Origin of the sequence: Phenylobacterium sp. LjRoot225, from assembly GCF_964252855.1 — a bacterium.
Taxonomy (GTDB): domain Bacteria; phylum Pseudomonadota; class Alphaproteobacteria; order Caulobacterales; family Caulobacteraceae; genus Phenylobacterium.
Genome location: NZ_CAXUPL020000006.1, coordinates 1 through 108,281, shown reverse-complemented (window position 1 = coordinate 108,281; position 108,281 = coordinate 1). Strand labels below are relative to the sequence as shown.

The window sequence follows — 108,281 nt, the reverse complement described above, 5'->3', positions numbered from 1 at the left end:
GCCCAGGCCCACGCGCTCGCCGCGCGCCTCGCAGGTCAGATCGCCGCCGCGGCCCGGATAGGCCTGGTGGAAGGCCAGGCGGGAGCGCCCGAGCTTCTCGGCGAACAGCGGCGTCAGGATGCAATGCAGCGACCCTGTGGCCGGGTCCTCGGGAATGCCTGAGCCGGGCGCGAAGAAGCGGTCGACGACGTCGTAGCCGCGACCCGGCTCGGCGAGCGCCGCCACCCCGACGTTGCCGCGGCCCAGGGCCTCGGCCCTGGAGACCCGCTCGAGGAGGGCGATATCCGGCTTCAGGCCGCGCACCGCCGCCTCGTCCGCCAGGATGGCGATCAGGAAGGCGCCCGCCCAGACCTCCACCGGCGTCGCGCCCAGCGCCTCGGCCAGGCCCGGCGGCGGCTCGATCCGCGTCGGCGGCTGGGACGGAAAGTCCATCTCATAGCCGCTCGCGGCGCGCGCGACGGTGAGCGGGCCGGACCTGGTCTCGAAGGTGATGCGGTCCGTCGCGACCGCCAGTTCGGAGAACAGCACGTGGCCCGAGGCCAGGGTTGCGTGGCCGCAGAGCGGCACCTCCAGGGCCGGGGTGAACCAGCGCAGGCCAAAGCGCGCGGGATCGTCCGTGCGCTTCAGGAAGGCGGTCTCGGCCTGGTTGTTCTCGGCCGCCAGGGCCTGCATCCAGCGGTCTTCCGGCCAGGCCTCCATGGGCTCCAGGACGCAGGCCGGATTGCCGCGAAACGGCTCGGCGGCGAAGGCGTCGACGGTCCATTGGCGCATGACGGGATCTCCTGTGAAGCTTGGCTAGATGGGGATGCAAACCCGCGAGCCAAGATGCTCTCCCTGAGGGGCGGAGAGATTGCATGCAGATCAACTTCAGCCCTCATCCCGGCCGGAGCGCAGCGTAGAGCCGGGACCCAGGGCGGTGCGCACGGCCTTGGGTCCCGGATCGGCCTCGCGGCCCCGTCCGGGATGACGGGGATTGTTCAAATGAAATCCCCTTCCGGGCGTCAGCCGTCCTAACCCTCCACCACCACCTCGGGCCAGCGCGCGCGCACCGCCGCGGCCGTGCGGGCGAAGCCGGCGGTGGCGCGCAGCGGATTGGGCCGGAGCCGCAACGCAAAGAGGTCCTCCAGCCCGAAGGGCGCGAGCACTGTCAGACGGTCATCGGCCTCCAGCCGCACGGCGACCGCGAAGGTGGCGCTGGTGAAGCGGGTCAGGGCCTCGGCGGAGCGGCTCAACGGACCATAGTCCGCATCGTCGAACTTCTGGTGGAACCACAGGTGCACCCGGGCCTGGTTGCGCACCTCGACCAGCGGGCTGAGCTCGGGCGCGAAGGCGGCGGCGGCGCGCCGGATCACCTGGTCCTCGGCCTCGTAGGAGAGGTCGGAGGCGTCGTGGTAGGCGAGGTCGTAGTCCTTGAGCCCATAGTCCGTCGGCCGTCCGGTCAGGTGGTTGAGCACCGGCTGGTAGACCGCGCCGGAAAAGACCATCCAGTCCGGCAGCTCCAGCGACCGGGCGGTCTCGAGCACCTGCATCAGCCGCGGCGTCGCGCGCAGGATGGCCTCCAGCCGCGGGCCGAGATCTTCGCTCACCTGCGGCCCCGCAGAGGCCAGCCGTGGTCGAGCGGACCGTGGCCAGCCCCGAAGCCGGGCGCGCTCAGCATCGCCTGATGCACATAGTCCCAGGCGCGGGCGGCGGCCTCGACCAGCGGCAGGCCCTGGGCCAGGCCGACAGCGCAGGCCGAGGCCAGGGTGCAGCCGGTGCCGTGGGTGTGGCGCGTCTCCAGCCGCTCGCCTTCGAACACCGTCTCGCCGGCCGAGGTCATCAGCACGTCGGCGACCCGCGCCCCCGGCACGTGGCCGCCCTTCATCAGCACCGCCGCCGCGCCGGCCCGCAACAGGGCCTCGCCCGCGCGGCGCAGGTCGTCGGTGGTGGCCACCGTCAGCCCGGTCAGCGCCTCGGCCTCCGGCGCATTGGGGGTGAGCAGGGCCGCGCGGGGGACCAGGATCGAGCGCAGCGCCGTGACCGCTTCGGAGGCCAGCAGGGACGCCCCGCCCTTGGCGGTGATGACCGGGTCGATCACCGCCGGGACGCCGGCCGCGCGGTCCAGCACGCGGGCGACCGCCTCGACCATGGCGACATCGCCCAGCATGCCGGTCTTGATGGCGTCGGCGCCGATGTCGTCGAGCACCGCGGCGGCCTGGGCCTCCACCACCTGCGGCGGGATCGGATAGACGCCGGTGACGCCCAGGGTGTTCTGCACGGTGATGGCGGTGATCGCGCTGGCCGCATAGCCGCCCAGGACCGTGACCGTCTTGATGTCGGCCTGCACGCCCGCGCCGCCGCCGGAATCCGAGCCGGCGAGGATCAGGACGCGACCGAGAGCGAGCGACATGGACGAGCCGATAGCGCCTTCGCGGGCTGAATGCACGCTCAAGCGGGGCGCGCCGCGGCGATCGCCTGCCAGACCCGCAGCGCCTGGACCGTTTCGCGCACGTCGTGGACCCGCACCGCCGCCGCGCCGGCTGCGACGCCCGCGAGCGCGGCGGCGATCGAGCCGCCGAGCCGCTGGTCGGGCGCGGCGTCCTGGTCGAGGGCGCCGATGAAGCGCTTGCGGCTGACCCCCAGAAGCACCGGAAAGCCCAGGGCGACGATCCGGTCGAGCCCGGCGATCAGCGGCAGATTGTGGCGGATCATGTGCTTGCCGAAGCCGATCCCCGGATCCAGCCAGATCCGCTCGCGCGCCACGCCTGCGGCCAGGGCGGCTTCGGCGCGATCGCGGAGGAAGCCGGTCACCTCGGCGACCACGTCGTCGTAGCGCGGCTCGGCCTGCATGGTCTGCGGCTCGCCCTGCATGTGCATCAGCACCACGTCGCAGCCCAGCTCGGCGGCGACCGCCAGGCTGTCGGGCGCATGGCGCAGCGCCGTCACGTCGTTCCACATGGCGGCGCCGGCGGCTACGGCGGCGCGCGCCACCTGCGGCTTCATGGTGTCGACGGAGATGGGGACGGCGCTCTCGGCGCGGATCGCGCGGATCAAGGGTACGACGCGGGCGATCTCGTCCTCGGCGGAGACCGGCGTCGCGCCCGGGCGGGTGGACTCGCCGCCGACGTCGAGCATTTCGGCGCCCTCGGCGATCAGGCTGCGGGCGTGGGCGAGCGCCGCGGCGGCGTCGAAGAACCGCCCCGCGTCCGAGAAGCTGTCGGGGGTCACATTGACGACGCCCATGACCCGCGCAGGCGTTTGCAGCAGTGCGACTTCAGCGCTCAACCTGTGTCGTTCCCCTTGTGGTTCGCCTGGCCTTGTTACCTTCCGCCCTCGCCGTCGGCCATATCGCTCTTCGCGACCGTCCTTTCCGCGGCCGTCTCCGGCCTTCTCCGTCCGGGCCGGGGATTGTAAAGCCTCCGGAGCAGGTCGAGGGGCGGAATCAGATGAGCGTCATCACCCAGGAGGACTGGTTTCGGACGGTCCCTTGGATCGACAAGGTCGAGGGCGACGTGGCCTCGGCGGCGAAGGCGCTTGGCAAGGTCCTGACGTCCGAGGAGGTGACCTGGCTCGAGCGCTGGCGGACCGACGGCTATCTCGTGATCGAGAGCGCCGCCGACGAGGGCGACATCGACGCCTTCCTGGAGGATGTGCGCTGGGCCGTGCAGCATCGCCAGGAGCTCGATTTCAACATCGAGGTCAGGGGCGAGCAGGTCCGGTTCGCCGGAACCTCCGAGGCGGACCTGTTTGGCGGCCAGATGAAGTTCCAGCAGTTCCACACCTATTCCAAGGCCGCCGTCGCCCTCAGTTTGAGCGCGAAGATCCAGCGGTTCCTGGCGCTGGTGTTCGAGCAGCCGGCCGTCGTGCTGCAGTCCCTCGGCTTCTGGCGGGGCACCGAGCAGCCCGCCCACATCGACTACCCCTATGTGCGGATTCAGCGGGGCATCGCACAGCTGGCCGCGGCCTGGATCGCGCTGGAGGACGTGCGGCCCGGGTCCGGCGCCCTGTTCTACTACCCGGGCTCCCACCGACCCGAGGCGAGCGGCTTCTTCGACTGGGGCCGCGGCAGCATCCTCATGGAGCGCGACAGCACCCGCAGCCCTCTGGAATTCGCCCCGCATCTCGAGCGCAGGATGGCCGAGGTCGGCATCGAGCCGGTCGAGTTCCACCCGAAGAGAGGCACGGCGATCATCTGGCACGCCAACCTCGTCCAGGGCGGATCGCCCATCACCGACGCCGCCCTGACGCGGAAGTCCTACGTCACCCACTACACCTCCACCGCGGCCTTCCCCCGGGGCCATGCGCCTGCGACCCTCGTCCGAGGAGTGAACGCTTTCGACGCCCGTCCGGGATACGCCTTCGACTCCCCCTGGGACGCCGGCAGGCGGAAGTTCCCGAGTTGGACCAGCACGACCTATCTGGAGCGCTTTTCGCGCTGAGGCCGCGCTGAGCGCGCACGAAAAAGGCGGCCGTGACGCCACGGCCGCCCTTCCCTTGTTCGTGTTCGCCTCGCCCGCGGCTCAGGCCGGCTCGGGATCGGGCCGGGGCGAGAGCGGCACCGAGACCGCCGGGCCCGCCGGACGCTTAGCGTCGGCCTCTTCGCGCACCGGCGGCACGCCCTTCAGCGCGTTGACGATCTCGTCGCCGCTCAGGGTCTCGTACTCCAGCAGGCTGCGGGCCAGGGTGTGCAGGTCTTCCATCTTCTCGGTCAGGATCCGCCGAGCCTCGTCCTCGCCGGACTTCACCAGGCGCTTGACCTCCTGGTCGATGAGCTTGGCGGTCTCTTCCGAGACGTTCTGGTTGCGGGCGACGGAGTGGCCGAGGAAGACCTCTTCCTGGTTCTCCCCGTACTCCACCGCGCCCAGCAGGTCGGAGAAGCCCCACTTGGTCACCATGGCGCGGGCGAGCTTGGTGGCCTGGCCGATGTCGGAGGAGGCGCCCGAGGTCACCTTCTCCTTGCCGAAGATCAGCTCCTCGGCCACCCGGCCGCCGAACAGGATCGCCAGGCGCGAGGTCATCTGCTCGTAGCTCATCGAGAACTTGTCGCGCTCGGGCAGCTGCATGACCATGCCGAGCGCGCGGCCGCGCGGGATGATGGTGGCCTTGTGCACCGGGTCGGTCGCCGGCACCGACAGGGCCACCAGGGCGTGGCCGCCCTCGTGGTAGGCGGTGAGCTTCCGCTCCTCGTCGGTCATGACCATGGACTTGCGCTCGGCGCCCATCATGACCCGGTCCTTGGCGTCCTCGAAGTCGGCCTGGGTGACCATGCGGCGGTTCTTCCGCGCAGCCATCAGGGCGGCCTCGTTGACCAGGTTGGCCAGGTCCGCGCCCGAGAAGCCGGGCGTCCCGCGGGCGATCACCTTGACGTCGACGTCGGCGGCCAGCGGCACGTTCTTCATGTGCACGCGAATGATCCGCTCGCGGCCGTTGATGTCGGGGTTGGGCACCACGACCTGGCGGTCGAACCGGCCCGGCCGCAGCAGGGCGGGGTCGAGCACGTCGGGACGGTTGGTCGAGGCGATGACGATGATCGCTTCGTTGGGGTCGAAGCCGTCCATCTCGACCAGCAGCTGGTTCAGCGTCTGCTCGCGTTCGTCGTTGCCGCCGCCGAGGCCCGCGCCGCGATGGCGGCCGACGGCGTCGATTTCGTCGATGAAGATGATGCAGGGGGCGTTCTTCTTGGCCTGTTCGAACATGTCGCGCACGCGGCTGGCGCCGACGCCCACGAACATCTCCACGAAGTCCGAGCCCGAGATATAGAAGAAGGGCACGCCCGCCTCGCCCGCGACCGCGCGGCCGAGCAGGGTCTTACCGGTGCCGGGCGGGCCCACCATCAGGGCGCCCTTGGGGATCTTGCCGCCCAGGCGCTGGAACTTCTGCGGGTCCTTCAGGAAGTCGACGATCTCGGTCAGCTCTTCCTTGGCCTCGTCGACGCCGGCGACGTCGTCGAAGGTCACGCGGTTCTTATTCTCGGTCAGCATGCGGGCCTTGGACTTGCCGAAGCCCATGGCCCCGCGCGCGCCGCCCTGCATCTGCCGCATGAAGAAGATCCAGACCCCGATCAGCAGCAGGATCGGCAGGCTGTTGAGGATGAAGCCGATCAGGGTGAAGCCGCCGGCCGGCTTGACCGAGATGTCGGCGCCCTGGCCTTCGAGCCGTTTGACCAGGTCGTCCTGGTTGTTGGGCGTGACCGCGGTGTAGGTGCGGTTCGACTGGTCCTTCACCTCGACGGCGGCGCCGCGGATGATGGCCTGTTTCACCTGGCCGCCGTTCACCTTCGACAGCAGCTGGGAATAGGTGATCTCGCTGGCGCCGGCGGCGCGACCGCCGCCGGTCATCATGCTGTAGAGGCCAATCAGGACGACGACGATGACGCCCCAGATGACGAGATTGCGCAGATTCATCGGTGTTCAGACCGTTCGAAAAGTTTCGAGCCGGGAGATGCGGCCCTGACGGGAAGATAGGACGCCGATCGGCGTTCCACCAGGAAGCGGGCGAGAACGCGACCGAAGACCGCGCCTTGACCATTCAAAAGAGACATATCCGAAACAGAAAAGGCCGCGCCTTGCGGCGCGGCCCTTCTAAATAGGCGCTGTTTCCGTCAGGCCAGCTCAGCCTTAGCGGCCGACCGGCTTCTTCGGCGCAGCGATCAGGCCTTCGCGCTGAGCGCGCTTGCGGGCCAGCTTGCGCGCCCGGCGCACGGCTTCCGCCTTTTGGCGGGCGCGCTTCTCGGACGGCTTCTCATAGTGCACGTGGCGCTTCATCTCGCGGAACGAGCCTTCGCGCTGCATCTTCTTTTTCAGCGCCTTGAGGGCCTGATCGACGTTGTTGTCGCGGACGAAAATCTGAACCAGGGCTATCTCTCCTGTTGCACGCTAGACCGCCCGGCCCCCTCATCCCTCTTTTCAGGGGCGGCGGCGAGCGAACAATGGAATTCGACAAATGTCTGACGCCCGTAGGCTTGAGGCCTCCGGGTTGAGCCGCGCGCAATACCAGATCAGACTTGGCGTGTCCACGCCGCGACGCCATCATCCGATAAGGCTAGAATGGGTTTCATGACCGACCCCGCGGACCCGACTAAAGGCGACTGGACCAAGGACGCCGAGCAGCGCCTGCTGGAGCAAGCGATCCGGTTCGCGCCGATCGAGGGTTGGACGAGCCGGATGACCCGGCTCGCCGGCCAGGCCGCGGGCTTTTCCGAAGGCGAGACCGAACTCCTGCTGCCGCGGGGGCCCGCCGACCTCGCCGCCCTGTTCTCCCGCCGCCACGACGCCCGCGCCCTGCTGATGCTGCAGGCGACGGCGCCCGAGACCCTGAAGGTCCGCGAGCGCGTCGCCCGCGCGGTCGAGGCCCGGCTCGACGCCGCCGGCGACGACGAGGCCGCCGCGCGGCGCTGGGCCGGCTTCCTGGCCCTGCCGCAGAACCTCGCGGTCGGCGCCCAGCTCGCCTGGGAGAGCGCCGACACCCTCTGGCGCTGGGCCGGCGACACGGCCACCGACGAGAACCATTATTCCAAGCGCGCCCTGCTGGCCGGGATCCTGACCGGCGCCGTCGCCATCCGCCTGAACGCCGGCCGCGGCGCAGCCCTGCGCTTCGCCGACCGCCGCATCGACGAGGTCATGCGGTTCGAGAGCTGGAAGGCGGCCAGCGGCTTCAAGCCGACGCAGCTGATGGAGACCGCCGCCGCGGTTCTCGGGCGGATGCGATACGGCCGGGCGGAGCGTCCGTCTTAAAAGACCGGTCTCAATTCGCAGCGTCTGCGGCCGCGTCGCCCCGGCGGCGATCATGGAGGCGAGCTGACCGAGGGTCTGGCGCGCGTGTTCGACGTCATGCCGCCGCGCCTGCGCCGGCGGCGACGCCGCGGGACCAGTGATGCATCCGGTCCCACATCTGCCGCCGCGTGCCGGCGAAGGTCTGGCAGTGACCGGACCGCGGCAGGATGTGCAGGGTGACGTCGCGGCTGGAGCGATAATAGGCCGGCTCCCCATGCGGATCGGGCGAGACGTCCCGCTCGGCGAGGCAGACGTAGACGGGGACGTCGATCCGCGCCGCCTCGTCCTTGACGATATGAGTCCGGATGGAATCGAGGCCGATGCAGGCGGGCGTCTCCACCGCCAGCAGGTCGTCCGCCGCGATCACCGCCGGGGGCACGTCTTCCCAGTGAAAGCCTTCATGCAGCGCAGCGCGGTCGTTGCGGCTGTAGTCCGGTCCCTCCGTCGGGATGAAATCGGCGGCGCGGAGCTTTTGCCCCTGCATGGTGAAATGGACGCCTTCGGCGGTGTAGCCGATGACCATCACCCCGTCGTAGCTGCGATGCTCGGCCTGCTGGATGATGGTCAGCATGCCGCCCATCGAATGGCCGCCGCCGATCCGGGCGAAATCCGGGATGGGAGGAAGGTCGGGATGCAGGCCGCCCGAGCGGAGCCTCGCGTAGAACTGGCCGACCGCGGCATGGTTGGCCATGGCGACCACCTGTCGGGTGGCGTTGCGCTGTTGCAGAAGCCGGGTGCTTTCACCGACGCCCAGGTGATCGCTCAGCAGGACGATATTTCCCAGCGACGCGAGGTGTTCGGCGGCGCTGTAGCCGGGAAAGCCTTCGATCTCCGCATGATGGTAGCGCTTGTCGTAGCTGCCGCCGGCGCCCAGCGTGATCGCCGCCGGACGACCCCCAAGCCGGCCCAGGTCGTCGGGGAAGAACAGCCAGCCTGAGATGGCGGCGCGGCGGCCCCCAGTGGCGGCGGCCGGCAGGGCCTCGGTCACGTCGAATGAAAGGGGTATCGGTCCCGGCACCGCGCGCTCTCCCGTCAACGCCCCGCTGGCGGGGGCTTAAGTCATCAATTGATGACATATCGGACCTGCCCGCCTGTCAATGCTTGTCCGCCTGCCAATCCTGGGCGAAGGGTCGACCATGCCGACGAACAGCCCTGCCAAGCAGCGTGACGCGCCCCGGACGAAGGCGAGAATCCTCGCCGCCGCCCAGCAGGCGTTCGCGGAGCTCGGCTACTCGCAGGCGGGCATCCGCGACATCGCGGCCATCGCCGGAGTCGATTCCGCCCTGCTGCAGCGCTATTTCGGATCCAAGGCCAAGCTCTTCGAAGCGGCCCTGATCGACGCCATACCTCGGTTCGAGGCGCTGGATCTGGCGCAGGAGGGATTTGGCGCGCGACTGACGGCGAAATTCCTCGAGGCCTTCCTCGACCTGCGCGCGCAAGCGATGATCGCCCTGTCGATCAGCGATCCCGAGGCGCGGATGATCAGCGCCCGCGTGATGGAGGAATACGGCATCGAACCTCTCGCGCGCTGGCTAGGCCCGCCGAACGCCCGCACCCGGGCCATCCGCATGACCATGCTGTCGACCAGCTTCATGCTCTACACGCGCCAGATCCCCCTGATGTCCCCCGATGCGGCGATCGACAGCGAGACGTCGGAATGGCTGGGCCGATCGCTCCAGGCGATCATCGACGAACGCTGACCTCGGCCCGCGGGCTCAGCCGAACAGCTTGCTCAGCGCAGCGGCTTGACCCGGTTGATGTGGCCCATCTTGCGGCCGGGCTTGGCTTCGCGCTTGCCGTAGAGGTGCAGCCGGGTTTCGGGCTCGGCGGCGAACTTCAGCCAGGCGTCGGCCTCGTCGCCGAGGAGGTTGAGCATCTCCACCTGGGCCACGGCGCGGGCGCGCGCCAGCGGCCAGCCGGCGACGGCGCGGATATGCTGTTCGAACTGGTCGACCTCGCAGCCGTCCTGGGTCCAGTGGCCGGTGTTGTGAACGCGCGGCGCGATCTCGTTGACCAGCAGCCGGCCGTCGGAAAGCTCGAACAGCTCGATGCCGATCACCCCCACGTAGTCGAGGCCCGAGAGCACCTTGGCGGCGATCCGCTCGGCCTGGTCGGCGAGCGGGACAGACACCCTGGCCGGCGCCAGGGTGCGGCGCAGGACGCCGCCCTCATGGTGGTTCTCAGCCAGGGGATAGGCGGCGATGGCGCCGTCGCGGCCGCGGGCGGCGATCACCGACAGCTCGCGCACGAAATCGGCGGGCGCCTCGACGATCACCGGTTGGCCGCCCAGGGCCTCGAAGACGGTTTCGGCGGCGGCGACGTGCTCGACCCAGCGCTGCCCCTTGCCGTCATAGCCCTCGCGGCGGGTCTTCATCAGGCAGGGGACGCCGATCCGGGCCGCGGCCGCGGCGGCTTCGGCGGGCGTCGAGGCCTCGGCGAAGGCGACGGTGGCGACGCCCTGGGCATTCAGGAAGGTCTTCTCGTCGACGCGATCCTGGGCGACGGACAGCGCCTTGGGGCCCGGCGCGACCTCGAGGCCCAGCGCCGTCAGCGCCTGAACCGAGGCGGCCGGCACGTTCTCGAACTCGTAGGTGACGACGTCGGCGGCCTCGGCCAGCGCCTTCAGCGCCGCGGGGTCGTCATAGGCTCCCACCAGGGTGCGCACCGCAACCCGGCCGGCAGGGCTGTCGGCGTCGCGCTCCAGCACGACGACGTCGAAGCCCAGGCGCGACGCAGCTTCGGCCAGCATGCGGCCGAGCTGGCCTCCGCCGAGTATGCCGATGGTCGATCCGGGCGGAAGCGGGAAGCGGGCCATGGGGATCTACGCGTCCTCGACGCTTTCCGGGATGCTGTCGGTCTGCTGTCGGGCGAAGGCGGCGACCCGCTCGGCGAGCTTGGGATCGGAGAGGGCGAGGATCTTGGCGGCCAGGATCGCGGCGTTCTTGGCCCCGGCCTCGCCGATGGCGAGCGTGCCCACCGGAATGCCGGCCGGCATCTGCACGATGGAGAGCAGGGAATCCATGCCCTTCAGCGTCCTGGACTCGACCGGCACGCCCAGCACCGGCAGGTCGGTGAGCGATGCAGTCATCCCAGGAAGATGCGCCGCGCCCCCGGCGGCGGCGATGATCACCTTGACGCCAGCGGCCTGGGCCCCCTTGGCGAAGGCGTACATGCGGTCGGGCGTGCGATGGGCGGAGACCACCTTGGCCTCGTAGGCCACCCCCAGCTCGTCCAGCATTTCGGCGGCGTGGCGAAGCACCGGCCAGTCAGATCGGCTGCCCATGATGATGGCGACGGGCGCGGCGGCGCTCATTTTCCTAACAGACCCCCGTAAGCCCCAGAAACAGCAAGAAAGAGATAGGCGCGTCGAACAGCGACGCCGCCGTCCACTTTCGCCTGACACGCGTCAGCCGGAAGGGCGCGGAGTATAGGCGCCGGCATTGCCGCCGCAACCAGGATGGCTAAATTCCACCAAGGTCGCCCTTCGGCGCGATTCCTTGCTGAGAGTTGAGGGCCGGGCTGCATGATGATCACGGCTGCCGACAACGACCGCCCGACCCCCGGGGGGCCCGCCGAACTGGCGCGCGAGAACGCCGAGCTGCGCGCCGAGCTCGCCCGGTTGAAGGCGCGCCTGGAAGAGGCGGAGGGGCTGGCCGACCGCGACGCCCTGACCCCGCTGTTCAATCGCCGCGCCCTGGTGCGCGAGCTGGTCCGGACGTGCGACTTCACCGAACGCTACGGCGCCTCGGCCAGCCTCGCCTATTTCGACCTCGACGGGCTGAAGGCGATCAACGACCGGTTCGGCCACGCCGCCGGCGACGCGGCGCTGAAGGCGGTCGCCGCCCAGCTCCTGGGACATATCCGCGGCTCGGACGTGGCCGGCCGAATGGGGGGCGACGAGTTCGCGGTGATCCTGGCGCAGACCAACGGCTTCCAGGCGGAGGCCAAGGCCGAATCCCTGGCTGCCGCCATCGCCGCCGCGCCCGTCGAGGGCCTGCCGCCGTCGATGCAGGTCAAGGTTTCCTGGGGCGTCGCCGAGATCCGCGCCGCCGCCGATCCCGAGGCCGTCATCGCCGAAGCCGACGCGGCCATGTACGCCAAGCGGGCTGGGCGGGAGTAGCGGCGACTCGCGAACGCTCGCACGCTCCTTCTCCCCTTGTGGGAGAAGGTGGCCCGCGCAAGCGGGTCGGATGAGGGGTCTCTCAGAACTCTCGGACGAGCGGCGGCGCTGTCGAGGCGGAGGTCATCTTCGACCCCTCATCCGTCGGGCTACCGCCCGACACCTTCTCCCACAAGGGGAGAAGGACGATGTCGCCGCCACGCCCTAGGCGATGAGGTCGGGGTTCAGCTGGGCTTCGATGCGGCTGATCTCGTCCTTCATGGCGAGCTTCTTCCGCTTCAGCCGGCCGATCAGCAGCATGTCCGGCAGTGGCGAGGCCGAGAGCGCATTGACGGCGGCGTCCAGGTCGGCGTGGTCCTGACGAAGTTCCGCCAGTCTTGCCCGCAGCGCATCTTCTTCGAGTTCGTCCATGAACATCGACATTACGCCAAGCCCGCCGCGAGCGCAGCCAGCGCATCGTCCGGCGCCGGCCGTCCCCAGGCCTTTACGGCCGCCGTCAGGGCCTGCAGCGCCGAGCCTTGATCGCCGGCTTCCGCCTTGTCAGCCGGAGCGCCGCTGAGCGCTTCCAAGGTCTCGACCAGCACGCGCTCGGCGCGCAGCTCGGCCGCCTTGACGTCCTCCCGCAGGCCCTCGCGCGCGGCGTCGGCCACCGGCGGAAACGGCGCCTTCAGCGCGCGACGCACCGCGCGCAGCGGATGAAGGGTCGTCTGGTCCCAGGTTTGCGCCACCCGGGTCGCGGTTTCGAAAACGCCCGCGTCCGCAGGCCTCGCCCACGCCGCCCACAGCAGGACGGAGGTGTTCTGGCCAAACTCGTCCTGCAGCGTCAGGCAGGTCTCCGGAACCCCTGGCCGCGCATAGGCGGCCAGCATCCAATCCCACAGCGCCATCGGCTCAGTCCTCTTCGTTCAGCGGGGCGATGTCCCCGCCCCAGCGCCGCACCGGCCGCCAGGCGAGCCCGAACAGGTCGAGCGCCCGGCCCACCGACTGGTCCACCATCTCCGCCAGGCTCTGCGGCCGGGCGTAGAAGGCTGGCAGGGGCGGGGCGATGATCGCGCCCATTTCGGCCAGTCGCACCAGGGTTCTCAAGTGACCGAGGTGCAAGGGCGTCTCGCGCACCATCAAGACAAGCGTGCGACGTTCCTTAAGGGTCACGTCCGCCGCGCGGCTGAGCAGGGTGGAGGTCACGCCGGTGGCGATCTCGCTCATGGTGCGCACCGAACAGGGCGCTACGATCATGCCCAGGGTGCGGAAGGAGCCGGAGGCGATCGAGGCGCCGATGTCGGTGACCTTATGGACCACGTCGGCCTTGGCCTGGACCTCGGCCAGGGTCAGATCGCTCTCCTGGGCCAATGTCAGCATCGCCGAGCGGCTGATCACCAGATGGCTGGCGACGCCCAGCTCGCGGCAGGCGTCGAGCGCGCGCAGGCCGTAGGCGACGCCGGAGGCGCCGGAGATCCCCACCACAAGCGGCGGTTGTTCATCTTTCGACATGCAGAAGGCCCCAAACGCCTGAATCAACGGCGCCGCGTCAGCTCCACCGGCTGCAAAGATATGTGATCTGACAGTCGGGGGAAGCGGGTGTTCACTCAAACTCCCCCCAGCGAGGAGACATACCATCATGGCCGTGGAAGCCAGGATCCGCGAACTCGGATCTCGCCACCAGTCTCTCGATCAAGCGATTCAGGACGAACTGCGCAGGCCCGCTGCCGATGACCTCAGACTGAGGGAGCTCAAGCGACAGAAGCTCAAGCTCAAGGAAGAGATGGAGAGTCTGCGCGGGCGAGCCCACTAAACCGCAGGGGCGATCCGGGGCCGCCGCTCATCCCGCGCTGGCGCGGGGTGGGCGGCGTTCCCGCGTGTCCGAACCTAGTCTTCGTCTTCGTAAGCCTCGGCGTCGTTCGGCGCGAAGACGTTGCGCAGGTCGGTCTTGCGCTCGCGCTCCTCCGGCTCCTCGACGTCTTCGTAGGCGCCCGCTTCGGACGCCGGACGCAGGGTCGGGCCCTCCACGTCGACGATGCCGCGACGGGCGTCGTCCTTGGCCTTCTTGTCGGCCGCTTTCCGCACCACCCCGTCCAGCTCCAGCTGGCTGGCGAGGCCGAGCGTCACCGGGTCGACCGGCTTGATGTTGGCCGAGTTCCAGTGGCTGCGGCTGCGCACCTGGTCGATGGTGGCCTTGGTGGTGCCCAGCAGGCGCGCGATCTGGCTGTCGGCGACTTCCGGGTGGTTGCGCAGGAACCAGGCGATAGCGTCCGGCCGATCCTGGCGGCGCGACACCGGCGTGTAGCGCGGCGCCTTCTTGACCGGCTTGAGGAGCTCGGCGTGCCGGCTCTTCTGCGCCTTCATGCGGTAGGCGGCGTTCTTCTGCGCCGCGTCCAGCTCTTCACGGGAGAGCTGGCCGTTGGCGATCGGGTCGGCGCCGCGAATGTCGCGCGCCACTTCGCCGTCGGCGATCCCCTTCACCTCGAGCGGATGCAGGCCGCAGAAATCGGCGATCTGCTCGAAGGTGAGCGAGGTGTTGTCCACCAGCCAAACGGCGGTCGCCTTCGGCATCAGGATGTCGGTCATGGTACTTTCCGGCTCTCGGAAACGAAGGCGCCCGGCCTTTCGGCCGGGCGGTGCAGATCGTTATATAGGCCGGATCGCGCAATCTGGGAACCGCATTATCGCCGCGCGGCAGCGAGCGAGCGTCCTGCGCCGCCCTCAAGCCAGCAGGATCGCGCCCGCCTCCAGACTGCTCGCCTGGACGCCCACCAGGATCACCTGATCCGCCGCCAGGCCGAGGGCGATGACCGTGTCGGCCCCGCTCTGGGTCAGGGTGTAGCTGGCGATCCCGTCGAGTTGGATGCGGTCGCCTTCGTTCAGATGGAAGTCCAGCACCCGATCGGCGCCGCCGTTCGGGGCGACGTGGAAGAGGTCGGCCCCCGTCCCGCCGGTGAGCGTGTCATCGCCCAGATCGCCGAACAGCTGGTCATTGCCCGCCCCGCCGTTCAGCACGTCGGCGCCCTGGCCGCCGCGGACGATGTCGTCGCCGGTCCCGCCGGTGACGGTGTCGAGGCCGAGGTTGCCGTTGAGGATGACATTGCCGCTGTGGGCGGTGACGCGGTCATTGCCCTGGCCGCCCAGCAGCCAGTCGGCGCCCCCGGCGCCGCCGTCGATCGTATCCTCGCCCTTGTTGCCGTTGACCGCGTCGAAGTCGGCGCCGCCGGTGATCGAGTCCGAGCCGTCGCCGCCGAACAGCTGGTTGCGGCCGGCCGTCCCGCCGTCGAGGGTGTCGGCGCCGGTCCCGCCGTCGATGGTGTTGCCCGCCGCGTTGCCGTGGATCACGTCCGCCCCGCCGCCGCCGACCGCGTTCTCGATGACCACGTTCTGGGCGATCGCGACATTGCCGACGAGACCGCCGACGTTCGAGAAGAAGCCGGCCCGCAGGTCGATCACCTGGCTGTTGCTGTAGCCTGAGAAGTCGAAGGTGTCGGTCCCGCCGGCGTCCCAGGCCGCGAACACCAGCTTCGAGGCGCTGGAGCTGGCGATGAACCAGGGCGCGTCCGCGTTGGCGTGAAAGCCGTAGACCGTGTCGCCGGTGCGGGTGGCCATGTTGGCGCCGTAGGCCTGCTGGGCCGCGGCGATGTCGTCCAGCATCGGGGCGGCGGGATAGGCCCCGCCGAAGTTGGCCCCGGTGTTGGCTTCGCTGAAATAGCTCATGACCGAGTACTGACGGTCGTCCTCGTAATAGCTGGCGTCGGCCGCGTAGGTCGGGTCGGCGTCGGTCAGCGAGTCGTAGTCGGACGGATGTGCCAGGCCGATGGCGTGGCCCAGCTCGTGCACCAGCACCGTGGCGCCGTATTGGCCGAGCGTCGGGTTGGCGTTGTAGCTGAGGCTCGAATTCACCCAGACGTCGCCGTCGGTCGAGCTCGCGGCCGTCGATCCCGGATAGTAGGCGAAGGCCGAGGCGTCCTCTTCGCCGGAGGTGTAGCCGCCCAGCAGGATGGAGGCGTTGTTCGAATAGGCCCCCTCGCCGAAGGTCCCGACGCCGACCCTTACGAAGCGGATGTTGGCGACGTCGGACCAGGCCTTGAGCGCCAGCTCCGTCGCATTGATCTGAGCCTGGGTGAAACGCTGGAAGCCCGCGGTGTCGGACGGCATGTCGAAGGGCGCGGTCGAGCGATAGGCGTAGGTCACCGTGTACGCTTGGCCCATCGCCCCCCAGCCCGGCTCGCCTCGCAGCAGCTGGTTGGCGGCCTGGTCGATCGTGTAGCTGATCTTGCCGTTGCTGCCGTACCCCGTGCGCGCGTCGGCGTTCAGAAAGCCCTGCGGCTGCAGCTCGAAAGCGTTTCCACTCGCCATGCCAATACTCAGGTTTGTCCTTACGACCCAACAACTTACATCAGGGCGTCGATGAATGCCGGCTGAAAATCCCTCCGCCTGCGACGACAGCCTGCCGTGAGCGTAGGTCCCGGCAGGATAGACGGACAGCCTTCACCCAAAATGAACGTGCGGCAAAAACGCCCGCCAAGGTTGTCATCGACTTCACGATCAACGCCCTATCGAAGCTGCTCGCTGAGTGAGCGCCTTCAGCCGCAGGGCGTCAAAGGGCGCGGCGCTCTTCACGTCGTTGTCAAAGTAGGCGTAGACGTCCCGCCCCTCGCGGCGCCAGCGCCCGATGGCCTCGGACCAGCGCCGCAACTCGGCCTCCGGATAGCGTCCGACGTAGCGCCCGCCGGGCCCATGGCCGCGGAGATAGACCCAGGAGGCGGTGACCTCCCACGGCGAGGGCGCCGAATGGTGGTCGGAGATGCAGAGCGCCGCATCGAAGTCGGCGAGGATCTGGAAGATCTCCGGCGCGTACCAGCTCTCGTGACGGAACTCGACGGCGTGGCGCCGGCCCTTGGGCAGCAGGCCGAGGAAATCCGCCAGCCGATCGTCGTTCCGCCGCAGCTGCGGCGGCAGCTGGATCAGCGCCGGGCCGTAGGCGCGACCGAGCGGCGCCATGCGGCCGAACACCAGGGCGACGGACTGCGCGCAGTCCTTGAGCTTCTTGTTGTGGGTGATGAAGCGGCTGACCTTCCAGGCGAAGACGAACGCCGCGGGCGCGCCCTTCGCCCAGCCCTCGACCGCCGCCTCGGACGGCAGGCGGTAGAAGCTGGCGTTGATCTCCGCGGTGTCGAACCGGCTGGCGTAATAGGCCAGCCGGTCGCGGTCCTTGACCCGCGGCGGATAGAAGGGGCCGCGCCAGTCCTTGTAGGCCCAGCCCGAGCAGCCGATGCGAAGCGCGCTCATGACGCCTCGAAATGCTCAGCCGCCCCGTGCGTTGCCGATGCGGGCGGGGGTCAGAGCTCCTGGCGCCCGACGATGCGGATGCCGTAGCCGCCCGAGCCCGGCAGGCGCAGGTTCGCCTTGGCGGCGGTCAGAAGGATGATGTCGCGGACCCCGAGGTCCAGCAGGATCTGGGCGCCGATGCCGTAGTCGCGCTGGATGTTGGCGTCCTGCTGCACGTCCGGCTGGCCGTACTTCTGCGACATGGCGTCGGGATCGGAGCTGCGGATGAAGACCGCCACGCCGGCGCCGTCGTAGGCGCCGATGGCGCTCAACGCGCGCGGCACGAAGTCCTGGCGGGTCTCCACATGCCCCAGCATGTCGGCGGCCATGTCCACCTTGTGCATGCGCACCAGGGTGGGGCTGTCGATGTCGATCTTGCCCTTGGTCAGCACCACATGCTCGGTGCGGTCGAGCACGTTGCGATAGATCAGCATGCGGAAGCGGCCGCCGTAGACGCTTTCGAACGGCGTATCCAGCACCCGCTCCACCTGGCGCTCGGTGCGGCGGCGATAGGCGATCAGGTCGGCGATGGTGCCGATCTTCATGCCGTGCAGCTGCGCAAACCCCACGAGGTCCGGAAGGCGGGCCATGGAGCCGTCGTCCTTCATGATCTCGCAGATCACGCCGGCGGGGTTCAGCCCGGCCAGGCGAGAGATGTCGACCGCCGCCTCGGTATGCCCGGCGCGGACCAGGACGCCGCCGTCCTTCGCCACCAACGGGAAAACGTGACCCGGCGAGACGATGTCGTCGGGACTCTTGGTCGGATCGATGGCGACGGCGATGGTGTGCGAGCGATCGTGGGCGGAGATGCCCGTCGTCACGCCTTCGCGGGCCTCGATCGAGACGGTGAAGGCGGTGCCGTGGCCGGCCTGGTTGTCCCAGGCCATCGGCGGCAGGCGCAGCTGGCGCGCGCGCTCGGCGCCGATCGACAGGCAGATCAGGCCGCGCGCGTGGCGGGCCATGAAGTTGATCTGGTCCGGCGTGGCGAACTGCGCCGGGATGATGACGTCACCCTCGTTCTCGCGGTCCTCGGCGTCGACCAGGATGTAGGGGCGCCCGTTGCGGGCGTCCTCGATGATGTCCTCGATCGGCGAGATGGCGGAGGCGACGTCGTCGTCCGACGTCCCGTCGCCCGGGGGCACGAGATAGGGCTTGGTCATCAGCGAACCCGCATCCTGGCGAACTCCATCACCTGTTCCGCCACGGTCTGCAGCGCCCAGGCGTCCTTTGGATCACGACAGGCGCCGGTCTCGTCGAACAGGCCGGCCGTGGAGTTGAGCGCGGCGCCGAACGGCGTCGGCCAGCCCCGCATTGCATGTATGATGCCGCGCAGCGCGTTCAACGTGCTGCCGGTCGCCTGCCAGCCGTAGGCGGTGACCACGGCGCCCACCGGCTTGCCGTGGAAGTAGGGCGAGGCGTCCTTGGCGGTGATCTCCAGGGTGTCGAGGGCATTCTTCACCACGCCGGAGATCGAGCCGTGATAGCCGGGGCTACCGATGATGACGCCGTCGGCCTGGCGCACCGCCTCGACCAGCTCCAGCTGCTCGGGCGTGGGGTCGCAAGGGCGGGGATCGAAGATCGGCAACTTGGCGAGGAAGTCGCCGCCGAACAGGCGGGTCTCGGCCCCCATCGCCTCGGCCGTCCGCAGGCTGCAGATCAGCGCCGTCTCGGTCGTCGAACCCGCGCGGATGGTTCCGCCGATGCCCACGATCAACGGCCGTCGGCCGCCAACTTGTTCGCTCACTCCCCGAACTCCTTTTCACCTGCTGACCGCGCGCCGGCGTTTCCCATCGTCGCGACCTATAGGCCCATCCTTCTCTGGCGCCATACATTGTCGCCGTCCGCCTCGCACGAGCAAAGTTGCGCGAGCCATCAGGAGAGAGCCATGAGCAGGGCCACGGCGCACGGCTTTTCGCCGGAGCGGCTGACGCGGATCGACCGCTTCCTGCAGGACCGCTACGTCGGTCCCGGGCGGATGCCCTGCGCCCAATTCCTCCTCGCCCGCCACGGCGAGGTGGCGCACCAGACCGTGCTCGGCCAGCAGGATCCGGAGCGCGGGATCGCGCTCGCCGAGGATACGGTCTTCCGCATCTACTCGATGACCAAGCCGGTCACTTCGGTGGCGTTGATGTCGCTGGTCGAGGAGGGGCTCATAGCGCTCGACGATCCGGTCGCCCGGCACATTCCGGAGTGGGCGGGGCTCGGCGTCTTCCAGGCCGGCGTCGCGGGCGGCTTCCTGACCGTCCCGCCCGAGCGGCCGATGCAGGTCGTCGACCTGCTGCGCCACACCTCGGGGCTGACCTACGGCTTCCAGTACCGCTCCAATGTCGACGCGGCCTACCGCCAGCTGGACCTCGAAGCCTTCCATGGCGAGCGCGACCTGCAGGGGCTGATCGAAGCCCTGGCGACGGCGCCGCTGGAGTTCTCGCCGGGGACGGCCTGGAACTATTCGGTCTCCACCGACGTGGCCGGCTACCTGGTGCAGAAGGTCGCCGGAAAACCCCTCGACGTCGTTCTGCAGGAGCGGATCTTCAGCCCCCTGAAGATGGTCGACACCGGCTTCTTCGTCCGCGAGGACCAGCAGCCGCGCTTCGCCGCCTGCTACGAGGCCACGCCCCCCAATGGCTCGGAATGGGGCGGGATGAGGCTGCAGGACGACCCGCGCACCAGCCCTTTCCTCGCCCCGCCGAGGCTGCTCTCCGGCGGCGGCGGCCTGGTCTCGACCGCGGCCGACTATCTGCGCTTCGCCCAGATGCTGCTGAACGGGGGCGAGCTCGACGGCGCGCGCATCCTGGCGCCCAAGACGCTGAAGCTGATGACCACCAACCACCTGCCGGGCGGCGGCGACCTGACCCGCCACTCGCGCTCGCTGTTCTCCGAGAGCACCTATGCGGGCGTCGGCTTCGGGCTCGGGTTCGCCGTGGTGTTCGACCCGCCGCAGACCCTGCTGCCGTCGAGCGTCGGCGAGTTCTATTGGGGCGGCATGGCCTCGACGGCCTTCTGGGTCGATCCGGTGGAGAAGATCGTCGCGATCTTCATGACCCAGCTGCTCCCGTCCTCCGCCACCACCGTGCGGCGGGAGCTTCGGACCCTGGTCTATTCGGCGCTGGTGGAGCCGGGCGGGTAGCGCCCTCTCCCCGCAAGCGGGGAGAGGGCTCGAGGGGCCGCGGCCTAGAAGAGGTCCAGCTCGCCGGAGTCTTCCGCCCTCGGCGCGATGACCGGCTTGATCTCGCGCGCGAGCAGTTCCGGCGCGGTGCTGGCCATGAAGACCTGGCGGGCGCGGCCGCTCACCGGCCAGTACTGGAGGCGGCGTCCCGCGTCGCCCCGCAGCGAGCCGCCGACGTGCTGGATGCCTTCGCGGCGCAGGAAGTCCTCGGCGAACTGGGCGTTCTTCTCGCCGACCGCCGTGAGGCCGGCGACGACGCGCCCGCCGCCGAACAGCTTCGCCTCGATGCGCTCGCGGCGCGCGCCATGGGCCAGCAGGGCGTTCACCAGCAGCTCCATGGCGTGCACGCCGATGCCGATGTTCTCGGCCTCGCCGCGGGGATTGTCCGAGCCCGGCAGCAGGAAGTGGTTCATGCCGCCCACGTTGGCGACGGGATCGCGCAGGCAGGCCGCCACGCAGCTTCCCAGCAGGGTGGCGATGCAGAGGTTCGGATCCTCGCTGACGTGCTGCTCGCCCTGAACGATGTGGATGACGTCGCCCTCCGCGGTCGAGCGGCGGACCAGCGCTGGGAGGGGGGGGGCGTAGCCAAGGCGCTCCGCGCGACGTTCGGCGAGAGGCCGGATCTGATTCATCGCGGCGCTCTCAGGCTGCAACGCGGTTGATGGCGTCGACCAGCTTCTGCGGGTCGAAAGGCTTGACGATCCAGCCCGTAGCGCCGGCGTCGCGCGCCCGCATCTTCTTCTCGGCGCTGGACTCGGTGGTCAGGACCAGGATGGGGATGGCGCGGTGCTGGGGATCGGACCGCACGCCTTCCATGAAGCCGTAGCCGTCCATGCGCGGCATGTTGATGTCGGTGATGATGACGTCCGGCTTGGCCCCCAGAAGAACCTCCAGGCCGTGCACCCCGTCTTCCGCCTGAACGACTTCGAACCCGGCGTCGACCAGGGCCATTCGCAGCATGTCCCGCATCGTTCGCGAGTCGTCGACCGTCAGAATAATCTTACTCATGCGGCGACGCCCTCGCGGAACATCGACGCAAAGAGATCTTCGCCTTGGTGATTGGCCATTCTGGCTCCCCCCGTAGGTCTTCACCTTGGGAGCGCCTTGCTTAAGCTTGGGTTTCTTCTCATGCCGCCGCCGACGAGCGGTCCGCTTTCGGACGCTTTGTCGCAGCCTTGGCGGATCGCCGTCGCCCGCCTAGCCGCCCTGATGCGCCTTGAGGCGGACGACCGCCGCGGCCTGGCCTTCCGTCTCCTCGACGCCGGTGGAGGGACCCTGGCCAGGGTCCGGCGTCTCGCCGTGCGGGGTGGTGTCGACCAGCCGCACCGTGCGCCAACGGCCCCAGCGATAGTAGCTCATGGCGATCACCAGGGTGACCAGGCTGCCCAGCGGGAAGCTCGCCCAGACCGCATCGGCGCCCCAGTAGGGCTGCATCACCTGCGCGAACGGAATCCGCACGAACCACAGGGCGACGATCATCGCCAGCAGCGGCGGCCAGACCACGCCGGTCGCCCGCACCACGCCGGAGAAGGCGAAGGCCACGCCGAAGGGCACGAAGCTCCAGATGGCGATGAGGTTGATGCGCTCGGCGATCGGCAGGGAGGGGCTGTCGGCCGGCAGGAAGGCCCGCAGCACCAGATGCTGGCTGAGCAGGATGGCGACGATGGGGACCACCGAGCAGACCAGCGCATAGCCGGCGCCGATCCAGGCCACCCGCTCCACCCGATCCATGCGCCGCGCGCCGACGTTCTGCGCCGCCATGGAGGAGATGGCCGCGCTGAGCGCCATGGCCGGCATCTGCACATAGTTCCAGAGCTGCAGGGCCGCGCCATAGGCGGCGCCGGTGTGCGAGCCGTATTGGTTGACGAAGCGCATCATCGTCAGGCCGGCGAGGCTGATGACGATCATCTGGAAGCCCATGGGCATGCCCTTGAACACCAGGGTCCGCAGGATCCCGAGGTTGGGGATCAACAGGCGCCACTCCCGGGGCCGGATCACCAGGATCGACCGCTTTCGGTAGAGGTAGACCAGCATGACCAGCAGGGTCAGCGACTGCGACACCAGGGTGGCCGTCGCCGAACCGACGATGCCCATCCGCGGAAACGGCCCGACGCCGATGATCAGCAGCGGGTTCAGGACGATGTCGAGCGCCACCTGGACGATGGCGAAATAGAAGGGCGTGCGGGAATCGCCGACGCCGCGCTGAGCCATCATCACGAACTGGAAGAAGTAGATCGACGGCATGGCGGCGAACAGCATCCGCAGATAGACGATCGCGCCGGGCCGGGCGTCCGCCGGGGTGCCCATGAGGTCGAGAATGGCCGGGGTGAGGACGCCCCCGGCCACCGCCAGCGCCAGCGACGCGACGATGAAGAAGACGGTGCAGGTGCCGACCACCCGGCCGGCGGCGGCTTCGTCGCGCGCGCCGACCGCCTGGCCGATCATGATGTTGGCCGCCATCGAGATGCCGAAGACGACGCCGATCATCAGGAAGAAGACCTGGCCGGCGTTGGCGCTGGCGGTCAGGGCGGCTTCGCCAAGAATGTGGCTGACCCAGGCGGTGTTCACCGAGCCGTTCAGCGTCTGGATGATGTTCGAGCCCAGCACCGGCAGGGCGAAGGCGATCAGGGTCGGGCCGATCGGACCGGCGGTCAGGTCCGGTCCGCGGCGGGCGGCGCGGATGGGTCTCTGTTTGCTGGCCTCGTCCACGATCTGCCGTTCCGATTCCGCTTCGCCGGCCAGGGGACGCCGAACGCACGTTGCTCGTGCGAATGACGGTTGTATGGGCGCCACGCTCGCGGCTTCAAGGGCCGTCCGCCGGATTTCACAGTCGCGGCTTGGGGTTGAGCCCTAGCCTTTTCGTTGTAAGAGGGCGAAGGGGACGGTTGATGAGCGGCATGGCAGGCTGCGAGAAGCTTAGAAAGACCGCATGAAGATCCTGATTACGGGGGGCGCCGGATTCATCGGATCGGCTGTCGTGCGACGGGCCGTCGCCGACGGCCATGAGGTGGTGAACCTCGACGCCCTCACCTATTCCGCCAATCTGGAGAACGTGGCCCTGGTCGCCGCCGACCCGCGCTACGCTTTCGAGCAGGCCGACGTCTGCGACCCCGCGCGGGTGGGCGAGATCTTCGCCCGCCACCAGCCGGATGCGGTAATGCACCTGGCGGCCGAGTCCCACAACGACCGCGCCATCGAAGGCCCGCTCGACTTCGTGCGCACCAATGTCGTCGGCACGGCGATCCTGCTGGAGGCCGCGCGCGCATACTGGAACGGTCTTCCGGCGGACCGGAAGGCGGCTTTCCGCTTCCACCACGTCTCGACGGACGAGGTGTTCGGCGCCCTGGGCGAGGACGGCGATTTCACCGAGGCCACGCCCTACGACCCCAACTCGCCCTATTCGGCGTCGAAGGCCGGCGCCGACCATCTGGTGCGCGCCTGGGGCCGCACCTATGGCCTGCCGGTGGTGCTGACCAACTGCTCGAACAACTACGGGCCGTTCCAGTTTCCCGAGAAGCTGATCCCGACGGTGATCGCCCGGGCGCTGGAGGGCAAGTCGATCCCGGTCTACGGCGACGGACGGCAGGTGCGCGACTGGCTGCACGTCGACGACCACGCCGAGGCCCTGCTGCTGGTGCTGGACCGGGGCCGGCTGGGCGAGACCTACTGCATCGGCGGCGACGCCTCGAAGCGCAACATCGAGGTGGTGCGGATGCTCTGCGCCCACCTCGACGCCTACGCCCCCGCCAACTCCGCCCACGCCGAGAAGATCGCCTTCGTCACCGACCGGCCCGGGCACGATTTCCGCTACTCGATCGACGCGGCCAAGCTCGAGGCCGAGCTGGGCTGGCGTCCGCGCATGCCGCTCGAGGCCGGGCTGGAAGACACGGTGCGCTGGTACGTCGAGAACCGCGACTGGGTGCTGCGCATTCGCGAGCGCGGCTTCAACTCCGAGCGGCTGGGCCTGGTGCACGTATGAGCCTGAAGATCCTGCAGTACGGGGCCAGCGGCCAGCTGGCGCGTGAACTCGTCCGCCAGGCGCCGGGCCATGCGGTCGAGCTGACCGCCCTCTCCCGCGCCGAAGCCGACCTCTCCGACCCCGAAGCCGCCGCCCGCCACGTGCGCGCAGCCAGGCCGGACCTGGTGATCCTGGCCGCCGCCTACACCGCCGTCGATCAGGCCGAGTCCGAGCCGGGCCTCGCCCACGAAATCAACGGCGAGGCGCCGGCGGCCATCGCCGCGGCTTGCGCCGCCGCCGGGGCGGCGCTGGTCCACATCTCGACCGACTACGTCTTCGACGGGCGCAAGGGCGCGCCCTACGTCGAGGCGGACCCGACCAACCCGCTCAGCGTCTACGGCGCCAGCAAGCTCTCCGGCGAGCGGATGGCGCTGGCGGCCTGCCCGCGCAGCCTCGTGCTGCGCACCTCCTGGGTGGTCTCCGCCCACGGCAAGAACTTCGTGAAGACCATGCTCAGGCTCGCCCGCGAGGGACAGCCGCTGCGGGTCGTCGACGACCAGTTCGGACGCCCGACCGCAGCGGCCGACCTCGCCGCCTTCGTGCTGGCCCAGGCGCCGCGGCTGGCCCGCGCCGAGGCGGGCGACCCGGCCTTCGGCCTCTTCCACTTCGCCAACGCCGGCGAGACCAGCTGGCGTGAATTCGCCCAGGCCGTGTTGGAGATGGCGATGAACGGGGAGGCCCCGCGGGTCGATCCGATCGCCACCGCCGACCGGCCCGCGCCGGCCCGGCGCCCGGCGCGCGGCACGCTCGACACCGGCAAGCTCGAGCGGACGTTCGACTGGCGCCCGCGGCCCTGGCGCGAGCCGCTCGCCGAAATCCTGGTCGAGCTCGCCCGTCCCACCCTGTCTTCCAACGGAGCTCCGGTCGCATGAGGCGCGGAATCATCCTGGCGGGGGGCTCCGGCACCCGTCTTCATCCGCTGACGCTGGCGACCTCCAAGCAGCTGCTGCCGGTCTACGACAAACCGATGATCTACTATCCCTTGTCGGTCCTGCTGCTGGCCGGCGTGCGCGAGATCCTGATCATCACCACCCCCGAGGACCAGGCCAGCTTCAGGCGGCTGCTCGGCGACGGGTCACAGCTCGGCGTGCGGTTCGAATACATCGTCCAGCCGAATCCCGGCGGCCTCGCCGAGGCCTATATCCTGGGCGAGGACTTCGTCGGCGGCGAGCCCAGCGTGATGATCCTCGGCGACAACATCTTCTTCGGCCAGAGTTTCGGCCAGATGCTGCGCAACGCCCACGCCCGCGAGGGCGGCGCCACCGTCTTCGGCTATCCGGTGCACGACCCCGAACGCTATGGCGTGGTCGAGCTCAGCCCCGACGGCCGCGCCCTGTCGATCGAGGAAAAGCCGGCGGCGCCGAAGTCCAACTATGCGGTGACCGGCCTCTACTTCTACGACGGCCGGGCCAGCGAGATGGCCCGCACCCTCTCCCGCTCCGCCCGCGGCGAGCTGGAGATCACCGCCCTGAACCAGCTCTATCTCGAGGCCGGCGAACTGCACGTCGAGCTGTTGGGCCGCGGCTTCGCCTGGGAGGACGCCGGCACCCACGACAGCCTGATCCAGGCCGGCGAGTTGATCCGCACCTTCGAACAGCGCCAGGGCCTGCGGATCGGCTGCATCGAGGAGATCGCCTTCCGCAAGGGCTGGATCGACGCCGCCCAGCTGGCCGCCCTGGGCCGGGCCCAGGCCAAGAGCGAATACGGCCGCTACCTGCGCGAACTCGCCGAACAGCCGGCTCCAGGCGATCCCGCGGAATAGGCGGAGCTTGTCCGGCCGCGGGCCGGATGCGACCGTCGGGCGAACGGGAGCGGTCGGCGCAGCCGACTGAGGGGGCGTTACGGCCTCTCCAGCGGCTCCGCCCCGAAAGGAGGGCCCATGCCTGAGACCGTTTCCATCACCGCCGCCCAGCAGCCGGTCGCCGTCGTCGCGGGCGGCGGCTCCGGGATCGGCCTGGCCTGTGCGCTGCGGCTGGCGCGCGAAGGCTGGCGGGTGATCCTGGTCGGGCGCACCGAGGCCAGGCTCGACGCCGCGGTCCAGGACATCGCCAGCGCCGGCGGCGCGGCCGAAGCCTTCGTCGGCGACGTGCGCGACTGGGACCGCATGGCCGAGCTCGCCGTCCGCGTCGAGGATGGCCTGGACCTGCTGATCAACAGCGCCGGCGGCCAGTTCGCCGCCCCGACCGCCGAGCTGTCGCCCAAGGGCTGGCATGCGGTCGTCGACACCAATCTCACCGGCGCCTTCTACCTTTGCCGACAGCTCTTCCCGGCGCTGAGCCGGCGAGGCGGCGCCGTGGTCAATGTGGTGGCCAACCTCTGGCAGCGCGGCGCGCCGGAGATGGCGCATTCGGCCGCCGCCCGGGCCGGGGTCGTCAATCTGACGCGGACGCTGGCGGTGGAGAGGGCCCCGCAAGGCGTGCGGCTCAACGCGGTCTCGCCGGGGGTGACGGACACCCTGGGCCTGCGCCGCTACGCCAAGCATGAGGAGGCGCTCGCCAAGGTGCCGCTCGGCCGCGCCGCGACGGTCGAGGAGGTCGCCGACGCCATCCTCTTCATGGGCCGCTCGGCCTACATCACCGGCGAGGTCCTGGCGGTGGACGGCGGCCTGCAGCTGGTCGCCTAGCGGTCAGAGCAGGTCCGGCCTGCGCACAGCAAAAAGGCCCGCCGGAGATCCGGCGGGCCTTTCGCAATCTCGTCGAAGACGCTCTGGATCCGTCTTAGGAGAGCTCTTCGTTGATCAGGGCGACCTGATAGAAGCCGTTGCCCTGAAGAACGTTCATCACCGACATGAAGTCGCCGTAGCGGACCGTGCGATCGGCGCGGATGTAGACGCGCTGTTCGGTCGCCGGCTTGCTCGGGTCCTTCTGGCTCAGGATCGCCGAGAGGTCGCCGGTGAGACGGTCGAGATCCGTCGAACGGTCGCCGATGTAGACCACCCCGCCCTGCTGAATATTGACCAGCACCGGCTCCTCGACCTTCGCGCCCGGGGGCGGCGGAATGGCCGGCGGCAGGTCGAGCTTGACCGACACCGTCGCCGCGGGAATAGACACCATGAAGATGATGAGGAGCACCAGCATCACGTCGACAAACGGCGTGACGTTGATGTCGCTGTTTTGGCCGAGATCGAAGCGTCCACCGCCTCCGCCGCCCAGCTTTGCACCCATGCTGATTTCCTTCCCTGGGGCTCGGCGCTCCGGCCCGGCTCTAAATTCTGCGAACCATTGGCAAGCGACCATGCCGTTGTAAAGGCCTAAGCGAGCCCCGCCACGGCCGGCGGCGGCGGCGGGACCGGCGGGCGGGCGCCCGCCCCGGCTCTGCGGCCATCCACAAGAACCGCGTTCCCTTCAACGCGCGCCGCAAACAGCTGCGAGATCGCGGTTTTTGCAGGCCCGTCAATAAAACACTGTTCACCTCTTTGGGCTACTCAAGCGTCGGGCCTGGTTTTCCGGGCCATGGGAAAAACGTCCATCTCGCGAGGCTTAGAATGAAGCTGAAAATCACCCTGGCGGCCGCCGCCGCCATCTTCTCCATCGCCTCCGGCGCGATGGCCGAACCCGTCGTCGCCAAGCTGACGGCCAGCACCTCGGGCGCGGTGAAGCCGGTCGCCGGCGGCGCCGTCTTCGAATGTCTGGGCGACGTCTGCGCCAGCCGGGCGCCGAGCTCCGACACCGCCAGCATCCGCGGCTGCAAGGAACTCGCCCGTCAGGTCGGCGGCGTGACCAATTTCGGCCCGCCCTCCAAGCCGCTGACGAGCGAACAACTCTCGAGCTGCAACGAGTCGGCCCGCAAGTAGGATCAAAGTCGCCCGGCCATCGGCGATCGAGCCGCTGCCGGGCGTTCCTCCCCCCGCGGCCATAGGCAGGCGGGGTTTTTAGCGTTCAGTCCCCGGCTTGGACGGGGGCGGGGCCGCATAGGCCCGCACGAAGGCCGCCGAAACCTGCTCGGCCAGATCGTTCAGCTCCATGCGACGGCTGTGGCGTCCCTTCATCTGGTCCTGATGGAGCACCGCCAGCAGCAGCGGCGACAGCAGCATCAGCGCCGCGGCGCGCACGTCCGCCTCGATCATTTCACCGCGGTCTCGATGTTCCTGCAGGCGCGCGGCCAAGGCGTCCACCGCGGGATCGACGACATGGGTCAGCGCCAGCGGGCTGACCAGCGGGTCCGCCAGGCCTTCACAGAGCGCGGCGGCCAAGACGTCGCCCAGCCGCACCGTCGCACCGGCCTGCATGCCAAGGACGAAGCCGTGGGCGAATTCCCGCATCGAGGCGGCGAAGGCGCCGTTGGCCTTCGACACCATGCAAAGCCGGGTTTGGCCGCGCTGGTTATATTCGTCCAGCAGGGCCGCGACCACGCCGGTGCGGTCGCCGAAATAGTGCTGAAGGGTGGGCGCCGTCACCTCCGCCGCAACGGCCAACTGACGTAGGCTCGGGCGCTCCAGATCCAGGCTGGCGAAGCGCGGCAGCATACGATCCAAGAGCTCGCGGCGCTTGGCGTCGTAATCCGCGTTCTTGACGCCCTTGGCCCTCGGCAACGCCGCTCACTTCCCTCGATGATCTGCGGCCTAGATCGCCGCGATTCGCAAATGATAAGGCGCCAGGAAGGGGGCACCAACCTATGCGCGCATATCGAACAGCGATATCCGGGACTTCGCCGATATCTATACTTATGACGGATGAATAACGATTGAGCCGCCGACGGGCGTCGCAGCCCGGCTTGTCGCAGGCGCGCCCGATCATCCCGCAAAGGCCCGTGGAAAGGCCGCCGCCGGGGCGGACCGAGCCGCAGGGAGTTCTCGCCGCCCGGAACGACTATGCCGTTGTTTCTTATGATCTCTGCGACGCCAGGACGGCGCGGCCCCACCCGCGCGCGCCGGCGCATCGCAGCTCAGGACCGACCTCTAGGAGGGCCGGTCTGGTCGGTCAGTCTAGCTTGGGACGCGACGGGTCCAGGCGGCGTCGCCTGGCCCCGTCGCGTTCGAGTCGCGGCTAGCTCAGGACGACGATGGCGACGCGGCGGTTCTGCGCCCGGCCCTCGCGCGTGTCGTTCGGCGCAACCGGAGCATCCTGACCATAGGAGATAGTCGCCATACGGTTGAGTGCGACCCCCTGCTGATTCAGGTAGCGGCGCACCGCCTCGGCCCGGGCCTCGCCCAGCTTCTCGTTGTAATCCGGCTGACCGGTGGAGTCGGTGTAGCCCTGGATCTCCAGATACACGTTGCGGTTCTCGGTCTTCAGCCGCTGGACCAGCTCGGCCAGCCGCTGCTCGGCCTCCGGCGACAGGCCGTGGCGGTCGACCGGGAACTTCACTGAATCGTCCGACAGGACCACCTGGTAGAGGAACTTGCCCTCCGCCAGCTTATGCGCGGCGTTGGCGCGATCGAGCGCCTGGCCCGCCGTGCCCTCCACCCGCGTGGTGTGGTCCTCGACGACCGCGACCTGGTCGCGCACGAAGCGGTGGCTGGCGCAGCCGCTGGTGACGAGGCCGAGGGCGAGCAAGGCGCCGCCCACGGTGGCGGTTCGGAAGATGGTGTGCGTATTCATTCCAGTCTCTCCTTCTGATCGACCCGCCCCGGCGCGGGATGTTGCGCAGCTTGCAAAAGCACGAGGCTGTTGGGCGCTGTGATGGCCTGTCCGTGACCGGAAGATGGCGGCTTACCAAAAGTTAATGCCGCTCCGAGGGGCGCGACCGACCGTGCCGCGCCACGATGCTGACGCGCCGGCTTGCTTTATACGGACGAGTTGGCGAACGGCCCCGCGGCCGGACGGCCGAGGAGGCGCATGATCGGGGGATCACAGACCCAGGCGAGCGATCGCCAGAACGCGCAGACGTTGCGCCAGCGACTGCTGGCGGGCGCGCTGGCGCTCGCCGGCCACGCCCTGGTGCTGGTGGTCGTGCTCTCGGTCAGCAGCCCGATCCCGCCTGCGCCCGAACCCCCGCCCTTCGAAAGCGCCCTGGTGGAGCTGGTCCCGGCGCCGCTCGTCATGCCGTCGCCCGAACCTGCGCCGGCGGCTCCCGCCTCCCGGCCGGCCGGGCCGAAAACCCCTGCGCCGCCCAAGCCCGCCGCCGCCAAGCCGCCGCCCGCGCGGGTTCTGCGCCAGGTGGCTGTGAGCGAGGTCCCGCCGCGCCTGGTTCCGCCGAGCCCGCCCGAACCTCCAAGAGAGGTGGCGGTGAGCGCGGTGGCGCTGGCCTCGGCGCTCACCGCCGAGGCCGAGGCTGCGGGCGCCGGCGGGATGGGCGGAACATTCGGCGACGGCGCGGGCGGCGGCGGTGACGGCGGCGGCGGCGGCGGTCGCTGCGACATGGTCCGGCGGCTGCAGCAGGCGCTGCGAAACGACGCCAGCGTCCAGGCCGCGGTGGCCCGCGCACCCCGCGCCCCGGGCTTCGCCGGGCGGCCCCTGGTGGTCTGGAACGGCGACTGGGTCCGGCACGGCGACGAGGAGGGCAAGGGCCTGGCCAGCGTGCGCCAGGCGATCGCCGTGGAGGTCGCTTTTGCGCCCCGACCCTGTCGCGTCCAGGCGATGCGCGGCCTGGTGCTGCTGTCGCTGACCGACGCGCCGGGCGCGCCGCGGCTGGTGCTGGGCGCCGGGGCCTGGCGCTGGTCGGACCTGACGCTGGCGCGCTGAGGTCCGCCCCGCCGCGATTGTGAACGGATCGCCGCCGCCGCGGCCGGAACGATCCGGCGCGGCCCGTGTTGGCGCGGGGCGGACGCCGAAACGGCGACGCGTGATCACAAGGGCGCCAGGACAGGAGCGAACCATGAGCGATTGGCACAGACGCGATCGTGACGACGATCAGGAGCGTCGTGACGCCGAGCGCCGCGACCGCCGCGACTTCGAGGGTCGCGACACGTGGCGCGGCCGGGACGACGAGCAGCGCAGTTTCGATCTGCGCCAGCCGGATCCGGCGCGCGGCGGCTACAGCGGCCAGAGCTTCGGCGGCCCGGACTTCAGCCGCCCGAACCGGAGCTACGGGGAACGGGCCTATGGCGGCCAGCCTTATGGCCAGTCTTATGGCGGCCAATCCTACGGGGGCCAATCCTACGGCGGGCGGCCTTATCGCGGCGAGGACATGGAGGGCCGCCGCTACGGCGGTGGTCGGAACGCCGCCGACCAGGGCGTCGGCGGCCAACGGTACGAAGCCGACCGGGCGCGCTATGGCCAGGATCGCGGCGCCGTCGGGACCAACCCGTCGCTGCAGCGCGTCAGCGACGGCGATGCCGACCAGGGCTGGCGCGCCGACATGGGCGCGGGCGAGCACCGCGGACGCGGACCGAAGAACTACACGCGCTCGGACGCGCGCATCACCGAGGACGTCAACGACCGGCTCAGCGATGACTCCTGGCTCGACGCCTCGGAGATCGAGGTGAGGGTGGCGAGCGGCGAGGTCACCCTGACGGGCGCCGTGCAAAGCCGTGAGGACAGGCGCCGGGCGGAAGATCTCGTCGAACAGGTCGGCGGCGTGAAGCACGTGCAGAACAATCTGCGCATCGAGGCCCAGCCGACCCAGAGCGGACGCAACATGCCGCTGCCGCCGGTGACCTGATCCGGACGCGCCGGGCGGCCGCGAAGAGGGCGGCGCTCCGCGGAGCGCCGCCCTAGTTTGTTTTGTCGGCCTCAGGCGGCGCGGCGCCGCCGGCTTGGGACTACTTCTGGGCCAGGGCGACGGTCGTCGCCGGCTGGGCGTTCGGCGACCGCGCGCCCAGCAGCGCCGTCACCAGGGGGGCGTTGAGCTGGGCGACGCTCTTGTGCATCATCGTCGTCACGCAGCGGTTTTCCACCGCGACCCGCTCGAGGGGCTGACGGCCGGACGAGACCTCGCAGAAGGCGCCGGCCTGCGACTGGATCCGGAGCAGCGCGGCCTTCGCCCCGTCCGCCGTCGCCAGATTGAGGTCGTTCAGCTTCACTCGCATTTGTCCGTCTTCGGCCTGCGCCGCGGTCATCGCACCCACGGAAGCAGCTGCGGCGAGCGCCGCGCACAGAATCGCGCGCCTCATGACATGTTTCCTTTGTTGGAATGGAGACTGAATTCTACTGTTTCTGCCGCACTAACAGCGAAGCGTGCGCAACATAGCGACAATCATCTCTCCAACAACTCAAAAGGCGGCTTTCTAATAACCGAATGATGTCTCACATACTAATATATGTTACATCAAATACACCGGTATGACCTCCGATGCTCTCTGGCACACGCTCGGGACATGCCGTCGTTACGCGAGCTGCGCGACTCGCCGCCGCCTGGCTCCCGGACACGAAAAAGGGGCGGCGTCCGCCTGGACTCCGCCCCGATTTCGCGGGCACGCGTCGCGCCCGGCGACGACGCCGACGCCTATCGCGCCATGGCGACCTGGGCCAACTTTTCGCCCGCCGCGCGGTCGCCGACCAGGGCGGTGACCATCGGCGCGTTCAACTGCTTGACGCCCTTGCGGGTCATCTCGGCCACGCAGCGATCCTTCACGTAGATGCGCTCGAGGGACTCGCGGCCCGAGGTCTGTTCACAGAAGGTCTCAGCGCTGAACTGAATGCGCGTCAGGGCCGCCTTGGCCCCCGCATCGGTCGCCACGTCGAGACCCGCCAGCTTCACCCGCATTTGGCCGTCCTCGGCCTGGGCCGCAGTGACCGCGCAAAGAAACGCCGACGCCGTGACCGCCGCAACCATGATCTTCTTCATACCCCACACCCCTAGGTTATTTCGACAAATTGATATCGTCGAAATGCCACAGAAATAATAAGGATACATTACCGCGTTACACGAATATCGTCAGAAAGTCCGCGATGTATACAGGATCAACTCAACACCGTTTGTTATGGATAACCGGAATTTACTTTAAATGACACCCAGGCTCGGCCGACCCCGACGGGCGCCGCGCTCTCGAAGATCAGGCGTTCGGGCGCGGACGGCTCACGACCTACGGGACCTCCCGTTGCAGGGAGGCCGGGACGACAGGGATTTCAGAGGGGTCTGCGGGGCAGGCCATGCAGAATCTCATCGCAGGCATGCCACATGCCAGCCCTTGGCGATCACGCAGTTCCGATGAACGGACCTTCCGAACTTCGCTTCAGGGTGGTCAGCGGCCCTAAGGCAATCGTCGAATAAGGTCGCGAACCTCACCCTGCGACAACTCGCGTAGGTCAGGCGGAGTGTCGCTCACCACATCAATGCACTGCCACTCCGTGTAGAGAAACCAGTGTTGTAGTGGCCCCGGGTAGTCGTTGGTCGCGAAGGTTGTAGCCTGAATATATTTCAGAAATTCCGTGCCCTCGCGCGTCCCGAGAAGCTCCTGGCCAAGCACTTCGCCAGCTTCCGGTTGGAAGTAGCTCTCATTTCGAACGCTGTAGGCGACATAGCGCCACCAAGTTAACTCAAATCCGCGGCTCTGTTCGCCTGCGCCGATGGGAGTGGCGAGGCCCACCTCCATCTTTACCGGCCCGCCCTGCGGCATCGCTTCGACAACCAGTATCCGGAGATCGTTATTCGACGGCTCGCCGATCTCACTCAGCAAGAGAGAGCGTCCGGGCGCGAGATCGAGGCGGAGCTTTTTGGAATCCATGGTTCAGCTTGGGCACGTAGCCCTCACGCCGCAATGTCCGATTAGGGTCGTTCATGCGTACTGGCTCCCGGCCCAGAACCGGACTCTCCCCTGGTCCGCTTGGCGGCAGCGGCGTCAGCGGGGCGGAACGCCCCATCTGAGAACTTTGGAACGTCCGGTTGCACGGCGTGACGGTCGTGTTGGTCCGACCGTCGACGGCTTCAGTGACCACTACGGGGCTTGCGTGCGACTGAAGCGTGAGTGTTGGCGCGCGTTGGAAACCGCACGCTCACGTCGGCTTCATGCTCCATGACGGGCCCTCTGCGGCGCCGCGTGTCTCCAGGGCAGCTTAGCCATACACCTGATACGTGCGTCCATGAGTCGTGTATACTTTTACGTGTATTTCAATGAGGTTCCCCGACCAAGAGTTGGGGACCTGACGCATGTTGGACACCGAGCGGAAGCGCCTCGAGGCGCTGAAATCTTATCGCATCCTCGACACCGCGCCGGAGCCGGCGTTCGACGAGATCGCCAAGCTTGCAGACCACATTTTCCAGGCCTCCGATCGCCCGCATGGCGTGGTGCAGGACGTGGCGGACAGTCGGCAGGCGCTCGAAACGCTGCGGAAGAGCCAGGTTCGCTACAAGCTTCTGGCCGAAAACATGGCTGACGTGGTCACCACCATCCGGCTCGACGGGTCTTCAGACTATGTCTCGCCTGCCGTCCACGACCTGCTCGGCTATCACCCCCATGAACTGGCCGGCCGGCCAGTTCATGATTTCGTCTCTCCGGAAGACCGGTCGCAGTTCGCCGCCGCCATCGCCGAACTGGCCGCGGGGCGGGAAGAGGCCACCCTGCAGCACCGCGCCCACCACCGGGATGGCCATGTGGTGTGGGTGGAGACCCGTTTCCGGTTGGTTCGTGACGAGGCGGGACGGCCGCACGAGATGATCGCCGTCATCCGCGACCTTTCCGAACGGCGCGGCCTCGAAGCGCAACTGGCGGCCACTGAGGCGCGGGCCAGCAGCATCATCGCCGACGCCAACATGGCGGTCGTCAGCCTCGACGAAGCGGGGTGCATCCTAGGTTGGAATAGGTCCGCAGAAACAATCTTCGGATGGCGCGCGGACGAAGTCCTGGGACAGGTCGTACACGACATTCTCATTCCGCGGCGGGATCGCGATCGCTACGCCGCGGGGCTCGAGCTCTTCAAGAAGGCGAACGAAGCCACGGTCCTCAATCAACGCTTCGAGTTCACGGCGTTGCGGAAGAATGGCGGGCGATCCGCTCAGCGGGACATGCGCAGCTGCCGATCCTCGCCCTGACCGCCAGCGGGGCGCCGGAACAGGTGGGGAGCTGCCTGGCTGCGGGCATGGATGGCCATCTGCTCAAGCCGCTCGCGCCGCAGGACCTGGAGCGCGCGCTGGCGCGGGTCTTCGAGAGCGTCACGGCGAACCCGGTCCAGACCGTGTCCTGCGAGCGTCGTCGCGACGAGGAGCGGCAGGCGCGGGAGACCTTCGAACGCTCGATGGGGCCAGCGACGACGCTCAAGCTGGTTCGCATGTTCCAGGAACAGCTGGCGCAGCAGTTTCACGACGAGCAGCGCAGCACGCTACTGGAAGACGCGCACAAGGTCGCCGGCACCGCCGACACGCTGGGCCTGTTGACTCTCGGCGAGGCGGCGCGCCGCCTCGAAGCGTCCTGCCGTGACGGCCAGCCGTTCGAGGCCGACCTCGTGCGAATGCGGACGGCCGCGCAGGACACTGCCAGCGTACTCGATCCCTGGACGGAGCGGCTCAGCGGTCTTGTCGCCGCCTAGCCGTTCGCCGCCGACAGGTGCGGCTGACCCCACGACCTGGGCAAGCGTCTGGTTCGCGGATGGGCTGAGACTTCCGCTCGCCACCCCGAACCGAACTTCGGAGAGTCCGCTCCAGGGCGGGCGGCGGCAGGCTAGCGAACCGGCCGAATGGTTCTTGCACAGCCTGGGGGGGAAGCCCCTAGTCCGCCGCCAGGATCATGTTGCGGACCATGGGATAGACCTGGGTCGACCATTTGCGGCCGCTGAACACCCCATAGTGGCCGACGCCCGGCTGCAGGTGGTGGCGCTTGCGGTTGGCGTAGATCCCCGAGCAGAGCGAATGCGCCGCGACCGTCTGGCCGACCGCGCAGATGTCGTCGCGCTCGCCTTCCACCGTCATCAACGCCGTCTTGCGGATCGCGGCCGGGTTGACGCGACGATTGCCGCAGATCAGCTCGCCCTTCGGCAGCAGGTGCTGCTGGAACACCCGCGAGACGGTCTCGAGATAGAATTCCGCGGTCAGGTCGAGAACGGCGAAATATTCGTCGTAGAAGGTCTTGATCGACTGGGCTTCCTCGTCGCGGCCGAGAGCCAGGTGGGTCCACAGGTCGACATGCTGATCGACGTGCCGCTTCGAGTTCATCATCATGAAGGCGGTGAGCTGGACGAAGCCCGGATAGACCCGGCGGCCCGCGCCCGGATAGCGCGCCGGCACGGTGCTGATCAGGTTCTTCTCGAACCATTCGATCGGCTTCTCGGTGGCCAGCTGGTTCACCTTGGTCGGATTGATCCGGGTGTCCACCGGGCCGGCCATCAGGGTCATGCTGCGCGGCGTGGCCGGATTGTCGTCCTCGGCCATCAGCGCCACCGCCGCGAGCGCATGGGCGCAGGGCTGGCAGACGCCGATCAGATGGGCGCCGGGGCCGATGGCTTCCAGGAAGGCGATCACATGGGCGACATATTCGTCGAAGCCGAAGACGCCCTCGCTCAGCGGCGCGTCCCGGGCGTTGCGCCAGTCGGTGATGTAGACCTCATTGTCCGGCAGCAGGGTCTGCACCGTCCCCCGCAGCAGGGTGGCGAAATGCCCCGACAGCGGCGCCACCAGCAGAACGCGGGGCTGGCCGCTGATCCCTTCCTTGCGGAAGCGCACCAGGCCGCCGAACGGCGTGCCCACCACCTCCTCGACCTCGACCGGCACCTCCTCGGCGCCGACGCGGACGCTGTCGATGCTGTAGCTGGGCCGGTGGTGGGTCAGGCCGGCGCGGACCAGGAGATCCCAGCTCGCCGCCACCCGCGAGACCGACGGGACGTCGCGCACCCAGCGCGGGGCGAACGCCAGGGCGCTGCTGGCCAGGCCAGCCACCAGCCGCGCCGGCGTCAACATGTCTGTCGCGGCCTGGAACGACCGGTAGAGCATGGGCTCCTTGACGGAATCAGGGACGCAATCGGGACTGTCCATGCGCCATATCCAGCCCTTGCAGCGCTTGGCGTCCCCGCCCCTGGCCACCGGGCGCGTCGACAGGCCGGACTGCACATCCGAAGGCGCCCAGGCGCGGCCGGCGCCGCAAAAGACGTCATCGCCTCGCCGTCACGCCGCGGGCCGCCGCGCCGTTGGACGCGGGCGGCGCCCGCGCCCTAGCGATGACGGACCCTGACGAAGGCGCCCCAACATGGCGAAAGCCTCACTGACGATCAGCAGCCGCAACTATTCGTCCTGGTGCCTGCGCGGCTGGCTGCTGTGCAAGTTCGCCGGCCTCGAGTTCGAGGCGGTCAAGGTGCCGCTGGACAACGCCGAGGCCCGCGCCGAGCTGCTGCTGCTGGCGCCGTCGTTTCTGACGCCCTGCCTGACCTATGAGGACATCGAGGTCTGGGACACCCTGGCGATCGCCGAGTTCCTCAACGAGATCCTCCCCGACGCCGGGCTGATGCCGAAGGATCGCGCCGCGCGCTCGCGCTGCCGCTCGATCAGCGGCGAAATGCATTCCGGCTTCGCCAACCTGCGCGCCGCCCTGCCGATGAACCTCAAGGCCCGCCATCCGGGCTTCAAGGTGTGGACCGGGGCGCAGTCGGACGTCGACCGGGTCTGCGTCATCTGGCGCGAGGCGCTGGCCCAGTCCGGCGGCCCCTTCCTGTTCGGCGAGCGGTCCATGGCCGACGCCATGTACGCCCCGGTCTGCACGCGGTTCGCCACCTACGACGTCAAGCTCGACCCGGTCTGCGCCGCCTATCGCGACCGCATCCTCGCCTTGCCGGAAGTGGTCGAGTGGACCGCCGCCGCCATGCTGGAGCCCGACGAGGTCGAAGAGCTCGAAGTCGAGTTCTGAGCCCCGCCCCATTTTTGATGGAACAAGCGCCGACGATTTAGCCACTTCGCCACCGGCGAGGCGCGAGGAGCGCCCGCGCGACGGGCGCCGCGCTCGCCTGATGGGCGAACAGGCCGCGGGCGGTTGCCGAGCGGCGACGACAGACCGACCGTCGGGACAAGACCGCGCCCGCGCCGGGCGTGGCGATCGGGGCGCCCGCGATGGCCGACGACCTTTCCCCTCACGACGCCGCCGCCGCGGCCGCCGGCCGCCGCCTGGCCTTGCCGCCCGGCCCGATCTTCCACCTGCAACGCGCGCACGAGGCCGAGCACGAGATCGGGGCCTTCCGCGCCTGGGCGGGCTACAAGGACTACGGCTGCGACGCGGCGACCGACGGCCTGGTGCTCTTCCAGCACGTGCTGAGCTTCGGCCCGTCGGAAACCTCCGGCCGCACCGGCATCCACTGCCACCTCGCCCATGTGCACATTGTCCTGCCCTCCTCCGGCCACGGCGCCTTCTCCTACGACGGGGTGGTGACCGAGGCCCTGCCCGGGTCGGTGATCTGCCAGCACGGCGGCACGGTGCACGACCAGTTCGTCTACAGCTATGCGGCGGCCTCGGCGGAGGAGAACCGCAAGACCCCGGTGACCATCGATCCGCCGATCCCCGGCGCGCCGACGCAGTCCTTCTCCTTCCTGGAATTCTTCGTCCCGCGCACCATCGCCGACGTCGAACTGGTGGCGCCGGGCGAGGTCACCCCGGACGACCAGGCCACCGCCTGGGACCACCCCTACCATGCGCCCGGCGCCGGCTTCGCCCTGCAGGGGCCGGACGATCCGGGCGCGGTCTGGCGGCCCCTCCTGGGCCTCCCTGAGCTCCAGGTGCGTGACGGCGAGACCTGGACGCCGACCAACCGGCTGGTGGCGACCCAGATCCTGCGCGCGGCGGCCGAGGGTCCCGCGACCGGGGAGGCCATCGGGCTGGAGATCCCCGGCGAGACCGGCGGGCTGGAAGTCTATCTGGTGGTGCAGGGCGCGGTGGGCTTCGCAGCGCCCGACGGGACGCCGCTCGAGCTGGCGACCGGCGACTGCCTGACCTGCACCGCGGGCCTGGCCGGCGCGCCGAAGGCCCCGTCCGCCGACCTGCGGCTGCTGCGCTTCTTCGTCTCCTCCCGGGCCGAGGAGCTCTACGAGCGCTCGCGCGAGGAGATCGAACGGCTGGAGGCCCTGGGCCCCGGCCTCGCGCAGCGGCGTGAAGTCCGTCCCGAGGGCGACAGCCGCCCGATCAACTTCCTCAGCGACCCGGGCGCCTGAACCCAGCGCTCAGCCGCCCGCCGCGCCAGGCCGTCGCCGCCAGGGCCGCACCGGAACGACGCCGCCGCAAATGAGCGCGATCCGCCGAACGCGACCGCTAGCGCCGTCCGCCGCCCAGGCTCTCGCCCAGCAGCAGCAGGCTGGCGCACAGCAGCACCAGGTCCCTGGCGAACAGCTGGCCCACGGACACCGACAGCAACGGCAGATGCAGCACCGTGTGGCCGGCGATGACGCCTGGCGCCGTCAGCAGGAAGCTCGATGTGATGGCCGCCGTCACCGCCGCGCCGGCCGCCCCCAGCCTGGCGGACCAGGCGCCGGGCCGCCACAGGCCCGTGAGCAGGCCAAGGCCGATCAGGATCTCGACCAGGCCGAAGACGGCGCTCGCCCCGCGTACGCCCCACAGCCGGTAGCCCCAGCCGAGCAGCGGGCTGGACGCCGCCAGGGGATGCACCGCCATCGCCTGGTAGGGGGTCAGACTCTGCAGGCCGACGCCGACGAACAGCAGGCCCAGGACCAGCCACAGGCCGAGCCGGCCGAGGCGTCCGAAAAGGGCGGCGGGACTGGACTTGGCCAAGGGCGGTCTCCGGGCGAACGGCCGGATTCGGTCCCGGCCGACCTCCGTTGCCACGCTCGACGCCGTGGCCGCAAGCGACGCGCGCAACCCCAGGGGACCCGCGCCGGAGCCGCGCGCGCCTTTCGCCCTGCGGCGCGAGCGCGCGGTTTCGCCCTTCGAAGGTTCTGGAAGGTATTGATTAACCGTATCGGCCGAGCCTCCGCGCCTAGGGGGAGGGTCCGACCGTGGCCACGATCGCCATACCGCGTCTGAGCATGCCTGGGCTGGACGGCCTCAAGGCGGCGCTCGGCTCGCCCAAGATCCATGCGCTGGCCGCCGCGGGCCTGTTCGCCGCCTGCGCCGCGGCGGTCTTGCTGCTGCTGGGGCCGGCCACCGGAAAGCCGATCCGCATCCCCCTGCGGGCGACCTTCGACCATGCGCCCAAGGGCTGGCGCGAGGGGCTGGCCTCGTCGAGCATGGTCTGGCTCGCCGAAGACGTGCTGCACATGTCCAAGGGCGCAGCCGGCGCCACGCCGGTCCCGCAGGCGGCGAGCGCGGCGTCTCCGGCCGCCGCGGGCGCCCTGCCCCAGGCGCCGATCGCCGGCTTCTTCGCCCCCGGTCCCGGTGGTCCCCTGCCGATCATCGCCCAGGACGGCCGCACGCCCTTCGAGGCCTATGCGCGACCCTTCACCTCCAACGGCCGACCGAAGATCGCCATGGTGATCGGCGGGCTGGGGCTGAACGCGCGCGCCACCCAGGCCGCCATCCTCACCCTGCCGCCGCAGATCACCCTGTCCTTCGTGCCCTATTCGGAAGGCCTGCAGGGCTGGATCGACATGGCCCGCGCCCACGGCCACGAGGTGCTGCTCGAAACGCCGATGGAGCCGCTGGACTATCCGGACAACGATCCGGGCCCCTACACCCTGATGGCCGACGCGCCCGGACCGGAGACCGCCAAGAAGCTCGAGTGGATCCTGTCGCGCGCCAGCGGCTACTACGCCCTGACCAACTATCTCGGCTCCCGCTTCCTGGCCGACGACAAGGCCTATGAGAGCTTCCTGGGCGCGGTGCGCGGGCGGGGGCTGGGCTTCATCGACGACGGCCTGGCCGGTCGCCGCACGGGCGGGGGCGCGCCGCGGGCCTCGGCCGAACGCATCATCGACGACCAGCTGACCCAGGCGGCCATCGACCAGCAGCTGGTCAAGCTGGAGGCCAGCGCCCTGCAGCGGGGACAGGCGCTTGGCGCCGGCTTCGCCTATCCCGTAACCTTGGATAAGGTCGCGCATTGGGCGGAGAGCGTCGAACAGAGAGGCTACCAGCTGGCGCCCGCCTCGGCGCTGGCGATCAAGAAATGACCGAGCTTTCCCACTACCGGCCCAATGTGGGCGTGGTGTTGTTTCATCCGGACGGACGCGTCTGGCTGGGCCGCCGCATCAACACGCCCGAGCCGCACAACTGGCAGTTCCCGCAGGGCGGCGTCGACGACGGCGAGGATCTCGAGGCCGCCGCACGCCGCGAGCTGGCCGAAGAGACCGGCGCGCGCACCGCGACCTATCTGGGCCGCACCGACGGCTGGATCACCTACGACTTCCCCGAGAACCACGGCGGCTCCAAGGCCTCCCGCGGCTGGCGCGGGCAGAAACAGGTGTGGTTCGCCTTCCGCTTCGACGGCGAGGAGGCCGAGTTCGACCTGACCTCGCACGGCGAGCCGGAGTTCGACGCCTGGCGCTGGACCTATCTGGAAGACGCCCCGGAGCTGATCGTGCCGTTCAAACGGGCGGCCTATGACCTGGTGGCCCACGCCTTCGCCAGCTTCGCCGCGCCGCGGTCACACGCCCCGCCTGCGACCTGACGCCTATACCGCGTTGCAGCATCCTCTGATAGCTATCCAGCCGCAGCGCCGCTTCCGGCGTCTTGTCGCGCCCGGAGACCACCGATGAACCCGATCGTCATGGTGCACGGCGCCTTCGTCGGCGGTTGGTCCTTCGAAGAGTTCCGCACCCCCTTTGAAGCCGCCGGCCATCAGGTCGTGGCGCCGGACCTGCGCGGCCATGGGCCCGACGACCCGGCGGACCAGGTGATCGGCGTCTCCATCCAGGACTACGCCGACGACCTGGCAGCGCTCTGCGCCGGGTTCGACAAGCCGCCGATCCTGATCGGCCATTCGATGGGCGGCCTGGTGGTCCAGATGGCGGCGCGGCGCGTCCAGCCCAAGGCGCTGGTGTTGCTGGCGCCGTCGCCGCCCTGGGGCCTGGTGGGCTGGAGCGTCGAGGAGGCGATGACCGCCGTCGGCGCCCAGATGGCCAGCCTGCTGTCCAACGGGGCGGTCGAGCCGAGCCGCGAGATCATGCGCCACTGCAGCCTCGACAAGATGACCGCGGAGGACGCCGCCCCGATCCTGGCGCGCCTGCGCCCCGAGAGCGCGCGCGCCGTGCGCGAGACCCTGAACTGGTGGCTGGACCCCTTCATGACCACCAGCATCGGCTCAGGCCCGCTGCCGGTGCCCAGCCTGGTGATCTCCGGCGAGAGCGATCAGGTCCACCCGGCGGCCAGCGGCCGTCTCGTCGCCGAGCGGATCGGCGGCGCGTTCCTGAGCTTCCCGGAGATGAGCCATTGGCTGCCCGGCGAGCCAGGCTGGGAGGCGGTGGCCGACGCCGCGCTCGACTTCATCGGCCGCAAGGTCCGCGTCGCCGCCTGACGCGGGCGCCAGGCGGCAGGCGGCTCCTAGGCTCACTGGCCGGCGCGTTCCTGGTAGAACAGCATGCCGGTGTCGTACTTCGCGTTGAGCGGGGTGTCGTCCGGCTTGCGCCAGATCGAGAAGTTCACCGCGGTGGTGACGCCGGCGGTCTTGTCGACGTTCTCCCAAGACTTGCGGATCCGCTTCACCCCGTCGGCGTCGACATTGACGTAGTTGGCCTGCAGCATGAGCCGGGGCTGGTGCAGGAAGGACCAGATGTTCAGCGCGTCGGTGATCGGCTGGTCCCGGCCGACGGCGTAGCGGACTTCCGCCTGGCAGACCTTGGTCTGCGAGTACTGCGGCTGGAAGACGATGGCGTAGTCGCGGCCGCTGGCGAGCGGCATGGTCCAGGTGGCGTCGCGTCGGTTCGGCTTCAGGCCGGCCGCCTTGGCGGCGGCGTCCAGGCCCTGGCCGCGGACCGCCGGCAGGCAGACCTTCTCGATCGCCTGCAGGACCTGGGCCCCGTCGCCGGAGGTCGGCAGGGTCGGCGGCGGCTCCGCCGGGGCGGGAGCGGCCGGAGGCGCGGGAACGGCGGGGGCCGGAGCGGCTTCGGCGGCAGGAGGGGCGGCGGGCGCCGCCGGCGCGGCTGGCGGCTCCTGCGCATACGCAGCGCCGGCGAGGCCGGCTGTGACGATCAGGCTGGCAAGTGCGATGCGCATGGCGGTCCCCCGTTCAGATAGCGGAGCGCATAAAACGGGACCGCCATGCTGGAGGCAAGGCCTCAGCCCCATTCGGGCGATCTGCTTACCGGTTCTCCGGGCTTCCCCGTCACAGGCCTTCGCCGGCAGATCCGTCCCGTCCGGCATTCTTGAGAATGCTGGAAGCCCTTAAGGTCCATGGCAGATTGCAGCTCTGGCTTTCGCTCCAGTCAAGGATCGCGCCTGCGGCGCGGCCGCTGCGCGGCGGCCCTCCGGGCCGTCCTTGAGTGGAGCGAAAGCCAGAGCAAACTTGCCGACATGACCTTAAGAGCCGCCTCGTCGCTGGTTCTGTCGGCCCGCGTGGCGGTTGTTGCGCCGAGGTCTCGATTTCGGATCGATGCTGAGACCCTGAGCGAACTCTAGCTCCCCCGCATCGCGGGGGAGAGGACCCGCGGGCCGAGCGCAGCGAAGAGCGCGCGGGGGTGGGGGCAAGCCGTGCGCAAGACATCTCCGCAGCCGTAAGGCGAAGCGGCAAGGTTTTCGCCTGTGGCCTTCCCTCTCCACCCCTCGCTCTTCGCTGCGCTCGGCGAGCGGTCCCCCTCTCCCGCCACGAAGGCGGGAGAGGTAAAAACCACCCCATCCCTGCCCCTTCGAAGGTCCGCTCATAGACGATAGAAGCGCCTGCCTGAAACGCAAAAGGGCTCCCGCTCGGTCTGAGCGGGAGCCCTTTCGAGGTCTTGCAGACCGGCGCCTAGGCGGCCGGCTGCTCCACCGCGTGCTCGGCGAGCACGGTCAGGCCGTCCGGCGTCACGTCGGCGAAGCCGCCACGGATGTCGAAGGTCCGGACCTTGCCGTCGCTGAAGACCCGCAGCGGGCCTTCCTTGAGCGTCGTCATGAACGGCGCGTGGCCGGCCAGGACGCCGAAGTCGCCTTCGGCGCCCGGCGCGTCGACCTGGTCGACGTCGCCAGCGAAGAGCTCACGCTCCGGAGAGACGAGCGAGAAATGAAGCTTGGCGGCCATCGGACTTTAGGCTTCCGACGCCAGCTGCTCGGCCTTGGCCACCGCTTCGTCGATCGAACCGACCATGTAGAAGGCCGGCTCCGGCAGGTGGTCGCCTTCGCCGTCGCAGATCGCCTTGAACGAGCGGATGGTGTCCGCCAGCTCGACGAACTTGCCCGGCTGGTTGGTGAACTGCTCGGCCACGAAGAAGGGCTGCGACAGGAAGCGCTGGATCTTCCGGGCGCGGGCGACGATCAGCTTGTCGTCTTCCGACAGCTCGTCCATCCCCAGGATGGCGATGATGTCCTTCAGCGCCTTGTACTGCTGCAGGATCTCTTGCACGCGGCGGGCGGTCTCGTAGTGCTCCTCGCCGATCACCAGCGGGTCCATGATCCGCGAGGTGGAGTCGAGCGGGTCGACGGCGGGGAAGATGCCCTGCGAGGCGATGTCGCGGCTCAAAACGGTGGTCGCGTCCAAGTGGGCGAACGAGGTGGCCGGCGCCGGGTCGGTCAGGTCGTCGGCGGGCACGTAGATGGCCTGGACCGAGGTGATCGAGCCCTTGGAGGTCGAGGTGATCCGCTCCTGCAGGTTGCCCATCTCGGTGGCGAGCGTCGGCTGATAGCCCACCGCCGACGGGATCCGGCCCAGGAGAGCCGACACTTCCGAGCCGGCCTGGGTGAAGCGGAAGATGTTGTCGATGAACAGGAGCACATCCTTGCCCTCGACGTCGCGGAAGTACTCGGCCTGGGCGAGACCGGTGAGGGCGACGCGGGCGCGGGCGCCCGGGGGCTCGTTCATCTGGCCATAGACCAGAGCGCACTTGGAGCCTTCGCCGCCGCCGGGCTTGTTGACGTTGGACTCGATCATCTCGTGGTAGAGGTCGTTCCCTTCACGGGTCCGCTCGCCCACGCCCGCCAGGACGGAGTAGCCGCCGTAGGCCTTGGCGATGTTGTTGATCAGCTCCTGCATGGTCACGGTCTTGCCGACGCCGGCGCCGCCGAACAGGCCGATCTTTCCGCCCTTGGTGTAGGGGCAGAGCAGGTCGATGACCTTGATGCCGGTGACCAGCACTTCGGCCGAGGTGGACTGGTCGGCGAAGGACGGCGCCTCGCGGTGGATCGGGCTCATCAGCTCTTGCGAGATCGGGCCGGCTTCGTCGATCGGCTCGCCGATGACGTTCATGATGCGGCCGAGCGTGGCCGGGCCGACCGGCACGGTGATCGCCTTGCCGGTGTCCGCCACCGGCTGACCGCGGGTCAGGCCCTCGGTGGTGTCCATGGCGATGGTGCGGACGGTGTTCTGGCCGAGGTGCTGGGCGACTTCCAGCACCAGGCGGAACGGCGCGCCGGTCTTCTGGTCGGTGTTGGTGGTCTCCAGGGCGTTGAGGATCGCCGGGAGATGGCCGGTGAACTCGACGTCGACGACGGCGCCGATGACCTGGACGATCTTGCCGGTGGCGACGCCTTGGACGGCGGGGGCCTGGGACGCCGCAGCCTTGGCAGGCGCGCGGCGGGTGGGCTTCTTGGCGGGAGCTTCAGACATGTCGGGCTCTTTCGGACTAGAGCGCTTCGGCGCCGGAGATGATCTCGATCAGCTCCTTGGTGATCTGCGCCTGGCGTTGACGGTTATACTGCAGGGTGAGGGCGGAAATCATGTCGCCGGCATTGCGGGTGGCGTTGTCCATCGCCGTCATCTGCGAGGCGAAGAAACCAGCCTGGTTCTCCAGCATGGCGGAGAAGACCTGGGTCGTGAGATTCCGCGGCAGGAGCTCTTCGAGGATCTGGGCCTCGTCGGGCTCGTACTCGTAGGAGGCGCCCTTCAGATCGACGACGGGAGCGCCCGCCTGGACCTCGGCCGGGATCAGCTGCTTGCCGGTCGGGATCTGGGTGACCACCGACTTGAAGCGGCTGTAGAACAGGGTGACCACGTCGACGTCGCCGGCTTCGAACAGCTCGCGGATCTTGGCCGAGACCTCTTCCGCCCGGGCCAGCGACGGGCTGCCGCCGGCTTCGAAGGTCCCCACCGACAGGTCGCTGTAGAGCCTGTTCAGCTGGTCGCGGGCCTTGCGGCCGACGGTGAGGATGCGGACATCCTTGCCATCGGCCAGCAGCTTGCCGATCCGCTCGCGCGCGGCGCGCACGATGATCGTGTTGAAGCCGCCGGCGAGGCCGCGGTCGGAGGTCGCGACCACCACCAGATGGCGGCGGTCCGCGCCGGTGCCGACCAGCAGCTTCGGCGCGCCGTCGCCGTCCACGCCCGCGGCGAGGTTGGCGATGACCGCAGCCATTCGCTCGGCGTAAGGACGGGCGTTCTGCGCCGCGTCCTGCGCCCGGCGCAGCTTGGCCGCCGCCACCATCTGCATCGCCTTCGTGATCTTCTGCGTGGCTTTCACGCTTCCGATCCGATTGCGCATCTCCTTGAGGCTGGCCATCCCTTAAGATCTCTCTCCCGGGGCCAGGCTTAGGCGAAGTTGTCGGCGAAGGCGGCGAGCACCGACTTCAGCTGGTCTTCCACCGAGCCGAGATCCTTCTTGGTCCGGATGGTGTCGAGGATGTCCTGGTGCTGGCCGTGCATGTGGCTCAGCAGCTCGGATTCGAAGCGGCCGACGTTGGCGGTCGCGATCTTGTCCAGGAAGCCGCGGGTGCCGGCGTAGACCGACACGACCTGTTCTTCGACGGAAAGCGGCGAGTACTGGGGCTGCTTCAGGAGCTCGGTCAGGCGCTCGCCGCGCGCCAGCATGCGCTGGGTGGCGACGTCGAGGTCGGAGCCGAACTTCGCGAAGGCGGCCATTTCCCGATACTGGGCGAGCTCGCCCTTGATCGGCCCGGCCGCGGTCTTCATCGCCTTGATCTGGGCCGAGGAGCCCACGCGGCTGACGCTGATGCCGACGTTCACCGCCGGACGGATGCCCTGGAAGAACAGGTCCGTCTCGAGGAAGATCTGGCCGTCGGTGATCGAGATCACGTTGGTCGGGATGTAGGCCGACACGTCGTTGGCCTGGGTCTCGATGATCGGCAGGGCGGTCAGCGAGCCCGAGCCGTTGTCGGCGTTCAGCTTCGCGGCGCGCTCGAGGAGCCGGCTGTGCAGGTAGAAGACGTCGCCCGGATAGGCTTCGCGGCCCGGCGGACGGCGCAGCAGCAGCGACATCTGGCGGTAGGCGACGGCCTGCTTGGAAAGGTCGTCATAGATGATGACGGCGTGCATGCCGTTGTCGCGGAACCACTCGCCCATGGCGCAACCCGCGAACGGGGCCAGGAACTGCAGCGGGGCCGGCTCGGAGGCCGTCGCCGAGACGATGATGGTGTAGTCCAGGGCGCCGCGCTCTTCGAGCGTCTTGACGATCTGGGCGACGGTCGAGCGCTTCTGGCCGATGGCGACGTAGATGCAGTAGAGCTTGGCGCTCTCGTCGTCGCCGGCGTTGATCGACTTCTGGTTCAGGATGGTGTCGATCGCCACCGCGGTCTTGCCGGTCTGACGGTCGCCGATGATCAGCTCGCGCTGGCCGCGGCCGACCGGGATCAGGGTGTCGATCGCCTTCAGGCCGGTCTGCACCGGCTCGTGCACCGACTTCCGCGGAATGATGCCCGGCGCCTTGACGTCCACGCGGCGGCGCTCGGCCACGTTGGTCAGCGGGCCCTTGCCGTCGATCGGCTCGCCGAGCGGGTTGACCACGCGGCCCAGCAGGCCCTTGCCGACCGGCACGTCGACGATCTCGCTCAGGCGGCGGACTTCGTCGCCTTCGCTGATGGCGCGGTCTTCACCGAAGATCACGACCCCGACGTTGTCGCGTTCGAGGTTCAGGGCCATGCCCTTCACGCCGGCGGAGGGGAACTCCACCATTTCGCCGGCCTGGACGTTGTCGAGACCGAAGACGCGCGCGATGCCGTCACCGACGGACAGCACGGAACCGACGTCGGAAACGTCGGCTTCTTCGCCGAAATTGGCGATCTGCGATTTCAGGATGGCCGAGATTTCGGCGGCGCGGATGTCCATGTCTTACGCTCTCTTCAGGGCGAACTTTAGGGAATCGAGCTTCGAACGAAGCGAAGCATCGAACAGTCGGGAGCCGACCCGCACCTTGATGCCGCCGAGAAGGGCGGGATCGACGCGGGTCTCGATCTGGGGATCCTTGCCGAGCGCTTGGCGCAGAGCCTGGGCGACGCCCTTGGCCTGAGCGGCGGTCAGCGGCATGGCGGTGGTCACCTGGGCCTGGACTTCACCGCGCGCCTCGGAAGCGAGGCGCACGAAGTCGTCGATCACCGCGCCCAGGGCCGCGGTGCGGCCATTGGCGGCCAGGAGACCAAGGAACTTCTTGGTGGTGGCGGTGAAGCGGGCGGCGTTCGCGATCGCCGCGAGGCCCTTGCCCTTGTCTTCAGCGCCAAATGTCGGCGAACCGAGGAGCACGCGAAGATCGCGGCTCTCGGCGATCGCCGACTTGAGAGACTTCAGGTCCGCCTCAACCTTGACCACTTCATTCTGGTCTTTCGCAAGATCAAAGAGGGCCTGGGCATACCTGCCGCCGACATTCGAAGTCTGGGGATCGTCCGCCACTTAATTGTCCGTCCGGTGCGCATCGAAAGCCGCAGCGGAGGATTTTCCACCACGGCCTAACTGCTTGTAAACGCTTGGAAAAGCAGAACGAGAGCAGAGACCCGAAAGCCCCCGTCCCACAGCCGCGCGCCTGATAGCACGCAGATTTCTGCATCGCAACCAAACCACGGCCCCGTTCGGCCCGCAGACTCGCAATTTATGATCTTAGTGAGCGGATCGGCCGATATTGTCCGAGAAATGCGGGGCGATGGATCACCAAAAAGGCGCCCCGCTCGCGAGCGGGCGCCGCGGCCCGGCGGAGCCGCCGCATTCAGGCTTCGTCCAGGTTGTTGCGGCTACGAGCGCGATGCTAATGACGCCGTTCGGCGGGCGACTTTCAAACAGGACGACACATGGCCAATGCGCAGACGCCAGGATCCGGCGGTCGCGAGCCTCGCGAACCCCGCGGCCGGCGCTCTCCGCTTCAGGCCGCCCTCTATTGGGCGATGGTGCTCGGCGTCTGGGGCCTGATCTTCATCGTCGCCTTCTTCGCGGTGTTCGCCGTCGACCTGCCGGACACCTCCAAGCTCTACGACGTGAAGCGCCAGCCCTCGGTCTCCTATCTCGACCGCTCCGGGGCGATGGTCGCAGTCCGCGGCAGCCAGTACGCGCCGCCGGTCGACCTCGACAGGCTGCCGCCCTATGTGCCGAAGGCCTTCATCGCCATCGAGGACCGCTGGTTCTTCTACCACTTCGGTTTCAACCCCTGGGGCATCGCGCGCAGCACCTATTATAATGTGGCGCATCGCGGCGGCCCGCTCCGGGGCGGCTCGACCATCACCCAGCAGCTGGCGCGCAACCTCTTCCTGACGCCCAACCAGACCTACCGCCGCAAGGCCCAGGAGCTGATCCTGGCCGTCTGGCTGGAGGCGCGGTTCTCGAAGAAGCAGATCCTCGAACTCTACCTGAACCGGGTCTATTTCGGCGCCGGCGCCTACGGGATCGAGGCCGCCTCCCAGCGCTACTTCAACAAGCCCGCCGGGCAGCTGACCGTCGGCGAGTCCGCCATCCTCGCCGGGATGATGAAGGGGCCGTCGCGCTATTCGCCGGTCGCCGCCACCGACCGCTCCAGCCGCCGGGCCACCACCGTCCTCGACGAGATGGTCCGCATCCGCGCCATCACGCCTGACCAGCGCGACGAGGCGCTGCGCACCCCGGTGACCGTCAATCCGGTGCTGGCCAACCAGCGGGCGCAGTATTTCGTCGACTGGGTCGACGACCAGGTCCGCAACCTGGTCGGCGAGCCGACCGAAGACCTGGTGGTGGAGACCACCCTCGACCTGCCGCTGCAGGCGGTCGCCGAACAGAGCCTGAAGAGCGGCGTCGCCGCCGCCGCCCCGCAGGGGGTGCAGCAGGCCGCGCTCGTCTCCGTCGACGGCGAAGGCCGGGTGCGCGCCTACGTCGGCGGGACCAACTATCTGCAGACCCAGTTCGACCGGGTGACGATGGCGCGGCGCCAGGCCGGCTCGTCGTTCAAGCCCTTCGTCTATCTGACGGCGATGGAGGCCGGCCGCACGCCGGACACGCCGGTGGTCGACGAGCCGCTGACGATCGGCAAGTGGCAGCCGCGCAACTACACCGGCAAATACCTCGGGCCGATCACCCTGCAGACGGCGCTGAAGGAATCGATCAACACGGTCGCCGCCCGCCTCGCCAACGAAGTCGGCACCTCGAACGTGGCGGCCACCGCGCGGCGGCTGGGGATCACCTCGCCGATCCAGCAGGATCCGTCGATGGCCCTGGGCGCGGTCGAGGTCAGCCCGCTGGAGATGGCCCAGGCCTATACGCCGCTGTCGAACGGCGGCTTTTTCGCCAAGGCCTATGGGATCGAGCGAATCCGCACCGCCACCGGCCGGGTGCTCTACGACCACGGCCTTGGCCAGCCGGCCCCGGCGCCGGTGGACGCCAGCGGGCAGGTGTTGAATCCGGCCGACGCCGTCGCCGCCAATCGGCGCGCCGTCGTCGGCCAGCCGGCGCTGGCCTATATGAACCAGATGATGCGCCAGGTGCTGGTCTCCGGCACCGGGACGCGGGCGTTCGTGCCGGGCTACGACGAGGCGGGCAAGACCGGGACGACCAGCGACTACCGCGACGCCTGGTTCATCGGCTACACCGGCGGCTTCGTCACCGCCGTCTGGGTCGGGCGCGACGACAACACCCCGATGAAGCGGGTCACCGGCGGCGGCGCCCCGGCGGGCATCTGGCACGACTACATGGCCGCCACCCTGCCCCGGCTGCAGGCGACCCCCATCCCCGGCAGCGAACTGCCGAGCCCGGAGCCCCTGCCCGGCCAGGATCCGATCGGCGACATGCTGAACGGCGCCGCCGCGCCGCCCCCGCAGGAGCCGGCCTTCGAGACCCCGCCGCAGGATCCCAACACGCCGCCCTATTAGTAGAGAGAGGTGGCATCGCCGTTTCCGCGAAAACGGGCGCCGGAGTTATTTGTCCACGAAATACACGAAATACACGAATGGCCGTGCTGAGAGCGGCCGTCCGGCACGGCTGGGTCAATTCCAAAGGCCGGCCCTCCGCCGGCATAGCGACGAACATCTGGGTCCGCCCGTTCGTGTGGTTCGTGGACAAACAAGGCCAAGCTTCCCCGCCCCGACGCCAGCCGGCAAAGCTTTCGTGTAATTCGTGTATTTCGTGGTTCGAAAAACACGTGTCCCCGCTCGCGCGGAGACCATGGGATCAGGGCCGCCCGAAGGCGTGCAGCCGTGCGCCCTCGGCGCGGAGCCATTCGCGGTGCGGCCGGGCCTCGCCGACCAGGGCTTTCACATGGGCCCAGAACCTCGGGCCATGGTTCAGCTCCAGAAGGTGGGCGCACTCGTGGGCGGCGACATAGTCGGCGACCGCATAGGGCGCCAGCGCCAGGCGCCAGGAGTAGCGGATGGAGCCCGGCTGGCCGAGGCGGCCGGCGCGGCACGAACCCCAGCGGCCCTTGGCGTCGGCGACCGCCACCCTCGGCATCGGCGCGCCGAGGCGGGCGGCGTAGTGGGCGGTCCGCTCGGTCAGCACCTCCAGCGCGCGGCGCTTCAGCACCAGCATGACTGCGCGGGCGTAGCCCTCGCCTTCGCCCATTGCGGTGATCCGGGCAGGATAGTTCTCGCTGGCCGCCAGCCAGCGGGCGCGGCCGGTCCCGGCCTCCAGCCGCACGGTCTCGCCGAACACCTGCAGCGTCATGCCGGGCTGGATCGGCGAGGCCTGGGGCAGCTCGGCGATCCGCTCGGCGATCCAGACGGCGCGCTCGCGGGCGAAGGCGGCCGCCTCGCCCAGCCTGCGGGCCGAGGGCGCGGTCGCGACGATCTCGCCGCGGGCACGGTCCAGCCGGAGCGAGACGCGCCGGGCGCGCCGGTGAATTTTCAAGGTCACCACGGCGCCGGCTACGCTCAGCTGGTCACCGTCGGCGAAGGCGCGGCCGAACGGACTCATCGTCGGGGAATTTAGGCGGTGCGGCGCTGCTTGTCGAAGGTCGGTTGGGTGCGGCGGATGAAACCGCGGACGCGCGGATAGATCTCCTCGCGGAACCGTTTGCCGTTGAAGACCCCGTAGTGGCCGACCGTCGGCTGGACGTAGTCCTCCTTCAGCTCGTCCGGAAGGCCCGAGCAGAGGGCGTGGGCGGCCTGGGTCTGGCCGATGCCGGAGATGTCGTCGTTCTCGCCCTCGACGGTGAGAAGGCCGACGTCCTTGATCAGCTCCGGCCGGACCAGCCGCCCGTGGTGCTCGAGCTCGCCCTTCGGCAGCAGGTAGCGCTGGAACACCTTGTCGATGGTCTGCAGATAGAACTCCTCGGTCAGGTCGAGCACCGAGAGATATTCGTCGTAGAAGGCCAGGTGCTGGTCGGCGGAGTCGCCGTCGCCGCGCATCAGGTGCTGCAGATAGTTTCGATGCGCCTCCCTGTGGCGCTCCAGGTTCATCGACATGAAGGCCGCCAGCTGGACGAAGCCCGGATAGACCCGCCGCCCCAGGCCCGGATAGGGCGCCGGCACGGTGTGGATCACATTGGACTCGAACCAGGCGAACGGCTTGTCCTCGGCCAGCCGGTTGGTGACCGTCGGCGACAGGCGCGCGTCGATCGGCGAGCCCATGAAGGTCATCGAGGCGGGGCGGCTGTCCTCGCCGTCCTCGGCCATCAGGGCGGCGGCGGCGAGCGTCGGCGGCCCCGGCTGGCAGACCGCCACCACATGCGGCCGCGGGCCGAGGGCGCGCAGCATGTCGCGAATGTGATCGATAAAGTCGTGGAAGTCGAAGCGGCCTTCGAGCATCGGCACATTGCGCGCGTTCGACCACTCGGTGACGTAGACCTCGTGGTCCTGCAGGAAGGTGCGGACCGTTCCGCGCAGCAGTGTGGCGTAGTGGCCCGAAAGCGGCGCGACCAGCAGCACCGCGGGCTCCAGCTCGCGCCGCCCGGCCAGCCGCATGTCGCCCTTGTCGCGGGAGAAGTGGGTGAGCTTCGCCCAGGGCGAGCTCCAGGTCGTCTCCTCGGTCACCCGCACGGGCTGGCCGTCGATCGTCACCTCGTCGATTCCCCAGTCCGGCCGGCCATAGCGGCGGGTCAGGTTCACGAACAGGTCCGCGTTGGCGTAGATGCGTCGCGCGCCCTGGCTCTCCCGCAGCGGATTGAGCGGGGAGCTCCAGAAGTTCCGCGTCGCGAGCGCCGCGGCGCGCAGCGGTGTGGCGGCGTAGAAGCCGGCCTCGTACAGGGAATAGAGCATCAGTGGACCCTTGTGCGCCGCAACATAACACCCAAAGTCGTAAACAGCTCCCCCGCTTCGTGCGGCCCGATGCGGGCGTCCAGGCCTCTCCAAAGCGCCTAGAACCGCGTCAATTCAAGCGCATTCGATGTGTCGGACCCCAGATCCGCGACAATTTCCCGCAGCCACGCTTTCGTTGCGGCGCCGAAATGAGGTGGCGATGACGCAAGCGGCCCGCTCGCGCCTCAGCAGCTCTCGGCCTTGTCGCCCTTGGCCATGGCCGCCTGGATCCTGGCGGTGATCTGCTGCGGGGTCTCGTTGTAGGGAATGACGCAGACGAACCGGCCCTTGGGGTTCATCAGATAGGTGAAGGTCGAGTGGTCGACGCTGTAGGCGTCCCCCTCGCCGGCCTTGCGCTGGTAGTAGATGTGATAGGCCTTGGCGACGCCCGCGACCTGTTCGGCCGTGCCCGTCAGGCCCAGGACCCGCTTCGGGAAGGCGTCGGTCGAGAGATAGGTCGCCATCCGCTCGGGGGTGTCGCGCGCCGGATCGACCGAGATGAAGATGGTCTGGACCTCGGCGGCCTTCGGCCCCAGCAGCTTCTCGGCCTCGCCCAGGGCGAACAGGGTGGTCGGGCAGGCGTCCGGACAGTTGGTGAAACCGAAGAATACAGCGCTCCACTTGCCCTTGAGCACAGTCTGGTCAACCTTGCGTCGTGTCTGGTCCACCAGTTGGAACGGCCCGCCTACGGCGGCGGTTTGCGACTTGGGAGTCAGGACGCCCCGCCAGACGGCGACGCCCGTCAGGACGGCGAACGTCACGGCAAGGAGCGCGAGAATGACCGGCAGACGGCGACTCATGAGCGGTTCCCCACGGGCTGGCGACACGCCGCGACCTGAAATCGGCGTTGGAGCGCGCCTCAACTGGCGGATGCACCCATGCCGACAGCGCTGAAGCCCGGGGCGCTCGATAGGCCCCGACCGTCGCCGACGCAAGCCAACGAGCCGCCCGGCGCGGGCATCCTCGACGAGGTCGCGGTGCGTCATAGCCACCTAAGGGTGCGCACCCTGGTCAGCCTTCGCTGGCTGGTGATCGCCGGCGAGGTGCTGTTGCTGCTGGTGGTCGGGCTCGGCCTGGGCTTCCAGGCCCCCTATCCGCTGTGCTTCGCGGTGATCGGGGCGGCGGCCTGGCTCAACCTGCTGACCGGGGTCGCTTCGCCCGGCCAGCGGATGTTCGGCGACTGGGAGGGCGCCAGCCAGCTGGCGCTCGACGTTCTGCAGATCACCGCCCTGGTCTACCTGACCGGCGGCACGGCCAATCCGTTCGTCCTGCTGCTGATGGCCCCGGTGACGCTGGCGGCCGCCACCCTGACCCTGCGGCCCGTGCTCGCCCTGGGCTTCCTGGCCTGGCTCGCCGCCCTCGGCCTCGCCTTCTATTCCCTGCCGCTGCCGGGCGCCGCGGCGATCATCGGCGGACAAAGCTACCGGATCGGGGCGGCCATCGCCGTGATGGCGGGCGTCGCCCTGATCGCCGGCTATGTGCGCCAGGCCGCCGAGGAAGCGGCGCGCATGGCGCTGGCGCTGGATGTGACCCAGGCGGTCCTGGCGCGCGAGCAGCGGCTTTCAGCGCTGGGCGGCCTGGCCGCCGCGGCGGCGCACGAGCTCGGCACTCCGCTGGCGACGATCTCGATTGTCTCCAAGGAGCTGATCCGCGAGGCGCCCACGCCCCAGGTGCGGGAGGACGCCGAGCTGCTGATGGCCCAGGCCGAGCGTTGCCGCGAGATCCTCCGCCGGCTGACCGACCGGCCGGACGCGGCCTCCGACGAGGTCCACGAGCGGTTGTCGCTGCGCCAGCTGGTGCAGGAGGTGATCGAACCGCATGCAGACACGCCCGACGTACGGGTGGAGGCGATCGTCACCGGCGCGCCGGGCGCCGCGGCGCCGGACATTCGCCGCATGCCGGAGGTCACCCACGCCTTCACCTCCTTCGTCGAGAACGCCGTCGATTTCGCCGCCTCCGAGGTGCTGATCACCGCTCGCTTCGACGCGGACACCGTCTCGATGGAGGTGCGTGACGATGGGCCGGGCTTTGCGCCGGAGATCCTGGCCAAGCTGGGCGAGCCCTATGTCACCACCCGTCCGGGCGCGGAGGGTTCGCGCACCGGCCACATCGGCATGGGCCTGGGATTCTTTATTTCTAAGACGCTGTTGGAACGAACCGGTGCTGTAGTGACGTTTCAGAATGGGCGACCACGCGGTGCGATTGTGTCCGCGCGGTGGCCACGCCCAAAGATTGAGGCGCCAACGAGCTGAGCGGGCTTGCCGAACCAGGGCAACGTGCGACAGGATGACGCGGGCGATGGATCAGGGAGGCCCTTTAGGGGGTGACTGCATGACCGACCTTTCCGCTGACGTCGCAGCCCTGCCAGACAGGTCGCTGCTGGTGCTCGATGACGACGCCCCTCTGCGCACACGCCTCGGTCGAGCGCTCGAGCAGCGCGGGTTCGAACCGACCCTGGTGAGCAGCGTCTCCGAGGCGCTCACCGCGGTGCGGGCCAGTCCCCCCGCCTTCGCGGTTCTCGACATGCGCCTGGAGGACGGCAACGGGCTGAGAGTGGTGGAGGCGGTCCGCGAGGCGCGCCCCGACGCCAAGATCATCATGCTGACCGGCTATGGCAACATCGCCACCGCCGTGCAGGCGGTGAAGGCCGGCGCGGTCGACTACCTCTCCAAGCCCGCCGACGCCGACGACGTGGCCCGCGCCCTCTTGGCCAAGGGCGACGCCTCTCCGCCGCCGCCGGAAAACCCGATGAGCGCCGACCGGGTCCGCTGGGAGCACATCCAGCGGGTCTACGAGCTCTGCAACCACAACGTCTCGGAGACGGCGCGGCGGCTGAACATGCACCGCCGCACTCTCCAGCGGATCCTCGCCAAGCGCGCTCCGCGCTGAGCCAGGCGACGCAGGCGTCCGGGATGCGCGCCCGTCCCTCGGCCCGCCTGCTTGTGGTCGACCCCGCGGGGCGAGTGCTGCTGTTCCGCTTCGCCTTCCGCACCGGGCCGCTGGCCGGCCGGATCTTCTGGGCGACGCCCGGCGGGGCGCTGGAGCCCGGCGAAAGCTTCGAGGACGGCGCCCGGCGCGAACTCGCCGAAGAAACCGGCCTGACCATCGACCATCCGGGCGGGCAGATCGCCCGCCGCGAATTCGTCATGCGCGCGCCCGAGGGCGACGAGGTGCTGGCCGAGGAACGCTACTTCCTCGTGCGTGTCGCGCCCTTCACCCTGGCCGACGCCGGCTGGACCGAGCTGGAGCGCGAGATCATGACCGAGCACCGCTGGTGGACGCCGGACGAGATCGCCGTCGCCGAGGAGCAGATCTTCCCCGTCGACCTGTCGGACATGCTGGCGGCCGCGCTGGAGGCGAGTTAGGCCGGCGCGCCCGGCGGCCGGGCCGCCAGATATTCCTGCTGCATCTCGGCGGTCAGCACCTCGATCATGACGCTGTTCTCCAGCCAGAGCTCGACGACGCCGAACAGGCCCCCGCGCTTGCGGTACTTGGCTTCCCAGCCCTCGCGCGCAGCAATGGCGAAAATCTCCGCCTCCTCGAGCGGCGAGGCCACCGCCGCATGGCTGGCGGTGAAGCGGGAGGCCTGCGGATTGACCACCGCCGTCGCGTCGGCGTCACCCTCGGCGGGCTGAAGCTCGCAGCCGAAGGGATAGACCTCGATCAGGGTGTTCCGCTCGTCGCCGGCGAACGCCACCCACGAGCCGACGGCGACCGGCGGAAACGGCATGGCGCGGCCACGCCAGAGCTCAGCGATGACGCCGGCGACATGCTGCGGATTCTTCGCGGCGATGGAAAAGTGATGGATCATGGCCCTCCCCAGCCCAGGACATGCGCAGTCCCAATGCGCCATCCGGCGAGACAACTTGTAGCATGACAGGACGGAATGGCGACGGCGGCGCTGCGGCCGCCGTGGGCTGCACACCTGGAAGTCGCCAGACCCGTTCCCAACAGCTTGACCTTGCGCCACACTCGCCAGGGGTGTGAGGGGGCGATGATGCGTAGATTGATTGCGGTGGCCGCTTTGCTGGTCACGGCAAGCTCGCCGGCTGCGGCGGGAAAGCCTGGCGGCGAAGATCCTTGGGCGTCCCAGCCGACCGAGGCGGAATTTGCCGAAGCCCTCCCGGCGGACGTGCGCGCCGCGGGCGGGCGCGTGCTCCTGCGTTGCAAGGTCGATTCTCAGGGTGCGGTCTCCGCCTGTCGCGCGCTGGTGGAGACGCCGGCAGGAAAGGGCGCCGCCCAGGCGCTGATCGCGCTGGCGCCCAGGTACCGACTGAAACTCGAAGCCATCAAGGCGCTGGCGCCTGACGGTGAAATCGTCATCGGCCAGAGCTTCTACAAGCTGGAGACGCCCCCGGAGTGGCGGCGACGCCCGACACCTGAAAGCCTGCGCGCCGTCTGGCCTACCGAAGCCTGGAAGCGGGGCCGCGACGGCCGAGCCACGATCAACTGTCTCGTCGCGCCGTCCGGCAGCCTCTACGACTGCGCGGTCCTGTCAGAAAGCCCGTCCGGCGAGAACTTCGGCGTCGCCGCCATCGCACTGACGCCGCAACTTCTCATGTGGCCGGCGAAACAGGGCGGCCAGCCGGTTGTCAGCGACGTCAGCATTCCGGTCGCTTTCAAAGGCGCGGGCGGCGTGAACCCAGCCATGCCGGGCCGACGCCTTATCCCGGCCGCCTTACCCTGGACCTTGGCGCCCAGCATCTCTGACGTCGCGAGCCTCTACCCTCCCAAGGCGCGCGCCGGCCGTGTCGCCGGCTATGTCTCCCTGAACTGCCGGCTGGAAAAGACCGGCCGATTGAAGGGGTGCGAGATCCTGCGCGAGGAGCCGAAGCAGCAGGGCTTCGGCGCCGCCGCCAAGGCGCTCTCCAGCCGCTTCCAGTTGGATCCGGGCGAGCTCAAGGACGCGTCGTTGACCGGGGTGAGCGTCAACCTGCCGATCGCCTTTGACCCGAACGCGATCGAGCACGCGACGCCGGGCAAGGCGCTCTGGACCCGCACCCCGGACTATGAAGCCCTAAAAGCCGCCCTGGCCGACCTCAAGGCGTGGGAAGGTCAGGGCCAGGCCGTTCTCGAATGTATGGTGGGACAGGGCGGACACCTCGAAACCTGCCGGGTGGCGTCCGAACAACCGAACGGCAGCGGACTCGGTCAGGCGGCGCTCGCCCTACAGAAGAGCTTTGGCCTCACGACCTGGAGCAACGAGGGCCTTGCGGTGATCGGCGGGGCGATTCGTGTTCCCGTCCGCTTCGATATCGCGCCGGCGGCCCCGCCGGCACAGGCCGCGGCCGCGCCCAAGCCCTGACGCCTACTCCAGCGCAGCCGTCGGCACGCCGGCCGCCCGCATCGCTGCGAGCCTCGCGAACCCCAGGGTGAGCGATTTGCGCCGGGCGCCCACGAGCGGCTCGGACGGCGCCTCGCGCAGCACCGCGCCGCCGAAGGCGTCGGCGACGATCAGGCCGGGCTCCTCGGGCAGGACCTGGCGCGGAAACTCCGGGCCGACGGCGAAGGCGAAGGCGTCGCAGTAGGGCCGGTACTCCCACCATTTCTGGTCGGTGCGAAAGTCTTCGAGGCTGGACTTCACCTCGACGATGAAGATCTGCCCCTTGGGGCCCAGGGCCATCAGGTCGGCGCGACGGCCGTTCGGCAGGGTGACCTCGGCCAGCGGGGCGTAGCCCAGGGCGGACAGCAGGCGCGCGGCGCCGCGCGTCACCTGGGCGGTGGTCTCGGGCCGCGAGGCCGTGACGAGGGTGACGGCGATCTCCATGCAGCCGCCAATGTTCCGCATGCGTTCCGGATATGCAAGGCCCGTAGGCCCGGCTGTGGGCGCCTCAGCTGCGCGCCGGCAGCGGGAATTCCAGCCGGCCGGGATCGAAGCCGAGCTGGCGGATGCGGGCGATGGCCTGGGCCTTGATCGCCGAGGGCAGGGTCGGCTTCTGCGACATCAGCCACATGTACCGGCCGTCGCGGGTCGACAGCAGCAGCCAGCCCTCGGCCGGCCGGTGGTCGAGCACCTGATAGTCCTGGCTGACCAGGCCGCCGAAGAAGGTCATGCGGAACTTGGTGTTCGAAGGATCGGCCACCCGCGCCTTGGCGCGCCACTCGGCGACCGGGCCGTCGGGCGCGCCCTTGTGGCAGGACTGCACGACCGAGAAGCCGTCCTTGGTTCGGGTCCATTCCGAGGCCCCGCCGGTGCAGCCGCGCTGCAGCTGGTTGGGAACCCGCGCCACCTCGTACCAGCGGCCCATCATGCTGGTGAGCTCGATCTTCTGCACCGGCTCCGGCGCAGCCGTGGCCGGCGCTGCGGCGAGGGTGGCGCACAGCACGGCGAGGACGAGGAACAGTCGCTTCAGCATGGGCCTTCGATACCGACGCAGAATGAGGAAAAAACGGCCGCCGACCGATATCGGGGCGCCGCATAACGACGCAATGAAAGCCTGGCCATATTGCGGCGGGAAGGTTAACGCCACCGATACAATTGCGGCCGCACGACGTCCAAACGCCCCGGGACGGACGTCTAAGGGGTCCGCCAGGTCAGCGTTTGTCGCGGAAAAAGGCGCGCAGGTCCTCGACGATGAGCCCGGGCTCCTCCGCGGCGGCGAAGTGGCCGCCGGCGGGCATGTGGGTCCATCGTTGAAGATTATAATAGCGCTCCGCCCATTTGCGCGGCGGGTGGGTCAGCTCCTGCGGCATGACGGCGATCGCCGTGGGCGCCTCGACCACCGGCAGGCGGACGTGGCTGGGCCGCCAAGGGTCGTGATAGCCCTCGTAGTAGAAGCGGGCGGACGTTCCGTAGCTGCCGGTGACCCAGTACAGCATGGCCAGGTCGATCAGCTCGTCATTGTCGAAGCGGCGCTCGACGTCGCCGCCGCAGTCGCTCCATTTCCGGCGCTTCTCGACCAGCCAGGCCAGCAGGCCCGCGGGCGAATCGTTGAGGCCGACGGCCGGGGTCATCGGCTTGGTCTTCTGCAGCGCCATGTAGCCGGTCTCTTCCTGGGCGAAGGCGGCCATCCTGTGCAGCAGGGGCCGCTCCTCGGGCGTGAAGTCGGCCTTGTCGAACTTGCCGGTGGTCAGGAAGTCCAGCGGCGAGGGCGTGTGGATGTGGACGCCGATCATCCGCTGGGCGTGCTTGTGGCCGAGCTGGGCGGAGACGAACGAGCCCCAGTCGCCGCCCTGGGCCGCGAACCGCCCGTAGCCCAGCTGGTCCATCAGCGAGACCCAGAGGTCGGCGGTCTTCCACCAGTTGATCCCCGGCGTCCGCAGCGGCGTCGAGAAGCCGTAGCCGGGCAGCGAGGGCACGACGACGTCGAACGCATCCGCCGGGTCGCCGCCATGCGCCGCCGGATCCGTCAGCGGCCCGATCACCTTGCGATAGTCCCAGAAGGTCCAGGGCCAGCCGTGCGTCAGGATCAGCGGGATCGGATTCGATCCCTTGCCCTTCTGGTGGACGAAGTGGATGCGCAGGCCCTCGACCTCGGTGGTGAACTGCGGCAGCGCGTTCATCAGCCGCTCGCGGGCGCGCCAGTCGTAGCGCTCGCGCCAATGAGCCACGAGGGTCTTGAAGTAGGCGACGTTCGCGCCGTAGCGCCAGTCGTCGTTGGCGAAGTCGTCGGGCCAGCGCGTCGCCGCCAGCCGCCGGTCGAGATCGGTCAGCACCTCGTCCGCCACCGCGATCGTGAAAGGCTCCATCCCGTCTCCTCCCGGCCGCGGACCGCGGGGGCGATCTGATCGTCGCCCTCACCCCACAGGCTTTGACAATGCGGCCCATTGCGAATGTGCTGGGCGTCCGCGGCAATGCAAACTTCGCGGCAGGGCGCGTCCGGTCAAGCCGGTAAGCCCCTAGGACAAAAGGGAGAGACGCCGTGCTGGACGCCGCCGCCATCATCGCCGAGGCCGAAGCCAAGGTCGGGATCGCCGACAGCGATGTGGAGCTGCGGCCGAACCTCGAGGCCCTGGTCGCCTCGATCAACGCCGATGCGCGCATGCCGCCCTGGGGCGAGGCGATCACCCACCGCGGCCTGGCGGCCCGCACGATCGACCGGCTGGAAGGGCTGAAGTGGCTGCGCGACCATCCGGAGATCGCCGAGGAGACCGTCGTCGCCCCGGTCTTCCTCACCGGCCTGCCGCGCTCCGGGACCACAGCCTTCCAGTACCTGTTCGACCGGGATGCGCGGTTCCGGATGATCCGCACCTGGGAAGGCATCACCCCCTCGCCGCCGCCGGGCGCCGACCCCGCCTCGGTCGTGCGCCGCAAGGCCGAGGAAGAGATGCGCCGCCGTGAGGCCCATCCGAAGGTCGAGGGCTTCGAAGCCCTGCACCTGCATGACTACGACGGGCCGGAGGAATGCCACGCCTTCCTGGAGCAGTCCTACGCCGCGGCCGGCTTCAACAACCTGCTGAACGTGCCGTCCTATTTCGACCAGCTGGTCGACGAGATCGACTTCGCCGCCGCCTATCGCATCCACAGGCGCCAGCTGCAGCTGCTGCAGTGGCGCACGCCCCAGCCCCGCTGGGCGCTGAAATATCCCAACCATGTGCTGGCGATGGACGAGATCCTGGAGGTCTACCCCGACGCCCGCTTCGTCATGACCCACCGCGATCCGGTGCAGACCCTCGCCTCGATCTCGAAGATGAGCCTCAAACTGCGCGAGGTGCGCACTGACGAGCCGGTCGATCCGCATGAGGTCGGCCGACAGATGCTGCATTTCGTCCAGCGCCATATCGACCGGATCCTGGACTTCGCCGCCGGCCCCGACGCCGGCAAGGTGGTCCATGTCGACTACTACCGCATGCTCGAAGAACCCGTCGGCGTGATGACCGAGGTCCACCACGGCCTGGGCGTCGCCTCTCCGCGCGAGGTCCTGGAGGCGGTCGCCGACTGGCGCCGGCGCAACCCGAAGGGCGCGCGCGGCTCCAACCCCTACGCCCTGGAGCAGTTCGGCCTGAACGCCGAGGCCGTCGCCGAGCAATTCGGCGACTACATGCGCCGGTTCGACATTCCCCGGGAGCAGGCCGGCCTGGCAAGGACGGCGGCTTAGCCACCTGCGCCGAACGCCCCCTCACCCGCTTCGCGGGAGCTCCCCCGCAAGCGGTGGAGCATCTCCGGCTCAGATCCTCCACCGCGCAGCGGGGGAGGTGTCGGCGAAGCCGACGGAGGGGGCGTTCGGCTCCGCCTCAGCCGCGCGCCTCGATCGCCTCGATCTGGGCGTCGGAGAGGCCGAAGTGGTGGCCGATCTCGTGGACCAGGACGTGCTCCACCAGGGCCTCGAGGGCGACGTCGCCGCGCTCGGCCCATTCGTCGAGGATCGGCCGGCGGTAGAGGAAGACCATCGAGGGCTGCGGCGCGGGGTCGAGAACCGAGCGGCTGCCGAGGTCGACGCCCTGATAGAGGCCGGTCAGCTCAAAGGCGTCCTCGATCCCAAGCTCTTCAAGCACGTCCGCCGGCGCGAAATCCTCGACCCGGAACAGCACCTCCCCGGTCAGCCGGCGGAATTCCGCCGGCAGGGCGGCGAAGGCGCGCTCGGCCAGGGCCGCGAGATCGTCGAGGCTGGGGGCGGGACCGAACTCAGTCATGCACTGCGGCCGTGAAGCCCCCTCCACCGTTGGCCTCATTCATCCGGCACCACGATGCTCGGATTTTCCGGCAGGCGGGTTTCGAACAGGCCGATGTCGAGCGGCTGCTGCGGCTCCACCGGGCGGAGCGGTTGGCGGGCGATGGCCCGCAGGGTCGCCGCGTCGACGGAGGCGCGGGCGCGGCGCGCCTGGCGGGCTTGAGGCGCCTCCAGCGGGCGCTCGGCGCTGGCGACCCGCCAGTAGGAGACCGACAGCCGCCAGACCGTGCGGGGCGGCGTCTCCGGCGGGGCCGGCCAGCGGCGGCCGTCCTGGTAGGTCGGCTGGATAGGGCCCAACGGCGCGCTGCGGCCGGGCTCGACGACCACGTGCTCGACCAGCTTGCACCAGCGGTCTTCGATGGCGGGGGTGAAGCCGGATCGGTCGTCCTCGACCCGTCCCCTGTAGGCCTCGAGCGCCGCCTCGCGGGTGGCGAAGGCCGGGCCCACGGCGTCGGTGGTGAAGACGACCGCCTCGCCCATGGCGACGGCGGCCTCGCGCTCGCGCGCCGCCCGGGCCTTGGGCTGGCTCAGCGCCAGCTCCGCATTGGCGGCGACGGGATAGAGGATGGCGGTCATGTCGCGGATCATATGGAGCAAAAGCGCTCCGGGATAAACGCGCCGGACGTGCTTGCGGCCTTCAAGCCGCCTAAGCTTTGGGCAAGCTGATTCGCCGCCTGACGCGGCGGACGCGGACGGGACGCATGAGCGCGCACGAACTGATCCTGGCGGCGGCGGCCGGCGCGGTGTCCCTGGCCATCTGCGCGGTGCTGTGGGCGCTGGCCCAGCGCCGCCGCGCCGAGGTCCGGGTGAACGAGCTGGGACGCCGGCTGCGCGAGATCGAGATCCGCGCCGACGCCGCCATGGCCTCGGCCGAGGCCTTCGATTCCGCCCTGCTGGCCGTCGAGGACGGTCAGGCCAGCCTGGCGTCCGGCGAGGAGTCGCTGGCCGCCTGCGGCGCGGCCCTGGGCCTCGACGAGGCCGCGCCCCAGGCCCTGGTCAATGCGTTGATGCGCGCCGACCCCGACCACGCGCGCGGCCTGCGCGCCCTGTTCGAGCGCGGCGAGTCCTGCGCCTTCGAGGTCCAGGGCCCCGCCGGAGCGGTTTCGGTGGAGGGCCGCGCGGCCGGCGCGCTGGCCTGGCTGCGGCTTTCGGCGATCATGGGCGAGGCGCCGGGCCTGCCGACCGCGCCCCGTTTCGCCGCCTTCCTCAACGCCCGGACCTGCCCGGCCTGGATCGCCGCGGCCGACGGCTCGCCCGTCTGGGTCAACGGGGCCTGGCTGCAGGCGGTCGACGCCGCCAGCCTCGACGAGGCGGCCCATCGCGGCGCCTCGTTCGACCGCGGCGCCGACGCGCTCGCCAGCGAAGCCGCCAACCTCGGCCAGCGCCGGCAAGGCGTGCGCTGGATCACCGCCGGCGGCCGTCGCCGCGCCTTCCAGGTCACCGCCCAGCCGCTGGACGGCGGCGGCGTCGGCGTCTGGACCGAGGACGCCACCGAGCTGGAGGAGCTGCGCGAGATCCTCAAGCGCAACGTCGAGGCGCACGACGAGACGCTGAATCATATCGCCGAGGCCGTGGCGGTGTTCAGCCAGGCCAAGCGGATGATCTTCCACAACACCGCCTTCGCCGACCTCTGGGGCCTGGAGCCCGCCTGGCTCGCCGACCAGCCGAGCCACAGCGAGATGCTCGACAAGCTGCGCCAGCGCCGCCGGCTGCCGGAGACCGTCGACTACGCCAAGTGGAAGGCCGCCGAGCTCGACCGCTACGAGCAGCTGGCCTCCAGCCCCGACGACCTCTGGAGCCTGCCCGACGGCCGCACCCTGAAGGTCGTGCGCCAGCCGCACCCGATGGGCGGCCTGCTGCTGCTGTTCTCCGACATCACCGGCGAGCTGAAGCTGAAGGCCCAGTACAACGCCCTGATCCAGGTGCAGCAGGCGACCCTCGACAAGCTCAGCGACGCGGTAGCGGTGTTCGGCTCCGACGGCCGGCTGCGGCTGCACAACGAGGCCTTCGCCAAGTTCTGGCACATCACGCCGCAGCAGCTGGAGACCGCCGGCGACTTCGAGGGCGTGGTCGACCTCTGCGTGCCCAAGCTGCACGACATGGGCTTCTGGCGCGAACTGAAGGGCCGGGTGGCCGATCCCGATCCCAGCGCGCGATCGCCGATTTCAGGCGAGGTGAAGACCTCGGATTCGCGCATCGTCGCCTATCAATCCCGGCCCTTGCCCGACGGGGCGACCTTGATCGCCTTCACCGACGTCACCGACGCCCGCAAGCTGGAGAGCGCGCTGGCCGCCCGCGAGGCGGCGCTGGCCGAGGCCGAACGGCTGAAGCGGGACTTCGTCGGCAACGTCTCCTATGAGCTGCGCACCCCGCTCACCACCATCATCGGCTATTCCGAGCTGCTGGAGCGGTCCGGCGAGGCGCTGTCGGAGCGCGGCCGCAGCCACGCCGCCGCGGTCAAGGCCGCGGCCACCCAGCTCGCGCGCTCGATCGACGACGTGCTCGACATGGCACAGATCGACGCCGACGAGATGGCGTTGGACCTGGAGGACGTGCGGGTCGCCGACCTCCTCCTGGCGGTCGCCGGCCGCTGGCGTCCCGAGGCCGAGACCCTGCGCATCGCCCTGGCGGTCGAAGGCCCCGAGGATGTCGGCGTGATCCGCGGCGACACCCGCCGGCTCACCCAGATCCTCGATCACCTGGTGGAGAACGCGCTCGGCCAGACGCCGCCGGACGGGACGGTCACCATCGCCGCGCGCCGGGCGCTGGGCGAGATCCAGCTGCAGGTGTCCGACACCGGCCGCGGGATCCCCTTCCACGTTCAGGCCCACATCTTCGACCGCTTCGTCGGCCGCGAGCGCGGCGGCCCGGGCCTCGGCCTGGCCCTGGTCAAGTCGCTGACCGAGCTGCACGGCGGCTGGGTGGCGCTGGAGAGCGAGCCGGGCGCGGGCGCCACCTTCACCTGCCACCTGCCGGAAGAGGCGCAGGCGACCGCGGCGCAGCCGGAGCTGGGGTTCGCGCAGTAGGGGAAGAAAATCCTCTCCCCGCTCGACCTCGAAGCTCTCGCTGAGGCGCCGCCGCGTGCAATCGCGGAAACATCGGTGGGAGCGTACACGCAGCGCCGCCCCTCACCCACCCCTCTCCCCGCGAAGCGGGGCGAGGGCTTTGTCTTAGTGCTGGCTTTCCGGCAGGCGGACGACGAGGCCGTCCAGCTCTTCGGTGACCTTGATCTGGCAGGAGAGCCGGCTGTTCGGCTCCACGTTCTCGGCGAAGTCGAGCATGGACTCTTCCATGGCCGACTTGTCGCCGGTCTTGTCCACCCAGGCCGGGTCGACGAAGACGTGGCAGGTGGCGCAGGCGCAGGCGCCGCCGCAGTCGGCGTCGATGCCGCGCACGTTGTTCTTCACGGCGCCTTCCATGACGGTGAGGCCCGGCTTCACGTCGATGACGCTCTCGGATCCGTCGAACTGGATGTAGGTGATCTTCGCCATTTGCTTCTTCTTCTCTTAGGCCGTGACTTCTTTCATGGAGACCGTGGGGTCCGCAAGCTTCGCCTTGTCGAGGGCCTTGCGGTTCCCGATGAGCTGGCGGCCCATCATGAATTCCGGCGGCGCATTGATGGCTTCGACCGACTGCAGCTGGTCGCCCTTCAGATGGAAGACGGCGAACTTCCCACTCTTGGGATCGCCGCGGACGACGATCTCGTCGACGTCGAAGGCGTAGCCGGCGATCTGCAGCTTCAGATCGTACTGATCCGACCATTGCCAGGGGACCTCGCCGGCCGGCGCCGGACGGCCGGTGATGGCGCAGGCGGCCTGCTTGGCCTGTTCCAGGGCGTTCGGCACGCTCTCCATGCGGAACATGCGGCCGTAGATCGGCATCGGCCGATGGGCCACGTCGCCGATCGCGAAGACGTGCGGGTCGGCGGTGCGGGCCTCGAGGTCGACGACCACGCCGCGCGCGGTCTCCAGGCCGCTGTCGACGGCCAGCTCGTCGTTCGGGATGACGCCCACGCCGACGACGGCGGCGTCGCAGGGGACGATCCGGCCGTCCGCCAGGCTCACCCCGGTGATGTGGCCGTTCGCGCCCTCGAAGCCGGTGACGCTGGCGCCCAGCTCGAAGGTCACGCCGTGCTGCTCGTGGACGTCGCGGAAGAAGGTCGACAGGGTCTCGCAGGCGACCCGGGCCAGCAGGCGCGCCTCGCGCTCCAGCACCACGACCTCGGCGCCGAGGGCGCGGCCGGAAGCGGCGACCTCGAGGCCGATATAGCCCCCGCCGACCACGGCCAGCTTCTTGCCCGGCCCGACCTGGGCCTTCAGCGCCTCGGCGTCGGCGGCGGTCCGCAGGGAAAGCACGCCCTGCAGGTCGGCGCCCGGGATCGGCAGGGCGATGGCCCGCGCGCCGGTGGCGATCACCAGGAAGTCATAGCCAAGCTCGGAGCCGTCGGAGAGGTGCACCCTGCGGGCGCTGCGCTCCAGCTTCACGGCCTTTACGCTCGGCCGGAAGTCGATGTTCGCCCCGGCGTAGAATTCGAGCGGCTTCAGCGCCAGCGAATCCGCATCGGCCTCGCCCTTCAGCCAGGCCTTGGACAGCGGCGGCCGCTGGTAGGGGGCGATGGGCTCGTCGCCCACCATGGTGATGGGGCCGGTGTGGCCGTACTGGCGCAGCAGGGCCGCGAGCGTTCCGCCCGCATGACCCGCCCCGATGATCACGACACGCGCGTTGAGATCGCTCATAGGCCCCCGATGCCGAAAAGTCTGATGCCGGTCAACTCGACGCCGGCGAACCGTCCTAGGCGATGGGACATCCATCGCCTACACGATCCGCGCGCAGCCTTGATCTGCCTCAGATTTCCGGCCGCTGCTTGACTGCCACGGCTTAGACGACGCGCTCCACGAGCATCTTCTTGATCTCGCCGATGGCCTTGGCCGGGTTGAGCCCCTTCGGGCACACCTGGGCGCAGTTCATGATCGTGTGGCACCGGTAGAGCTTGAAGGGGTCTTCCAGCTCGTCCAGCCGCTCGCCGGTCGACTCGTCGCGGCTGTCGATCAGCCAGCGATAGGCGTGCAGCAGGGCGGCGGGACCGAGGTACTTTTCCTGGTTCCACCAGTAGCTCGGGCACGAGGTCGAGCAGCAGGCGCAGAGGATGCACTCGTAGAGGCCGTCGAGCTTCTCGCGGTCTTCCGGCGACTGGATCCACTCGGCCTGCGGTTCCGGGGTCTCGGTGTGCAGCCAGGGCTCGATCGAGGCGTACTGGGCGTAGAACAGGGTCAGGTCCGGAACCAGGTCCTTGACCACCGGCATGTGCGGCAGCGGGCTGATCGACACTTCGCGGCCGGGGACTTCCTCCCAACCGTGGGTGCAGGCGAGCGTGTTGCGGCCGCCGATGTTCATGGCGCAGGAGCCGCAGACCCCCTCCCGGCACGACCGGCGGAAGGCCAGCGTCGGGTCCATGGTGTTCTTGATGTGGATGAGAGCGTCCAGGACCATCGGTCCGCACGCCTCGACGTCCACCTCATAGGTGTCCCAGCGCGGATTGCCGGGCTCTTCCGGGTCATAGCGATAGACGCGGAAGGTCTTGGTCTTGCCTGCGTCGGCGGGCGCCGGGTGATGGCGGCCCTTCTTGACGCGGGAATTGGCCGGAAGGCGAAGCTGAACCATGTGATGGCGATCCTAAACCGTGCGGCTCAGTACACCCGCGCCTTCGGCGGGATGTAGGCGATGTCGTTGGTCATGGTGAAGTTGTGCACCGGGCGGTAGTCGATCTTCACCTTGCCGGTGGCGTCGTCGAACCAGGTGAGGGTGTGCTTCATCCACTGGTCGTCGTGGCGGTCCGGGAAGTCCTCCCGGGCGTGGGCCCCGCGGCTTTCGGTGCGGTTGGCCGCGCCGGTCACCGTCACGGCCGCCTGGCCGATCAGGTTGTCGAGCTCGAGGGTCTCCATCAGGTCGGTGTTCCACACCAGGCCGCGGTCGGTGACCTTCAGCTCGGCGCGTTTATCGTGGACGGCCTGAAGCCGTTGGACACCGGACTCCAGGCTCTCCCCGGTGCGGAAGACGGCGGCGTCTTCCTGCATGGCGCGCTGCATCTCCAGCCGCAGCGCGGCCGTGGTGACCGAGCCGTTGGCGTTGCGCAGCTTGTCGAAGCGCGCCAGATGGCCGTCGGTCATCGACGGCTTCAGCTCGGGCTGGTTCGCGCCGGCCTTGAGGATGTCCGCCGCCCGCAGGGCCGCGGAACGGCCGAACACGACCAGGTCGATCAGGCTGTTGGAGCCCAGGCGGTTGGCGCCGTGCACCGAGACGCAGGCCGCCTCGCCGACGGCCATCAGGCCCGGCACCACCTGGTCGGGGTTGTCGCCCGCGCGGGTGACCACCTCGGAGTAGAAGTTCGTCGGGATGCCGCCCATGTTGTAGTGCACGGTCGGCAGCACCGGGATCGGCTGCTTGGTGACGTCGACGCCGGCGAACACCTTGGCGCTCTCCGAGATGCCCGGCAGGCGTTCGGCGAGGATCTTCGGGTCCAGGTGGTCGAGGTGCAGGTTGATGTGGTCCTTCTTCGGACCCACCCCGCGGCCTTCGCGGATCTCGATGGTCATGGCGCGGCTGACCATGTCGCGCGGCGCCAGGTCCTTCACCGACGGCGCATAGCGCTCCATGAAGCGCTCGCCCTCGGAGTTGGTGAGGTAGCCGCCCTCGCCCCGCGCGCCTTCGGTGATCAGGCAGCCCGCGCCGTAGATGCCGGTCGGGTGGAACTGCACGAACTCCATATCCTGCAAAGGCAGGCCGGCGCGCAGCACCATGGCGTTGCCGTCGCCGGTGCAGGTGTGGGCGCTGGTGCAGGAGAAGTAGGAGCGGCCGTAGCCGCCCGTCGCCAGGATCACCAGCTGGGCCTGGAACCGATGCAGGGTGCCGTCGTCCAGCTTCCAGGCGGTGACGCCGCGGCAGACGCCTTCGTCCATGATCAGGTCGAGGGCGAAGTACTCGATGAAGAACTCGGTGTCGTTCGCCAGGCTCTGCCCATACATGGTGTGCAGCATGGCGTGGCCGGTGCGGTCGGCCGCGGCGCAGGTGCGCTGGATCGGCGCCTCGCCGTAGTTGCGGGTCATGCCGCCGAAGGCGCGCTGGTAGATCTTGCCTTCTTCGGTCCGCGAGAAGGGCACGCCCCAGTGCTCGAGCTCGTAAACCGCGGCCGGCGCGTTGCGGCAGAGGTATTCGATGGCGTCCTGGTCGCCCAGCCAGTCCGACCCCTTGACGGTGTCGTACATGTGCCAGCGCCAGTCGTCCTGGCTCATGTTGCCGAGGCTGGCGGAGATCCCGCCCTGGGCCGCGACGGTGTGCGAGCGGGTCGGGAAGACCTTGGAGATACAGGCCGTCTTCAGGCCGGCCTGGGCGCAGCCCAGGGCGGCGCGCAGGCCGGAGCCGCCGGCGCCGACGACGACGACGTCGAACTTGTGATCGATGAACTTGTAGTCAGCCATGCTCAGTAGGCTCCGCCGCCGAAGGCGACTTTCAGGATCGAGAAGATCGACAGCGCGCCGGCGAGGCCGCAGACGAAGAGGTTGAGGATCAGCAGCGCCGACTTGGTCAGGGCGACGTGGATGTAGTCCTCGATGATCACCCGGACGCCGCCGGCCATGTGCCAGAAGCTGATGCCCAGCAGCAGGATCATCAGCACCGCGTTCAGCGGCTGGGCGATCCAGTTGACGGCGAATTCGTAGTCGCCGGCGGCGAGCCGCAGGACGGCGAAGACGGCCCAGAGCGTCAGCGGGACCAGGGCGACGGCGGCGACGCGCTCGCCGATCCAGGCGCCGACACCGTGCTTGGCCGAGCCCAGGCCCCGGGCCTGCGATAGCGGCGTGCGATAGCTGACCATGTTCAGAGCGCTCCCGTCATGGCGGCGATCACCCAGATCGCGAGCGTGGCCGCCGCCGTGAAGGCGAAGACGAAGACGGATGCGGCGTTGGCCGTCTTGAGCGCGAAGCCGTAGCCCGCATCCCACACCAAGTGCCGGATGCCGTTCGCCAGGTGGTAGAAGAAGGAGAGCGTGAGCCCGAACATCACCACCAGGCCGAGCGGCGAACCCAGCAGGCCCTTGAAGCAGGCGTAGGCCTCAGGGCCGCTGGCCAGCGAAACCGCCCAGGCCGCGCCGATCAGGGCGCCGACATAGAGGGCCACGCCGGTGGCGCGGTTGGCGATCGAGCTCGCCATGGTGATATGCCAGCGCCACACCGAAAGGTGCGGCGACATCGGCCGCTCACGAGGCGCTTTTCCAGCGTCGCTCATCGTCTTTTAGGCCCCTCGCGAATTTCCCCGTAGCGCCGCGGCTTGTAAGCCGCCGCCCCGGAGTGTCAACGAATCCGGCGCCAAGCTATTTGCGAATAATTCGCAAATACTTCGCCAAAGCCGAACACTCGCCCAGCGGGGCCTTTGGCGCAATGTGTCTTTGTTGTAGGGGTCCTTCGTGTTTCGCGAAGGCTCTCACCCTCCCAGCTCATCCCGGCAAAGGCCGGGATCCAAGCCGCGCCTGCGGATTTGGGCGCCGTGCGGCTCACGAGCGCGAGCGTACTCATCTGAACGCCAGCTTGGGTCCCGGCCTTCGCCGGGATGAGCGGAGTCTTTAATGCGCTACGATCTCACGGACCTGCGGCTCTTCTGCGATGTGGTCGAAGCCGGCACCATCACCGGCGGCGCCGCGCGCAGCGCGCTCGCCCTGGCCGCCGCCTCGACGCGCATCCGCGGCATGGAGGATCAGCTCGGCGCGCCGCTGCTGATCCGTTCGCGCCAGGGGGTCACGCCGACGCCCGCCGGACGGACCCTGCTGAAGCACGCCCGCACCATCCTCGCCCAGAGCGGGCGGATGCGAGAGGACCTGGGGGCCTACGCCGGCGGCCTTTCCGGCGAGGTGCGGCTGCTGGCCAACACCAATGCGCTGGCCGAATTCCTGCCTGAGGCGCTGTCGTCCTTCCTCGCTCGCCATCCCCACGTCAGCGTCGATCTCGAAGAGCGGCTGTCGGACGAGATCGTCGGCCTGATCGCCGAAGGGGTCGGCGACGTCGGCATCGTCGCCGGCACCGTCGACATGGGCGCCCTGGAGACCTTCCCCTTCCGCTCCGACCGCTTCGTCGTGGTGACCAGCGCCGACCATCCGCTGGCGGGCCGCCCCTCCGTCGCCTTTTCCGAAGTCCTGGCCCACGACTTCGTAGGCCTCGAGCGGTCGAGTTCGCTGCATCGGTTCCTGGCCGGCAAGGCCGCCCGCGAAGGCCGGCCGTTCCGCCTGCGCGTCCAGCTGCGCAGCTTCGACGGCGTCTGCCGGCTGGTGGAATGCGGGGTGGGCATCGGCGTGGTGCCGCAGACCACCGCGGCGCGCGCCGCCAAGACCATGCGGCTGGGAGTCGTCGACCTCGCCGACGACTGGGCGCAGCGCGAACTGCTGATCTGCGTCCGCTCGATGGCCGAGCTCGGCCTCTATGCGCGGGAGCTGGTCGAAGAACTTCGCGCGGCGTGAAGCCCGTGACGCCAGTCTGCGCCTCAATTTAGCAACGCGAGCATCCGCAGTCCCAGAACACTGCTGTTCGCCCGCAATGTTCTGATCGGACAGCCCGTTAGATAAAGTTCTTCAAGTTTCCAAACCGGAATTTCCCGCTTCGGCCCCCCGCTTGTCCAGCGGATCCTTAGAAATTCGCCGGCGCCTGTGCTACTAAAACAACTTCTGCGCGTTTTGTGCAGCGACCTCCCGCAAAATATTTGCCTGGGTACGGCTTTCTCCTCGGGAGCCTCCAGTTTTTTGAAGGGCCGGCCATGGCTGCCCGATCACCGATCTCTACCGAAGAAGCCGGCCTGAGCCTGGCTATGGCTGTCGTGGCGTCCTCACCGGGACCCCTCCTGCTGATGGACGGAGATCTCAACATTGTCGCGGCGAGCGCGTCGTTCGCCCGCGCCTTCGAGGTCGACACGGACTCCGCGACCGGTCAGCAACTCTCCAGCCTCGGCGCAGGCGAGTGGGCCATGCCGCAACTCCGGTCCCTGCTGGACGCCACGATATCAGGCGCGGCGAAGATCGAGGCCTACGAGATTGACCTCAGACGGGCCGGCCGCGGGACACGTCGCCTCGTCGTTCATGCCGAGCAGCTGGTCTACCTGGACATGGAGAACCGGCGACTTGTCATGGCGGTGTCCGACGTGACCGACGCGCGCGCCGACGAAAAGATAAGGGACGACGTTCTCCAGCAAAATCTCGTCCTGCTGCAAGAGGTCCGCCACCGGGTGGCGAACAGCCTGCAAATCATCGCCAGCGTGCTCTTGCAGAACGCCCGCAAGACCCAGTCGGAGGAGACCCGGGGCCACCTCCATGACGCCCATCATCGCGTGATGTCGATCGCGGCGCTGGAGCGGCAACTTGCCGGTTCCGGCGACGGAGTGGTGGATCTAAGCGCCTACTTCAAGAACCTTTGCGACAGCATCGCAGCCTCGATGATCGGCGACAGCAAAAGGCTTTCGCTGCGGGTCGCCGGGCAGTGCGGGGTGGTTGATGCGCGCGTGTCCGTCAGCCTGGGCCTGATCGTCACGGAACTGGTCATCAACGCGCTGAAGCACGCCTTCCCCGAAGGGCGCTCTGGAACGATCGTTGTCGATTGTAATTTTCGCCACGCCAACTGGTCGCTGTCTGTCAGCGACGATGGCGTCGGAATGCCGAGCGATCCCGCCCTCATCCGCATCGGCCTAGGCACCAGCATCGTCGAGGCCTTGGCCAGGCAGTTGGAGGCGAGCGTAGAGATCGGTCCAGCTCGGCCTGGGACCCGCGTGGTGATCGCTCATACGCCGATCGCACTCGTGGAAAGCGACGCCGAGGGCGAGGCCGAGGACGACGACAGAATGTCCGCCATTGGACGCCCCGCGGGCTAGGCGCTTCAGCCTCGCCGAGATCTGAAAATGGAGTCCAGCAATGGACGCAGAGAAAGCATCCGGGCAGGGCGGCACGCTCCTCATCGTGGAGGACGACATGCTCCCCGCGATGGCCCTGCGCGACGAGCTCGAGGACGCCGGCTATCACGTCCTTGACCTCACCCGCCGCCATCAGGAAGGGCTTGACGCGGCGCAAGCCTCCAAAGTGGATCTGGCGTTGGTGAATATTGAGCTTCAAGGCCGCGACGACGGCATCGCGCTCGCCCGCGAACTGCAGAAACTGGGCGTTCCCAGCCTCTTCATCAGCGGCCAGACGACCCGCGCCAAGTCGGCGCAAAGCGCGGCGATCGCCTCCCTGCCGAAACCCTATTCGCCCGCCGACGTGGTCAAGGCGGTCGCCTATCTGCTCGGCCGCCTGAAGGGGGATCCGTCCTTGTCCTGCCCTCCCGGCCTGGAGGTTTTCGGCCCGGCTCCGGACACGGCGACGCCCGAGGCTGCGTAGCAGGCTCGGAGCCTAGCCGGTTTTGCGCCGCGCGACCGGTCGCCGACGGCTCAGAAAGAAGCGCATCATTTCGCGGGACGCGTCCGGCCCGGCCGGATCGGTATAGGACCCCGCCGCGTCGCCCCCGGACCACCCGTGGCCGCTGCCGTGCACGGTCCAATCCTCCAGCAGCACCGGGCCCGCGCCGCGTCGATATTCCTTACGGGTATAGTCGCGTCCCTTGCGCGACCGCCCTCGGGTTTCGTGACTGTTGAGCGGGAGCGAGCTGGACCGCCGCAAATGGCTGACAAAGCCGGCGGCGTTGGACGGATGGACGACGCTGTCTTGATCGCCGTGGAACACGATGGTCGGCAAGGGCGGCCGTGTCTTGCTGACGGCGCTCGTCGCGCCCCCTTTGCGCATGGCGGAGATGGCGCCCCCCAGCGTGCTCACGTCTCCGCGCGCAAGGCCCGAGTGAACGCCGACGGCGACATAGATCTCGGGATAGGCCGCCGCGATGATCGCCGCCGCCGCCCCGCCGGCCGAAATGCCGGCGATATAGACGCGCGCCGGATTCGCCTTGCAGAGCGCGATGACGTGGCGCGTCAGACCCGCGATCACCGCCGGCTCGCCGCGGCCGCGCTCCTGGTCGCCGGGGCGGTGCCAGTTCCAGCAACGACCTAGGTTCGCCGAGGCGGATTGCTCTGGATAGAGGACGAGGAAGCCGAGCTCGTCGGCCAGGCGGTTCATCCCGGCGCCGGCCGCGAAATCCGCCGCCGACTGGGTGCAACCGTGCAGCATGACCACGAGAGGCAACCTGCGCCGCGCCGAACCTCGCGGCGTATACAGCTTGTAGGCCACGCCGCCGTGCGGGTTGCTGTAGCGGCCGTCGACAAACGTCCCTGGAACTGGCCGGCGTTCGGGTGCGGGCTTCGACGCTGCGCGGCGCTTGGCCGGCTTGGCGCGACCGGCGCTGGACTTGCCGCGCTTGGGGGTCGGCTTTGCGGATGACAGCAGCATGCCCTGGAGGACGAGCGCGGCCGACAAGGGCCGTCCCTTCTGCGACATCCGCGCCGCCTTCATCCATGCTCGAACCGGACTTTTCACGGCGACGCCCCCGAGGCGCCCGACAAGGGCGCGCGCGCGAAACCAAACGCCCCGCGCGCGTCTGCGATCCCGCCATGGCGACGATCGGCCCGCGGACGCCCCGCTTCATGGAGCAAGCCTGAGCGTGGATTCGCCCAGGAGCAATAACGCTCAAAAACAATACATATTGGTACTATTCAGTCGCCGCCGCTCGCGGTAGTACGGAATTCGAAACACCCAGAGGCGAAGCCGCGTTCGATGCGGCGGGCCGATTGCAACCAATCTCGAGGAGCGAATTGCGTGGCCCGAGCGACTCTGACGAAACGCGACCTCTTTGTCGCCGGCGGTGCGGCTGCGGCCTGCGCGGCCCTGCCGGCCCACGCCCAGGAGAAGCCCTCGCCCGCCGCAGCGCCGGCGCTGCGGCGTTCCTTCACGCCGGGCGAGGTATGGCTGGACACGAGCGGCAAGCCAATCCAGGCCCACGCCGGCTCCATCCTGCAAGTCGGCGACACCTACTACTGGTACGGCGAGAACAAGGAGTTCACGACCGGGAAGACGGAGGTCTGGACCTGGGGCGTCAGGCTCTACAGCTCTCCTGACCTCTACAACTGGACCGACCTTGGCCTGATCATTCAGCCGGATACGCAGGACAGGAATTCACCGCTGCACCCGGCGGCGGGTTTGGACCGGCCGCACATCCTGTACAACTCGACGACGAAGAAGTTCGTCTGTTGGATCAAGCTGCTCGGCAACAACAAGATCCAGACCCGCGCGGTCCTGACCGCGGACAAGATCACCGGTCCTTACGAGATGGCGCACCCGCGCATCCTGCCGGTCGGGATGAGCGGCGGCGATTTTGACCTGGTCGCCAGCCCTGACGACGGCAAGGCCTACATGTATTTCGAGCGGGTCCACAGCGAGCTTATCTGCGCCGACCTAACCGAGGATTACACGAACCTTACCGGCTACTATTCGACCCATTTTCCGCGACCTGGCCCTCCGTCGGTCCGCGAGTCGCCGGCGTACTTCCGACGCAGAGGGAAGCACTATCTCTCGACGTCCGGGACGAGCGTCTACTTCCCGAACCCTTCGGAGATCGCCGTGGCGGACAGCTTCCACGGACCCTTCAAGCTTCTCGGCGACCTGCATCCGACCGACCGGTCACGCACGTCGTTCAACACTCAGATCTGTTCGGTCTTCCGGCACCCCAAGAAGAAGGATCTTTACATCGCCCTGGCCGACCGTTGGATGGGACCGCAATCGGGACCCGAGTTTGAAAGCGGCGAAACCTCGCGCCGCGTGCAGAGCCTGCTGACCAAGGTCTTCAGCTCACCGAGACAGACGCCAACCCGGGACGAGGTCGCCGCGATGAAGCTCATTTCCGGCAAGATCAACACTTCCATCGCGCGGTACGTGTGGTTGCCGATCCTGTTCGACAAAAATGACCGGCCGAGGATCGAGTGGCGGACGGAATGGAGTCTCGACGAGTTCGAATAGTCCAACATGTGCGGCGCGCCGTCTCGTCGGCCGCGCCTTGAGGCCTACAGGCGCATGGGGGAATGAAGGCTCGACGCCACCCCTCACAGGCGTTCGGATGTCCGCTCGCCGGTCACTGTAGCGAGTTCCTGCACAGCCTGCCCCGCCACGCGCCAAACCCTTTGACATCCGGGCCGTCGGCGGCTTGAATATCGAGAACATCGTTCTCATGTTACGACGCTGCGTTTGGACGAGAACGACGTTCTCAAGATACAGTCTGGGAGTGAAGAAAAGCGCCATGGCTTCGGTGACCTACATTGAGCACAGCGGCGCCCAGCATCAGGTGGATGTGCCGACCGGCGACTCCGTCATGCAGGGCGCCACCCGCAACGGGATCGAGGGGATCGTCGCGGAATGCGGCGGCGGCCTGGCCTGCGCCACCTGCCACTGCTTCGTCGAGGAGGCCTGGATCGCACGGGTCGGCCCGCCCTCGGAGACCGAAAGCCAGATGCTGGAATTCTCCGCCAGCGAGACCAAGCCGGGCAGCCGGCTGAGCTGCCAGATCATCGTGGACGATAGTCTGAACGGCCTGGTCGTGCGCCTGCCCGAAACGCAGTTCTAAGAACCATAAGAAGAAGGAGACCGACTATGGGAGCCGCCCAAACCGCCGAGCCGCCGCAAATCCCCGCCCATGTGCCCCCCGAACTGGTGCGCAACCTCGGCATCACCGAGGGGGAGGAGTTCCTGGCCGCGCCGCACAAGTTCATGGCCGGGCTGCACGACAGCCAGCCGCCGGTCTTCTTCAACGTCAGCCCGACCCACGGCGGCGCGTGGAACCTGATCAACTACGAGGACGCCTTTTTCACGCTGCGTCACCCGGAGCTGTTCACCACCGCCGGCGCGACTCCGTTTCCGCGCGACCCGAACAACTACTTCTACATGATCCCGCTGGAGATCGACCCGCCGGATCACCGCAAGTACCGCAACATCCTCGACCCGATGCTGTCGCCCCGCGCGATCCTCGCGCTCGAGGCCAGCATCCGCGAGCTGACCAACGATCTGATCGACAAGTTCATCGACAAGGGCGGGTGCGAATTCACCACCGAGTTCGGCCGGCCGCTGCCCGTCGGCGTCTTCCTGAAGTTCATGGGCCTGCCGCTCGAGATGATCGACACCTTCGTCGGCTGGGCCATGGGACTACTGCACTCGCAGGACCGGGCGACCGCGGGGCGCTGCATGATGGAGGCCTGCGCCTACCTGGAAGAGGCGATCAAGGAGAAGCGCGCAAATCCTGACGACGGCGCCGTCTCCGCCATCGTCCACGCCATCGTCGACGGCGCGCCGATTCCCGAGCGGGACGCCTTCGGCTTCACCTTCTTCCTGTTCATCGCCGGCCTCGACACCGTCTTTGCGACGCTCAACAACATGTGGGTCTGGCTGGCCGAGAACCCGGACCGCCGGAAGGAAATCCGCGACAACCCGGAGAAGATCGGCGCCATCGTCGAGGAGCTGCTGCGGGTCTTCTCGGTGACCTTCTCGGGCCGCACCCTGACCCAGGACTACGACCTGCATGGCGTGCAGCTGAAGAAGGGCGACAAGATCACCTCGATCCTGCCGGCCTGCAACTACGACCCCAAGGTCTTCGAAAACCCCCGCGAGGTGAATTTCGACCGGCCCCGCAAGCCGGTGCTGGCCTTCGCCGGCGGCGTGCACAGCTGCATGGGCGCGCACCTGGCGCGGTTGGAGATCAAGATCTGCCTGCAGGAGTTCCTGCGCCGGATCCCCGAGTTCCAGCTGAAGGAAGGGACCAAGATCGAGTACTGGCCCGGCGGCGTGGTCGGCCCGAAGAGCGTGCCGCTCACCTGGTAGGACAAGGCGGAGGGGCGCCGGCGTTGCGCCCCTCCGACGACTGAGCCGGCCGGCCCCGTGAAAGCCCGGAGCCCTCAGATGATCGTCCTTCCCTTCAATTGGTCGGCAGCTTCGCTGCGGCAGGACCAGTTGACGCCGCACCCATGACTTCTATCGGCCCAGTCAGCCCGCGCTTTGCGCGCTCGAACACTGGATCTCCGAACTGCGCTCAATTGACGCTAGAGTCGCAGGTTGCATAGTTCTCTCGCAAAGGTTGTTCTTAAACCTCTCCTCAAGGGGGGCTTAAATGAGCCAGCTGAGAATTGCGGACTACGAAGCCTCAAAGCCGCTCGTCGACGGCGCTACGGAAAGGCTCCGCGACCAGATCGTCGGCGACGCGCCGGCGGACGCCGACGAAGTTCTCTCGCAGATCCCGGTCTTGCCGGGGTGGCTGCGCGTCTCGATCATCGTCGGGTCTGCGGCAGGTTTGTGGGCGGCGCTGATTTGCGGCGTGCGAGCCCTGCTAGGCGCCTGATCGACGTTCGAGGCTGGCCGATCGGCCGATGGGCGACAGGTGGAACCGGGGTCTGCGCCTTGCTGACCGAGTTCTAGGCGGCGATGGCGCGGCGGCAGAATTCCCAGATGTCCTGCGCCAGCTGGGCGCGGCGGACGCGGTCCGGGCGGGCGGTCTCCTCCGCCAACAGCTCGGTGTGCACCGTGGTGGAGACCAGGTTGTAGACCAGGGCGGCCAGCCGCTGGGGCGCAAAGTCGCGCACCTGGCCGGCCTTCATGCCGTCCGCCAGCTGCTCGGCGATCAGGTTCACCAGCGGACGCAGGGCCGCCTGCAGGTCGTCGGGGCGAGCCTCGGCGAGGCGCAGGTGCTCGCGGCTGAGCGCAGCGCCCCGGCGATTGGTCTGGTCGGCCGGCGTCGCGTCGAGCGCGCTGCCGAAGACGATCGAGGTGACGATCAGCCTCAGCCGCTCCATGGGGTCGGGCGCCGATCCGACCTGCTCGCGGTAGTGGGCCGCGGCGAGGCGGATGGTCTGTTCGAAGACGGCCACCACCAGGTCGTCCTTGCCGGTGAACCGTTCGTAGAAGGCGCGGCGGGACAGTCCGGTCTTCTTCAGCACCGCCCGGATCGTCAGCCCTTCGAGCCCCTCGTCTTCCAGCAGGTCGTAAGCCGCGTCGATGATCTGGCGGCTGCGATCAACGGCCTGGTCACGGCCGGCCTGGAGCGGGGAAGTCTCCGCACGCGCGTCCGAACCCTCCGACGAATCCGCCGGCGTGTCGGCATCGGCCGTTGCGAGGGAGCGGTCGGTATTGGAGGCCAGGGCGGTCGATCCTCAGGTGTTGAGAACTAAGGTCTCTTAACCGCTCCGTCCGCCGCGAGCCACATCTCTCGCCGAAATCCCGGCTGTCAGCGGTCCACCAGCCAGCTCGCAGACCGCATCTCCTGCAGACGAGAGGCGGTGCGCTCGAACTCGAAGGCCCCGTCGCCCGCGGGATAGAGGCGGATCGGGTCGGCCTCGGCCAGGACGATGGTGCGGGTGCGGGCTTCGTAGAGGGCGTCCACGAGGGTGACGAACCGCCTCGCCTCTTCCCGGCGGGCCGGCGTGAGCTTCGGCACGTCCTCCAGGAAGACGGTGTGGAAGGCCTGGGCGAGCGCCAGGTAGTCGTTGGGGCCCAGCGCCACCGAGCAGAGGCTGGCGAAGGTCGAACGCAGCAGGCCGCCTTCGGCGTGCGGCAGGGTGATCTTGCGGCCCAGCACCTCCAGCTCGGCGCCGGTCTCCTCCTGGCCGGCCAGCATCTCGCGCCACAGGTCGTCGAAGGTCCGCTCGTGGTCCGGATCGATCGGCGAGAACCAGGTGCCGGCCGCGCGCAGCCGGTCGAGCCGGTAGTCGTGGACGCCGGCCACGCTCACCACGTCGAGCCGCTGCTTGAGCATGGCGATGAAGGGCAGGAAGAGCTGGCGGTTGATGCCGTCCTTGTAGAGGTCGTCGGGCACGCGGTTCGAGGTGCAGACCAGGGTGACGCCGCGGGCGAACAGGGCTTCGAACAGCCGGCCCAGGATCATGGCGTCGGCGATGTCGGTGACCTGCAGCTCGTCGAAACAGAGCAGGGTGGCGTCCCTGGCCACCACGTCGGCGATCGGCGGGATCGGGTCGTCGCCCCTATGCTGGCCGAAGCGGGCCTTGCGCGCAGCCGCGTCGCCCTTGCGCCAGGCGTCGATCAGCCGGTGGATCTCGCCCATGAAGACATGGAAGTGCGTCCGCCTTTTCGCGGCGGTCGGGACGGTCTCGAAGAACAGGTCCATGACCATGGACTTGCCCCGGCCCACCGGGCCCCAGAGGTAGACGCCGCGCTGGGAAGCCGGCTGCGATTTCTTGAACAGCGAGGCCAGGCCATTGCCCGGCTGGGCGGCGGCGAGATCGGCTTCCAGCCGCACGAGCGCCGCCACGCCGGCCACCTGCGCAGGGTCGGGTCGGATCTCGCCGCGCTCCAGGCGGGCGTCGTAAGCGGCTTGGAGCGCTGAGGCCATGGGCGCTCCGCCTAGCCGTCGAATGGACATTAGGCAAGGAACGGCGACCGCTCAGATGGGTTGATCTCCGACGGAGAGGAGATCCTACCCATGGCAGATGAAAACCGCGGCCACGATCCTGACGTCGCGCCCGGCTCGCGCCTCGACGACCGCAACGCCACGGGCCTCGGCGAAGTCGGCGACCTCGGCGCCGGGACGCCGGCCAATGTCGACATCCATAACCTCGGCCAGAAGGACCGGCCGCAGGAGGAGTGGGGCGAGCCGGCCGGCGAGGCCGCGACCTTCTCGTCCAACAACAGCCGCAAGGGGCTTCGCATCGAGGCTGAGAGCAGCCAGGGCTCCAAGACCCGCAGGCTGAACAAGGACATCATCAGCCGGCGGATTTGAGCTTAGGCGGCGAGCCCCCTCCACCGCTTCGCGGTCCCCCTCCCCCACGGGGGAGGAGGACCCCGGAGGGGTGGAGGGGGCTCGCCGCAGCCACGGCGTGAGGCGCCTAAACCCCCAGCTCCTTGCGCACGAACCGGTAGGTCTCGCGCTTTTCGCAGGCGCAGGCGCGCATCTGGCCCTTGGCGTTCCACCAGACGAGGGTGGGGTAGCGGAGGTCGACGCCGTTGTCCTTAAGCAGCGGGCGAAGCGCGTCGACCAGCGAGCGGCCGCCTTCCACCACCGCCGTGCGGGCGAGATCGCCGTCGGCGGGCGGGATCCCCGGCGCCTTCCAGGCTTCGACGGGCACGGATTCCCAGGCCTCCATCAGCTTCCAGTCGCGGGTCAGCCACAGCTGCGCCACGGTCGCTCGCTCGATCGGGGTCGACTTGGCCAGGCCGTCGACGTCGCGCCGGGCGATCTCGATCACCCGGGTGTCGACGCCCGCCGCATGAAGTCGCGGAAACTGCTCCGTCTTGAAGCGGATGCTGTCCGGACAGCTGCGGAACGAGACCATGTAGAGCGGTTCGCCCTTCAGCCCCGGCGAGACCCAGCCAGCCGACTTCAGCAGTTGGGCGATCTCGGCCTGGTGCTTGGTGACGGTCTTCGGCCGCCAGCGCAGCTCGAAGCTCCACACCGCCCAGACGCCGGCGGCAATCACCGCCAGAACGAGGATCGCCGAGCCCCACAGCTTCAATCGTCGCATGCCGCAACCTTCGTTCGCCTAGACCCGATGTAGGAATAGGCGGCGCTGAGCGGGCGTTGGCAAGGGTGGCCGCCTCAAGCGGCCATGCTTCAGGCGGACAGGGCTTTAGGCGGACAAGGCGTCCATGAAGCCCGGCGCGGCCGGATGCAGGAAGCGCCCGGCCAGCGCCCCGTCGCGCAGGAAGATCGCCACTTCGGCGCTCTGACCACGGTCCGCATAACGGCGTGCGAGCTCGCGGGCCGCCGCTTCGGCCTTGGCGCCGGCGGTGAAGAGCATTTCGTTCTCGAAGCTGGACGAACGCACGGCCCAGCCGCTTCCCAAGGGAACAACAGAAATTTTCAGAGCCATCACTGAGCTCCTGTACTAACGAGAGACGGCTTGGCCTCTCGCGGATGCGGTGTAGGGAGGCTGCACGACGCCATGATGACGTTCGCGCGGCGAAGCTGCGTCAGGGCCGCTTTCGGCCGTCAAGTTTTCGACATCGCAGCATGGGCCCCTCTTGGCTCCACAGGGTGAGGCTTTGTAACCGCGAGGCTGGCGCGGCGCGATGCAAGAAGTTTTGAACACACCCGTAGATTTTCCGGGACGTGACCGTGGAACCCTCTGCCGCGAGCCCGCTTGCTCGCCGGCGCCGGCGCGGCGCATCCTTGGCGCAGATGACGCTTGCTTCGCCCGTTCCAGCCCTGTCGCGCCGCAGGATCGAACCGCACATCGTCGACGTGCTGATCGCCGAGCGCGCGCCCAAGCTTGCGGCGAGCCCGCTGTGGCCGGCGGCTCGGCCGCTGCTCTACGCCCTGCTCGACTATCAGAAGGCCCGACGCATGGCCGACGCCATCGCCTCCATGCCGGGCCGCGCGGCCCTGGACCACGTCTCCGACCTGCTGGCGCTCGAGGTCGCGGCCCGCGGTCTCGAGCGCACGCCGGCGCAGGGGCGGCTGGTGGTGGTCTGCAACCATCCGACCGGGATCGCCGACGGAGTCGCCGCCTACGACGCGCTGAAGTCCGTCCGCCCCGACCTCCATTTCTACGCCAACGCCGACGCCCACCGGGTCGCGCCGCGCTTCGACGAGGTGCTGATCCCGGTCGAATGGGTCGAGGCCAAGCGGACCCGCGAGACCGCCCGGCGCACCCTCGTCCAAACCCGCGCGACGATGGAGGCCGAAGGCTGCCTGGTGGTCTTCCCGTCCGGGCGGCTGGCCCGCCAGCAGCCGGACGGACGCCTGGCCGACCCGCCCTGGACGTCGACGCCGGTCGCGGTGGCGCGCAAGCACGCCGCGCCGATCCTGCCGATCCACGTGGCAGGGCCGTGGTCGCGGCTGTTCCACCTCTTCCATCGGGTCTCGGGGGAGTTGCGCGACATCACCCTCTTCCACGAACTGCTTAACAAGCAGGGCCAGGCGTTTCAGCTCACCGTCGGGGCGCCGATCCCGCCGGAGGCCCTGGCGGGCGACGCCGTCCAGGCCACGGCGCGGCTGAAGGCCTACGTCGAAGAGACCCTGCCCGCCGACGCGGACCGACCGTTCGCATGAAGGCCTGCACAGTCATCGCCCTCTCCCCCGTGGGGAGAGGGTTGGGCGAGGGGTGGCGCGCACATCGCCGCCTCCGCCGTTCGCGCCGCCAGGATCCTCGGACTCACATTGGTAATACGGCGCCGTCCAGCCGCCCCTCACCCAACCCTTTCCCCACTGGGTGGGGAGAGGGCTTAAAGCCCTCCGCATGAGCTCTGAGGCGACCAGCATCACCCTGCCCGACGAGGCGGCGACCAAAGGACTGGGCCGGGCGCTGGCCGCGGCCCTGCAGCCTGGGGAGGCGATCTGCCTGTCGGGACCGCTCGGCGCCGGCAAGTCGACGCTGGCGCGGGCGTTGGTTCGAGCGCTGACCACGCCGGACGAGGAGGTGCCTTCGCCGACCTTCACCCTCGTGCAATTCTACGAAGGGACGCGGCTGAACGTCGCCCACTTCGATCTCTATCGGCTCTCGTCGCCGGACGAGGCCTATGAGATCGGTCTCGACGAGGCGCTCGATGACGGAGCGGCGGTGATCGAATGGCCCGAAAGGCTCGAGGGCCGGCTGCCCCGCGACCGACTCGATATAGTGATCGCGCTTTCGGACGACGGCGCAGAGGGCCGGGAAGCCCGGCTGACGCCGCATGGGACGTGGGAGGGACGTGATTTGGGAGGGCCTGACCACTTGAGAGGGATGGGGACTTGAGTTCGGATCGTGAGGCGCTGAAGTCCGACTTCCTGGCAAGCCACGGCTTCGGCCGCGCGCGCCGGGAGCCGCTGAGCGGCGACGCCTCCACGCGCGCCTACGAGCGCCTGCACCTGCCCGACGGCGCGCGCCTGATCTTCATGGACCAGCCGCCGGCGCTGGAAAGCTCGGTCTGTCCCCCGGACGCCACGCCGGGGCAGCGGATCGCGCTCGGCTACAACGCCGCCTCGCGCCTGGCGGCGGGCTCGGTGGCGGCCTTCGTGGCGGTGGCCGGCTTCCTGCGCAGCCGCGGCCTCTCGGCGCCCGAGGTGCTGGCGCACGACGTCGCCGCCGGCCTGGCGGTGCTGGAGGACCTGGGCGACGGCCTGTTCGCGACCCTGGTTGAAGAAGGCCAGGCCGAGCGTCCGCTCTACGAAGCCGCCGTCGACGTCCAGGCGGCGCTGCAGGCGCAGGCGCCCCCCGCCGTGCTGACCGCCGGCGACGCCAGCTGGCCGCTGCTGAGCTACGACACCCTGGCGCTGAAGATCGGCACGGACACCTTCCTGGAGTTCTGGCCGCAGTTCGCCGGTCTCGCCGCCTTCACGCCCGACGCGATCGCCGAGTGGGAGGCCCTCTGGGCCCCGATCTGGGTCCGCGGCGAGACCGGCGCGACCGTCTTCACCCACCGCGACTATCACGCCCAGAACCTGCTCTGGCTGCCCGAGCGCCAGGGGGCGGCGCGGGTCGGCCTGCTCGACTTCCAGGACGCCTTGCGCGCCCACCCCGCCTGGGACCTGACCCACCTGCTGCAGGACGCCCGCCGCGACGTCTCCGCCGAGCTGGAGGCCGCCATGCTCGACCGGTTCTTGGCCGCGCGGCCGAACCTGGAACGCGAGGCCTTCCTCGCCGACTACCGCGCCCTGGCCACCGCCAACGCCGCGCGGATCCTGGGCCGGGTGTTCGCCCGCCAGGCCTTGGCGGGCCGGGCGCAGTACAAGGCCTACATGCCGAGAACCTGGCGCTATCTGGAGCGCAACCTGGAAGATCCGCAGCTCGCCGGCCTGAAGCGCTGGTTCGACACCCACGTCCCTGTCGAGGCGCGCGCATGACGACGCCCGGACCGAAGACGGCCATGGTGCTGGCCGCAGGGCTCGGGACGCGCATGCGCCCCCTGACCGACACCATGCCCAAGGCCCTGGTGCCGGTGGCCGGGCGGCCCCTGATCGACCGGGTGCTGGACGAGCTGGTCGCCGCCGGCGTCGAGCGGGCGGTGGTCAACGTCCACTATTTCGCCGACCAGATGGAAGAGCACCTGGCCAAGCGCCGCGACGTGCAGGTGCTGATCTCCGACGAGCGCGACGAGCTGCTGGATTCCGGCGGCGGCATCCAGAAGGCCCGACCGCTGCTGGGCGCGGCGCCGGTGTTCGTCGCCAATATCGACTCGCTGTGGATCAATGCGGTGGAGCCGCCGCTCGAGACCCTGAAACGCACCTGGAACCCGGAGTCGATGGACCTGCTGCTGCTGCTGGTCTCGCGCGGCCGGGGGATCGGTTTCGAGGGGCCCCAGGGCTTCCTGATGGACGCCGTCGGCCGGCTCACCCATTCGGCCTCGCCCGAGCTCGTCACCCCGCTGGCCAACGTCGGCTTCGGCATCATGAAGCCGCAGATCCTCGATTCGGCGCCGCGGGAAGGTCCCTTCTCCATCGTGCCGACCTGGCATCGGCTGCAGACCGACGGCCGGCTTTACGGGGCGGTGATGGACGCCTTCTGGATGCACGTCGGCGATCCCGCAGCCCGGGAGGCGGCCGAGGTCCGTCTGGCATGAGCGGCCTCTTCGGCGGACCCGCGCCACGCTGGTTCAACATCCCGGCGCACCGGCCCTTCGCCGAAGACCTCGCCCGCGGCCTGCACGAAGCGCTGAGCCCGCTGGGGCCCGAGGCGCTCTCGCAGGCGACGGTGCTGACCCCCACCCGCCGCGGCGCCCGCGCCCTGGCCGACGCCTTCGTGTCAGCCGCTGAAGGCCGCGCCGTGCTGCCGCCGCAGATGCGGCCGCTGGGCGACCTGGAGGAAGGCGAGCCGCCGTTCGAGCCGGGCGACCTGGCGCTCGATCTTCCCGTCGCCATCGAGCCGCTGCGCCGGCGGTTCGAGCTCACCCGGCTGGTCACCGACCACGCCGACCTGCTGCCTGGCCGCGAGCTGACCGCCGCCTCGGCCCTGGAGCTCTCCGACGCCCTGGGCGGCTTCCTCGACAGCCTGCAGATCGAGGAGATCGAGGCCGGCGACCGGCTGGCCGACCTGGTCGAGGCCGACCTCGCCGAGCACTGGCGGGTCTCCCGCGACTTCCTGGAGGCGGCGCTGCGCGAATGGCCCAATCGCCTCGCGGACCTGGGCGTCATCGACGTCTCCGAACGCCGGGTGCGGCTGCTGCGCAAACTGGCCCAGGCCTGGACCCTGCGGCCGCCGCAAGGCGTGCTGGTGGCGGCGGGCTCGACCGGCACGGCGCCGGCCACCGCCGACCTGCTGCGGGTGATCGCCGAGGCGCCCCAGGGTTGCGTGGTCCTGCCCGGCCTCGACGACAGCCTGGCGGAGGACGCCTGGGTGCGGGTCGGCGAACAGCATCCGCAGGGCGCCATGCGGCGGCTGCTGAGCCGGGCGGGCGTGGACCGCAAAGACGTCGCGACCTGGCAGGCCTCTCGGGGCTTCGCCGCCCAGGCGCGCTGGCGCCGGCGGGTGATCAACGAGGCCCTGCGCCCCGCCGAGGCCACCGCCGACTGGCTGCACGCCATCGCCCAACTGCGCGACGAAGGCGCCAGCGAGGGCGTCGATCCGATCGCGGCCGGTCTCGCGGGCCTGTCGCTGGTCAGCGCCCGCAACGAGGAAGAGGCCGCCACCGTCGCCGCCCTGCTGCTGCGCGAGGCCTTGGAGACGCCGGACCGCACCGCCGCCCTGGTGACGCCGGACCAGACCCTGGCGCGGCGGGTGACCGCCAAGCTGGCGCGCTGGGGCGTGATCCCCGATTCCTCCGCCGGCGAGGCGCTGGCCGGCAGTCGGACCGGGGCGTTGGCCGCCCTGGTCGCCCGCCTGGCCGTCGACCCGACCGATCCGGTGAGCCTGCTGGCGGTGCTGAAACACCCCTTGGTGCGCCTGGGCCTCGCGCCGGACGACCTTGCGGTCCAGGCCGAGGCGCTGGAGCGCCATGGCCTGCGCGGCGCCCGCAGCGACGGGTGGGACGCGCTGGCGGCGAAGCTCGAAGCGGTGCGCGCCAAATCGCCGGCGCGCGCTTCGGAGATCGACGCGGCTGAGACGCTGTTAACTCGTCTCCGCACCACGCTTGCGCCGCTGGCGGACGTCTTCGACGCCGAAACGCCCCCTCAGTCGCTTCGCGACAGCTCCCTCGCAAGCGGTGGAGCATCTTCGGCCCAGATCCTCCACCGTGAAACGGGGGAGGTGGACCGCGAAGCGGGACGGAGGGGGCGTTCGGACGTCCCGCCGCCCGAGGCGACGCGGGTTCTCGCCGAAACCCTCGAGGCCCTCGCCCGCGACGCCGACGACCAGCCGGGCGACCTCTGGAGCGGCTTCGGCGGCGAGGCGATGAGCCGGCTGCTCTCCGGCCTGATCCGCGAGGGCGAAGGCCTGCCGACGGTCACCGCGCGCGGCTACGCCGACCTGCTGGAAAAGCTCATGCAGGGCGAGACCGTCCGCGCCGGCGGCGCGACCCAGCCGCGGCTGCGCATCCTGGGCGCCATCGAGGCGCGGCTGGTGCGGGCCGATCGGCTGGTGCTGGCGGGGCTGGAGGAAGGCGTCTGGCCAAGATCTGCGCCGGTCGATCCCTTCCTGTCGCGGCCGATGCGCGAGCGGCTGGGCCTGCCGGCGCCCGAGCGCCGCGTCGGCCTCTCGGCCCACGACTTCGCCCAGGCCGCCTGCGCGCCCGAGGTGGTGCTGCTGCACGCCGAGCGCCGCGAGGCCCAGCCGGCGGTGAAGTCGCGCTGGCTCTGGCGGCTGGAGACCCTGGCCCGCGGCGCGGGCGTGCCGATCTCCGAGCGGCCGGAGCTGCTGGCCTGGGCCCGCGGCCTCGATGCGCCTGACGCCTACGCCCCGGCCAAGCCGCCCGCCCCTTGCCCACCGCTGGAACATCGGCCGAGGCGGCTGGCGGTGACCCGGGTCGAGGCCCTGACGCGGGATCCCTATTCGGTCTGGGCGCGCGACATCCTCAAGCTCTTCCCGATGGAGCGGCCGGACGAGCCGGTCGAGGCCCGCGCGCGCGGCACCGCCATCCACGCCGCCTTCGAACGCTTCGCCCTGGACTTCCCGCGCGACCTGCCAGTCGCGACCGCGGAAATTTTCTCCGGGTATTATCTCGAAGAGCTGCGCGCCGCCGGCATGCCGCGTGAAGGCCTCGCCCGCGAGGCGGCCCTGGCCCGGGAAGCCGCCGCCTGGGTGGCCGAGCTGGAGCGTGTGCGCCGCGCCGACGGCCGGACTTTGCACGTCGAAAAGGAAGGCCGGCTGGAGATCGTGATCGACGGCCAGGCCTTCATCCTCACCGCCAAGGCCGACCGGATCGAGGCCGACCCCGACGGATACGGCCACATCCTCGACTACAAGACCGGCCGCGCCCCCTCGCAGAGGATGGTCGACACCGGCTTTTCCCCTCAGCTGACGCTGACCGCGGCCATCCTGGCCGCGGGGGGGTTCGAGGAGATCGGCCGGCTGAAGCCCGGCGAGCTGACCTATCTGGAGGTCACCGGCCGCAAGCCCGCCGGCCGCGAGGAGCTGCGCGCGCTTCCCGGCGGGGCCGGCGACAAGATCCCCGACAGCGCTCAGGCGGCGGACCAGGCGCTGGAGGGCCTGCGCGAGCTGCTGCGCCGCTACTTCGATCCCCTCCAGGTCTACGCCTCGCGCACCGCCCCGCAGTTCGTGCGCCAGCACCACGGCGACTACGACCACCTGGCGCGGGTCTTCGAATGGTCCACCAGCGGCGAGGAGGGGGAGGCGTGAGCGTTCATCTGCTGCACGACCCGCAGCGCACCGCCGCCGACCCGCAGGTCTCGGCCTTCGTCCGCGCCAACGCCGGCTCCGGCAAGACCAAGACCCTGATCGACCGGGTGGCCCGGCTGCTGCTCGACGGCGCCAAGCCCGAGACCATCCTCTGCGTCACCTACACCAAGGCCGCCGCCGCCGAGATGCAGCGCAGGCTCTACCGCCGGCTGGGCGACTGGTCGGTGATGGCCGACGCCGAGCTGACGGCCCAGCTGGGCGAGCTCGAGGGGCTCCCAGGGCACGGCTACGACGCAAAGCGCTTGTCTGAGGCCCGCGCCCTGTTCGCCCAGGCGCTGGAGACCCCCGGCGGGCTGAAGATCCAGACCATCCACGCCTTCTGCGAAAAGCTGCTGCGGCGCTTTCCGCTCGAGGCCGGTGTCTCGCCCGGATTCCGGGTGATGGACGATTCCGCCAGCGCCGCCGTGGCGACCGCCGCCCGCGCCGCCGTCGCCGACCGCGCGATGCGCGATACCGGCGAGATCGCCATGGCCTATGCGCGGATGTCGGTCGAGCTGGACTTCGGCTCATTCCAGCAGATGTTCCGGGACTTCGAGGCGCGCCGCGGCAAGCTGAGGGAATTCTTCGCTCAGCAAGGCGACCTGGACGGCGCGATCGACTGGGTTTGGGCGGCGACCGATGTCGAGCCGGGCGTGACCCCCGATATCGTAGAGGCCGAAGCGCTTGCCGGCTTCGACCGGAGCCTGTGGCGCGACGCCGCCCGGGTGCTGGCCCAGCGCGGCAAGCGCGATCAGGCATGCGCCGGCGACCTCGCCGCCATCGCCGCCGCCTCCGACGCGACCCTCGCCGACATGCTGGGCGCCCTATTTATCGACAGCGGCGAGGGCACGCCGGCGAAATGGTGCGCCACGACCAAAGGACTGGCCGAGCACGAAGGCCTGCGGGCGCGGCTGCTGGACGAACAGATCCGGCTGGAGACCCTGCGCGAACGGCTGCGCGGCGCGCGGGTGGCGGTCAGCACGATCGACGCCCTGCGCCTGGCCGCGGCCTATCTGGCCCTCTACGCCTTCGAGAAACAGGCTTTCGGCGGCCTCGACTTCGCCGACCTGATCGAGAAGACCAAGGCGCTGCTGTCGAAGAACCAGGCCGCCGCCTGGGTGCTGTTCAAGCTGGACGGCGGCATCGACCACATCCTGGTCGACGAGGCCCAGGACACCGCCCCCGACCAGTGGGACATCGTCCGTGCACTGACGGGCGAGTTCTTTTCCGGCGAGGGCCGGCCGCGCACCCGGGCGCTGGAGCGCACCCTGTTCGTGGTCGGCGACGAGAAACAGTCGATCTACTCCTTCCAGGGCGCCGACCCGGCCCGGCTGGTCAGCGAGACCACCCGCTATGTGGCGGAGATCCACGCCTCGGGACGCCGGGCTGAACACGTGCCGCTGCAGGCCTCCTGGCGCTCCACCGGCGAGGTGCTGGGCTTCGTCGACGCGGTCTTCGCCGGCGGCGTGCCGCCCTCGCCCGAGGCCCTGTCCCACCCGGCCATGCGCCTTGGTCACCAAGGCTGCGTCGACCTCTGGCCGCTGGTCGACGAGCCGGAGAGCGAAGAGCGCACCGCCTGGACCACGCCGCTCGACGTCGAGGCGGAGACCAGCGCCAACAAACAGCTCGCCCGCGCCATCGCCTGCGAGATCCGCGAGACCGTCGAGCGCGGCGACGCCGTCTTCGATCGCAGTCTGCCTAAGGACCATCAGTGGCGGCCGGCCCAGTACGGCGACGTGCTGATCCTGGTGCGCAAGCGCGGGCCGCTGTTCGAGGAGATCCTGCGGGCGCTGAAGCAAACGGACGTGCCCGTCGCCGGCGCAGATCGCCTCGCGCTGTCGCAACACATCATCTTCGACGACCTGCTGGCGTTGGCCCGCTTCGCCCTCTTCCCGCAGGACGAGTTGACGCTGGCGGCCCTGTTGCGCAGCCCCTTCTGCGAGCTCGACGACGAGAGCCTCTACGCCCTCGCCCACGACCGGAAGGGCGGGCTCTGGGCGACGCTGCAGCGGCGCGCCGACGAACGGCCGGAGTGGGCGGCGGCCGCGGCCTTGCTCGGCTGGCTGATTGAAGAAGGCCGCGTGCGCCGGCCGTTCGAGTTCTACGCCCAGGCGCTGGCCCGGCGCGACGCCCCAGGTGGAGCAGCAGGCGGCCGCTCGATGCGCGCGCGCCTCTTGCGCCGGCTGGGCGCGGAGGCCGAGGACGCGCTGGAGGAGTTCCTCGCCCAGGTGCTGGCGGCGGAAACCCGCGGCGTGCACGACCTGGAATCCCTGGCCGCCGACTTCGCCCGCCTCGACATCGTCGTGAAACGCGAACTGGAAGGCGGCCGCGACGAGGTGCGAGTGATGACCGCCCACGGCGCCAAGGGCCTGGAGGCGCCGATCGTCTTCCTGCCGGAGACCACCAGCCAGCAGCCCCCGCGCGGCTCGCCGCTGATGGAGACCCCGGACGGCGGCTTCCTGTGGTGCGCCTCGGGCAAGGGCGACTGCGAGGCCTCGGCCGCGGCCCGCGCCCTGCGCGTGCAGAAGGAGGAGGAGGAGGCGCTGCGCCTGCTCTATGTGGCTCTGACCCGGGCGCGCGAGCGGCTGGTGATCTGCGGCAAGCGGCCGGCGAACCGCAAGGAAGAGAATTTGAAAGGGTGGTGGGCGGCGATCCGCGCCGGCTTCGCCCATGCGAACATCGCTCCGCACGTCAGCACGACGGCCTGCTCCGGCGTCGACATTCAGCGCTATGGTCCGGACCCCGATCGCCTCGGCGCGTCGGCGATCGGCGCGAAGCCGAGCTACGCCGCGCCAAGCTGGATCGCGCAGGACCCCAAGGCCGAGGCCTTCGCCCGCTACGCCTCGCCCTCGGACCTCGGCGAATCCCTCAAGGCCGCCGCGCCCTCGCCGCTCGCCGAGACCGCGGGCCTCGGCCGCTTCCGCCGCGGCGACCTGATCCACCGGTTGCTGCAGATCCTGCCGGACCTCCCGGCTGCGGAGCGGGCCGCCGGGGCGACCGCCCTGCTGGCGCGGGAACGCGACCTCACCGAGGCCCAGCGCGTCGAGATGGCGCAGGCCGCGCTCGCCGTGCTGCAGGACGCCCGCTTCGCCGACGTGTTCGGCGAGGGCTCGCGCGCGGAGGTGGCGATCGCCGGGGCGGCCAAGGCCCTGCCCACGGGGCTGAAGATCTCCGGCCGCATCGACCGGCTGGTGGTGCTGCCCGACCGGGTGCTGGTGGCCGACTTCAAGACCAACCGCCCCTCGCCCGCCCGCATCGAGGATGCCGATCCGGCCTATCTGCGGCAGATGGCGGTCTACGCCGCGGTGCTGGCCGAGGTCTTCCCCGGCCGGCGCGTCGAAGCTGCCTTGATCTGGACCGATGGGCCCAAGCTGATGCCTGTTCCAGAAAACCTGATGGCCCAAAGCCTTGCCCAGCTTGGCCGCGGCGGTTGATACCGGGACGCGGCCCGCCTACATCGGCGACTGACGATAGATTCCAGGCGCCCTTTCGAGCGCCGAGGTAAGGAGCCTTAGATGAGCACCGTGAAGGTCACCGACGAATCCTTCGACAAGGACGTCCTGCAAGCCGAGGCCCCCGTGCTGGTCGACTTCTGGGCGGAATGGTGCGGTCCGTGCAAGCAGATCGCCCCCGCCCTGGAGCAGATCTCCGACGAGCTGTCCGGCCTGGTGACCATCGCCAAGCTGAACATCGAGGAAAGCCCGACCACCCCCTCGCGCTACGGCGTGCGCGGCATCCCGACCATGATGCTGTTCAAGGGCGGCCAGATGGCCTCGATGAAGGTCGGCGCCATGCCCAAGCAGAAGATCCTCGAATGGCTGAGCGAAGCCGGCGTCGCCGCGGCGTAAGCCAGCCCCCGAGCTGAAGACCCGAGAAGCGCTCGCCCCCGCGGCGGGCGCTTTTCTTTTTTGGCCGCGAAGCGCGCGCCCCCCCGTGTGTCATCCCGGAAAGCGCGCAGCGCTTATCCGGGACCCATGAACACGGCGCGGGCAGCAATCGCGTCGACACTGCCGCCTTCTTCTTCGGGATCAGTGTGCATGGGTCCCGGTCTTTCGCTGCGCGAAAACCGGGATGACAGTTGGGGTTACGGGTTCGCCTCAGTCCTCTTTGTCGAACCGCATGGGCCGCCTCCGCCGCATCAGGAAGTCCACGCCGCGGCTGACAAACAGCCAGCCGATCAGCCAGCCGATCAGCACCACGTCGGTTCGGCCGAAGACGGCCATCAGGGCCCAGAGCACCGCCAGGCCGACCACCAGCATGACCAGGTAGCGCCAGGGCAGGACGATCTTCCGCTTCACGTTTTCCGCCTCATTGGGGCCAGGTTTCAGGGCTCATCGCCAGCACCTCGCCGGCGAAGTGCAGGCCGCCGCAGACCAGGACGTGGGGCGCGGGCCCGTCCACCGCCAGGGCCGCCTGCACGGCGGCGGTGACGTCCGGCTGGATCTCGGGCGAAAGGCCGGCCGCGGCGGCGGCCCCGGCCAGCTCCTCGGCGGAGGCGGCGTTGGGCGAGTCGAAGGTGGTGACCAGGACCCGAGGCCGCATCTCGGCGAAGGGCAGGAAGAAGCCCTTGGCGTCCTTGCGCGCGAACATGCCGACCACCAGCACCAGGGGCCGCGGATCGCGGTCGACCAGGCGCGAGGCGGATTCGGCCAGGGCCCGGCCGGCGTGCGGATTGTGGCCGCCGTCGAGCCACAGGTCGGACCCGCGCGCCCGCGCCATCTCGGCCAACGGACCCCTGGTCAGCCGCTGGAAGCGGGCCGGCCAGGCGGCCGACGCCACGCCGCGGCCGACCGGCTCCTCGCCCAGGGTGGTGTCGAAGGTGAGCGCGGCGGCGACCGCCAGGCCGGCGTTGGCGAACTGGTGGCCGCCGAACAGGGCCGGCGGCGGCAGGTCGAGCAGCCGCTCGGGCATCTGCACCAGGAGGCGGCCGCGCTCCTCCCAGGCGTCGAAGTCGCGGCCCATCAGCAGCATCGGGGCGGCGAGCGCGTCGGCCTCGCGCTCGATCGCCTCCAGCGCCTCGTCCGGCTGGCGGGCGACCACCACCGGCCGTCCGCGCTTGATGATCCCGGCCTTTTCCCAGGCGATCTTCGAGAGATCCGGCCCCAGCAGCTCCAGGTGGTCGTAGTCGACCGGGGTGATGACGCTGACCGCCGGGGCGTCGAAGACGTTGGTGGCGTCGAACCGGCCGCCCAGGCCCACCTCGATCAGGCAGAGGTCGGCGGGCGTGCGGGCGAAGGCCTCGAAGGCCAGCACGGTGGTGATCTCGAAGAAACTGATCGGCTCGCCGGCGTTGGCGGTCTCCAGCACGCCGATCAGCTCGGTCAGGCGCGCGTCGGAGATCAGCTCGCCCGCGATCCGGATCCGTTCGGCGAAGCGCACCAGGTGCGGCGAGGTCAGCACATGGACCTTCAGCCCCGCCGCCTCGGCGATGGCCCGCAGATAGGCGAGCGTCGAGCCCTTGCCGTTGGTGCCGGCCACGTGGATCACCGGCGGCAGCCGCCGCTCCGGGTGTCCCAAGGCCGCCAGCAGCCGCTGCACACGGCCGGTGGTCAGGTCGATCAGGCTCGGATGGTTGGCGCGCAGCCGCTGGATCGCCAGGTCGGAAGCGCGGATGGGATCATACATCGCAGCCTCCCTTTCTAAGCTCGGCTCTTCACACCCTTCCCGTCATCCCGGACGACCTGCAAGGTCGATCCGGGACCCAGGGGGTTCTGCAGTGCGGTGGCCCCCGGGTCCCGGCTCTCCGCTATGCTCCGGCCGGGATGACGGGGATGTTTGCTCACGCCGCGCGGCGCGCGCGCCCCATCATCAGGGTCTCGAGGATATTGCCGAGCACCGCGGGGATGTCCGGGCGGGCGACGACGCGGTCGATCATGCCGTGCTCGACCAGGAACTCGGACTTCTGGAAGGCCGGCGGCAGGATCTCGCGGATGGTCTGCTCGATCACCCGGCGACCGGAGAAGCCGATGGTCGCCTTGGGCTCGGCCAGGTGGATGTCGCCCAGCATGGCGTAGGAGGCCAGCACGCCGCCGGTGGTCGGGTCGGTCAGCACCACGACGTAGGGCAGGCCGGCGGCCTTGACCTCGTTCACCGCCAGGGTAGTGCGCGCCATCTGCATCAGCGAGAGGGTGCCTTCCTGCATCCGCGCGCCGCCCGAGGCGGTGAAGATGACCAGGGGAACCTCGCGGGCCACGGCTTCCTGGGCGGCTTTGACGAAGGTCTCGCCCGCGCCCATCCCCAGCGAGCCACCCATGAAGGAGAAGTCCTGGACGATGACCACTGCGGGCTGGCCGCCGACCTTGCCGACGCCGACCGCCATGGAGTCCTGCTCGCCGGTCGACTTGCGCGCCGCAGCGAGGCGTTCCTTGTAGGGACGCTCGTCGGGGAAGTTCAGCGGGTCCTCGACCACCTTCGGCGAGGCGATCCGTTCGAACTCGCCGTCGTCGAAGGTGAAGCTCAGGCGCGCCGCCGCGCCGATGCGCATGTGGTGGCCGGACGGGGTGACCCACTGCGCCGCCTCCAGGTCGGGGCGGTAGAGCATCTCGCCGCTCTCCGGATCCTTGACCCAGAGGTTCTCGGGCGTGTCGCCCTTCTTGATGTCGCTGCGCACGCCGGGACGCAGCCGCGTCAGCCAGCCTTTGCGCTCACGCGGCGGCGCGGGGCGGGCGGGCTTGTCGGTCTTGGAATCAGCCATACGCGAACTTTCTAGACGGCGGGCTGGGCGAGCCGCGCGCCGCGGACAGCCTTGGCCAGGGCCTCGACTTTGGAAAGCACGCGGCCGGTCACGTCTTCGTTGCGGCCGGCGCCGTCGGCGATCTCCTCAACCAGGGCCGACCCCACCACCACGCCGTCGGCGACGCGGGCGATCGCCGCGGCCCGTTCGGGCGTCTTGATGCCGAAGCCGACGCAGACGGGCAGGCCCGAGGCCTGGCGCACGCGGGCCACGGCGGGCGCCACAACCTGTTCGTCGGCCTCCTTCACCCCGGTCACCCCGGCGACGGAGACATAGTAGGCGAAGCCGGTGGTGCGCTCGGCGATCGTCTTGATCCGGACGTCGTCGCTGGTCGGGGTGAAGAGGTGCAGCAGCGAAATCTGCACCGCGTCCAGGGCGTCGGCCAGCGGGCCGGATTCCTCCGGCGGGCAGTCGACGACGATGACGCCGTCGATCCCGGCCTCGGCGATGTCGCGGGCGAAAGCCGCCTCGCCGCGGTTCACCACCACGTTGAGATAGCCCATCAGGATCAGCGGCGTGGTCTGGTCGTCCTGGCGGAAGGCGCGGGCGAGGCCCAGCACGTCGTCGAGCTTCACGCCGGCGGCGAGCGAACGCTGGGCGGCGCGCTGGATGGTCGGGCCTTCGCCGATCGGGTCGGAGAAGGGAAAGCCGAGCTCGATGATGTCGGCGCCCGCCGCAGGCAGGCCCTTGAGGATCTTCAGCGAGGCGGCGAGATCCGGATCGCCGCCCATGATGTAGGCGACGAAGGCGGCGCGCCCTTCCGTCTTCAGGTCGGCGAAGCGCGCGTCGATACGGGCGGTGGTCAAGCCTTCAGGTCCCCTCAGATCTCGCGGCCAAGGGCCTGGGCGACGGTCGCCACGTCCTTGTCGCCCCGGCCGGAGAGGTTCAGCACGACGATCCCGTCCTTGCCGACGTCCTTCACCACCTCGCCCAGGCGGGCGATGGCGTGGGCGGATTCCAGGGCCGGGATGATGCCTTCGAGCTCGGCGCAGAGCTGGAAGGCGGCCAACGCCTCCTGGTCGGTGGCGGTCAGGAACCGGGCGCGGCCGATGTCGTGCAGCCAGGACAGTTCGGGACCGATGCCCGGATAGTCGAGGCCGGCGGAAATCGAGTGGGCCTCGGTGATCTGGCCCTCGGCGTCCTGCAGCAGATAGGTGCGGTTGCCGTGCAGCACGCCCGGACGGCCGCCGTTGATCGCCGCGGCGTGCTTGTCGGTGTCCATGCCGTGGCCCGCGGCCTCGACGCCGAAGATCTTCACGCCCTCGTCGTTGAGGAAGGGGTGGAACAGGCCCGTGGCGTTGGAGCCGCCGCCGACGCAGGCGACGATGGCGTCGGGAAGCCGGCCCTCCCGCTCGAGGATCTGGCGGCGGGCTTCCGCGCCGATCACCGACTGGAAGTCGCGGACCATTTCCGGATAGGGGGCGGGACCGGCGGCGGTGCCGATCAGATAATAGGTGTCGTGGACATTGGTGACCCAGTCCCGGAGCGCCTCGTTCATGGCGTCCTTCAGCGTCGACGCGCCCGAGGTCACCGGCCGGACTTCCGCGCCCAGCAGGTTCATGCGGAAGACGTTGGGCTTTTGCCGCTCGACGTCCACCGCGCCCATGTAGACCACGCAGGGCAGGTCGAAGCGGGCGCAGACGGTGGCGGTGGCCACGCCGTGCTGGCCGGCGCCGGTCTCGGCGATGATCCGGGTCTTGCCCATCCGCCGGGCCAGCAGGATCTGGCCCATGCAGTTGTTGATCTTGTGCGCGCCCGTGTGGTTCAGGTCCTCGCGCTTCAGATAGATCTTCGCCCCGCCAAAGTGGGCGGTCAGCCGCTCGGCGAAATAGAGCGGGCTCTCGCGGCCGACATAGTGTTTGAGGAAGCCGTCCAGCTCCGCCTGAAAGCTCGGGTCCGCCTTGGCCGCGCGATAGGCGGCGTCCAGGTCGTGGACCAGGGGCATCAGGGTTTCCGGCACATAGCGCCCGCCATGCTCGCCGAACCGCCCTTGGGCGTCGGGATAGGCCGAGTAGTCGTTGGGTCTGGCGGGCGCGTTCACGGCACAGCTCTCAGGCGCGACGGACGGCGTCCAGGAACGCCGTGATCAAGGCCGGGTCCTTTAAGCCCGGACCGCGCTCCACGCCAGAGGAAACGTCCACCAGCGGGGCGCCGGAGACGCTCGCCGCCTCGGCCACGTTCCACGGATCGAGGCCGCCGGCCAGGAACCACGGCTTCTGGAAGCGCCGGCCGTCCATCAGGCTCCAGTCGAAGGCGCGGCCTGCGCCGCCGGGCAGGGCCGCATCCTTCGGCGGCTTGGCGTCGAACATCAGGTGCTCGACCACGCTCTCATAGGCCCTGGCCGCATCGAGGTCGGCGGCCTCCGCCACCGGCAGGGCCTTGATGATCCCGCAGCCGGCGCGGACGCCGATGTCGCGCGCGCGCGCCGGGGTCTCTGCGCCATGCAGCTGGATCAGGTCGGGCTCGAGGATGCGGGCGACCTCCTCGACCTGGACGTCGGAGGGATCGACCATCAGGGCGACGACCTTCGCCCGCTGGCGCACCGGCTCGGCCAGCCGGACGGCGGCCTCCAGGCTGAGGTTGCGCGGGCTCTTCGGGAAGAAGACGAAGCCCAGCCAGCCGGCCTTGCCGTCCAGCGCCGCACGCGCCGCCTCAGGGGTCGAAATCCCGCAGATCTTCGCCTTGAGCGTCATGAGGGCCGATTAGGGGGTTGGAGGGGCGCGGGGCAAGCCCCCGAAGGAACAGCTAGTGCCGCGTCGGCCCCTCGTCGCGGCCGGCCTGGGCTTTCAGGAGGTCGCGGATCTCGGTCAGCAGGGCTTCCTGCGGCGGCGGAGCCGACTTTTCCCCCGCCGGACGCTCGGCGTCGCGGCGGCGGATGACGTTCACCGCCTTGACCATCAGGAAGACCACCCAGGCGACGATCAGGAAGCGGATCAGGGTGTTCAGGAACATCCCGTACTGGATCGCCACCAGCTCGTTGGCCTTGGTCGCGGGATTGTCGGCCTTCAGCACCCATTCCAGGTGGGAGAAATCGATCCCGGAGAGCAGCAGGCCCACCGGCGGCATGACGATCTGGTCGACCAGGGTCTTGACGATGTCGTTGAAGGCCGCGCCGATGATCACGCCGACGGCCAGGTCGATGACGTTGCCGCGGGCGATGAACTCGCGGAACTCGCCAAGGATCGGCACGCGCCGTTCGAGACGCGCGACCTCACGCGGGACGTTGACCACGTCCTGGCGCCCTTATTCGTCCGTGGCGTTGAGCCGCTCGCGCAGCTCCTTGCCGCTCTTGAAGAAGGGCACGTGCTTGGCGCGCACGTCCACCGGCTCTCCGGTCCGCGGGTTGCGGCCAGCGCGGGCGTCGCGCGAACGGACAGACAGCGCGCCGAAGCCACGCAGTTCGACCCGGCCGCCCTCTTCGAGCGCCTCGATCATCCGCTCCAGGATCACGCCCACGACGCGCTCGATGTCGCGCTGCGTCAGGTGCGGATTCTCTTCCGCGAGTTTCGCGATCAGTTCGGACTTGATCATTCGGGCCTTCGGTCGCTCAAGCGGCGCGACCATGGGCGACTTGGCCTTGCGATTCAAGATTCAAAAGCCGCGCTACCTCGCTTGCATGCCGGTGCGGAACGTCAGCGCGGGGCCCGGACGAAGCTTTCATCATCGGCCAGCCGCCTGAGCGCCTTGTTGGCCTCGGCCGCGTCGCTCGCCGAAATCTCGCGGGCGAGGCTCTGCATCTCGGCGGAGAAGACCGCCGTGTCCCCTTCCAGCTGGGAATTGCGGTTCAGCCGGTAGCCGGGCAGTCGCCCGTCGCCGTTCGGGCCGCGAATGGTGAAGCCCTTGCCACCGTCAGGCAGCCGGATACGCGTCTCGTAGCGCGCGTAAAGCGGAAAGGGCATGGCGAACGGCGCGTCCTGGTTCGGTCCGGGCTCGCGCTTGGGATAGCCTCCCCTCATCCCGGAGGTGGAGGAGACCTTGAACTCCCGCGCCTGGGCGTCCGGGTTCAGCCGCCAGTTCAGGTCCGCCATGCCGCTGACCTCCACGGCCGCGGCGTCGTGCGCCGCGTCGTCCTTCCAGCTGACGGCCTCCGGGTGAAACCAGGTCATGCTCGCCGACATCTGCTGCTTGAAGCCCCGCTCCATCTCGGCCTTTGGGGTGTTGGTGAAGGTCGCCCGCATCGCGGTCGCCGCGTCGCCGGTCACGCGGATGGAGATCTTGGCGGGGGCCGGCGCGTCGAGCCCGCGCCTCGCATCGACGCTGAAGGTCATCTCCATCTGCGGCGCGTCCAGCGTTACATCCGGGATCGCCAGCAGCGACGCGCCTTCGGCGCGCAGGGGCAGCGCCCAGCGATAGGGCGGCGGCTTCAGGTGGTCGAGGCCCGACCGGTCCCCGCTGCGCGTGGCGTCCAGCCAATAGGTCCGTCCGCCGATCGTCGCCTTGATGATCACGTGGTCGAAGGCGCCCAGAGAGGGCAGCCGCTCGTCGAGGCCGTCGCCGTAACGGGTGTTGACTAGCACCGGCTCGGCGCTGATCCCGAGTTCATTGAGCAGGGCCAGCAGCAGGACGCTCTTGCCCTTGCAGTCGCCGAATTTGCGCCGCCAGGTGTCGTCCGCGGACGCCGGCACATAGCCGCCCTGGCCGATAGCGAGCAGGAAGTAGCGGGTCTTGTCCTCCACTAGCGCCAGAGCGGCGCCCGCGCGGCCGGCCTCGTCGGGATGGCCGGCGGCGATCGCGGCGGCCTCGACCTTGAGCGGCGAACCCGGCTTCAGGCTGACGGCCTTGGCGTAGTGGGGCCACATCGCGCGCGAGATGTCGGCCGAGCTCGACCAGCCGGAGGTCTCCAGCACGCCGACGCGCTGGAAACGCGGCGGCGCGCCGACCGGCGGATGGGGCATGGCCACATCGGTCATGTCGACCTCAAGCCAGGTCCGGCCGTCGTGATGCGAGATAGCCGTGGCGCCGAAGCCCGGCGACGCTTGCGAGACCACCGGCGCTCCGTCAGGCCAGGAGAGCCGGACCCGATAGCGCGCCGCCCGCCCGGCGAAGCCGAGCCCCTCCATGTCGTAGGAATGGCCGCGGGCGATCGGATCGCGGCGCGTTTCCGTCCAGGAGCTGTCGACGATGTCGCCCACCTGCAGGCCGTCCAGCTGCTGCGACGCCGTCATCCGGCCGTCGAGGATCGAGCTCTCGAGGTCCTGCTCCCGGCGCAGCACGAGCATCTTCTTGCCATGCTGGAGCAGGTCGATCGTCTTGCCGTCGCGGATGATCCGCAGGTGATGGATCGCCATCTCCTCCGTCTGCGGATCCCAGCTGACGCTGAAAGTGGTGAAGCCGTCGAGCCCTTCAGGCTTGATGATCTTCTGGACACGCCGGTTGTAGGCGACGTCGCCGTCGGGTCCGAGCCAGCTCTGATTGTCGTCCAGCAGGGTCTGAACGGCTATGTCGTTCTGGCGCGGCGCCTCGGGGATGGGTGCGACCTGCACCCAGGGCGCCGGGGCGACATAGGCCGGCCGCGGATCGGCCGAGCGGCGCGCGCGACGAGGGTCAGGACGACGGCGGCCGCCCAGCCAAAACGAAAACCCACCACGCCCCCGCGCTCAGCACAAATTGCGCCACCCAGGATAGTGAAGTTGCGCCAAATGAAAACGGCGGATCGGTTTCCCGATCCGCCGTCGCCATGGTCTGGGCCTTGCGCCGACAGGCTTGTGACAAGCCGGCCGGCGTCGAAGGTGGTCCCTAGTCGTTCTTCGCTTTCTCGCGCAGGGCCGCGCCCAGGATGTCGCCGAGCGAGGCGCCGGAGTCGGAGGAGCCGAACTGTTCGATGGCTTCCTTCTCTTCGGCCATCTCGAGCGCCTTCACCGACAGCGAGACGCGGCGCGCGGCCTTGTCCAGGTTGGTGATCTGGGCGTCCAGACGATCGCCGACGGCGAATCGCTCGGGGCGCTGGTCGGCGCGGTCGCGGCTCAGGTCCGACTTGCGGATGAAGGCCGACATCGGCGCTTCGTCGTCGCCGAACTTCACCTCGATGCCGCCCGAGGTGACCTCGGTGACGGTGCAGGTGACGGTCTGACCCTTGCGGTAGACATCACCGGCCATCGGGTCGCCCGACAGCTGCTTGATGCCCAGCGAGATGCGTTCCTTCTCGACGTCGACGTCGAGCACGCGGGCCTTGACCATCTCGCCCTTGGCGTAGCGCGCGATGGCTTCTTCACCCGGCGCCGACCAGTCGAGGTCGGACAGGTGCACCATGCCGTCGATGTCGTTGTCGAGGCCGATGAACAGGCCGAACTCGGTGGCGTTCTTGACTTCGCCTTCGACGGTCGAGCCGATCGGGTGGACTTCCAGGAAGGACTCCCACGGGTTCTGCATCGCCTGCTTCAGGCCGAGCGAGACGCGGCGCTTGGACGGATCGACGTCCAGGACGACCACTTCCACTTCCTGGCTGGTGGAGACGATCTTGCCCGGGTGGACGTTCTTCTTGGTCCAGGACATCTCTGAAACGTGGACCAAGCCTTCCACGCCCGCCTCCAGCTCCACGAAGGCGCCGTAGTCGGTGATGTTGGTGATGCGACCGGTGAACTTGGCGCCGACCGGGTACTTGGCTTCCACGCCGTCCCAGGGGTCCGACTGCAGCTGCTTCATGCCGAGGCTGATGCGCTGGGTGTCCGGGTTGATCTTGACGATCTGCACCTTGACGGTGTCGCCCACCGCCAGAACCTGGCTCGGGTGGTTGACGCGCTTCCAGCTCATGTCGGTGACGTGCAGCAGGCCGTCGATGCCGCCGAGGTCCACGAACGCGCCGTAGTCGGTGATGTTCTTGACCACGCCTTCGCGGACTTCACCCTCGACCAGCTGGCTGACCAGCTCGGTGCGCTGTTCGGCGCGGGCTTCTTCCAGGATGGCCCGGCGGGAGACGACGATGTTGCCGCGCGGACGGTCCATCTTGAGGATCGCGAACGGCTGCTCGCGGCCCATCAGCGGACCGACGTCGCGCACCGGACGGATGTCGACTTGGCTGCCCGGCAGGAAGGCCGAGGCGCCGCCGAGGTCGACGGTGAAGCCGCCCTTCACGCGGCCGACGATGGCGCCCATCACCGGCTCGTTGCGCTCGTAGACCGCTTCCAGGCGGGTCCAGGCTTCTTCGCGGCGGGCCTTGTCGCGGCTGATGACCGCTTCGCCCATGGCGTTTTCGACGCGCTCGAGGAAGACCTCGACCGTGTCGCTGACCTTCAGCGTGACCTTGCCGTCTTCGCCGGCGAATTCCTTCAGCGGAACGCGGCCTTCGGTCTTCAGACCGACGTCGATGATCGCGAAGTCTTTTTCGATCGCGACGACCTTCCCTTGGACCACTTGACCTTCCATGAAGTCGCGGCCGCCCAGGGACTCGTCGAGGAGCGCGGAGAAATCGTCCCGCGTCGGGTTCAGGCTCATATCGTCAGCCATGTTCTCTTTCGTCTTCGAATGACGGAGGCCCGCGTCCGCGATTGCGGCAGCGCAGAGTCGTCGCGTCGGTTGGAGGTTGAACCGAAGAAGGCGGGAGGTCCCGCACATCTGTGAATCTGCCCGCGGCTGTCCGAGAAAAAGGCGCGGTTGGATTGCTCGAAGGTTGGCCTCTTAAGAAGCCGTCCAGCGGGCTCGCGCCGCCTCGACGATACGGCGGGCCGCATCGGTGGCGTGGTCTATAGTCATTTCCGAGGTGTCCAGCAAGACGGCGTCCGGCGCGGGCTTCAGGGGGGCTGCGTCGCGGCCGCTGTCGCGGGCGTCGCGGATGCGGATATCCGCCAGCACCTCCTCGATGGAGACGCCCTCGCCCTGGGCGGTCAGCTGCTTCCAGCGGCGCTCGGCGCGCACCTCCGGCGAGGCGGTGACGTAGAGCTTGGCCGGGGCGTCCGGCGCGATCACCGTGCCGATGTCGCGTCCGTCGAGAATGGCGCCGCCGGCCTGGCCGGCGAAGTCGCGCTGGAAGGCCAGCAGGGCGGCGCGGACCTCGGGATGGACCGCCACCCGGCTGGCCGCCTCGCCCGCCGCGCGGGTGCGGAAGGCCGGATCTTCGAGCAGGTCCGCGGAGAGGCCGGCGGCCGTCTTCGCCGTCGCCGCCGCATCGTCCAGGTCGCGGCCGGCGCGCAGCGACAGCACGCCCACGGCCCGGTAGAGCAGGCCGGTGTCCAGCACCGGCAGGCCGTAGATCGCGCCCAAACGGGTGGCGATCGTCCCCTTGCCCGAGGCGGCAGGGCCGTCGACGGCGATGACGAAGGAGGACGTCACCGCCCGATCTCGGTTGCGCGGCGCCGCCCGAACGCCCCCTCACCCGCTTCGCGGGAGCTCCCCCGCAAGCGGTGGAGCATCTTCGGCCCAGATCCTCCACCGCGCAGCGGGGGAGGTGGCGCGAAGCGCCGGAGGGGGCGTTCGGCGCCAGCCGCCATCACGCCGCCTCTTCGGCGATCTCGCCGCCGAGGCCCTGGATAAGCTGGACGAAGCCCGGGAAGCTGGTGGCGATCATGCCGGGCTCGTCCACCGAGACCGGCCGCTCGGCGGCCTGGCCGAGGATCAGGTGCGACATGGCGATCCGATGGTCGCCGTGGGTCGTGATCCGCGCGCCGCCGGCGACAGGATGGTCGGCGCCTTTCGCGCCGACGACCGTCATATGCTCCGGGCCTTCCTCGACCTCGACGCCGCAGGCGGTGAGGCCGGCGGCCATCAGGGCGATGCGGTCGCTTTCCTTGACCCGCATCTCGCCGATGCCGCGCATCGTCGTGCGGCCCCTGGCGAAGGCGGCCGCCACGGCCAGGATCGGATATTCGTCGATCATCGAGGGCGCGCGCTCCGGCGGGACCTCGACGCCTTCCAGCTCGGAATAGCGGGCGGTGACGTCGGCGACGGTCTCGCCGCCCTCGTCGCGCAGATTGGTCACCGAGAGGTCCGCGCCCATCTCGCCCAGGGTGTCGAGCAGGCCGATCCGCAGGGCGTTGAGCAGCACGCCTTCGACCGTCACCTCCGAGCCGGGGGTGATCAGGGCCGCGACCAGCGGAAAGGCCGCCGAGGAGGGGTCGCCCGGCACCCGGACGCGCGTCCCGGTCAGCTTCTGGCCGCCGGCCAGCACGATCCGCCGCCCGCCGCCCTCTTCGGTCACGTCGACCTCGACCCCGAAGGCCCGCAGCATGCGCTCGGTGTGGTCGCGCGTGGCTTCCGGCTCGATCACCTCGGCGCCGCCGTTCGCCTGCAGGCCGGCCAACAGCACCGCCGACTTCACCTGGGCCGAGGGCTCGGGCAGCCGGTAGGCGATGCGCTTGAGGGCGCCGCCCTTCAGCGTCAGCGGCAGGCGCCCGCCGCCGCGGGCGATCCAGGTCGCCCCCATCTCGCCCAGCGGCTTCAGCACCCGGTTCATCGGCCGCCCGCGCAGCGAGGCGTCGCCGGTGAAGGTCGCCGCCAGGTCGAAGCCGGCCGCCGCGCCCATGATCAGCCGCACGCCGGTGCCGGCGTTGCCGCAGTCGACCACGTCCGAAGGCTCGGCGAAGCCGCCGCGGCCCTCGACGCGCCAGCAGCCGTCGCCGAGGCGCTCGACGCCGGCGCCGAAGCTGGCCATCGCGGCCGCCGTCCGCTTGACATCGTCGCCTTCCAGCAGCCCCTCGATCTCGGTCACGCCCGAGGCGAGCGCGCCGAGAATCAGCGCCCGATGGGAAATCGACTTGTCGCCGGGAGCCCGCACGCGGCCCTTTAGGGGGCCCGCGCGCCTGGCGGTCAGAGCGGCCGCCGTCATTGTCAAAACCAAGCCTCCGCAGGCGTTTGATAGGAAGAGGGGGATTGCTTTGACAGCGGTGTTCCTGCGTGGCAAGTGAGCGCGCTTCGAGAAACACCGCCGTTTAGAGGTCGCCGCCTTTGGCCAATCCTGAACTGGGCAACAAGCAAATTTGCCCGCAATGCCAAGCGAAGTTCTACGACCTGAACAAGCGCCCGGCCCACTGTCCAAAGTGCGCCGCTGAATTCGATCCCGACGAAGCGGTCCGCAACCGCCGCGTCCGGGCTCGCGCCATCGTGCCCGACACCGAGGCGGACGATGAGCGTCCGAATCAGGTCCTGGCCGACGACGCCGAGGTCGAAGAAGAAGAAGAGGTCGTCACCAAGGCGCTGGACGAGGTCGTCGACGACCCGCTGGTCGTCGATGACGACGAAGACGCCGCCGAGCCTGGCGTCGCGACTCCGGCCGACGACCTTGGCGAATTCACCGACGACGAAGAAGTCGAGGAAGCCGACGATGTTCCGTTCCTGGTTGAGGACGAGGACGACGACTTCGACGACAGCGAGATCGGCATTCCGGGCGCCGACGACGACTGACGAAAACAGGCTCCGGCGGGGGTCGAAAAAAATGTCTCCCGCCGGGCTTGATCACGCGGAACGGTTTGAATAGGTTCCGCGCCTCTCCGGGGCCCCCCAAGCTCCAGAGACCCGAGACCTCGGGGCTATAGCTCAGCTGGTAGAGCGCTTGAATGGCATTCAAGAGGTCAGCGGTTCGACTCCGCTTAGCTCCACCATGGAGGCCCGCAGTCAACGCTGCGGGCCTTCGCCTTTCTGGGATCCGGTCTGGCCGCCGCGGTCAGCTGATCCGTTTAGCCGCCGCTATTGTCCTCGGTCGGCGCTGTCGGGCCGTTCTTCTTGATGCTCTCGATGGCGTTCAGGGCCGAGGCCTTGGACGCGTAGCCCTCGGTCGAGAAGATGGTCTCGGCGTTGTATTTGAACCGCACGCGAAACTCGCCGGCCTTGTCCTTGGTGATTTCGAACTTGTGAGCCATGGGCTTTCTCCCGTTATGGCCCCCACCCGGGCTTGACGCTTCGCCATCCGACGCCCGCGGTCAAGCTCCGGCGAGCCTCCCTGAACTCTTCGCGATTCTTGGAACGCGCCGCGCGGCTCGGCGATTGGGCTTACGTTCCCCAAGCGAAGGAGGCGCGCCATGCACGCCCAGCAGATGATCGCCACCCATCCCCAGGTGCGCGGCCAGACGAATGACGCCCTGACCCGCTGCATCGAGGACTGCTACGACTGCGCCCAGGCCTGCACGGCCTGCGCCGACGCCTGCCTTGGCGAGGCGATGGTTCAGCAGATGACCCAGTGCATCCGCACCTGCGTCGACTGCGCCGACATCTGCCTGGTCATGGGCGCGATGGCGACGCGCCGCACCGGCTCGAATGTCGCGCTGGTCGCGCGCATGCTCGAAACCTGCGAGGAGGCCTGCCGCACCTGCGCCCGGGAATGCGAGCGTCACGCCGCGACCATGGCGCACTGCCGGGTCTGCGGCGAAGCCTGCCGCCGCTGCGAGGCCGCCTGCCGCGAGGCGGCGATGGCGCTGAGCCCGACGCTGCAGTAAGCGCTCCGGCCCGCCCGCTCAGCGCGAAGCGCGCTCAAGAAGCTGGATCAGCTCGGCGGCCTTCTCGCGCTGGGCATCCTTGTCGCCGCTGATGATCGCGCCCTCGATGCAATGGTCGAGGTGCTGTTTGAGGATCTCGCCCTCGACGCGGGCCAGGGCCGCGCGCGCCGCCTGCAGCTGGGTGAGGATGTCGATGCAGTAGCGGTCGTCCTCGACCATCCGGGCGATCCCGCGCACCTGCCCCTCGACGCGGTTGAGGCGGCTGAGCAGCTTCGGTTTGTCGTGATGGTCCATGGGGGCTCCATTCGGGCTCGC

General features: G+C 69.3%; 112 protein-coding genes, 1 tRNA gene and 1 pseudogene (1 of these 114 running past the window's edge). 45 read left to right on the top strand and 69 right to left on the bottom strand.

Translation table 11 applies throughout. The features are described 5' to 3' along the window. The 4 genes from ACSQ2B_RS25210 to folP all read right to left on the bottom strand — a co-directional run. A protein-coding gene (locus ACSQ2B_RS25210; RefSeq protein WP_436054161.1) for a PhzF family phenazine biosynthesis protein crosses the window boundary here: on the bottom strand, window positions 1-771 show its 5' portion. 48 nt of this gene lie to the left of the window's left edge; the window shows 771 of its 819 coding nt (coding positions 1-771); its start codon is at window positions 769-771; its stop codon lies beyond the left edge, outside the window. A gap of 239 nt (window positions 772-1,010) precedes the next feature. Further along, window positions 1,011-1,586 carry a nucleotidyltransferase family protein gene (locus ACSQ2B_RS25205; protein ID WP_436054160.1) on the bottom strand — a complete coding sequence of 192 codons (576 nt, stop codon included), beginning with the start codon at window positions 1,584-1,586 and terminating at the stop codon, window positions 1,011-1,013. Then, the gene (thiD, locus tag ACSQ2B_RS25200; protein ID WP_436054159.1) at window positions 1,583-2,389 is read right to left on the bottom strand and encodes a bifunctional hydroxymethylpyrimidine kinase/phosphomethylpyrimidine kinase; all 807 of its coding nucleotides are present in this window, start codon (window positions 2,387-2,389) and stop codon (window positions 1,583-1,585) included. The genes ACSQ2B_RS25205 and thiD overlap by 4 nt, the downstream gene beginning before the upstream one ends. Before the next feature lie 38 nt (window positions 2,390-2,427). After that, window positions 2,428-3,222, bottom strand: a complete 795-nt coding sequence (gene folP / locus ACSQ2B_RS25195) for a dihydropteroate synthase (RefSeq protein ID WP_436054184.1) — start codon at window positions 3,220-3,222, stop codon at window positions 2,428-2,430. Window positions 3,223-3,425: 203 nt separating this feature from the next. Between folP and ACSQ2B_RS25190 the strand changes: the two genes are divergently transcribed. Next, entirely contained in the window at window positions 3,426-4,418 is a 993-nt protein-coding gene (locus tag ACSQ2B_RS25190; RefSeq protein WP_436054158.1) for a phytanoyl-CoA dioxygenase family protein, read from the top strand. Between the two features lie 81 nt (window positions 4,419-4,499). On the opposite strand, the gene ftsH is transcribed toward ACSQ2B_RS25190, so the two are convergent. Further along, entirely contained in the window at window positions 4,500-6,383 is a 1,884-nt protein-coding gene (ftsH, locus tag ACSQ2B_RS25185; protein ID WP_436054157.1) for an ATP-dependent zinc metalloprotease FtsH, read from the bottom strand. A 213-nt stretch (window positions 6,384-6,596) separates the two neighbouring features. Next, on the bottom strand, window positions 6,597-6,833 hold the full coding sequence (gene rpsU / locus ACSQ2B_RS25180) for a 30S ribosomal protein S21 (RefSeq protein WP_436054183.1): 237 nt from the start codon (window positions 6,831-6,833) through the stop codon (window positions 6,597-6,599). A 201-nt stretch (window positions 6,834-7,034) separates the two neighbouring features. Between rpsU and ACSQ2B_RS25175 the strand changes: the two genes are divergently transcribed. After that, entirely contained in the window at window positions 7,035-7,712 is a 678-nt protein-coding gene (locus ACSQ2B_RS25175) for a COQ9 family protein (protein ID WP_436054156.1), read from the top strand. A gap of 94 nt (window positions 7,713-7,806) precedes the next feature. On the opposite strand, the gene ACSQ2B_RS25170 is transcribed toward ACSQ2B_RS25175, so the two are convergent. Beyond that, the gene (locus tag ACSQ2B_RS25170) at window positions 7,807-8,769 is read right to left on the bottom strand and encodes an alpha/beta hydrolase (RefSeq protein WP_436054155.1); all 963 of its coding nucleotides are present in this window, start codon (window positions 8,767-8,769) and stop codon (window positions 7,807-7,809) included. Window positions 8,770-8,887: 118 nt separating this feature from the next. On the opposite strand from ACSQ2B_RS25170, the gene ACSQ2B_RS25165 reads away from it, so the two are divergent. Further along, on the top strand, window positions 8,888-9,451 hold the full coding sequence (locus ACSQ2B_RS25165; protein ID WP_436054154.1) for a TetR family transcriptional regulator: 564 nt from the start codon (window positions 8,888-8,890) through the stop codon (window positions 9,449-9,451). Between the two features lie 32 nt (window positions 9,452-9,483). On the opposite strand, the gene ACSQ2B_RS25160 is transcribed toward ACSQ2B_RS25165, so the two are convergent. Continuing rightward, window positions 9,484-10,566, bottom strand: a complete 1,083-nt coding sequence (locus tag ACSQ2B_RS25160; RefSeq protein WP_436054153.1) for a 5-(carboxyamino)imidazole ribonucleotide synthase — start codon at window positions 10,564-10,566, stop codon at window positions 9,484-9,486. Between the two features lie 6 nt (window positions 10,567-10,572). Continuing rightward, window positions 10,573-11,064, bottom strand: coding sequence for a 5-(carboxyamino)imidazole ribonucleotide mutase (gene purE, locus ACSQ2B_RS25155; protein ID WP_436054152.1), 492 nt, complete (start codon window positions 11,062-11,064; stop codon window positions 10,573-10,575). A 210-nt stretch (window positions 11,065-11,274) separates the two neighbouring features. Between purE and ACSQ2B_RS25150 the strand changes: the two genes are divergently transcribed. Next, entirely contained in the window at window positions 11,275-11,871 is a 597-nt protein-coding gene (locus ACSQ2B_RS25150) for a GGDEF domain-containing protein (protein ID WP_436054151.1), read from the top strand. A 204-nt stretch (window positions 11,872-12,075) separates the two neighbouring features. On the opposite strand, the gene ACSQ2B_RS25145 is transcribed toward ACSQ2B_RS25150, so the two are convergent. From ACSQ2B_RS25145 to ACSQ2B_RS25135, 3 genes are read right to left on the bottom strand one after another with little or no spacing between them, the layout of a single operon-like run. After that, complete coding sequence (locus ACSQ2B_RS25145) at window positions 12,076-12,282, bottom strand: YdcH family protein (protein ID WP_436054150.1); 207 nt, start codon at window positions 12,280-12,282, stop codon at window positions 12,076-12,078. 11 nt (window positions 12,283-12,293) lie between these two features. Next, entirely contained in the window at window positions 12,294-12,758 is a 465-nt protein-coding gene (locus ACSQ2B_RS25140) for a TIGR02444 family protein (RefSeq protein ID WP_436054149.1), read from the bottom strand. Between the two features lie 4 nt (window positions 12,759-12,762). After that, on the bottom strand, window positions 12,763-13,362 hold the full coding sequence (locus tag ACSQ2B_RS25135; RefSeq protein WP_436054148.1) for a UbiX family flavin prenyltransferase: 600 nt from the start codon (window positions 13,360-13,362) through the stop codon (window positions 12,763-12,765). A 127-nt stretch (window positions 13,363-13,489) separates the two neighbouring features. Between ACSQ2B_RS25135 and ACSQ2B_RS25130 the strand changes: the two genes are divergently transcribed. Continuing rightward, a complete protein-coding gene (locus tag ACSQ2B_RS25130) occupies window positions 13,490-13,663 on the top strand; it encodes a YdcH family protein (RefSeq protein ID WP_436054147.1) in 174 nt (57 codons plus the stop codon). 74 nt (window positions 13,664-13,737) lie between these two features. On the opposite strand, the gene ACSQ2B_RS25125 is transcribed toward ACSQ2B_RS25130, so the two are convergent. The 5 genes from ACSQ2B_RS25125 to ACSQ2B_RS25105 all read right to left on the bottom strand — a co-directional run bounded on the left by ACSQ2B_RS25125 (window position 13,738) and on the right by ACSQ2B_RS25105 (window position 18,928). Next, entirely contained in the window at window positions 13,738-14,436 is a 699-nt protein-coding gene (locus ACSQ2B_RS25125) for a DUF1013 domain-containing protein (protein WP_436054146.1), read from the bottom strand. Window positions 14,437-14,571: 135 nt separating this feature from the next. Continuing rightward, window positions 14,572-16,212 carry a M10 family metallopeptidase C-terminal domain-containing protein gene (locus ACSQ2B_RS25120; protein WP_436054145.1) on the bottom strand — a complete coding sequence of 547 codons (1,641 nt, stop codon included), beginning with the start codon at window positions 16,210-16,212 and terminating at the stop codon, window positions 14,572-14,574. A gap of 189 nt (window positions 16,213-16,401) precedes the next feature. Continuing rightward, window positions 16,402-17,145, bottom strand: a complete 744-nt coding sequence (locus ACSQ2B_RS25115; RefSeq protein WP_436054144.1) for a DUF72 domain-containing protein — start codon at window positions 17,143-17,145, stop codon at window positions 16,402-16,404. A 50-nt stretch (window positions 17,146-17,195) separates the two neighbouring features. Then, the gene (ribB, locus tag ACSQ2B_RS25110; RefSeq protein ID WP_436054143.1) at window positions 17,196-18,344 is read right to left on the bottom strand and encodes a 3,4-dihydroxy-2-butanone-4-phosphate synthase; all 1,149 of its coding nucleotides are present in this window, start codon (window positions 18,342-18,344) and stop codon (window positions 17,196-17,198) included. Then, window positions 18,344-18,928 (bottom strand): NADPH-dependent FMN reductase, encoded by a 585-nt coding sequence (locus tag ACSQ2B_RS25105; RefSeq protein ID WP_436054142.1) that lies wholly within the window; start codon window positions 18,926-18,928, stop codon window positions 18,344-18,346. The genes ribB and ACSQ2B_RS25105 overlap by 1 nt, the downstream gene beginning before the upstream one ends. 141 nt (window positions 18,929-19,069) lie before the next feature. On the opposite strand from ACSQ2B_RS25105, the gene ACSQ2B_RS25100 reads away from it, so the two are divergent. Next, window positions 19,070-20,311, top strand: coding sequence for a serine hydrolase domain-containing protein (locus tag ACSQ2B_RS25100; protein WP_436054141.1), 1,242 nt, complete (start codon window positions 19,070-19,072; stop codon window positions 20,309-20,311). A 44-nt stretch (window positions 20,312-20,355) separates the two neighbouring features. Here the strand turns inward: ACSQ2B_RS25100 and ACSQ2B_RS25095 are convergent, their stop codons facing one another. The 3 genes from ACSQ2B_RS25095 to ACSQ2B_RS25085 all read right to left on the bottom strand — a co-directional run bounded on the left by ACSQ2B_RS25095 (window position 20,356) and on the right by ACSQ2B_RS25085 (window position 23,059). Further along, window positions 20,356-20,982, bottom strand: a complete 627-nt coding sequence (locus ACSQ2B_RS25095) for a chemotaxis protein CheD (RefSeq protein ID WP_436054140.1) — start codon at window positions 20,980-20,982, stop codon at window positions 20,356-20,358. A gap of 10 nt (window positions 20,983-20,992) precedes the next feature. Then, window positions 20,993-21,358 (bottom strand): response regulator, encoded by a 366-nt coding sequence (locus ACSQ2B_RS25090; protein ID WP_436054139.1) that lies wholly within the window; start codon window positions 21,356-21,358, stop codon window positions 20,993-20,995. Window positions 21,359-21,547: 189 nt separating this feature from the next. Further along, entirely contained in the window at window positions 21,548-23,059 is a 1,512-nt protein-coding gene (locus tag ACSQ2B_RS25085; RefSeq protein WP_436054138.1) for an MATE family efflux transporter, read from the bottom strand. A gap of 220 nt (window positions 23,060-23,279) precedes the next feature. Between ACSQ2B_RS25085 and rfbB the strand changes: the two genes are divergently transcribed. The 4 genes from rfbB (at window position 23,280) to ACSQ2B_RS25065 (ending at window position 26,991) form a co-directional block, all read left to right on the top strand. After that, entirely contained in the window at window positions 23,280-24,329 is a 1,050-nt protein-coding gene (gene rfbB, locus ACSQ2B_RS25080; protein ID WP_436054137.1) for a dTDP-glucose 4,6-dehydratase, read from the top strand. Continuing rightward, complete coding sequence (gene rfbD, locus ACSQ2B_RS25075; protein WP_436054136.1) at window positions 24,326-25,240, top strand: dTDP-4-dehydrorhamnose reductase; 915 nt, start codon at window positions 24,326-24,328, stop codon at window positions 25,238-25,240. Before rfbB ends, rfbD begins: the two co-directional genes overlap by 4 nt. Then, complete coding sequence (gene rfbA / locus ACSQ2B_RS25070) at window positions 25,237-26,130, top strand: glucose-1-phosphate thymidylyltransferase RfbA (protein ID WP_436054135.1); 894 nt, start codon at window positions 25,237-25,239, stop codon at window positions 26,128-26,130. Before rfbD ends, rfbA begins: the two co-directional genes overlap by 4 nt. Before the next feature lie 117 nt (window positions 26,131-26,247). After that, on the top strand, window positions 26,248-26,991 hold the full coding sequence (locus ACSQ2B_RS25065) for an SDR family NAD(P)-dependent oxidoreductase (RefSeq protein ID WP_436054134.1): 744 nt from the start codon (window positions 26,248-26,250) through the stop codon (window positions 26,989-26,991). Between the two features lie 94 nt (window positions 26,992-27,085). Here the strand turns inward: ACSQ2B_RS25065 and ACSQ2B_RS25060 are convergent, their stop codons facing one another. After that, window positions 27,086-27,532, bottom strand: coding sequence for a biopolymer transporter ExbD (locus ACSQ2B_RS25060; protein WP_436054133.1), 447 nt, complete (start codon window positions 27,530-27,532; stop codon window positions 27,086-27,088). A 320-nt stretch (window positions 27,533-27,852) separates the two neighbouring features. Between ACSQ2B_RS25060 and ACSQ2B_RS25055 the strand changes: the two genes are divergently transcribed. Continuing rightward, window positions 27,853-28,161, top strand: a complete 309-nt coding sequence (locus ACSQ2B_RS25055) for a CC_3452 family protein (RefSeq protein ID WP_436054132.1) — start codon at window positions 27,853-27,855, stop codon at window positions 28,159-28,161. 78 nt (window positions 28,162-28,239) lie between these two features. Here ACSQ2B_RS25055 and ACSQ2B_RS25050 read toward each other — a convergent pair whose 3' ends face one another. Both ACSQ2B_RS25050 and ACSQ2B_RS25045 read right to left on the bottom strand, forming a co-directional pair. After that, a complete protein-coding gene (locus tag ACSQ2B_RS25050) occupies window positions 28,240-28,899 on the bottom strand; it encodes a TetR/AcrR family transcriptional regulator (RefSeq protein WP_436054131.1) in 660 nt (219 codons plus the stop codon). Window positions 28,900-29,353: 454 nt separating this feature from the next. After that, window positions 29,354-29,908 (bottom strand): OmpA family protein, encoded by a 555-nt coding sequence (locus ACSQ2B_RS25045; RefSeq protein ID WP_436054130.1) that lies wholly within the window; start codon window positions 29,906-29,908, stop codon window positions 29,354-29,356. A gap of 237 nt (window positions 29,909-30,145) precedes the next feature. Between ACSQ2B_RS25045 and ACSQ2B_RS25040 the strand changes: the two genes are divergently transcribed. Both ACSQ2B_RS25040 and ACSQ2B_RS25035 read left to right on the top strand, forming a co-directional pair. Next, a complete protein-coding gene (locus tag ACSQ2B_RS25040; protein WP_436054129.1) occupies window positions 30,146-30,991 on the top strand; it encodes a hypothetical protein in 846 nt (281 codons plus the stop codon). A 133-nt stretch (window positions 30,992-31,124) separates the two neighbouring features. Continuing rightward, window positions 31,125-31,910, top strand: a complete 786-nt coding sequence (locus tag ACSQ2B_RS25035; RefSeq protein ID WP_436054128.1) for a BON domain-containing protein — start codon at window positions 31,125-31,127, stop codon at window positions 31,908-31,910. Window positions 31,911-32,010: 100 nt separating this feature from the next. Here the strand turns inward: ACSQ2B_RS25035 and ACSQ2B_RS25030 are convergent, their stop codons facing one another. The 3 genes from ACSQ2B_RS25030 to ACSQ2B_RS25020 all read right to left on the bottom strand — a co-directional run bounded on the left by ACSQ2B_RS25030 (window position 32,011) and on the right by ACSQ2B_RS25020 (window position 33,915). After that, on the bottom strand, window positions 32,011-32,361 hold the full coding sequence (locus ACSQ2B_RS25030) for a UrcA family protein (RefSeq protein WP_436054127.1): 351 nt from the start codon (window positions 32,359-32,361) through the stop codon (window positions 32,011-32,013). 332 nt (window positions 32,362-32,693) lie between these two features. Further along, window positions 32,694-33,035 carry a UrcA family protein gene (locus tag ACSQ2B_RS25025; RefSeq protein WP_436054126.1) on the bottom strand — a complete coding sequence of 114 codons (342 nt, stop codon included), beginning with the start codon at window positions 33,033-33,035 and terminating at the stop codon, window positions 32,694-32,696. A gap of 406 nt (window positions 33,036-33,441) precedes the next feature. After that, window positions 33,442-33,915, bottom strand: coding sequence for a hypothetical protein (locus tag ACSQ2B_RS25020; protein ID WP_436054125.1), 474 nt, complete (start codon window positions 33,913-33,915; stop codon window positions 33,442-33,444). A gap of 422 nt (window positions 33,916-34,337) precedes the next feature. On the opposite strand from ACSQ2B_RS25020, the gene ACSQ2B_RS25015 reads away from it, so the two are divergent. Next, complete coding sequence (locus ACSQ2B_RS25015; RefSeq protein WP_436054124.1) at window positions 34,338-35,219, top strand: PAS domain-containing protein; 882 nt, start codon at window positions 34,338-34,340, stop codon at window positions 35,217-35,219. A 47-nt stretch (window positions 35,220-35,266) separates the two neighbouring features. Continuing rightward, window positions 35,267-35,713 carry an Hpt domain-containing protein gene (locus tag ACSQ2B_RS25010; RefSeq protein ID WP_436054123.1) on the top strand — a complete coding sequence of 149 codons (447 nt, stop codon included), beginning with the start codon at window positions 35,267-35,269 and terminating at the stop codon, window positions 35,711-35,713. 178 nt (window positions 35,714-35,891) lie between these two features. On the opposite strand, the gene ACSQ2B_RS25005 is transcribed toward ACSQ2B_RS25010, so the two are convergent. Beyond that, complete coding sequence (locus tag ACSQ2B_RS25005; protein ID WP_436054122.1) at window positions 35,892-37,151, bottom strand: polyhydroxyalkanoate depolymerase; 1,260 nt, start codon at window positions 37,149-37,151, stop codon at window positions 35,892-35,894. Window positions 37,152-37,362: 211 nt separating this feature from the next. Here ACSQ2B_RS25005 and ACSQ2B_RS25000 point away from each other — a divergent pair, with 211 nt between their 5' ends. Both ACSQ2B_RS25000 and ACSQ2B_RS24995 read left to right on the top strand, forming a co-directional pair. After that, entirely contained in the window at window positions 37,363-38,016 is a 654-nt protein-coding gene (locus tag ACSQ2B_RS25000; RefSeq protein WP_436054121.1) for a glutathione S-transferase family protein, read from the top strand. A 200-nt stretch (window positions 38,017-38,216) separates the two neighbouring features. Continuing rightward, window positions 38,217-39,308 (top strand): hypothetical protein, encoded by a 1,092-nt coding sequence (locus ACSQ2B_RS24995; protein WP_436054120.1) that lies wholly within the window; start codon window positions 38,217-38,219, stop codon window positions 39,306-39,308. A 97-nt stretch (window positions 39,309-39,405) separates the two neighbouring features. Here ACSQ2B_RS24995 and ACSQ2B_RS24990 read toward each other — a convergent pair whose 3' ends face one another. Beyond that, the gene (locus tag ACSQ2B_RS24990) at window positions 39,406-39,882 is read right to left on the bottom strand and encodes a DUF417 family protein (protein ID WP_436054119.1); all 477 of its coding nucleotides are present in this window, start codon (window positions 39,880-39,882) and stop codon (window positions 39,406-39,408) included. 224 nt (window positions 39,883-40,106) lie between these two features. On the opposite strand from ACSQ2B_RS24990, the gene ACSQ2B_RS24985 reads away from it, so the two are divergent. From ACSQ2B_RS24985 to ACSQ2B_RS24975, 3 genes are all read left to right on the top strand, one after another. Further along, a complete protein-coding gene (locus tag ACSQ2B_RS24985; RefSeq protein ID WP_436054118.1) occupies window positions 40,107-41,216 on the top strand; it encodes a divergent polysaccharide deacetylase family protein in 1,110 nt (369 codons plus the stop codon). Further along, a complete protein-coding gene (locus ACSQ2B_RS24980) occupies window positions 41,213-41,713 on the top strand; it encodes an RNA pyrophosphohydrolase (protein ID WP_436054117.1) in 501 nt (166 codons plus the stop codon). Before ACSQ2B_RS24985 ends, ACSQ2B_RS24980 begins: the two co-directional genes overlap by 4 nt. 84 nt (window positions 41,714-41,797) lie before the next feature. Beyond that, window positions 41,798-42,559 (top strand): alpha/beta fold hydrolase, encoded by a 762-nt coding sequence (locus ACSQ2B_RS24975; protein WP_436054116.1) that lies wholly within the window; start codon window positions 41,798-41,800, stop codon window positions 42,557-42,559. A gap of 32 nt (window positions 42,560-42,591) precedes the next feature. On the opposite strand, the gene ACSQ2B_RS24970 is transcribed toward ACSQ2B_RS24975, so the two are convergent. The 6 genes from ACSQ2B_RS24970 to ACSQ2B_RS24945 form a co-directional block, all read right to left on the bottom strand. Beyond that, complete coding sequence (locus ACSQ2B_RS24970) at window positions 42,592-43,257, bottom strand: hypothetical protein (RefSeq protein WP_436054115.1); 666 nt, start codon at window positions 43,255-43,257, stop codon at window positions 42,592-42,594. 730 nt (window positions 43,258-43,987) lie between these two features. Next, window positions 43,988-44,257: an ATP synthase F1 subunit epsilon gene (locus ACSQ2B_RS24965; protein WP_436054114.1), complete on the bottom strand. Its 270-nt coding sequence runs from the start codon at window positions 44,255-44,257 to the stop codon at window positions 43,988-43,990. A gap of 6 nt (window positions 44,258-44,263) precedes the next feature. Further along, window positions 44,264-45,778, bottom strand: a complete 1,515-nt coding sequence (gene atpD, locus ACSQ2B_RS24960) for a F0F1 ATP synthase subunit beta (RefSeq protein WP_436054113.1) — start codon at window positions 45,776-45,778, stop codon at window positions 44,264-44,266. 16 nt (window positions 45,779-45,794) lie between these two features. Further along, window positions 45,795-46,667, bottom strand: a complete 873-nt coding sequence (locus ACSQ2B_RS24955) for a F0F1 ATP synthase subunit gamma (protein WP_436054112.1) — start codon at window positions 46,665-46,667, stop codon at window positions 45,795-45,797. A gap of 29 nt (window positions 46,668-46,696) precedes the next feature. Further along, complete coding sequence (gene atpA, locus ACSQ2B_RS24950; protein WP_436054111.1) at window positions 46,697-48,229, bottom strand: F0F1 ATP synthase subunit alpha; 1,533 nt, start codon at window positions 48,227-48,229, stop codon at window positions 46,697-46,699. A 3-nt stretch (window positions 48,230-48,232) separates the two neighbouring features. Continuing rightward, window positions 48,233-48,787 carry a F0F1 ATP synthase subunit delta gene (locus ACSQ2B_RS24945; protein WP_436054110.1) on the bottom strand — a complete coding sequence of 185 codons (555 nt, stop codon included), beginning with the start codon at window positions 48,785-48,787 and terminating at the stop codon, window positions 48,233-48,235. A 392-nt stretch (window positions 48,788-49,179) separates the two neighbouring features. On the opposite strand from ACSQ2B_RS24945, the gene ACSQ2B_RS24940 reads away from it, so the two are divergent. Further along, window positions 49,180-51,219 (top strand): transglycosylase domain-containing protein, encoded by a 2,040-nt coding sequence (locus ACSQ2B_RS24940; RefSeq protein ID WP_436054109.1) that lies wholly within the window; start codon window positions 49,180-49,182, stop codon window positions 51,217-51,219. A 298-nt stretch (window positions 51,220-51,517) separates the two neighbouring features. Here the strand turns inward: ACSQ2B_RS24940 and ACSQ2B_RS24935 are convergent, their stop codons facing one another. From ACSQ2B_RS24935 to ACSQ2B_RS24925, 3 genes are all read right to left on the bottom strand, one after another. Next, window positions 51,518-52,258 carry a M48 family metallopeptidase gene (locus ACSQ2B_RS24935; protein WP_436054108.1) on the bottom strand — a complete coding sequence of 247 codons (741 nt, stop codon included), beginning with the start codon at window positions 52,256-52,258 and terminating at the stop codon, window positions 51,518-51,520. An 11-nt stretch (window positions 52,259-52,269) separates the two neighbouring features. Beyond that, entirely contained in the window at window positions 52,270-53,541 is a 1,272-nt protein-coding gene (locus ACSQ2B_RS24930) for a polyhydroxyalkanoate depolymerase (protein WP_436054107.1), read from the bottom strand. Window positions 53,542-53,765: 224 nt separating this feature from the next. After that, on the bottom strand, window positions 53,766-54,380 hold the full coding sequence (locus ACSQ2B_RS24925; protein WP_436054106.1) for an SCO family protein: 615 nt from the start codon (window positions 54,378-54,380) through the stop codon (window positions 53,766-53,768). Window positions 54,381-54,458: 78 nt separating this feature from the next. Between ACSQ2B_RS24925 and ACSQ2B_RS24920 the strand changes: the two genes are divergently transcribed. From ACSQ2B_RS24920 to ACSQ2B_RS24910, 3 genes are all read left to right on the top strand, one after another. Continuing rightward, the gene (locus ACSQ2B_RS24920; protein ID WP_436054105.1) at window positions 54,459-55,832 is read left to right on the top strand and encodes an ActS/PrrB/RegB family redox-sensitive histidine kinase; all 1,374 of its coding nucleotides are present in this window, start codon (window positions 54,459-54,461) and stop codon (window positions 55,830-55,832) included. Between the two features lie 79 nt (window positions 55,833-55,911). Beyond that, window positions 55,912-56,469: an ActR/PrrA/RegA family redox response regulator transcription factor gene (locus tag ACSQ2B_RS24915; RefSeq protein WP_436054104.1), complete on the top strand. Its 558-nt coding sequence runs from the start codon at window positions 55,912-55,914 to the stop codon at window positions 56,467-56,469. 23 nt (window positions 56,470-56,492) lie between these two features. Further along, entirely contained in the window at window positions 56,493-56,945 is a 453-nt protein-coding gene (locus ACSQ2B_RS24910; RefSeq protein WP_436054103.1) for an NUDIX hydrolase, read from the top strand. Here the strand turns inward: ACSQ2B_RS24910 and ACSQ2B_RS24905 are convergent. After that, on the bottom strand, window positions 56,942-57,391 hold the full coding sequence (locus ACSQ2B_RS24905; RefSeq protein ID WP_436054102.1) for a hypothetical protein: 450 nt from the start codon (window positions 57,389-57,391) through the stop codon (window positions 56,942-56,944). The two genes, ACSQ2B_RS24910 and ACSQ2B_RS24905, sit on opposite strands and share 4 nt — an antisense overlap. Before the next feature lie 75 nt (window positions 57,392-57,466). Between ACSQ2B_RS24905 and ACSQ2B_RS24900 the strand changes: the two genes are divergently transcribed. Continuing rightward, complete coding sequence (locus tag ACSQ2B_RS24900) at window positions 57,467-58,885, top strand: TonB family protein (protein ID WP_436054101.1); 1,419 nt, start codon at window positions 57,467-57,469, stop codon at window positions 58,883-58,885. Window positions 58,886-58,888: 3 nt separating this feature from the next. On the opposite strand, the gene mmcB is transcribed toward ACSQ2B_RS24900, so the two are convergent. From mmcB to ACSQ2B_RS24885, 3 genes are all read right to left on the bottom strand, one after another. Then, the gene (gene mmcB, locus ACSQ2B_RS24895) at window positions 58,889-59,347 is read right to left on the bottom strand and encodes a DNA repair putative endonuclease MmcB (protein WP_436054182.1); all 459 of its coding nucleotides are present in this window, start codon (window positions 59,345-59,347) and stop codon (window positions 58,889-58,891) included. 64 nt (window positions 59,348-59,411) lie between these two features. Next, entirely contained in the window at window positions 59,412-59,936 is a 525-nt protein-coding gene (locus ACSQ2B_RS24890) for a lipocalin family protein (RefSeq protein WP_436054100.1), read from the bottom strand. A 178-nt stretch (window positions 59,937-60,114) separates the two neighbouring features. Then, complete coding sequence (locus tag ACSQ2B_RS24885) at window positions 60,115-61,269, bottom strand: epoxide hydrolase family protein (RefSeq protein WP_436054099.1); 1,155 nt, start codon at window positions 61,267-61,269, stop codon at window positions 60,115-60,117. A gap of 173 nt (window positions 61,270-61,442) precedes the next feature. On the opposite strand from ACSQ2B_RS24885, the gene ACSQ2B_RS24880 reads away from it, so the two are divergent. Continuing rightward, on the top strand, window positions 61,443-62,618 hold the full coding sequence (locus ACSQ2B_RS24880; protein WP_436054098.1) for a sulfotransferase family protein: 1,176 nt from the start codon (window positions 61,443-61,445) through the stop codon (window positions 62,616-62,618). Window positions 62,619-62,754: 136 nt separating this feature from the next. Here ACSQ2B_RS24880 and ACSQ2B_RS24875 read toward each other — a convergent pair whose 3' ends face one another. Continuing rightward, window positions 62,755-63,153, bottom strand: coding sequence for a metallopeptidase family protein (locus ACSQ2B_RS24875; protein WP_436054097.1), 399 nt, complete (start codon window positions 63,151-63,153; stop codon window positions 62,755-62,757). Window positions 63,154-63,188: 35 nt separating this feature from the next. Further along, window positions 63,189-63,767, bottom strand: a complete 579-nt coding sequence (locus ACSQ2B_RS24870) for a hypothetical protein (RefSeq protein WP_436054096.1) — start codon at window positions 63,765-63,767, stop codon at window positions 63,189-63,191. Window positions 63,768-63,892: 125 nt separating this feature from the next. Between ACSQ2B_RS24870 and divL the strand changes: the two genes are divergently transcribed. Beyond that, a complete protein-coding gene (divL, locus tag ACSQ2B_RS24865) occupies window positions 63,893-66,217 on the top strand; it encodes a cell cycle protein kinase DivL (protein WP_436054095.1) in 2,325 nt (774 codons plus the stop codon). A gap of 144 nt (window positions 66,218-66,361) precedes the next feature. Here divL and ACSQ2B_RS24860 read toward each other — a convergent pair whose 3' ends face one another. From ACSQ2B_RS24860 to sdhC, 6 genes are all read right to left on the bottom strand, one after another. Further along, window positions 66,362-66,682, bottom strand: coding sequence for a 2Fe-2S iron-sulfur cluster-binding protein (locus ACSQ2B_RS24860; protein ID WP_436054094.1), 321 nt, complete (start codon window positions 66,680-66,682; stop codon window positions 66,362-66,364). Window positions 66,683-66,697: 15 nt separating this feature from the next. Then, window positions 66,698-67,927 (bottom strand): NAD(P)/FAD-dependent oxidoreductase, encoded by a 1,230-nt coding sequence (locus ACSQ2B_RS24855; protein ID WP_436054093.1) that lies wholly within the window; start codon window positions 67,925-67,927, stop codon window positions 66,698-66,700. A 142-nt stretch (window positions 67,928-68,069) separates the two neighbouring features. Continuing rightward, window positions 68,070-68,852 (bottom strand): succinate dehydrogenase iron-sulfur subunit, encoded by a 783-nt coding sequence (locus ACSQ2B_RS24850; protein WP_436054092.1) that lies wholly within the window; start codon window positions 68,850-68,852, stop codon window positions 68,070-68,072. 26 nt (window positions 68,853-68,878) lie between these two features. Continuing rightward, window positions 68,879-70,666 (bottom strand): succinate dehydrogenase flavoprotein subunit, encoded by a 1,788-nt coding sequence (sdhA, locus tag ACSQ2B_RS24845; RefSeq protein WP_436054091.1) that lies wholly within the window; start codon window positions 70,664-70,666, stop codon window positions 68,879-68,881. Between the two features lie 2 nt (window positions 70,667-70,668). Beyond that, window positions 70,669-71,061 (bottom strand): succinate dehydrogenase, hydrophobic membrane anchor protein, encoded by a 393-nt coding sequence (sdhD, locus tag ACSQ2B_RS24840; protein ID WP_436054090.1) that lies wholly within the window; start codon window positions 71,059-71,061, stop codon window positions 70,669-70,671. A 2-nt stretch (window positions 71,062-71,063) separates the two neighbouring features. Continuing rightward, window positions 71,064-71,435, bottom strand: a complete 372-nt coding sequence (gene sdhC, locus ACSQ2B_RS24835; RefSeq protein WP_436054089.1) for a succinate dehydrogenase, cytochrome b556 subunit — start codon at window positions 71,433-71,435, stop codon at window positions 71,064-71,066. A gap of 373 nt (window positions 71,436-71,808) precedes the next feature. Between sdhC and ACSQ2B_RS24830 the strand changes: the two genes are divergently transcribed. The 3 genes from ACSQ2B_RS24830 to ACSQ2B_RS24820 all read left to right on the top strand — a co-directional run bounded on the left by ACSQ2B_RS24830 (window position 71,809) and on the right by ACSQ2B_RS24820 (window position 74,592). Then, window positions 71,809-72,693: a LysR substrate-binding domain-containing protein gene (locus ACSQ2B_RS24830; RefSeq protein WP_436054088.1), complete on the top strand. Its 885-nt coding sequence runs from the start codon at window positions 71,809-71,811 to the stop codon at window positions 72,691-72,693. Between the two features lie 293 nt (window positions 72,694-72,986). Then, on the top strand, window positions 72,987-74,090 hold the full coding sequence (locus tag ACSQ2B_RS24825) for a sensor histidine kinase (RefSeq protein ID WP_436054087.1): 1,104 nt from the start codon (window positions 72,987-72,989) through the stop codon (window positions 74,088-74,090). A 40-nt stretch (window positions 74,091-74,130) separates the two neighbouring features. Continuing rightward, window positions 74,131-74,592: a response regulator gene (locus ACSQ2B_RS24820; protein ID WP_436054086.1), complete on the top strand. Its 462-nt coding sequence runs from the start codon at window positions 74,131-74,133 to the stop codon at window positions 74,590-74,592. A gap of 12 nt (window positions 74,593-74,604) precedes the next feature. Here ACSQ2B_RS24820 and ACSQ2B_RS24815 read toward each other — a convergent pair whose 3' ends face one another. Then, window positions 74,605-75,618 (bottom strand): extracellular catalytic domain type 1 short-chain-length polyhydroxyalkanoate depolymerase, encoded by a 1,014-nt coding sequence (locus ACSQ2B_RS24815; RefSeq protein WP_436054085.1) that lies wholly within the window; start codon window positions 75,616-75,618, stop codon window positions 74,605-74,607. A 339-nt stretch (window positions 75,619-75,957) separates the two neighbouring features. Between ACSQ2B_RS24815 and ACSQ2B_RS24810 the strand changes: the two genes are divergently transcribed. The 4 genes from ACSQ2B_RS24810 (at window position 75,958) to ACSQ2B_RS24795 (ending at window position 79,516) form a co-directional block, all read left to right on the top strand. Then, window positions 75,958-77,154: a family 43 glycosylhydrolase gene (locus tag ACSQ2B_RS24810; RefSeq protein WP_436054084.1), complete on the top strand. Its 1,197-nt coding sequence runs from the start codon at window positions 75,958-75,960 to the stop codon at window positions 77,152-77,154. A 277-nt stretch (window positions 77,155-77,431) separates the two neighbouring features. Next, window positions 77,432-77,755, top strand: coding sequence for a 2Fe-2S iron-sulfur cluster-binding protein (locus ACSQ2B_RS24805; protein ID WP_436054083.1), 324 nt, complete (start codon window positions 77,432-77,434; stop codon window positions 77,753-77,755). Window positions 77,756-77,781: 26 nt separating this feature from the next. Then, window positions 77,782-79,002 carry a cytochrome P450 gene (locus ACSQ2B_RS24800; RefSeq protein ID WP_436054082.1) on the top strand — a complete coding sequence of 407 codons (1,221 nt, stop codon included), beginning with the start codon at window positions 77,782-77,784 and terminating at the stop codon, window positions 79,000-79,002. Window positions 79,003-79,288: 286 nt separating this feature from the next. Further along, window positions 79,289-79,516, top strand: coding sequence for a hypothetical protein (locus ACSQ2B_RS24795; RefSeq protein ID WP_436054081.1), 228 nt, complete (start codon window positions 79,289-79,291; stop codon window positions 79,514-79,516). 73 nt (window positions 79,517-79,589) lie between these two features. Here ACSQ2B_RS24795 and ACSQ2B_RS24790 read toward each other — a convergent pair whose 3' ends face one another. Then, window positions 79,590-80,171, bottom strand: a complete 582-nt coding sequence (locus tag ACSQ2B_RS24790) for a TetR/AcrR family transcriptional regulator (RefSeq protein ID WP_436054181.1) — start codon at window positions 80,169-80,171, stop codon at window positions 79,590-79,592. Between the two features lie 227 nt (window positions 80,172-80,398). Continuing rightward, the gene (zapE, locus tag ACSQ2B_RS24785) at window positions 80,399-81,520 is read right to left on the bottom strand and encodes a cell division protein ZapE (RefSeq protein WP_436054080.1); all 1,122 of its coding nucleotides are present in this window, start codon (window positions 81,518-81,520) and stop codon (window positions 80,399-80,401) included. 90 nt (window positions 81,521-81,610) lie between these two features. Here zapE and ACSQ2B_RS24780 point away from each other — a divergent pair, with 90 nt between their 5' ends. After that, complete coding sequence (locus ACSQ2B_RS24780; RefSeq protein ID WP_436054079.1) at window positions 81,611-81,907, top strand: hypothetical protein; 297 nt, start codon at window positions 81,611-81,613, stop codon at window positions 81,905-81,907. Window positions 81,908-82,013: 106 nt separating this feature from the next. Here the strand turns inward: ACSQ2B_RS24780 and ACSQ2B_RS24775 are convergent, their stop codons facing one another. Beyond that, window positions 82,014-82,649 carry a hypothetical protein gene (locus ACSQ2B_RS24775; protein WP_436054078.1) on the bottom strand — a complete coding sequence of 212 codons (636 nt, stop codon included), beginning with the start codon at window positions 82,647-82,649 and terminating at the stop codon, window positions 82,014-82,016. A 105-nt stretch (window positions 82,650-82,754) separates the two neighbouring features. Next, complete coding sequence (locus ACSQ2B_RS24770) at window positions 82,755-82,997, bottom strand: DUF2188 domain-containing protein (protein ID WP_436054077.1); 243 nt, start codon at window positions 82,995-82,997, stop codon at window positions 82,755-82,757. 308 nt (window positions 82,998-83,305) lie between these two features. Between ACSQ2B_RS24770 and ACSQ2B_RS24765 the strand changes: the two genes are divergently transcribed. The 7 genes from ACSQ2B_RS24765 to trxA all read left to right on the top strand — a co-directional run bounded on the left by ACSQ2B_RS24765 (window position 83,306) and on the right by trxA (window position 93,721). Beyond that, a complete protein-coding gene (locus ACSQ2B_RS24765) occupies window positions 83,306-84,178 on the top strand; it encodes a GNAT family N-acetyltransferase (protein ID WP_436054076.1) in 873 nt (290 codons plus the stop codon). A gap of 187 nt (window positions 84,179-84,365) precedes the next feature. Continuing rightward, window positions 84,366-84,860 (top strand): tRNA (adenosine(37)-N6)-threonylcarbamoyltransferase complex ATPase subunit type 1 TsaE, encoded by a 495-nt coding sequence (tsaE, locus tag ACSQ2B_RS24760; RefSeq protein WP_436054075.1) that lies wholly within the window; start codon window positions 84,366-84,368, stop codon window positions 84,858-84,860. Beyond that, window positions 84,857-85,948: an N-acetylmuramate/N-acetylglucosamine kinase AmgK gene (gene amgK / locus ACSQ2B_RS24755; RefSeq protein ID WP_436054074.1), complete on the top strand. Its 1,092-nt coding sequence runs from the start codon at window positions 84,857-84,859 to the stop codon at window positions 85,946-85,948. Before tsaE ends, amgK begins: the two co-directional genes overlap by 4 nt. Next, a complete protein-coding gene (locus ACSQ2B_RS24750) occupies window positions 85,945-86,664 on the top strand; it encodes a nucleotidyltransferase family protein (RefSeq protein ID WP_436054073.1) in 720 nt (239 codons plus the stop codon). Before amgK ends, ACSQ2B_RS24750 begins: the two co-directional genes overlap by 4 nt. After that, window positions 86,661-89,834 carry a double-strand break repair protein AddB gene (gene addB, locus ACSQ2B_RS24745; RefSeq protein WP_436054072.1) on the top strand — a complete coding sequence of 1,058 codons (3,174 nt, stop codon included), beginning with the start codon at window positions 86,661-86,663 and terminating at the stop codon, window positions 89,832-89,834. Before ACSQ2B_RS24750 ends, addB begins: the two co-directional genes overlap by 4 nt. After that, on the top strand, window positions 89,831-93,307 hold the full coding sequence (gene addA / locus ACSQ2B_RS24740; RefSeq protein WP_436054071.1) for a double-strand break repair helicase AddA: 3,477 nt from the start codon (window positions 89,831-89,833) through the stop codon (window positions 93,305-93,307). Before addB ends, addA begins: the two co-directional genes overlap by 4 nt. Before the next feature lie 81 nt (window positions 93,308-93,388). After that, a complete protein-coding gene (gene trxA / locus ACSQ2B_RS24735) occupies window positions 93,389-93,721 on the top strand; it encodes a thioredoxin (RefSeq protein ID WP_436054070.1) in 333 nt (110 codons plus the stop codon). A 249-nt stretch (window positions 93,722-93,970) separates the two neighbouring features. On the opposite strand, the gene ACSQ2B_RS24730 is transcribed toward trxA, so the two are convergent. The 13 genes and pseudogenes from ACSQ2B_RS24730 to aroA form a co-directional block, all read right to left on the bottom strand. Continuing rightward, a complete protein-coding gene (locus ACSQ2B_RS24730) occupies window positions 93,971-94,171 on the bottom strand; it encodes a hypothetical protein (protein ID WP_436054069.1) in 201 nt (66 codons plus the stop codon). A 10-nt stretch (window positions 94,172-94,181) separates the two neighbouring features. Next, a complete protein-coding gene (locus tag ACSQ2B_RS24725) occupies window positions 94,182-95,498 on the bottom strand; it encodes a bifunctional folylpolyglutamate synthase/dihydrofolate synthase (protein ID WP_436054068.1) in 1,317 nt (438 codons plus the stop codon). A 14-nt stretch (window positions 95,499-95,512) separates the two neighbouring features. Beyond that, window positions 95,513-95,638: pseudogene (locus tag ACSQ2B_RS24720) on the bottom strand (hypothetical protein); the annotation flags it as partial. Between the two features lie 14 nt (window positions 95,639-95,652). Continuing rightward, window positions 95,653-96,567, bottom strand: coding sequence for an acetyl-CoA carboxylase, carboxyltransferase subunit beta (gene accD, locus ACSQ2B_RS24715; protein WP_436054067.1), 915 nt, complete (start codon window positions 96,565-96,567; stop codon window positions 95,653-95,655). Between the two features lie 11 nt (window positions 96,568-96,578). Next, entirely contained in the window at window positions 96,579-97,412 is an 834-nt protein-coding gene (gene trpA / locus ACSQ2B_RS24710; protein WP_436054066.1) for a tryptophan synthase subunit alpha, read from the bottom strand. A gap of 14 nt (window positions 97,413-97,426) precedes the next feature. Beyond that, window positions 97,427-98,647 carry a tryptophan synthase subunit beta gene (gene trpB, locus ACSQ2B_RS24705; protein WP_436054065.1) on the bottom strand — a complete coding sequence of 407 codons (1,221 nt, stop codon included), beginning with the start codon at window positions 98,645-98,647 and terminating at the stop codon, window positions 97,427-97,429. Window positions 98,648-98,657: 10 nt separating this feature from the next. After that, window positions 98,658-99,299: a phosphoribosylanthranilate isomerase gene (locus tag ACSQ2B_RS24700; protein ID WP_436054064.1), complete on the bottom strand. Its 642-nt coding sequence runs from the start codon at window positions 99,297-99,299 to the stop codon at window positions 98,658-98,660. Window positions 99,300-99,351: 52 nt separating this feature from the next. Beyond that, window positions 99,352-99,795 carry a large-conductance mechanosensitive channel protein MscL gene (mscL, locus tag ACSQ2B_RS24695; RefSeq protein ID WP_436054180.1) on the bottom strand — a complete coding sequence of 148 codons (444 nt, stop codon included), beginning with the start codon at window positions 99,793-99,795 and terminating at the stop codon, window positions 99,352-99,354. Between the two features lie 54 nt (window positions 99,796-99,849). Then, window positions 99,850-100,137, bottom strand: coding sequence for an integration host factor subunit beta (locus ACSQ2B_RS24690; RefSeq protein ID WP_436054063.1), 288 nt, complete (start codon window positions 100,135-100,137; stop codon window positions 99,850-99,852). A gap of 101 nt (window positions 100,138-100,238) precedes the next feature. Next, window positions 100,239-102,089 carry a DUF3857 domain-containing protein gene (locus ACSQ2B_RS24685; protein WP_436054062.1) on the bottom strand — a complete coding sequence of 617 codons (1,851 nt, stop codon included), beginning with the start codon at window positions 102,087-102,089 and terminating at the stop codon, window positions 100,239-100,241. 253 nt (window positions 102,090-102,342) lie between these two features. Then, window positions 102,343-104,049: a 30S ribosomal protein S1 gene (gene rpsA, locus ACSQ2B_RS24680; RefSeq protein ID WP_436054061.1), complete on the bottom strand. Its 1,707-nt coding sequence runs from the start codon at window positions 104,047-104,049 to the stop codon at window positions 102,343-102,345. A 171-nt stretch (window positions 104,050-104,220) separates the two neighbouring features. Next, entirely contained in the window at window positions 104,221-104,871 is a 651-nt protein-coding gene (gene cmk, locus ACSQ2B_RS24675; protein ID WP_436054060.1) for a (d)CMP kinase, read from the bottom strand. A 157-nt stretch (window positions 104,872-105,028) separates the two neighbouring features. After that, window positions 105,029-106,363, bottom strand: a complete 1,335-nt coding sequence (gene aroA, locus ACSQ2B_RS24670) for a 3-phosphoshikimate 1-carboxyvinyltransferase (RefSeq protein ID WP_436054059.1) — start codon at window positions 106,361-106,363, stop codon at window positions 105,029-105,031. A 119-nt stretch (window positions 106,364-106,482) separates the two neighbouring features. Here aroA and ACSQ2B_RS24665 point away from each other — a divergent pair, with 119 nt between their 5' ends. Both ACSQ2B_RS24665 and ACSQ2B_RS24660 read left to right on the top strand, forming a co-directional pair. Beyond that, complete coding sequence (locus ACSQ2B_RS24665) at window positions 106,483-106,938, top strand: TIGR02300 family protein (RefSeq protein ID WP_436054058.1); 456 nt, start codon at window positions 106,483-106,485, stop codon at window positions 106,936-106,938. A 121-nt stretch (window positions 106,939-107,059) separates the two neighbouring features. After that, window positions 107,060-107,135: transfer RNA gene (locus tag ACSQ2B_RS24660), tRNA-Ala, on the top strand. Between the two features lie 75 nt (window positions 107,136-107,210). Here the strand turns inward: ACSQ2B_RS24660 and ACSQ2B_RS24655 are convergent. Then, the gene (locus tag ACSQ2B_RS24655; RefSeq protein WP_436054057.1) at window positions 107,211-107,393 is read right to left on the bottom strand and encodes a YegP family protein; all 183 of its coding nucleotides are present in this window, start codon (window positions 107,391-107,393) and stop codon (window positions 107,211-107,213) included. Window positions 107,394-107,552: 159 nt separating this feature from the next. Here ACSQ2B_RS24655 and ACSQ2B_RS24650 point away from each other — a divergent pair, with 159 nt between their 5' ends. Then, on the top strand, window positions 107,553-107,966 hold the full coding sequence (locus ACSQ2B_RS24650) for a four-helix bundle copper-binding protein (protein WP_436054056.1): 414 nt from the start codon (window positions 107,553-107,555) through the stop codon (window positions 107,964-107,966). Window positions 107,967-107,984: 18 nt separating this feature from the next. Here ACSQ2B_RS24650 and ACSQ2B_RS24645 read toward each other — a convergent pair. Further along, window positions 107,985-108,281, bottom strand: a 297-nt coding sequence (locus ACSQ2B_RS24645) for a metal-sensitive transcriptional regulator (RefSeq protein WP_436054055.1), incomplete at its 5' end; no start/stop codon positions are given.

What these genes read in the sequence shown, in the direction of transcription:
- thiD (WP_436054159.1), bottom strand. Translation starts at nt 2,389, where the DNA reads ATGTCGCTCGCTCTCGGTCGCGTCCTGATCCTCGCCGGCTCGGATTCC.
- folP (WP_436054184.1), bottom strand. Translation starts at nt 3,222, where the DNA reads ATGGGCGTCGTCAATGTGACCCCCGACAGCTTCTCGGACGCGGGGCGG.
- ACSQ2B_RS25190 (WP_436054158.1), top strand. Translation starts at nt 3,426, where the DNA reads ATGAGCGTCATCACCCAGGAGGACTGGTTTCGGACGGTCCCTTGGATC.
- ftsH (WP_436054157.1), bottom strand. Translation starts at nt 6,383, where the DNA reads ATGAATCTGCGCAATCTCGTCATCTGGGGCGTCATCGTCGTCGTCCTG.
- ACSQ2B_RS25175 (WP_436054156.1), top strand. Translation starts at nt 7,035, where the DNA reads ATGACCGACCCCGCGGACCCGACTAAAGGCGACTGGACCAAGGACGCC.
- ACSQ2B_RS25165 (WP_436054154.1), top strand. Translation starts at nt 8,888, where the DNA reads ATGCCGACGAACAGCCCTGCCAAGCAGCGTGACGCGCCCCGGACGAAG.
- ACSQ2B_RS25160 (WP_436054153.1), bottom strand. Translation starts at nt 10,566, where the DNA reads ATGGCCCGCTTCCCGCTTCCGCCCGGATCGACCATCGGCATACTCGGC.
- purE (WP_436054152.1), bottom strand. Translation starts at nt 11,064, where the DNA reads ATGAGCGCCGCCGCGCCCGTCGCCATCATCATGGGCAGCCGATCTGAC.
- ACSQ2B_RS25150 (WP_436054151.1), top strand. Translation starts at nt 11,275, where the DNA reads ATGATGATCACGGCTGCCGACAACGACCGCCCGACCCCCGGGGGGCCC.
- ACSQ2B_RS25145 (WP_436054150.1), bottom strand. Translation starts at nt 12,282, where the DNA reads ATGGACGAACTCGAAGAAGATGCGCTGCGGGCAAGACTGGCGGAACTT.
- ACSQ2B_RS25140 (WP_436054149.1), bottom strand. Translation starts at nt 12,758, where the DNA reads ATGGCGCTGTGGGATTGGATGCTGGCCGCCTATGCGCGGCCAGGGGTT.
- ACSQ2B_RS25135 (WP_436054148.1), bottom strand. Translation starts at nt 13,362, where the DNA reads ATGTCGAAAGATGAACAACCGCCGCTTGTGGTGGGGATCTCCGGCGCC.
- ACSQ2B_RS25130 (WP_436054147.1), top strand. Translation starts at nt 13,490, where the DNA reads ATGGCCGTGGAAGCCAGGATCCGCGAACTCGGATCTCGCCACCAGTCT.
- ACSQ2B_RS25125 (WP_436054146.1), bottom strand. Translation starts at nt 14,436, where the DNA reads ATGACCGACATCCTGATGCCGAAGGCGACCGCCGTTTGGCTGGTGGAC.
- ACSQ2B_RS25120 (WP_436054145.1), bottom strand. Translation starts at nt 16,212, where the DNA reads ATGGCGAGTGGAAACGCTTTCGAGCTGCAGCCGCAGGGCTTTCTGAAC.
- ACSQ2B_RS25115 (WP_436054144.1), bottom strand. Translation starts at nt 17,145, where the DNA reads ATGAGCGCGCTTCGCATCGGCTGCTCGGGCTGGGCCTACAAGGACTGG.
- ribB (WP_436054143.1), bottom strand. Translation starts at nt 18,344, where the DNA reads ATGACCAAGCCCTATCTCGTGCCCCCGGGCGACGGGACGTCGGACGAC.
- ACSQ2B_RS25100 (WP_436054141.1), top strand. Translation starts at nt 19,070, where the DNA reads ATGAGCAGGGCCACGGCGCACGGCTTTTCGCCGGAGCGGCTGACGCGG.
- ACSQ2B_RS25095 (WP_436054140.1), bottom strand. Translation starts at nt 20,982, where the DNA reads ATGAATCAGATCCGGCCTCTCGCCGAACGTCGCGCGGAGCGCCTTGGC.
- ACSQ2B_RS25090 (WP_436054139.1), bottom strand. Translation starts at nt 21,358, where the DNA reads ATGAGTAAGATTATTCTGACGGTCGACGACTCGCGAACGATGCGGGAC.
- rfbB (WP_436054137.1), top strand. Translation starts at nt 23,280, where the DNA reads ATGAAGATCCTGATTACGGGGGGCGCCGGATTCATCGGATCGGCTGTC.
- rfbD (WP_436054136.1), top strand. Translation starts at nt 24,326, where the DNA reads ATGAGCCTGAAGATCCTGCAGTACGGGGCCAGCGGCCAGCTGGCGCGT.
- rfbA (WP_436054135.1), top strand. Translation starts at nt 25,237, where the DNA reads ATGAGGCGCGGAATCATCCTGGCGGGGGGCTCCGGCACCCGTCTTCAT.
- ACSQ2B_RS25065 (WP_436054134.1), top strand. Translation starts at nt 26,248, where the DNA reads ATGCCTGAGACCGTTTCCATCACCGCCGCCCAGCAGCCGGTCGCCGTC.
- ACSQ2B_RS25060 (WP_436054133.1), bottom strand. Translation starts at nt 27,532, where the DNA reads ATGGGTGCAAAGCTGGGCGGCGGAGGCGGTGGACGCTTCGATCTCGGC.
- ACSQ2B_RS25055 (WP_436054132.1), top strand. Translation starts at nt 27,853, where the DNA reads ATGAAGCTGAAAATCACCCTGGCGGCCGCCGCCGCCATCTTCTCCATC.
- ACSQ2B_RS25045 (WP_436054130.1), bottom strand. Translation starts at nt 29,908, where the DNA reads ATGAATACGCACACCATCTTCCGAACCGCCACCGTGGGCGGCGCCTTG.
- ACSQ2B_RS25040 (WP_436054129.1), top strand. Translation starts at nt 30,146, where the DNA reads ATGATCGGGGGATCACAGACCCAGGCGAGCGATCGCCAGAACGCGCAG.
- ACSQ2B_RS25035 (WP_436054128.1), top strand. Translation starts at nt 31,125, where the DNA reads ATGAGCGATTGGCACAGACGCGATCGTGACGACGATCAGGAGCGTCGT.
- ACSQ2B_RS25030 (WP_436054127.1), bottom strand. Translation starts at nt 32,361, where the DNA reads ATGAGGCGCGCGATTCTGTGCGCGGCGCTCGCCGCAGCTGCTTCCGTG.
- ACSQ2B_RS25025 (WP_436054126.1), bottom strand. Translation starts at nt 33,035, where the DNA reads ATGAAGAAGATCATGGTTGCGGCGGTCACGGCGTCGGCGTTTCTTTGC.
- ACSQ2B_RS25020 (WP_436054125.1), bottom strand. Translation starts at nt 33,915, where the DNA reads ATGGATTCCAAAAAGCTCCGCCTCGATCTCGCGCCCGGACGCTCTCTC.
- ACSQ2B_RS25015 (WP_436054124.1), top strand. Translation starts at nt 34,338, where the DNA reads ATGTTGGACACCGAGCGGAAGCGCCTCGAGGCGCTGAAATCTTATCGC.
- ACSQ2B_RS25010 (WP_436054123.1), top strand. Translation starts at nt 35,267, where the DNA reads ATGGATGGCCATCTGCTCAAGCCGCTCGCGCCGCAGGACCTGGAGCGC.
- ACSQ2B_RS25005 (WP_436054122.1), bottom strand. Translation starts at nt 37,151, where the DNA reads ATGGACAGTCCCGATTGCGTCCCTGATTCCGTCAAGGAGCCCATGCTC.
- ACSQ2B_RS25000 (WP_436054121.1), top strand. Translation starts at nt 37,363, where the DNA reads ATGGCGAAAGCCTCACTGACGATCAGCAGCCGCAACTATTCGTCCTGG.
- ACSQ2B_RS24995 (WP_436054120.1), top strand. Translation starts at nt 38,217, where the DNA reads ATGGCCGACGACCTTTCCCCTCACGACGCCGCCGCCGCGGCCGCCGGC.
- ACSQ2B_RS24980 (WP_436054117.1), top strand. Translation starts at nt 41,213, where the DNA reads ATGACCGAGCTTTCCCACTACCGGCCCAATGTGGGCGTGGTGTTGTTT.
- ACSQ2B_RS24975 (WP_436054116.1), top strand. Translation starts at nt 41,798, where the DNA reads ATGAACCCGATCGTCATGGTGCACGGCGCCTTCGTCGGCGGTTGGTCC.
- ACSQ2B_RS24970 (WP_436054115.1), bottom strand. Translation starts at nt 43,257, where the DNA reads ATGCGCATCGCACTTGCCAGCCTGATCGTCACAGCCGGCCTCGCCGGC.
- ACSQ2B_RS24965 (WP_436054114.1), bottom strand. Translation starts at nt 44,257, where the DNA reads ATGGCCGCCAAGCTTCATTTCTCGCTCGTCTCTCCGGAGCGTGAGCTC.
- atpD (WP_436054113.1), bottom strand. Translation starts at nt 45,778, where the DNA reads ATGTCTGAAGCTCCCGCCAAGAAGCCCACCCGCCGCGCGCCTGCCAAG.
- ACSQ2B_RS24955 (WP_436054112.1), bottom strand. Translation starts at nt 46,667, where the DNA reads ATGGCCAGCCTCAAGGAGATGCGCAATCGGATCGGAAGCGTGAAAGCC.
- atpA (WP_436054111.1), bottom strand. Translation starts at nt 48,229, where the DNA reads ATGGACATCCGCGCCGCCGAAATCTCGGCCATCCTGAAATCGCAGATC.
- ACSQ2B_RS24940 (WP_436054109.1), top strand. Translation starts at nt 49,180, where the DNA reads ATGGCCAATGCGCAGACGCCAGGATCCGGCGGTCGCGAGCCTCGCGAA.
- ACSQ2B_RS24935 (WP_436054108.1), bottom strand. Translation starts at nt 52,258, where the DNA reads ATGAGTCCGTTCGGCCGCGCCTTCGCCGACGGTGACCAGCTGAGCGTA.
- ACSQ2B_RS24930 (WP_436054107.1), bottom strand. Translation starts at nt 53,541, where the DNA reads ATGCTCTATTCCCTGTACGAGGCCGGCTTCTACGCCGCCACACCGCTG.
- ACSQ2B_RS24925 (WP_436054106.1), bottom strand. Translation starts at nt 54,380, where the DNA reads ATGAGTCGCCGTCTGCCGGTCATTCTCGCGCTCCTTGCCGTGACGTTC.
- ACSQ2B_RS24920 (WP_436054105.1), top strand. Translation starts at nt 54,459, where the DNA reads ATGCCGACAGCGCTGAAGCCCGGGGCGCTCGATAGGCCCCGACCGTCG.
- ACSQ2B_RS24915 (WP_436054104.1), top strand. Translation starts at nt 55,912, where the DNA reads ATGACCGACCTTTCCGCTGACGTCGCAGCCCTGCCAGACAGGTCGCTG.
- ACSQ2B_RS24910 (WP_436054103.1), top strand. Translation starts at nt 56,493, where the DNA reads ATGCGCGCCCGTCCCTCGGCCCGCCTGCTTGTGGTCGACCCCGCGGGG.
- ACSQ2B_RS24905 (WP_436054102.1), bottom strand. Translation starts at nt 57,391, where the DNA reads ATGATCCATCACTTTTCCATCGCCGCGAAGAATCCGCAGCATGTCGCC.
- ACSQ2B_RS24900 (WP_436054101.1), top strand. Translation starts at nt 57,467, where the DNA reads ATGGCGACGGCGGCGCTGCGGCCGCCGTGGGCTGCACACCTGGAAGTC.
- mmcB (WP_436054182.1), bottom strand. Translation starts at nt 59,347, where the DNA reads ATGGAGATCGCCGTCACCCTCGTCACGGCCTCGCGGCCCGAGACCACC.
- ACSQ2B_RS24890 (WP_436054100.1), bottom strand. Translation starts at nt 59,936, where the DNA reads ATGCTGAAGCGACTGTTCCTCGTCCTCGCCGTGCTGTGCGCCACCCTC.
- ACSQ2B_RS24885 (WP_436054099.1), bottom strand. Translation starts at nt 61,269, where the DNA reads ATGGAGCCTTTCACGATCGCGGTGGCGGACGAGGTGCTGACCGATCTC.
- ACSQ2B_RS24875 (WP_436054097.1), bottom strand. Translation starts at nt 63,153, where the DNA reads ATGACTGAGTTCGGTCCCGCCCCCAGCCTCGACGATCTCGCGGCCCTG.
- ACSQ2B_RS24870 (WP_436054096.1), bottom strand. Translation starts at nt 63,767, where the DNA reads ATGACCGCCATCCTCTATCCCGTCGCCGCCAATGCGGAGCTGGCGCTG.
- divL (WP_436054095.1), top strand. Translation starts at nt 63,893, where the DNA reads ATGAGCGCGCACGAACTGATCCTGGCGGCGGCGGCCGGCGCGGTGTCC.
- ACSQ2B_RS24860 (WP_436054094.1), bottom strand. Translation starts at nt 66,682, where the DNA reads ATGGCGAAGATCACCTACATCCAGTTCGACGGATCCGAGAGCGTCATC.
- ACSQ2B_RS24855 (WP_436054093.1), bottom strand. Translation starts at nt 67,927, where the DNA reads ATGAGCGATCTCAACGCGCGTGTCGTGATCATCGGGGCGGGTCATGCG.
- ACSQ2B_RS24850 (WP_436054092.1), bottom strand. Translation starts at nt 68,852, where the DNA reads ATGGTTCAGCTTCGCCTTCCGGCCAATTCCCGCGTCAAGAAGGGCCGC.
- sdhA (WP_436054091.1), bottom strand. Translation starts at nt 70,666, where the DNA reads ATGGCTGACTACAAGTTCATCGATCACAAGTTCGACGTCGTCGTCGTC.
- sdhD (WP_436054090.1), bottom strand. Translation starts at nt 71,061, where the DNA reads ATGGTCAGCTATCGCACGCCGCTATCGCAGGCCCGGGGCCTGGGCTCG.
- sdhC (WP_436054089.1), bottom strand. Translation starts at nt 71,435, where the DNA reads ATGTCGCCGCACCTTTCGGTGTGGCGCTGGCATATCACCATGGCGAGC.
- ACSQ2B_RS24830 (WP_436054088.1), top strand. Translation starts at nt 71,809, where the DNA reads ATGCGCTACGATCTCACGGACCTGCGGCTCTTCTGCGATGTGGTCGAA.
- ACSQ2B_RS24825 (WP_436054087.1), top strand. Translation starts at nt 72,987, where the DNA reads ATGGCTGCCCGATCACCGATCTCTACCGAAGAAGCCGGCCTGAGCCTG.
- ACSQ2B_RS24820 (WP_436054086.1), top strand. Translation starts at nt 74,131, where the DNA reads ATGGACGCAGAGAAAGCATCCGGGCAGGGCGGCACGCTCCTCATCGTG.
- ACSQ2B_RS24805 (WP_436054083.1), top strand. Translation starts at nt 77,432, where the DNA reads ATGGCTTCGGTGACCTACATTGAGCACAGCGGCGCCCAGCATCAGGTG.
- ACSQ2B_RS24800 (WP_436054082.1), top strand. Translation starts at nt 77,782, where the DNA reads ATGGGAGCCGCCCAAACCGCCGAGCCGCCGCAAATCCCCGCCCATGTG.
- ACSQ2B_RS24795 (WP_436054081.1), top strand. Translation starts at nt 79,289, where the DNA reads ATGAGCCAGCTGAGAATTGCGGACTACGAAGCCTCAAAGCCGCTCGTC.
- zapE (WP_436054080.1), bottom strand. Translation starts at nt 81,520, where the DNA reads ATGGCCTCAGCGCTCCAAGCCGCTTACGACGCCCGCCTGGAGCGCGGC.
- ACSQ2B_RS24780 (WP_436054079.1), top strand. Translation starts at nt 81,611, where the DNA reads ATGGCAGATGAAAACCGCGGCCACGATCCTGACGTCGCGCCCGGCTCG.
- ACSQ2B_RS24775 (WP_436054078.1), bottom strand. Translation starts at nt 82,649, where the DNA reads ATGCGACGATTGAAGCTGTGGGGCTCGGCGATCCTCGTTCTGGCGGTG.
- ACSQ2B_RS24770 (WP_436054077.1), bottom strand. Translation starts at nt 82,997, where the DNA reads ATGGCTCTGAAAATTTCTGTTGTTCCCTTGGGAAGCGGCTGGGCCGTG.
- ACSQ2B_RS24765 (WP_436054076.1), top strand. Translation starts at nt 83,306, where the DNA reads ATGACGCTTGCTTCGCCCGTTCCAGCCCTGTCGCGCCGCAGGATCGAA.
- tsaE (WP_436054075.1), top strand. Translation starts at nt 84,366, where the DNA reads ATGAGCTCTGAGGCGACCAGCATCACCCTGCCCGACGAGGCGGCGACC.
- ACSQ2B_RS24750 (WP_436054073.1), top strand. Translation starts at nt 85,945, where the DNA reads ATGACGACGCCCGGACCGAAGACGGCCATGGTGCTGGCCGCAGGGCTC.
- addB (WP_436054072.1), top strand. Translation starts at nt 86,661, where the DNA reads ATGAGCGGCCTCTTCGGCGGACCCGCGCCACGCTGGTTCAACATCCCG.
- trxA (WP_436054070.1), top strand. Translation starts at nt 93,389, where the DNA reads ATGAGCACCGTGAAGGTCACCGACGAATCCTTCGACAAGGACGTCCTG.
- ACSQ2B_RS24725 (WP_436054068.1), bottom strand. Translation starts at nt 95,498, where the DNA reads ATGTATGATCCCATCCGCGCTTCCGACCTGGCGATCCAGCGGCTGCGC.
- accD (WP_436054067.1), bottom strand. Translation starts at nt 96,567, where the DNA reads ATGGCTGATTCCAAGACCGACAAGCCCGCCCGCCCCGCGCCGCCGCGT.
- ACSQ2B_RS24700 (WP_436054064.1), bottom strand. Translation starts at nt 99,299, where the DNA reads ATGACGCTCAAGGCGAAGATCTGCGGGATTTCGACCCCTGAGGCGGCG.
- ACSQ2B_RS24690 (WP_436054063.1), bottom strand. Translation starts at nt 100,137, where the DNA reads ATGATCAAGTCCGAACTGATCGCGAAACTCGCGGAAGAGAATCCGCAC.
- rpsA (WP_436054061.1), bottom strand. Translation starts at nt 104,049, where the DNA reads ATGGCTGACGATATGAGCCTGAACCCGACGCGGGACGATTTCTCCGCG.
- aroA (WP_436054059.1), bottom strand. Translation starts at nt 106,363, where the DNA reads ATGACGGCGGCCGCTCTGACCGCCAGGCGCGCGGGCCCCCTAAAGGGC.
- ACSQ2B_RS24655 (WP_436054057.1), bottom strand. Translation starts at nt 107,393, where the DNA reads ATGGCTCACAAGTTCGAAATCACCAAGGACAAGGCCGGCGAGTTTCGC.
- ACSQ2B_RS24650 (WP_436054056.1), top strand. Translation starts at nt 107,553, where the DNA reads ATGCACGCCCAGCAGATGATCGCCACCCATCCCCAGGTGCGCGGCCAG.